Source organism: Acidovorax sp. Root70, from assembly GCF_001428225.1.
Lineage (GTDB): Bacteria > Pseudomonadota > Gammaproteobacteria > Burkholderiales > Burkholderiaceae_C > Acidovorax.
On sequence record NZ_LMHQ01000027.1, the window covers coordinates 7,501 to 119,218 of the forward strand.

The window sequence follows — 111,718 nt, forward strand, 5'->3', positions numbered from 1 at the left end:
CGACGCCATGGTGACCACAAACAAGGGAATTGCCAGGCTGACGGCAGCAGCTACGCTGAACTGAGGCGTGGTGAAAACCGGCAGGGCCAACTCCAGCTGCACCGCCGACCAGGCCATCTGCCCCCGGGAGGCCACAAACACCACCGCCACCGCGAGGGTGATGACCACCGCATACCGCGCAGCCAGACGGCGGCTCACCAGATAGACCATCAACATCAGCAGCACCAAGGGTAACGCGGTCTGGGCTGCCGCAAACGCCTGCAGGCCGAAGCGGGCCAGCACGCCAGCCAGCAGGGCCGCGGCGATCTCCATGGGGATGCGGCTCATCACGCGCTCAAACCAGCCGGTAACGCCCGCCAGAGTAATGAGCAAGGCGCTGATCATGAAGGCGCCGATGGCCTCGCCCATGCTGAAGCCGCCCGCCAACCCCGCCGTGGCCAGCACGGCGGCGCCCGGTGTGGACCAGGCCACCATGACGGGCTGGCGCAGGATCAGCGAGGGCACCAGCGAACACAGCCCCATGCCCAGCCCCAAGGCCCACATCCAGGAGGTAATCTGCGCAGGCGTGGCGCCAAACGCCTGGGCGGCCTGGAATACGATGGCCACCGAACTGGTAAAGCCCACCAGCACCGCCACGAAGCCCGCCACTGCCGTGGAAAGGCTCAGGTCTTTGAAAAATTGCATGGGCGCGATTCTGTCACCGCACGCGCCTCGCTATTAGGGAGACCGGCAGCGTGCTCGAATCACTACACTATTAATAGCAATTTAGGCAATTGACACTAGCGCTACCGTGCAAAAACAGCCTCAAACCGCCTCGCAGTACCTGCAGGGGGCTTGGAGAGCCCCTGCGGTCAGATCTCGATCTTGGAGCCCAGCTCCACCACCGCGTTATTGGGCAAGTGCAGGAAGTCAGCCGCGCCACTGGCGTTGTGGTGCATCTGGGCGAACAGCTTCTCGCGCCAGGGCGCCATGCCGCTGCCGATGGTGGGGATGACGGTGTCGCGCGAGAGGAAATAGCTGGTGGTCATGGGCTCCAGCTCACAGCCTCGCCCGCGCAGCAGCTCCAGCGCACGGGGCAGGTCGGGGTCGTTCTTGAAGCCGTAGTGCACCACCACCTGCCAGCAGTCGTGCCCCAGCGACTCGACCTGCAGCCGCTTGTCCAGGCCAATCCAGGGTGTCTCATGGTTGTGTACGGTGACAAACAAGTTCTGCTGATGCAGAACCTTGTTGTGCTTGAGGTTGTGCAGCAAGGCATTGGGCACCGCGCCGGTTTCGGCCGTCAGGAAGACGGCCGTGCCATCCACCCGTGTCGGCGGGCTGATGAAGATCGATTCCAGAAAGTCCTTGAGGTCGATGGCATCGGCGCGCAGCTTGTCGTTGAGCAGGCGGCGCCCTTCCTTCCAGGTCATCATGAGCGAGAACACGATGCCGCCGATCATCAGCGGGAACCAGCCGCCTTGGAACAGCTTTAGCAGGTTGGAGGCGAAGAACGCCAGGTCCACCACAAAGAAGCAGCCCGTGGCCGCGATGCACAGCGCCAACGGATAGCCCCAGCCGTAGCGGATCACGAAGAAGGTCAGCGTGGTGGTGATCAGCATGTCCAGCGTCACCGCGATGCCGTAAGCGGCTGCCAGATTGCTCGACGAGCGGAACATCACCACCGCCAGCACGATGGCCACGAACAGCCCCCAGTTGACCAGCGGCATATAGATCTGGCCCGTGTCGCGCACGCTGGTGTGCTGGATGTTCAGGCGCGGCAGGTAGCCCAGCTGGATGACCTGTTTGGTCACGCTGAACGCGCCGGTGATCAGCGCCTGCGAGGCAATCACGGTGGCCATGGTGGCCAGGATGACCAAGGGCACCAGTGCCCAGTCAGGCGCCATCAGAAAAAATGGGTTCTTGACGGCCTCGGGCTCTGCCAGCAGCAGTGCGCCCTGGCCAAAATAATTGAGCGTGAGCGCCGGCATGGCCACGCCAAACCAGGCCATGCGGATCGGACGCTTGCCGAAGTGGCCCAGGTCGGCATACAACGCTTCGGCCCCCGTCACGCACAGCACCACCGCGCCCAGAATGATGAAGCTGGTGCCCGGGTTGGCCCACATGAAGCCCAGCGCGTGGTGCGGGCTCAGCGCCCACAAGATCTCCGGGTGGCCCACGATGTGCGACACGCCCAGCAGCGCGATGGTGATAAACCACACCAGCGTGATGGGGCCAAAAAACTTGCCAATGCCGCCCGTGCCGCGCTTTTGCACGGCAAACAGGCAAAACAGCACCACCAGCGTGATCGGGATCACGTAGTGCTTGAAGTGCTCGGACACCACCTCCAGCCCCTCCACCGCCGACAGCACCGAGATGGCCGGGGTGATGACGCCATCGCCATAAAACAGCGACGTGCCAAAAATACCCACGCCCAGCAGCACGCTGCGCAGCTGGGGTTTGTCTTTGACGGCCTGCGAGGCCAGGGCCAGCATGGCGATGAGACCACCTTCGCCGTTGTTGTCGGCGCGCAGCACCAGCACCACGTACTTCAGGGAGACGATGACCGTGAGGGTCCAGAAAAAGATGGAGAGGATGCCGTAGACGTTTGCGGGCGTGAAAGGCACATGGCCGGACCCGAACACCTCCTTGACGGCATACAGCACGCTGGTGCCGATATCGCCATACACAACACCGATGGCGCCCAGCGTGAGCGCTGCGAGCGATGACTTGGAGCTTTGCACTGACCACCCCCGGGCGCTCGGCCAGACGGGGTTCCGTTACTTTTGGGAACGCTATTGTGCGCCTGAGCCAGATCAAGCGTCTGGAGGCACCACTCCATGTTGCAATGCAGCAACTCGCTCTTGGCAAGCGGGCGTGGGCGTGGCATGCCGGGCGGCGCCCTCCCGCTGCAGGCCGTTGCGCGGGCCACTCCAGGGCGCCGCCAACCTGGACAAGCCCGCTTCGCCAAGCCGCACAGGGACTCAGCGGCACGGGCACACAGGGGGTTTAGTCGTACACCTCGGCGTCGGGGTTGGTCGCCTCCAGTTCATAGCTGGCCGCGAGCATCGCCAGCCGAGCCACCACGCCATACATATAGAAGCGGTTGGGTGCGCTCACCCCAGGGCGCACGCCGGGCTGGGGCATGTGGGTGCTGTGCTCGAAGGCCAGCGGCACAAAGCTCGCACCCGGGGCATTGAGGTTCTCGTCCACGCCGCGCTCGGCGTGCATGCGGTAGAAGCCGCCCACCACGTAACGGTCCATCATGTAGACCACGGGCTCGGCCACGGCCTCGTGCACCCGCTCCTGGGTCAGCACGCCTTCCTGGATGATGAGGTCGCTGACCGGCTGGCCGTCCTTGATGACGGCCATCTTGTTCTTGGTCTTGCGGTTCATCGCGTCCAGCTCCTTGGCATCGCGCACGGTCATCACGCCCATGCCGTAGGTGCCGTTGTTGGCCTTGACGATGACGAACGGCTTCTCGTTGATGCCGTATTCCTTGTACTTGCGCCGCACCTTGGTTAGCAAGGCGTCCACGGTAGTCTGCAGCTTGTCCATCCCCTTGTCTTCGGCAAAGTCCATGCCGTCGCACTGGCTGTACATGGGGTTGATGAGCCAGGGGTCGATGCCCAGCATCTTGCCAAAGCGCTTGGCCACTTCTTCGTAATTCTTGAAGTGCGTGCTCTTCTTGCGCACGCTCCAGCCGGCATGCAGCGGCGGCAGCAGGTACTGTTCGTGGATATCCTCCAGAATGCCGGGCGCGCCGGCCGAGAGGTCGTTGTTGAGCAGGATGGTGCAGGGGTCAAAATTCTTGAGCCCCAGGCGCCCCTTGTTGCGGACCACGGGTTCCAGCGTTACCGAGTCGCCGTTGGGCAGCTCGATCAACGTGGACTTCTTGATCTCGGGGCTGATGGAGCCCACCCGCACGTTGAGACCCGCCATGTTGAAGATGCGCTGCAGCTGCACCACGTTGGACAGGTAGAACGTGTTGCGCGTGTGGTTCTCGGGGATGATGAGCAGGTTGCGCGCTTCGGGGCAGATCTTTTCGATGGCGGCCATGGCGGCCTGTACCGCCAGGGGCAGCATCTCCTTGGTCAGGTTGTTCCAGCCGCCCGGGAACAGGTTGGTATCGACCGGGGCCAGCTTGAAGCCCGCATTGCGGATGTCCACCGAGGTGTAGAACGGCGGGGTGTGCTCCATCCACTCCAGCCGGAACCAGCGTTCGATGGCGGGCATCGAGTCGAGAATGCGCTGTTCGAGTTCGTTGATCGGCCCCGTGAGGGCCGTGATGAGATGCGGAACCATGGAAAGCCCTCGGGAAGCGATTGCGGTGAATTGTAGGATGTGGGGTCACGCCAGGTTTTCGCAAGTGACCCCGGGTGCAGCCCCTGCCCTGCCCCCTACCGGCGCCAGAACGCCGGGGTCAGCAAGGCCATGAAGCTCAGTATCTCCAGCCGCCCCAGCAGCATGGCCAGCGTACACACCCAGATCTGAAAGTCGGTCAACACCGCATAGTTGGACGCAGGCCCCACACTGCCCAGGCCCGGCCCCGCGCAGTTGACGCTGGCCAACACTACCGAGAACGCCGTCACCGAGTCCAGGTCCGTCAGCAGCATGACCATGCTCAGCCCAAAGACCGTGCCGCCATAGACCAGCATGAAGGCCAGCACCGAGAAGATCACCCGGTTGTCCACCACGGCATCGCCCAGCTGCACCGGCTGCACCGCGCGTGGGTGCACCAGACGGTTCATCTCGCGGCGCGCCTGCTTGACGAGGATGAGCATGCGCACCATCTTGATGCCTCCGCCCGTCGATCCGGCGCTGGTGGCCACGCCCGACAGCAGCAGCATGAACACCGGCGCAAACACGGGCCAGGCCAGGTAGTCCACCGTGGCATAGCCGGTGGTGGTGGCCATCGACACCAGATTGAACATGCCATGGCGCAAGGCATCGAGTGGCGCATAGACGCCCTTGGCCCACAGCAGCAGCGCCACCAGCAAGCCACCGCCGACCAGCGTGAACAGCGTGGCCCGCAGCTCCGGGTCGCGCCAGAAGCCGCCCCACTGGCCCTTGCGAAGGGCAATGAAGTACAACGCGAAATTGCAGCTGGCCACCAGCATGAAGAAGATGCAGATCGCCTCCAGCAGCGGCGACTGGAAGTAACCAAAGCTCAGGTCGTGCGACGACAGTCCGCCCAGGCTTACGGTGGTGAACATGTGCATCAGCGCGTCGAGCGGCGCCATGCCTGCGGCCCAGTAGGCCAGGCCACACAGCGTGGAGAACAACGCATACACCCCCCAGAGCCCCTTGGCCGTGCCGGTCATGCGCGGCGTGAGCTTGGTGTCCTTCAGCGGCCCCGCCGCCTCGGCCTTGAACAGCTGGCTGCCCCCGACGCCCAGCAGCGGCAGTACAGCCACGGCCAGGATCAGGATGCCCATGCCGCCCATCCACTGCAAAAAGGTGCGCCACACATTCACCGACACCGGCAGCGCATCCAGACCCGCAAGCACGGTGGAGCCCGTGGTCGTCAGCCCCGACACCGCCTCGAAGTAGGCGTGCGTGAACGACAGCGGGTGCCCGGCGTAGTGCCCGGCCAGCATCAGCGGCAGCGCGGCCGACAGGGGCAACAGCGCCCACACCAGCGAGACCAGCATCACGCCATGGCGCGGTTGCAGCTCCTGCCGGAAGAGCCGCAGCCGCCACCACAGCCACGCGCCGGCCAGCATCGTGGCGCCCATGGACAGCGGGTACACAAACCAGACGCCGTCGCGCGTCCACAGCGACACCGCCAGCGGCAGGCCCATGGACAGCGAGAAGGTCATCACCAGAATGCCCAGCACGCGCAGAACGGGAAACATGTCCGTCATGGAGGTCTCGCGCAGCTCGGTGCCGGGTCAGAAAAAAGTTGCGCTCACGCGGAAGAGCTTTTCCACGTCGCGCACCAGCCGCTTGTTGGGCAGGAAAAACACCACATGGTCGTTGCTCTCGATCACCGTCGCGCTGCGCGGGATGATGACCTCGGGCTCGCGCAGATCGGCAGCCGCTGCCCCCGCCGTTTCCGACGCGTCGGGTAGACCGCGCACGATCAGGCCGATGTGCACATCGCGCGGCAGCTGCAGGTCGCTGACTTTGCGGCCGACCACGCGCGAGCTCTTGCGGTCGCCGCGCGCCACAATCTCCAGCGCCTCGGCCACGCCCCGGCGCAGGCTGTGTACCGCCTGTACGTCGCCCTGGCGCACATAGGCCAGCAGCTCGCCCAGCATCGCCTGCGCGGGCGACAGGGCAATGTCGATCTGCGTGCCGTGCATCAGGTCGGCATAGCTGCGCCGGTTGATGAGGGCCAGCACCCGGCTAGCGCCCATGCGTTTGGCCAGCAGGCACGACATGATGTTGTCCTCGTCATCGTCGGTGAGCGCGAGGAACAGGTCCACCTCCTCGATGCCTTCGTCACCCAGCAGGTCTTCGTCGGTGGTGTCGCCCTGCAGCACCAGCACCTCGGGGGGCAGGGCCGACGCCAGCTCCACGCAGCGGTCCGCATGGTCCTCGATGATCTTGATGTGAAAGCGCCCGCCCGCCTGGCTGAGCTGCCGCGCCAGCCGCAGGCCCACGCGGCCGCCGCCCGCAATCATGATGCGGCGCACGGGCTGGGGCTGCTGGGAAGCTGGGCGGTGCAGGGCGGCCAGCACATTGGCAATGTGCTCGTGCGCGGCCAGCACGAACACCTCGTCCCCCGGCTCGACGCGGGTCTTGCCGTCGCAGGCGATGAAGCGGTCAGGCTCGTCCGGGAACCGCCGGTAGATCGCCACCATGCGCATTGCCAAATCCGGCGCACTCTCGCGCAGCGCGCCAATGGAGTGCCCGACCATGGGCGCCCCCACACGCGCCCGCACCGACACCAGGCAAGCGCGGCCCCCGGCAAACTCGCGCACCTGCATGGCCTCGGGGTACTCGATGAGCTTGCCGATGTAGCGGGTCAGCGATTCTTCAGGGCAGATGATGCGGTCCACCGCAAACCCCTCGGGGCCCACCAGCCGTTCATGGGCCTCGAAGCCTGTGGACCGCACCCGCGCAATGCGCTTGGGGATGTTGAACAGCAGCTGCGCGATCTTGCAGCACACCAGATTGGTCTCGTCCTGCGCGGCGCAGGCGATCAGCAGGTCGGTGTCCTCGGCACCCGCCTCGGCCAGCACGGCGGGCTCGATGCCGTTGCCCACCACCCCGCGCAGGTCAAACCGCGATTCCAGGTCGCGCAGGCGTGCGGCATCGGTGTCGATGACGGTGATGTCGTTGCGCTCGGACACCAGACTGTCTGCCACGCTCTGGCCCACGCGGCCGGCGCCGAGGATGATGATTTTCATGTGAAATAGGCCGCAAGCGCCAGTCGAACATGCGCCAGCAGCTATTGTTTCAGGAGCACATCAGGCCCGCACCTCGCCCTCGCCCAGTACCACGTACTTGAGCGAAGTGAGGCCTTCAATGCCCACCGGGCCGCGCGCGTGGAACTTGTCGGTGCTGATGCCGATTTCGGCCCCCAGGCCGTACTCGAAGCCATCGGCAAACCGCGTACTGGCGTTCACCATCACGCTGGCCGAATCCACCTCGCGCAGGAACTGCTGGGCGTGCATATGGTCGCGCGTCAGGATGGCGTCGGTGTGGTGGCTGCTGTAGCGGTTAATGTGCGCGATGGCTTCGTCCACCCCCGCCACAATCTTCACGCTGATGATGGGGGCCAAGTATTCCTCACTCCAATCCTGCTCGGTGGCGGGCACCAGGTGGGCACCTGGCACCGACTGCAAAATCGCTAGCGACTCGGGGCAACCGCGCATCTCCACGCCCTTGGCGGCATACACCGCGCCAATCTGGGGCAAAAACTCCGCCGCCACACCGCGCGCCACCAGCAGGCCTTCGCTCGCGTTGCAGGGGCTGTACTTGTTGGTCTTGGCGTTGTCGGCCACCTTGACGGCCATGGCGATGTCGCAGGGGTCGTCCACATAGGTGTGGCAGTTGCCGTCCAGGTGTTTGATCACGGGCACCTTGGCATCGCGGCTGATGCGCTCGATCAGGCCCTTGCCGCCGCGCGGGATGATCACGTCCACAAACTGCGGCATGGTGATGAGCTGGCCCACGGCCTCGCGGTCGGTGGTCTGCACCAGTTGCACCGCGTCTTGCGGCAGACCCGCCTCGGCCAGTGCCTGCTGCACGATCTTGGCAAGCGCCTTGTTCGAATCAATCGCCTCGGACCCACCGCGCAGGATGCAGGCATTGCCGCTCTTGATCGACAACGACGCGGCTTCGATGGTGACGTTGGGACGGCTCTCGTAAATCATGCCGAACACGCCAATCGGCACCCGCATCTGGCCCACGCGAATGCCGCTGGGCTGCTGCTTCATGCCGAGGATCTCGCCAATGATGTCGGGCATGGCGGCCAGCTGCTCGCAGCCCTCGGCGCAAGTCTCCAGCACCTTGGGGGTGAGCTTGAGCCGGTCCACCATCGGGCCCGCCAGCCCATTGGCCACGGCGCGCTCCAGGTCTTTGGCGTTGTCAACCTGTAGCGCAGCCACGTTCTCGCGCAGCAACCGGGCCAGCGCCTTGAGCGCTTTGTTTTTGATAGCTGCCGGCGCTTTGGCCATGAGCGCAGAGGCCGTTTTTGCCTGGAGACCGAGAGAGTGCGTGTATTCAGCGACGTTGAGGGCGTTCATCCAGCGATTTTGCCGCACTTGGTATCGGCCCGGTGGGCGCGGGCCCATGGCTGCTTTACCCTCGGGCCTGTCACCCACCATCGATCCGCCCGGCTACGCCATGACCGACACCGCCCACACCCAGCTCACCACCTTCACCCAGGCCCTGCAAGCCTTTGAACGCGGCGACCACACCGCCGCCGCCCTCGGCACCCTGGCCCGCCAGCAAACCACCCTGCTCGCCGCCCTGCCCCCGCGCTACAGCGAGGTGCTGCTGAACCTGCTGGACCGGCTGGAATCGAGCGCGCTGTTTTCGGAAGAAAGCTGCTCGTTCAGCCAGAAGGATCTGGTGGCGAATTTGAGCATGTGGGCTGAAAAAGCACAGGGCACATTGAACGCCCGCTGACACGCCCAAGGGCCGAGCGCAGCGATGGCCCGAGTGGCTGTTGGTTTCCGCTCCCCTCTGTAGGCGCCGAGGAGCGCAGCGGCCAGCGGATCAGGGCTCGCGATTGTCTGAGCGCAGCGAGTTCGAGCGAGACCCCGCTGGACGCGAGCACCGCAGGTTGCTCGAAGCGAAGCGCAGGGACGCAGACAGTGGGGTCGCCTTTCTTTTGGGTACTTTTCTTTGGCGAAGCAAAGAAAAGTACCTCGCCCGCCGGGGCGACAAACCGGCTCCCGCCGTGCGCACAGGCATGCCACCAAATCCGCGAGCAAGCCCCGACAACCACTACCAATTCAATAGCTGCCAGCGCTTATCCCACAAGCAATAGCGGCCAAAAACAGTCAAACCTCCGCCCGCCCCAACCACTTCTCCCGCGCAATGTAAGCCCGCACCCCCAGCCCCATGAACGGCTCCGGCGGCATCCGCGTCGGCCCACCCAACGCCAACGCATGCGCCAACAACGGATGCTCCTGCCCCAGCGCCAAACCCGCAGCCAGCGCCCCCAGGGCCGTGAACTTCACCACCCCCGCCCCATTGCACCCCGCCACCCCATGCACCTGCGGGGCCAGCCGCCCCCAGCGCGGCGCGCCATTGCGGGTGATGGCAATCGAGCCTTCCCAAAAATGCTCCAGCGCCACATCGCCCAGCTGCGGAAAACGCGCAGCAAACACGGCAGCGTGCTCACGCCGCACCCGCTCACGCACCGCAGGGCTTACGCGAAAATGCGGCGCATATTCAAAGCCCTGGCGCACCAGAATGCGGTGGTCGTCCGTGTAGCGCAGCGTGGCCCCGGTCACAGCGCTGGCGGGCGTCACGCCCCAGCCCTCGGGCGCGCCCAGGCGGCTGCGCTGCTCGGGCGTGAGCGGCGCGGTGAGCGATCCAAAGGTGACCAGCGGAAACGTCTCCGCCCCCCAGGCACTGCCAAACAAGCCCAGCTGCTGCGCAAAGCCATTGGCCGCCAGCAACAACTGCGGCGCACGCACGCGGCCCTGCGGGGTGTGCGCCACCACCTTGCCGCCCGACAAATCCAGCCGCTGCACGGGCGTTTGCTCGTGCAAGGTGACGTTGGCGGGCAGCGCATCGGCCAGGCCTCGGCACAGCGCGGCGGGGTTGAGGAGCACGGTGCCCGGCGTGTAAAGCCCGGCGGCAAAGTAGCGGGTGCCCAGGCGGGCGGCCAGGGCGTTGCGGTCCAGCAGCGCGTGCGGCGCACCCAGGGCGCGCAGCTCATCCACATGGTGCTGCAGCGTGCGCTCGGCGGCGGGCGATACGGCGCAGTGGTACTTGCCTGCGCGGCGCCACTGGCAGTCGATGCGGTGCTGTGTCACCAGCAGCTCCAGGTCGTTCATACCCGCCGTGAGCAAGGCCTGGTAGTGCGCAGCCTGGCGCAGTTCTTCGAGCGAGCTGCCAATGTTGTGCGGCACATCAATGGCAAAGCCCGAGTTGCGGCCTGAGGCGTTGTTGCCCACGGTGCCCGCGTCCACCACCACGATGTGGGCGTGCGGGCGCAGCTCGGCCAGGCGGCGCGCGGCGGCCAAGCCCGCAAAGCCCGCGCCCAGCACCAGCCAGTCGGCCGCCACATCACCCTGCAGCGCAGCGCGCGGCGTGCGTGGGGGCAGGATGGCGGACCAGCCGTTGGTGGCGTCGTCGTTGGGCAGGCGCAAAGGCAGGGAGGCCGCAGCGGCCGCCATCACCGGGCCGCGCTGGTCAGGCGGCACAGTTGCAGCGCCAGACGCTGCAGGGCCTGCCAGCCATCCTGCGGCCAGTCGGGCTGCTTGAGGCCTTTGACGATGCCGTCCACCGTGTGCGCCGACTGCAGCAGGCGCGCCAGGGCGGCGTCGCTGGCCTTGGGCAGGATGCGTTCAAACAGACGCTCCTTGGGGCCCCAGATGCGGTTTTCGCGCAGCGCCATGGGCAAGGGGCGGCCGGCGTTCATGGCGTCCTTCACGCGCTTCAGGGCGCGGATGTCTTCGGCCAGCGCCCAGTGCACCAGCACTTCGGCCTCGCCCTCGGCCTGCAGGCCATCGAGCATGCGCTGCACGCGGGCCGTCTGCCCGGCCAGCACCGATTCGGACAGCTTGAACACGTCGTAGCGCGCCACGTTAAGCACGGCGGCTTCGACCTGGGCTTGGGTCAGTTCGCCCGTGACACCCGTGTCACCTTTCGTGACGGGGTGCAGCAGCGCGAGCTTTTGAATCTCCTGGTGCGCGGCCAGCAGGTTGCCTTCCACGCGGTCGGCAAAGAACTGCAGGGTGCGTTGTCCTTCTTCGCCCGCCACCACGCGCTGGCCTTGCTGGGCCAGCCGCTGGGCAATCCACTGCGGCAGCTGGCCGCGCTCGATGGGGTCGATCTGGATGGAGGTGCCATTGCCCTCCAGCGCGGCAAACCAGGCACCGGTCTTGGTGGCTTTGTCCAGGCGCGGCAACATGACGATGGTGAGCGTGCTGTCATTGCCCCGGGCCAATTCGGCAATCTGCTGCAGCGCCACGCTGCCATCCTTGCCGGGCTTGCCTGAGGGGATGCGGATCTCGACGATCTGCTTGTCGGCAAACAGGCTGAGCGAGCCACCGGCGGCGAGCACGGCGCTCCAGTCGAAGTGGGCACCGGCCACGGTGTAGCTGCTGCGTTCGGTATAGCCCTGGGAGCGGGCCGTGGCACGGATGGCATCGGCAGCCTCTTGCTGGAGCAAGGGCTCGTCGCCATGCAGGACATAAAGCGGCGACAGGCCCCGTTGAAGATGCTGAGAGAGTTGGGCCAGGGCGACTTGCATGCGGCAAAGTTTATCGCCTGGGCAGACCCGCCATCGCGCAAATTGCCAGCGGATGCCCTCACAGTGCACAAGGGAGGCCACGAACCGATCAGCTGCGGCGCTGTTCATTGGCGTCCAAAGCCCTGAGAATTCCCCCGGGCGCCAGCGCCCCGACCGCTCACTGCCACCCCCCAGAAAGTCAGACCGCCATGCCCCCCACCGCCCTGCGCAGCGCACAGCCCACCAGCCTGATCGGCGCCCCTACCGACATCGGTGCCGGCGCGCGTGGCGCGTCCATGGGGCCCGAGGCCTTGCGTGTGGCAGGCCTGCAGGCAGCGCTGGAGTCCCACGGGCTGCAGGTGTTTGACCGGGGCAACCTGAGCGGCCCGGCCAACCCGTGGCAGCCGCCGGTGGACGGCTACCGCCACCTGCCCGAGGTGGTGGAGTGGAACCAGCGTGTGTTCGACGCGGTGTATGCCGAGCTGCAGCTGGGCCACCTGCCCATTCTGCTGGGGGGTGACCACTGCCTGGGCCTGGGCAGCATCAGCGCCGTAGCCCGCCACTGCGCGGAGGTGGGCAAGAAGCTGCGGGTGCTATGGCTGGACGCCCATGCCGACTTCAACACCAGTGCCCTGACGCCCAGCGGCAATGTGCATGGCATGCCCGTGGCCTGCCTGTGCGGGTTTGGCCCCGAGGCACTGACCGGGCTGGCCCGCATGCCGGGTGGTGGGCCAGCGCTGCACCCGTCGCAGATCCGGCAGATCGGCATCCGCAGTGTGGACGCGGGCGAAAAGCGCTTTGTGCACGAGCAGGGCCTGGAGGTGTTCGACATGCGCTACATCGACGAGGTGGGCATGCGCCAGACCATGCAGCAGGCGCTGGCCGGGTTGGATGCACACACCCACCTGCATGTGAGCTTTGATGTGGATTTTCTGGACCCCGACATTGCGCCCGGCGTGGGCACTACGGTGCCCGGTGGCCCCACCTACCGCGAAGCACAGCTGTGCATGGAGATGATTGCCGACAGCGGGCGGCTGGCCTCGCTGGACATTGTGGAACTCAACCCCGCGCTGGATGTGCGCAACCGCACCGCCGTGCTGGCGGTGGACCTGGTGGAGTCGCTGTTTGGCAAGAGCACACTGATGCGCGTGCCCTCGCTCGGACAGGGGCCAACGCCGAGCGCCTGAGCACCTGAGCGAGCAGACGCTCTGAGCCGCTCCTAACGCTTCGCAGCGGCCAGCCGGCGCATGAGCTGCTGCACCAGATCCGTCCGCATGTCGCGGTAGAGCAGCGCCTCTTCGGCTTCCTTGGCCAGCGCAATGGTTTCGTTGTAGCTGATGTCGCGCTGCTGCAGCAGCTCGGTGTCCGGAATCAGCTCCACGCCCGTGGGCGTGCGCAGGCGGAACTTGATGCGCAGGCGCAGCTGCAGCTCGCGCACCTGACCCGATGCGTTGAGGCCCACCACCACGCGCTCCTGCTGCTCCTGCAGCAGGTCGAAAATGGCCTCTGCCGTCGGCATGCTGGCCGGGTCGCGCAGCAGCTTGAGCTGGCTGCCCGATCCGTCGAGCGTGCGCTGCAGCTCCCGCGCCAGCGGCGAGCTGGCAGGGGCCGCGATGTAGAGCGAGCCAAACCCGAACTCCGGCACGCCACGCAGCCGGAATCCGCAGGCAGACAACAGGGCCACGGGGGCCAGGCTGAGCAGGGTGCGTTTGTTCATGGGGTCAGACCACCACGTTCACCAGACGGCCGGGCACCACGATCACGCGCTTCGGATGAGCACCGGCAGCCTGGGCCACGAAGGCCTCGCTGGCCAGCGCAATGCGCTCGATCTCGGCCTTGTCGGCCTGGGCGGGCACATGGATGGAGCCACGCAGCTTGCCGTTGACCTGCAGCATGAGTTCGATCTCGTCCTGCACCAGGGCGCTGGCATCGACCTGCGGCCAGGGCGCATCGAGCAGTTCGCCCAAGGCACCGGCGTAGCCCAGGCCCGCCCACAGGCTATGGGCGATGTGCGGCGTGGCGGGGTACAGGCAGCGCAGCAGGATGCCAAAGCCTTCGATCAGCGCCACCTGGGCACCGGCCGAGTCGGTGGCCTTGAAGTCTTCGAGCGCGTTGATCATCTTCATCGCGCCCGAGACCACGGTGTTGTACTGCATGCGCTGGTAGTCGTAGTCCACCTGCTTGAGCACGTTGTGGATCTCCAGGCGCAGGGCCTTGGCTTCCTTGCCAAATTCCACGTCTTTCAGGCTGCTGGCGCTAGCCACGCTTGCGGTAGCAGCTCCCATATCCATAGCAGACAGCTTCACACCGAAGTTCCATACGCGGCGCAGGAAGCGATAGCTGCCTTCCACGGCCGCGTCGTTCCACTCCAGCGTGGCTTCGGGCGGGGCGGTGAACATGGTGTATAGGCGGGCGGTGTCGGCGCCGTACTTCTCGATCAGGTCCTGCGGGTCCACGCCGTTGTTCTTGGACTTGGACATGGTGCCCACGCCCTCATAGTCGATGGGCGTGCCCACCGGCAGCACGCCGTCGCCGCTGGTGGCTTCGCTCTTGAGCTTGGCGCCGACGATCTTGCCGCCCTCGTCCAGCACATGTTCCACGTCGTGCGGCCAGAAGTAGTCCTTGCCACCCTTGGCGGTGCGGCGGCTGTAGATGTGGTTGAGCACCATGCCCTGGGTGAGCAGCTTGGTGAAGGGCTCATCGACCTTGACCAGCCCCAGGTCGCGCATGACCTTGGTCCAGAAGCGGGCGTACAGCAAGTGCAGGATGGCGTGCTCAATGCCGCCGATGTACTGGTCCATGCCGCTGCCGCCAGTGGCATGTTGCTGGTCCCGCATCCAGTAGGCGGTGCCATCGGCCACCATGGCGTCGGCGTTCTTGGGGTCGCAATACCGCATGAAGTACCACGAGCTGTCCACAAACGTGTCCATGGTGTCCGTCTCGCGGCGGGCCGCCTTGCCGCACACGGGGCAGGTCACCCCCGCGTGGAAGCCTTCGTGCTTGTGCAGCGGATTGCCGGAGCCGTCGGGGATGCAGTCTTGCGGCAGCACCACGGGCAGGTCTTTTTCCGGCACGGGCACGGCGCCGTGCTCGTCGCAGTGGATGATCGGGATCGGCGTGCCCCAGTAGCGCTGGCGGCTCACGCCCCAGTCACGCAGACGCCAGGTGGTCTTCTTCTCGCCCAGGCCCTTTTGCTCCAGCGCATGGGCCACGGCGTTCACGGCCTCCTTGTACGACAGGCCGCTGAAGCTGTCGGAGTTGATGGTGACGCCGCGCTGCTTGTCGCCGTACCAGTCGTTCCACTGGTGGTAGTCAAAGTGCTCGCCATCGACCAGCACGACCTGCTTGATCTCGATACCGTACTTGAGGGCGAACGCAAAGTCGCGCTCGTCGTGGGCGGGCACGCCCATGACGGCACCGTCGCCATAGCCCATCAGCACGTAGTTGCCGACCCAGACCTCGACCTTTTCGTCGGTGAGTGGGTGCGTGACGAACAGGCCCGTGGGCACGCCCTTTTTCTCTTGCGTGGCAAGCTCGGCCTCGGTGGTGCCACCGCTCTTGCATTCTTCGATGAAGGCCTTGAGCGCGGGGTTGGTCTTGGCGGCATGGGCGGCCAGCGGGTGCTCAGGCGCCACGGCGCAGAAGGTCACGCCCATGATGGTGTCGGCACGCGTGGTGAACACGTACATCTTGCCGTCGCCGATCAGCGCACCGTCGTCGCCTGCAATGTCGTGCGTGAACGCAAAGCGTACGCCCTCGCTCTTGCCGATCCAGTTCTCCTGCATCAGCTTCACACGCTCGGGCCAGCCGGGCAGCTTGTCACCGGTCACAAAGCCCAGCAGCTCTTCGGCGTAGTCGGTGATCTTGAGGTAGTAACCAGGGATCTCGCGCTTTTCGACCACCGCACCGGTGCGCCAGCCCTTGCCGTCAATCACCTGCTCGTTGGCCAGCACAGTCTGGTCCACCGGGTCCCAGTTCACGACCTGGGTCTTGCGGTAGGCAATGCCCTTTTCCAGCATCTTCAAAAACAGCCACTGGTTCCACTTGTAATAGGTGGGGTCGCAGGTGGCGACTTCGCGGCTCCAGTCGATGGCCAGGCCCATGGCCTGCATCTGCTTTTTCATGTACGCGATGTTTTCGTACGTCCACTTGGCCGGGGGCACACCGTTTTTCAGCGCAGCGTTTTCGGCGGGCAGGCCGAAGGCGTCCCAGCCCATGGGCATCAAGACGTTGTGGCCGTTCATGCGCAGGTAGCGCGTGAGCATGTCGTTGATGGTGTAGTTGCGCACGTGGCCCATGTGCAGCTTGCCGCTGGGGTAGGGCAGCATGGAGCAGGCGTAGAACTTCTTCTTGCTCGTGTCTTCCGTCACGCGGTAGGCGTCGGTGGCGGTCCAGTGGTCGTGCGCCGCGCGTTCGACGTCTTGGGGAGAGTATTTGTCTTGCATGGGAGCTCGGGGGTGAGAGAAGAGTGCAGCCGCAGGGCCGCGCTGCAGGGATTTTAGGCGGTCAGGGACTGGCACCAGCGTGCCAGCAGCCGGGGTGGGTCAGCGGGACGGGGCTGGAGACGCAGGCGACACAGGATTCGCCGCAGGTTCGGCCACAAATCCGATGCGCTGCAGCCCGGCCAAGTGGGCCGCACCCATGACTTCGACCACGCGGCCATAGGGCACGGCAGCGTCGGCGCGCAGCTGCACCTCGGTGTCAGGGCGCTCGGCGCCAATGCGGCGCAGGCGCTCGGCCAGCGCAGCCTGCGACAGGGGCTGGTCATCCAGAAACGCCTGGCCCGAGGCGTCGACCACCAGCGTGACGAATTGTGGGGCCGTGCCGGGCGTGGCGCCCTCGGTGCGCGGCAGGTCCAGTCGGATGGAACTGGCCAACAGCGGTGCCGTGAGGATGAAGATGACCACCAGCACCAGCATCACGTCCACCAGCGGCGTCATGTTGATGTCGCTCATGGGCTGAGGCCCGGCGGTGCGTTCAAGTCTTCCGAAGGCCATGACGGGGTCGTGCTTCCTGGAGCTCAGGGCCGCAGATCAGCGGGGACAGAGGTGTCAATGACCAGCTCGCGCAGATCGCGCGCAAACCCTTCCAGGTCGGCCTCAATGCGACCGAGCAAGCGGCCAAAGACGTTGTAGGCCAGTACGGCAGGGATCGCCACGGCCAGCCCAGCCGCCGTCATGACCAGGGCCTCGCCCACGGGGCCGGAGACGCGTTCGATGGTGATCTGCCCCGCACCTGCCATGGCCGTGAGCGCGTGGTAGATGCCCCACACGGTGCCCAGCAGCCCCACAAACGGCGCCGTGGAGCCCACCGTGGCCAGCAGCACCTGCCCGAACTGCAGGCGCCCCAGCACATCGTGCAATGCATCGCGCAGCACCCGCGTGAGGCGCTGCGACAGGCTGCCTGCAGTGGCCAGCGCGGGCTGGGCCATGCTGTCGTGATTCGCTATCAAATTTGCAGCAACCACCAAAGGAAGCACTAGCGCATCCCGGTCAAAAGACTGCAAACGCTGCTGCGCCAGGGCCAGAGAGGGCGCCTGCCAGAACGCGGCCGTGCAGCGGGCTACATCAGCACTGGCGCGGCGCATGAGCCGCAGCTTCCACACAATGACCACCCAGCTCGCCACCGACATGGCCAGCAAGACCAGCGCCGCACTTTGCGTGACAGCGTCGCCCTGGCGCCACCAGTGGAGAGCGTCCATGGGAGTCGGCGGGTCAGTTCAAACCCAGCACGTCGAACATGTCGAACATGCCGGTCTTGTGGGCCGCCAGGAAACGCACGGCGCGCAGGGCGCCCTGCGCATACGTGGCGCGGCTGGAAGACTTATGGGTGACCTCAATGCGCTCGCCAATGCCCGCAAACAGCACGGTGTGGTCGCCCACGATGTCGCCGCCCCGGATGGCCGCAAAGCCGATGCTGGAGGGGTCGCGCTCGCCCGTCACGCCTTCGCGGGCGTACACGGCGCAGTCCTTGAGATTGCGGCCCAGGGCTTCGGCAATCACTTCGCCCATCTTGAGCGCAGTGCCCGAGGGCGCATCGACCTTGTGCCGATGGTGGGCTTCGATGATTTCGATGTCGTACCCCGTGGCCATGGCCTTGGCGGCCATTTGCAGCAGCTTGAGCGTGACGTTCACGCCCACGCTCATGTTGGGCGAGAACATGACGGCGGTGCGCTGTGCGTAGGTGTCGAGTTCGGCCTTTTGCGCATCGGTGAAGCCGGTCGTGCCGATGACGGCTTTCACACCCAGTTCGGCACATACCGCGAGGTGGGCCAGCGTGCCTTCGGGGCGGGTGAAGTCGATCAGCACCTCTGCGTTCTTGAGGCCCGACGCCACGTCGGCCGTGATGGCCACCCCGCTGGCGTAGCCCAGAAAGGCGGTGGCGTCCGAGCCGATGGCGGGGCTGGCGGCCACGTCCAGCGCACCAGCCAGTACGCAGTCGTCACTGGCGCGGATAGCCTCGATCAGCATGCGGCCCATGCGGCCCGAGGCCCCGGCAACGGCTACACGAAGGGGGGATGCCGCGGGGGCCGCTGGCGAAGAAGTCGCGGTCATGGAAGGGTCCTGTTCAATGAAAGGGCAGCGAGCGCACAAGGCGCACTGCCAGTGCCGCAAGGATCAGCGCGCGGGCGCTTCGAGCGGCGGGTAACTGGTGGTGGCCGGCAGCGCAGGCGTGGTTGCAGCCGCTGGCGCGGGGCGCTCCTTCACCGGGTATTTGGCCAGTTGCTCCGGCGTGGCCTCCAGCACCGGCGTCTTGCCCTTGGCGCCATCGCGCGCACCCAGCGTGGCGACGAATTCGGTCTCGGTCGGCATTTCATCGCCTTCAGAGCGCTCCAGGGCATCGCCCTTGAAGAACACGGTCAGCTTGCGGGTCTGGATTTCTTCGCCAGGGCGTTTGAGCGTGAACACGTACTCCCAGCGGTCCGCATGGAACAGGCTGGTGACCAGGGGTGTCCCGAGGATCTCGCGCACCTGCTGGCGGCTCATGCCAGGCTGCAGGGCTTCGACTTGCTCGCGGGACACGAAATTGCCCTGCACCACGTCCACCCGGTAGGGTTTGACGATGCTGGCGATGCGACTGCCGGCGCCATCCAGACTGCCGCAACCGGTCAGGGCAGCCATGCTGGCACCGATCAACATAACCAGGCCCAGACGGGCGCTGTAACGGGCTTGGACGGGCATGGGTAAAAGGCCAAAGGATATGATCGTCCCATTGTAGCGGCAGCCCCTCCAGCCCCCGAGGCCGCTGCCCGCCCCTCCCCCACAGAGCCAGCCATGACCAATATCGACGAACTCAAAAGCACGGGACTCAAGGCCACACTGCCCCGCCTGAAGATTCTGGAGATTTTCCAGAAAGGTGCGCAGCGCCACATGACGGCGGAAGACGTGTTCCGGGTGCTGCTGGAAGAACGCTCGGACATCGGCCTGGCCACCGTGTACCGGGTGCTCACGCAGTTCGAGCAGGCCGGCATCCTGATCCGCAGCAACTTCGAGAGCGGCAAGGCGGTGTACGAGCTCAACGAGGGGCAGCACCACGACCACTTCATCTGCACCTCGTGCGGCAAGGTGGAAGAGTTCTACGACGCGGAGATCGAAAAACGCCAGCATGCGGTGGCGAAGGCCAAGGGCTGGGTGGTGCAGGACCACACCATGGCGCTGTACGGCCAGTGCGCTGCCTGCGCGAAGAAATGACTCCCCCCTGAGCCGCCTTCGGCGTCTTCCCCCAGAGGGGGACGCTCCCAGCGCTGCGGGGCGGCCCTTGCGCGGGAGCCCTGGCATGGGCCGCGCCAGTTTCGTCGGCCTGAGCGCCGCTAGCCGCCGGTATCGCGCTCCATGGCGCGGCGGTGGCGCTCGACGAACTCCTGGTACGTATCGATGCCGCGCAACTGCAGGATGGTGTTGCGCACGGCGGCTTCGACCAGCACAGCGATGTTGCGGCCGGCCACCACCTGGATCACGACCTTGAGCACGGGCACACCCAGCACATCCTGGGTGAGCGGCTCGTACGGCAGGCGCTCGTAGTCCCGCTCCATCGTTTCCTTGCGCACCAGGTGCACGATGAGCTTGAGGCGCATCTTGCGGCGCACGGCCGTCTCGCCAAAGATGGCGCGGATGTCGAGCAGGCCAATGCCGCGCACTTCCAGCAGGTTCTGCAGGAGTTCGGGGCACTTGCCCTCGATGGTGGTCTGGTTGATACGAAACAGGTCCACCGCATCGTCGGCCACCAGGCCGTTGCCGCGCGAGATCAGCTCCAGGCCTAGTTCGCTTTTGCCCAGGCCCGACTCGCCGGTGATCATCACGCCTAAGCCCAGGATGTCCATGAACACGCCGTGCATCGTGGTGCGGTCGGCAAAGTGCTTGGACAGGTAGGCGCGCAGCACGTCGATGACAAACGCCGACGACTCGTGCGTGGAGAACATCGGGATCTGCGCGCGCTCGCACATCGACACCAGCGCATCGGGGGCGGTCTGGTTGTCGGCCAGCACCAGAACCGGCGGCTCCAGCGTCACGATGCGGGCAATGCGGCGCTTGCAATCGTCGGGGGACGCGTTGCTCAGGTAGGCGATTTCGCGCTCGCCGAGGATCTGGACCCGGTAGGGATGGATGTAGTTGAGGTAGCCGACCAGGTCGGCGCCGGAACGCGCGGAGCGCACGGCCACTTCGTCAAAGCGGCGCTCTGAGGCCCCAAGACCCGCCACCCATTCCCACTTCAGCAGGCCGCGAAACTCCTCAAAAAGGACGTCGGCACTGACAACATTGGGCTTCACGGCGGTTCAGTCAGTGCAAAAAAACGGTGTGGGGGAGGGCGTGTAGTGCAGGAACTCAGGCGGCCTGCGTGGACTGCCAGCCTGCAATCATGCCGTGCAACTCCGTGGCATCGGTGCAGGCCTTGAGTTTCTCCCGCAAGGCCGAGTCGCTGAGCAGCTCGGCAATTTCGGACAGGATTTCCAGGTGCTTTTGCGTCGCCGCCTCGGGCACCAGCAAAAAGATCAGCAGACCGACCGGCAATTCGTCCGGTGCGTCGAAGCCGATGGGGTTGAGTAACTGGAACACCGCGGCCATCGGTGCCTTGAGGCCCTTGATGCGCCCATGGGGAATGGCCACGCCATGACCGAGCCCGGTGGAGCCCAGGCGCTCGCGTGCAAACAGACTGTCGGTGATCAGGGCGCGCGACAGCCCATGCTGGCTCTCGAACAGCAGACCCGCTTCTTCAAAAGCACGCTTCTTGCTGGTGGCGTCCACGCTCACAAGCACTTGAGCGGAGGGCAGGATGGAGGCGAGTCGGTTCATGGTCAAGGGTAACAATTATGCACATATTGGCAAAAACCCTGAGGGCAACAAAAAACCGCCCAAAAGGGCGGCTGCTTTGCCAGGCTCAGGGCTGGCGCATCAAGCATTCAGTTCGCGCTTGACGGCTTCGTGGTGGTGGTCTTGCAAACGATCCTTGTGGCGCACGACCTGACGGTCCATCTTATCAACCAACTCGTCCACAGCGGCATACAGGTCGGCGTGGGAGCTTTCCGCAAACAGGTCGCTGCCCTTGACATGAATATTGCATTCCGCTCGCTGTCTCTTTTCCTTTTCCTTTTGCTTCTCTACCGTCAGCAGTACCTTGACATCGACAACTTGGTCAAAATGGCGGGTGATCCGATCCAGCTTGGTGGTGACGTAGCTGCGCAAGGCGGGGGTAACTTCGAGGTGGTGACCGCTGATCGTCAAGTTCATAAATAAGTCTCCTGTGGCTCTCGGTGGAAAAACGCCGCCCTGGATCAGAGGAGCGGCTCGGCGAACTTGGATGCATCCGTTGACGTGAGTTCACTATGCCCCCGCCCTCCCCGAAAAGCAATCCCATACCGCCGCAGGCCACTGGGTTATGCCCGGCAAGGTGCCAAGCGCTCCAAAAGCGCGCACAATGAGCGGATTGGAGGGGCCGCAGATTCCTGCGCAAGATCCCCCTCAACGGGCTGACGGCGCCGCACCATGGAGCTTGAGTCGGCCCACCACCAGCATCGATAGCGCGCTGGCACTGATGCCCACCAGCGCGGCCACCCAGTAGTTCTGCACCAGCCCCTGCGCATCGCGGCTGATCAGCACCCCACCCACAAAAGACGCGACCCCCATCGAGGCCGATTGCACAGACGCGTTCAGTGTCATGAAGGTCCCCCGCAACGGCGCGTGCGCCGCCGAGGCGATGATGGCCATGCCCGGGATCATGCGGCCGCTGACAAAAGTGAACATCAGCGTCGACACGATCAACACCCCCCACAGCGGCAACCCCTGCACCAGGGTGATGCCAAGGATGCATGGCAGGCCCGCCAAGGCCAGCCAACGAAACGTCGACACCTTGCCGCGCCGGTCGGTCATCCGCCCAAACAGCCGCGCCGTGAACAAGGTCACCACCCCGCCGCACAGGTACACCAGCGGCACTTGGTCGGCGCGCACGCCAGCATTCGTCTGCATGTAAATGGTGATGTACGGGATCACCGTAAAACCTGTAAACATCAGCAACGCCGAGAACAGAAAGGCCCAGCGGTGGTTGCCATCGGCCAGCACCTGCGTGATGCCGCCCAATACAGACCGCCCGTTCGCAGCCTGCACATGGCCCGTCATGGTTGGCAGCGTGCGGGCAGCCTGCACAGCCAGCACACCCACCATGGCGGCAATGCCAATGAACGGCAGGTTCCAGCCCCCGTACTGCGCAAGGATCAGGCCCAGGGGCACCCCCGCCACCGTGGACACAGAAAACGACGTCATCACGATGCCCATGGCGCGCCCGCGCCGCTCAAAGGGCACCACATCGGCCACGATGGTCTGCGACAAGGCCGACAGCACGCCGCCAAAAGTCCCCGCGAGAATGCGCGCCACCATCAGCGTGCCGTAGGTGGGCGCCAGGCCGCAGGCCAGCGTCGCCAGCCCAAACAGGCCGTAGAGCACCAGCAGCAGCCGCTTGCGACCGAATCGGTCGATGTAGGTCGAGGCCAGCAGGCCCGACGCACCGGCCGACAGCGTATAGGCGGATACCAGCAACCCAAACTGCGCGTCGCTGATCGCGAACAGCTGCGTCAGCTGCGGCCCCAGCGGCATCATGATCATGAAGTCGAGGATGTGGGTGAACTGGATGCCTGCCAGCGTCAGCAGCAGCCACAGCTCGCGGCGAGGAGAAAGCGCAGGGGAAGAAGACACGGCAGATGGCCACAAAGGCCCAGGCGGGTTCAGGGCCGCCCAGTGTGCCGCATGCGTACCGGGCGCGCACCCCTGCCGCCGCAAGCCCCTGGGAAACCTCCGCGCTCCAGGCCGGCGCGTAAAATCGCCGGGTTGCGGCCAGGCTTGGCCTGCCGCACCCCCTCCCCTACGTTCTTCGGCCTGCCCGCAGCGGATACCCACCGCCCACACCGACACCATGACCCAGCCCAGCCCCACCGCCCTGCACACTTCGGCCCTGACTTCGCTGCCCCTGCTGGCACGCGGCAAGGTGCGCGACAACTACGCCGTGGGCGACGACCGCATCCTGATGGTGGCCAGCGACCGCCTCTCGGCCTTCGACGTGATCATGGGTGAACCCATCCCCGGCAAGGGTGAGCTGCTCACGCAGATGGCCCTGTTCTGGTTCGACAAGCTCGGTCACATCTGCCCCAACCACCTCACAGGCGACGCCCCCGAGAGCGTGGTGAGCCCTGAAGAGGCCCCCCAGATCCGTGGCCGCTCGATGCTGGTGCAGCGCCTCCAACCCATCCCGGTCGAAGCCGTGGTGCGCGGCTACCTGGCCGGCAGCGGCTGGAAGGAATACCAGGAGTCGCGCTCGGTCTGCGGCGTGCCCCTGCCCGAAGGCCTGACCAACGCCGCCAAGCTGCCCGAACCCATCTACACGCCCGCTGCCAAGGCCGCCATGGGCGAGCATGACGAGAACATCACATTCGAACGCACGGTGGAGATGATCGGCCTGGACCTGGCCACCCGCATCCGCGACCTGAGCATTGCGATCTACAAGGCCGCAGCCGACATCGCGCTCACCAAGGGAATGATCATTGCCGACACCAAGTTCGAGTTCGGCCTGGCACCCGATGGCACGCTGGTGCTGATGGACGAGGTGCTGACCCCCGACAGCTCCCGCTACTGGCCCGTGGAAGGCTACGCAGAGGCCCTGGCCAAAGGCGAAAACCCGCCCAGCTATGACAAGCAGTTTGTGCGTGATTGGCTGGAACAGGCCCAGGTCAATGGCAAACCCTGGGACAAGACAGCGCCGTCGCCCCGCCTGCCCCAAGCGGTGATCGAGAAGACAGCGGCCAAATACCGCGAGGCGCTGGAGCGGCTGACCTCGGCCTAAACGTTTCCGAGGCGGCTTCTTGGGGACCGGGTCCTTCCGGCTCCCGCTGATCTTTTGAAAGCACGGGAGAGCCGCCTGGCCGTGCGCCCGCCAGACTGTTGCGCGATGCAAGCCCGACGCCCCCTTGGCCGCCTTCAGCGCAGCGGCGTCTCGGCCGCCTCAAACCGCAACAAGGGCTCGCCGTCTGCTCCTCGCAGCACCAGCCGGGTGCCGTCCTGGCGAAAGCCTTGCACCGCCAACAGGGCTTCAAAATAACGGGTCTCGATCCCGCTGCTCTGCAGACACAAAGCGATGTTGGACACCAACTGGCCCAAACGCAGCCGCCCGCTTTGCGGCTGCCACTCGTAGTTGGCCAGAAAGCGGTTGCAACCGCCCGAACCGATCACCCGCGCCTCCTCTGCCTGAAAAACCAGGTGGGGAGCCACCGCGCCGTCGGAAGGGCTTGGGACGGCTTCTCCCCCCATCTCGACGAGCCTCCAATGGGTCAGCAGCAGGGGTACCGACGCCTCCACCGTGGCAGTCTGAGGCAGCATCCGCTGCATTTGAACGTCAACATGGCGGTAGGCGGCCTCCTGGGGCACGGGGTAGCGCCTGTCGCTGGCGAGCAGCAAACGCCCTTCCAAGGTCACGGTGGACCGCACCTCGTAACGCCCCTTGGGCGCAAACCGCATCGAAGGGTAGGGAATCCGCAATGCGTAGGGAGGCTGGCCCGCAGGCGCTCGGCGTTGCCGCCCCAGGACGACGGGCGGTTGGTCCGGCTGGGTGACATCCAGCAGCGTGGCCTCAAACACCGCCTCGGGGGGAAACACCACGCGCTCTCGTGACAGCGCCACACCCGTCACGACAGCATCCGGTTCAGGGGGGCGGGTGGCGCAGCCAGCCAGCCCCAGCAGTCCCCAGAAAACACTGCAGTACAGCCCGCGGCGGGCCCAGCCAGCGCAGAGCCCCTTGCGCCCGGGTCGAAGCACCATGGCGAGTGCCGTGGTCGCCCTGCTCACCCTTTCAACCTCTCGCCGCCCTCAGCTCAGCACCACGCTGGACAGCCGCCGCCGGTAGGTGGCCACCACAGGGTCTTCGGGCGGGATCTGGCCCTCGGCGACCTTGGGCTTGGGGGCCTCGATCAGTTCGAGGATGGCGACATAGGTCTTGCGGGCGGCCTCTTCGCCCCACGCCTTGTCGCGCATGAGGATTTCGAGCAACTCGTCCATGGCGTCGGTCCAGCGCTGCTGGGTGATGAGCCAGCGGGCGCGGGCATAGCGGGTGTCGAAATCGCGCTTGTTGGCCGCGATTTTTGCTTCGAATCCGGCTTCAGCGGAGGCGTCATATGCGCCCGACGCTACAAAATCAAGAGCATCCATCCAGGCCTTGAGGGCCCCCAGCTTGCGCGACATGGCAGCCTTGGCAATCACGGGCGCAAAAGCCACCTTGGCATCGTCCTCGCGCCCCAGCTGCAGCAGCAGCTTGACGTAGTCAAAGCGCGCGTCATCGTTGGCGGGGTCGGTGACGACGGCGTGCTGCAGTTTCTCCAGCGCAGTGCCGGTGTCGCCTTCTGCCAGAGCTTCCAGCGCCTCTTCTTCCTCCGCCTCGGCCACCATTTCTTCGGCGGTGGGTACGTGCTTGTCGAGGAAAGCGCGCACCTGGCCTTCGGGCAAGGCGCCCATGAAGCCGTCCACAGGCTGGCCATTCATCAACAGCACACAGGTGGGAATGCTGCGGATGCCGAACATGCCCGCCAGTTGCTGCTCCTGGTCGGAGTCGATCTTGGCGAGCTTGAAGCGGCCCGCATATTCCGTCTCCAGCTTCTCCAGCACAGGTCCCAGCGACTTGCAGGGGCCGCACCAGGGCGCCCAAAAGTCCACCAGCACGGGCACGTTCATCGAGGCGGCAACCACCTCGGCTTCAAAGTTCTCTACGGTGACGTCAATCATGATGGTGTGGGGCCGGGGCCTATGGAGCGATGTGCGCGCTATTTTGGCCCATCGAAACAGCCCCACGCCCGCCATGGAGGCGCAAAAAGTAAAATCGCGGGTTCCACCTACAGCGGCTGGGCAGGCGAGGCCTGCCGGCCAGCACCTTCCACACCATGAAACCCATCCAGATCGGCGTGGTCATGGGTTCCAGCAGCGACTGGGACACCATGCAGCATGCAGTGCAAATCCTTGAACAGTTCGGCATCGCGCACGAGGCCCGCGTGGTCTCGGCCCACCGCATGCCCGATGACATGTTTGCCTACGCCGAGGCCGCCGCCAGCCGGGGCCTGAAAGCCATCATCGCCGGGGCCGGCGGCGCCGCCCACCTGCCCGGCATGATTGCCGCCAAGACCCCTGTGCCTGTGCTGGGCGTGCCCGTGGCCAGCCGCCATCTGCAGGGTGTGGACTCGCTGCACAGCATTGTGCAAATGCCCAAGGGCATCCCGGTAGCGACCTTTGCCATTGGTACGGCCGGCGCAGCCAACGCGGCCCTGTTTGCCGTGGCCCTGCTGGCCAACGAAAGCCCCGACCTGCGCCAGCGCCTGGAAGCCTTCCGCGCCGAGCAGACGGAAGTGGCCCGCAACATGACCCTGCCGCCCGCCGCATGACCGCCAGTGACCTGAAGCCTTTGCTCCCTGGTGCGACCCTGGGCGTGCTGGGTGGCGGCCAGCTGGGCCGCATGTTCGTGCACCAGGCCCAGGCCATGGGCTACTTCACGGCCGTGCTGGATGCCGACCCGACCAGCCCCGCCGGGTTGGTGAGCCACCACCACATCCAGACGGGTTACGAAGACCCGCAGGGCCTGGCCGAGCTGGCCCGCCTGTCGGATGCGGTGACCACCGAGTTCGAGAACGTACCCGCCGCTGCATTGGCCGCCCTGGCCACGCAACGCCCGGTATCGCCCGCCGCCAGCGCCGTGTCGGTGGCACAAGACCGTGCGCGCGAGAAGGCGCACTTTGTGGCCTGCGGCGTGCCCTGCGCGCCGTATGCGGTGATCGAAACGGCCGAGCAACTGGCCGCTGTATCGCCCGACCTGCTGCCCGGTATTTTGAAAACTGCCCGCATGGGCTACGACGGCAAGGGCCAGGTGCGCGTGAAGACGCCCGTCGAGTTGGCCGCCGCCTGGGATTCGGTCGGCCAAGTGGCCTGCGTGCTGGAGAAGATGCTGCCGCTGCAGCTGGAATGCTCCGTCATCGTGGCGCGCGGTGCCGATGGCGCCATGGTGCACCTGCCCGTGCAGCGCAACCTGCACCGTGACGGCATCCTGGCTGTGACGGAGGTTTATGAAGGAAATCTGCCGCAAGCGCTAGTGGATCAAGCGGTGGTCGCTGCGAAATCTGTAGCACAAGGACTCCAGTACGTGGGCGTGCTGTGCGTGGAGTTCTTTGTGCTGCAGGACGGCAGCCTGGTGGTCAACGAGATCGCTCCGCGCCCGCACAACAGCGGCCACTACAGCCAGAACGCCTGCGATGTGTCGCAGTTCGAACTGCAGGTGCGCACCATGGCGCGCCTGCCGCTGACGCAGCCGCGCCAGCACAGCGCCGCCGTCATGCTGAACCTGCTCGGCGACCTGTGGTTTGCCCACGGCGACGCGGCGCAAACCCCTGCCTGGGCCGAGGTGCTGGCCTTGCCCGGTACGCACCTGCACCTGTATGGCAAGCACGATGCCAAGCGCGGTCGCAAGATGGGGCACCTGAACATCACCGCCGCCACCCCCGAGGCTGCGCGCGCCACAGCCCTGCAGGCGGCAGCGCTGCTGGGCATCGAGCCCTTCTGAGCCGGGCCCCTCCCATGATCCTCGACGGCAACGACCCCCAGGCCATCGCCACCGCCGCGCGTGCTGTGCGCAGCGGCGCCCTGCTCGGCCTGCCCACCGAAACGGTGTATGGCCTCGCAGCCGATGCCAGCAGCGATACCGCCGTGGCGCAGATCTTTGCCGCCAAGGGGCGGCCCAGCGACCACCCGCTGATCGTGCATGTGGCCAATGCCGAGGGCATTGCGCATTTCGCCAGCACAGTGCCCGCGTTCGCCCAGAAGCTGGTCGATGCCTTCTGGCCCGGCCCGCTCACGCTCATCCTGCCGCGCCTGCCCGGTGTGGCCACCGCCGCCACCGGCGGGCAGGACAGCGTGGGACTGCGCTGCCCCGCGCACCCCGTGGCCCACGCCCTGCTGCTGGCCTGCGCAGCCGCGGGCGATGGCAAAGACGCCGGTGGCCCGCCCGTGTGGGGTGTTGCAGCCCCCAGCGCCAACCGTTTTGGCCGCGTGAGCCCCACCACCGCCCAGCACGTACAGGACGAGTTGGGCGCCGACCTGCTGGTGCTGGACGGCGGGCCCTGCGACGTGGGCATTGAAAGCACCATCGTGGACTGCACGCGCGGTGTGCCTGTGCTGCTGCGGCCCGGCGCCATCACCCGAGCGCAGATTGCAGCGGCTTGTGGTGTGCCTCCGCTGTCCAAGGAAGACCTGCCCACGGCCACACCCCGCGCTTCGGGCACGCTGGAGGCCCACTACGCCCCCAGCGCCAAGGTGCGGCTGATGGATGCCAAGGCGCTGCAGACCAGCCTGGACCTGCTGGGCGCCGAGGCCGCCCACATCGCGGTCTATGCCCGCGCTGCACTGCGCACCCAGTCCTCCAAGCTGGTCATGCGGCGCATGCCCGACGACGCGGCCGCCACGGCGCAGCAGCTGTTCGCCGTGCTGCGCGGGTTTGACGATGAGGGCGTGAAGCTGATCTGGATCGAAGCCCCGCCCGCCAGCCCCGAGTGGGAAGGCGTGCGCGACCGCCTGCAGCGCGCATCCGCAGCCTGACCCGGCACGATGGCGCCGCTTTACATCCGTTGACTTTGCGTCGTTAAACTACCCCCCACTTTTCTGGAGAAATACATGGCAGCAAATTGGATGCGCCGCACCATCATGGTCGCCGCATGTGCGTCGGCCGCGTTGCTCGCGGCCTGCGGTTCCAGCACCACCGAATCGGCCATCTCGCCCCAGCGCTTCATTGCGTTCGGCGACGCCATGAACGATGTGGGGCAAAACGGCTCGCGTTACACCGTCAATGACGGCAGCGTCAACAACTGGACCCTGCAACTGGTCGCCAACTATGGCAAGTCGCTTTCCCCGGTCTCCGCAGGCGGCCTGAGCTATGCCACCGGCAACGCCCGCGTCAGCGCCAAGCCCGACGCGGCTGGCAACGCCAGCACCCGCACCGTCACCGAGCAGATCGACACCTTCCTGACCAGCGGCAGCTTCGCAGCCACCGACGTGGTGATCGTGAGCGGCGGCGTTAGCGACGTGATCGCTGGCATGGCGGCTGTGAACGCAGGCACGCAGACCGAAGATGCCATGGTGGCTGCTGCTCGCAAGGCTGGTGAAGACCTGGCAGCCCAGGTACGCCGCCTGGTGACGGCCGGCGCCAAGTATGTGGTGGTGACCGGCACCTACGACCTGAGCAAGACCCCGTGGGCCAAGACCATCGGCCGCGAGGCCCTGCTGACCAACGCCAGCAGCCGCTTCAACGAAGGCCTGCTCGTGGGCATCGTGGACCTGGGCGCCAACGTGCTGTACGTGGACTCGGCCTATTACGTGAACCTGTACACCAGCGTGCCTGGCAACTATGGCTTCAACAACTCCACGGCGGCGGTGTGCACATCGGTGGACGCCAACAACGGCATCGGCATTGGTGCAGGCCAGGTCAATTCGGCCCTGTGCAACACCTCCACGCTGCTGTCGGGTGCCAGCGCTACCTCGTTCGTGTTTGCCGACAGCGTGTACCTCACGCCATCCGCGCAGCGCCAGTTTGGCACCTACGCCTACGACCGCCTGCGCGCACGCTGGTAAGCCGGTACGCTCCGGGTTCTCCCAAATAAAAAGGCCGCCCACAGGGCGGCCTTTTTATTTGGGGCGGCGGGTCCGCTCCTTGTGGAGGTCAGAACCGGTACACCACACCCAGCGCCACCACGTTGGGATTGAGCTTGACGTCGATGGTCTGGCCCGTGGACAGCGTGTTACGCGTCTTCACAAAGGTCTTGTAATACGCCACATCCAGCGACCACTGTTCGTTGAGCGCGATGCTCACACCCACCTGTGGCGTCAGACCAAACCGCGACTCGGCACTCAGCGTGGTGGGGCGCGAGGGGTTGCCACCGGTCAGCCCGGTCAGCGCAGCGGTGCCGCGTTCCTTGAAGAACTTGGCGTAGGTCACGCCCAGGCCCACATAGGGGCGCACCCGGGCATTGGCCTCCAGAAAGCGGTACTGCGCGAACACGGTCATGGGCAGCACCTTGACCTCGCCGATCTTGCCCACACCGCCGATGGCCCCCGCACCCATGATGTCGTGCTTGAAGGGCAGCGCCAGGGGCACGTCCACCGCCCAATGGTCGGTGAGCATGTAGGTGATGCCGCCCGCCAGTTGCGTGTCGGCACGCACGTCCACCTTGGTGCCTGTGAAGCTGGGCGCGGACAGGTCGCCGCTGGTGACCTGCGGCGAGATTTGCGTGGCGCCCGCGCGTACCAGCCAGTTGCCTGCGGTTTGCGCCTGGGCACCGCCGGACAGGGTGATCGCCAGGGCGGCCAATGCGCCAGCCAGGGAAGGAGAAATGGTTGTGGTTTGCATGGTGTGTGAACCCTTCAACAGCCGATTACAGCCAGCCAGCGCGGGCCAGCGAACGCGATACCAGCTGGCTGACCAGCTGGTGGCCATACGGCGTGGGGTGGAAGCTGTCGGAGAACGCGTAGGTCTTCCACCAGTCCGCACCACCCGTGGCGCCTGCGGGCGGTGTCTGTGCCGACAGGGCGGCTGCCGTGCAGGTGGGGAAGGTATAGGTGGGCAGGCCGTCAGCACCCAGGCCCGTGATGGGGCATGCGGTGTATTTGGCGTTGGTCAGCCCGAACTGCGCAGGGTTGGCCACCTGGTCGTTGAACGAGGTGTAGAAGTCCACCACCACCACCTTGCTGTTGCCCGCAAAACGTTTGGCCAGCTGGGCGTTGAAGGCTTCGAGCCAGGCCTTGAGCAGGCCCTGCACCTGCGCACTGGCGGCAGCGCCCGCTGACGCCGTGATGCCGCCGAGCACCTGCTGCAGGCGCGGCGTCTTGTCGATGGCAGGCATGTTGAGCACCGCCACACGCTGTGCGCCCTTGCTCAAGGCATTGGCTTCGATCGCGTCGTGGAACTTGTCGGCCAGCGCCACCATGTAGGCGCCACCCACCTGGGCCTGGCCCGTGGCACCGCCCGCGAGGCCTGCGTTCACCGTGGCTGCAGGCAGCAAGGTGGACAGCAGCGCGCCGAAGGCCTTGCCGCCGTCCTTGGAGGCCGACAGGTAGGCACCAATGAGGTCCGCGGCATCGTTGCCACCACCGTCGATCAGCAGCAGGTCGCCCGCGCTGAAGCCGTCGACGCCGGCATCGGTCAGTTGCTTGACGATGGAGACAGGCGACGTGGGTGCCGTGAAGTTGTTGATGCGCCCGCCGCCGATGGCGTAGTTGGTGCAGCCCGCCGCATTGTTGAAGGCACTGCCGGTGAACGCATAGCGGGGGCAGAGCGTGTTGCTGTAGCTGCTGGCCACCAGCTCCGGCCAGATGGGTGTGGACGATGGGCCCGTGGGCGCACTGCCCTGCACCGTGAACTTGAAGCCAAACGTGCCGCTATCGGCAATGCTGTCACCCATGACCTTGACGGTCTTGATGGGCGCCACCGGAGCGGTGTCGGCACCGCCGCCTCCGCACGCCACCAGCAGCGACGCTGCCGCCAGAGAAACCCACAAAGCCTTGCGCTGAAAAACCATCGGTATCACTCCTGTTATCGTAAAAATAGAACGACCGTGCTATTCCTCGCGGATCATATTCGCCAACGCAAAAAAGCCCCACCGGGTAAATACCGGTGGGGCTTAGGGGTGGGGTTCTAAAAGCCTGCGAACCCCTTGGGGGCTTCACGCAGGCATCACAGCCGTCACTTGACGGTGTCGAACACCGCCTTGGCCTGCGCGTGGCAGAACGGCGGCTCGTAGGTGCCGTGGTAGCTGCCGTAGTAGGTGGCAAAAGCTGCCGAGGTGGGGTCGGTGGGTGCCTTGCCGCCAGGACCATAGGTGGCCTGGATGGCAGCGTCCACATCCACCGTGTTCACATTCGTCACACCCCGGCTGTCGAAGTCGGCTTTCATGACGGCCATGTGAACTGCTGGGGGCACGGTGGGGTCGCCTGCGCCACCACACAACATGACGCGCGCCTTGGGGGTCCAGCCCAGCAGGTCGTTCTTTTTGGCGGCCAGATACAGTGGATGGGTGGTGCTGGTCTGCGAACCGGTGATGAACGCCGACTGGAACAGCGCGTCACGCGCCTGGTTAGGCGTGCCCGCAGGCAGCGTGCCCGTGGTCACCAGGGTGGTGTAGTTGAGCGTGGGGTTGGGCAACAGGTTCTCGATGTAGCCGGAGTACGGCGCCTTGAACACATCCTTCACGTCGGTGTAGACGGTGCCATAGACCTTCTGCCAGGCCGTGACGAGGTAGGGCACAAAGAACTGCACACCAGCGATCGCGTCTGGAATGCGCAGCGAACCCGACAGGTTGTAGGGGCCGGCCAAGTGAGCGCCCGCGACCACGTTGAATTCGTTGCCGTAGTCCCGCTCGGCGGCGCGCTGCGCCGCCATGGACGAGTGGCCGCCCTGCGAGTACCCGGTGAACATCACCTTGCCCGACAGCGTGGCGCCCACCGTGCTTGCCGCATTGCGTGCTGCACGCACCGAGTCGATGACCGAGGTGGCTTCCGAATCGGCATGCAGGTAGGGGTGGTAGCTGTAGCCCGACTTGGCAAAGCCCAGGTAGTCGGTGGCCACCACGGCATAGCCCTGCGCGGCGTACATGGCGGCCAGCAGGAAGGTTTCGCTGTCCTGCGGGTTCGCCAGGGTGCGGGGCTTTTGCACATCGGTGCCCTTGGCGTAGGCCACCAGTGGAGCGGCCGTGGTGCATGTGCCGGCGGGCACCAGCATCACGCCCGAGGCGTTGGTGTTCTCGCCGCTCTTGGCACCCACGGTCGCATAGTTCAGAGACACCACCTTCACGTCACATTTGGCCTTGCCGCTGATCGCCTGCAGGCCGCTGCTGGCCGTGGCCGCATCGATCTGCGCCACGGTGAGCGTGGTGAGCGTGGCGGGAGGGTCAATCAACGCGCCGCGCGCCGGGTCGTCAGAGCCACCGCAGGCGACAAGCAGGACCGCTGCAGCGGCCACACAGGTAAGGCGGAAATAGGTCATGGATGGATACCTCGGTCAGTGAAGAACGACGCATCGTGCGCGCACCTGCGCTGCAGCATCCATAGGGGATAACGCGGGAGGCCGCACGCCGCCAGACACCTAGGCGACAGCGCGCCGGGGCCCGCGTGACCGGTCAGTCGGGACGGTGCACGCCGTACAGCACCTTCATCCCCAGGATGGTGCCCGCCAGGGCCAGAGTGATGGCATTGGCCACCACGATGGGCCAGGCTGCCAGCGCCAGGCCGTAGGCCAGCCACAGTGCCACGCCCACCGTGAAAACGCTGTACATGCCCAGCGAGATACCGCTGACGTCGCGGGTGCGAAAAGTGTGCAGGGCCTGGGGCACAAAGCTGCAGGTGGTCAGGCAGGCGGCGAGGTAGCCGATCAGTTCGTGGAGTTGCATGGTGGGGAAGAAGCGAGGCAGCGCCGATTGTTCATTGCTCGCGCGCCGTCCAGTCGATGAGGCTGTCGAGCACCGGCCGCGCCGCGCCCGCATTGGCGTGGTTGACCACGGCCACCAGCACATAGCGACGCCCACTCGCGGCATGCACATAGCCCGCCACAGCCATCACGTCGCGCAGGCTGCCGGTCTTGAGGTGGGCAGTGCCCGCCCGGCTCTGGCTGCGGCGCAGTGTGCCGTCCACACCCGTGATCGGCAGCGACGCCACCAGCTCGGGCATCACAGGTGACACCCAGGCCATCTGCAGCATGCGGGCCAGAGCCTGAGCGGTCAGGCGGGCGTCGCGGCTGAGCCCGGCGCCGTTGTCCACCTGCGGCAGGTCCGCATCGCCCATGCGAGCCTGCCACCACTGGCGCAGCACCTCGCGGGCCCCATCAAACGTGGCCACACCGTTTTTTTGCAACGCCAGGGTCAGCAACACCTGCTGTGCCATCACGTTGTTGCTGTACTTGTTCACATCGCGCACCACCTCGGCCAGCGCGGGGGACGTGACCACAAACGCGGGTTTGAGGCCCGGGGGGACCTTGCCATCGCGCACGCTGCCCGTGAGCTTGCCGCCCAGTTCGCGCCACATGCCCTCCACCGCCCGCGCCGCAAAGCCGCGCGGATCGGCCGCAGCCACCGGCCACACGCGTTCACCACACGCGGCGGGGTACACACCCTGGAACGACACCTTCGAGGGGTCCGACAGCTCTGCTCGCAGGGTGGCACGCCAGTCACCACAGTCTGCGCCCGGCGCCGCCAGCGCCACGGTGGGCTGGCGCTGCACCCCGGCCAAAGGCGGGTCGTACTGGATGCGCGCCAGACCGGCGGCAGCATCGGGCACAAAGGTCATCACCGACGACTTGTAATTCAGCAGCAGGGCGTCGGGTGAGACGTTGTAGGGCCGCAGCGGTTCGCCATCAAACCGCGCCGGGTCCTGGTCCGGCACGTCGAACGCGCTGCGGTCCAGCACGATGTCGCCCACGATGACCTGGATGCCCTGGCCCTGCAGCCGCCGCATTAGCAGCCACAGCCGCTCCATGACCAGCTTGGGGTCGCCCTGGCCCTGGATATACACATTGCCCCGCAGGCTGCCGTCCTGCACTGTGCCCTGCACATACACCGGCGTGTTCCAGACATAGGCGGGGCCCAGCTGTTCCAGCGCTGCATAGGTGGTCACCAGCTTCATCACCGACGCGGGGTTCACAGGCACCTGGGCACGGTGCGCAAGGCGCGGACTGGCCTTGCCAACCGGTTGCGCGTCCACCACCATCACCGACAGGGCCTCGCGGGGGAGCTTGGCGCGGACCAGGGCGGCCTCCACCTCGGGCGGCAGAGGGCCTGCAGCGGGAGCCGCCGTCTGCGCCCCCGCCGAGCCCACCCCGCCCGCAGCCATCAGCCACGCAGCACCCCAACCCACCACACCACGCAGCACACGGCGGCGCCAAAGAGCAGAAACAGACAACATGGCGGGGAGTCTATCGCCCACACACCTGCACCAAGCGCCGCTCTACTCCCAGCGCCAGCACGGCCTGCGGCGGGCGCCGATAATCGCCCGATGCGTTTTTCTCCCCGCACCATCGGCCTGCTGGCGGCCGTGGTCACCGTCACCATCTGGACGGGCTTCATCATCATCGCCCGCGCCTCGGCCCAGCGCACGCTCACCCCGTTCGACATTGCACTGCTGCGCATCGTGGGCGCCAGCCTGGTGCTGCTGCCCTGGGGCTGGTGGATGGTGCGGCGACGTCTGGCGGCACGGGGAGCCTCGGCACCGGCGTCCAGCCTGGCGGGCATCTCGCCCCTGCCCTTGCGCACCACGGCGCTGCTGGGCAGCTTTGGCGGGCTGCTGTACGCGCTGCTGGCCTATTCGGGGTTCTTCCATGCACCGGCCACCCATGCGGCGGTACTCATGCCGGGCAGCCTGCCGCTGTGGACGGCGCTGCTGGCCGCCTGGCTGCTGCGCGACCACATCACGCCGCTGCGCGCCGCCGGCCTGGCGCTGATCGTGGCGGGCGATCTGCTGGTGGGTGGGCGCAGCCTGCTGGCGGCGTTTTCGGGCGGCGATGTCTGGAAGGGCGACCTGCTGTTCATGCTGGCCGCGTCGTCCTGGGCCACCTACAGTGTGCTGGCGCGGCGCTACGCGGTGGACGCGGTGCAGGCCACCATTGCCGTCACGGCGTTTGCCTGCGTGGTGTACCTGCCCAGCTACTCGCTGCTGGTCTCGCTGGGTGCGGTCACCAGTCACCTGGCGCTGGCGCCGTGGAGCGAGATCGCGTTCCAGATGCTGTTCCAGGGCGGTGGCTCCGTGGTGGTCTCAGGCATTGGCTTCACGCGCATGATCCAGCACTACGGCCCCGTGCGATCGACCATGATCACGGCCCTGGTGCCTGGACTGTCGGCGATGGGGGCGGTGATTTTTCTGGACGAGCCGATGCACTGGAACCTGGTGGCTGGCCTGCTGCTGGTCACCGCCGGTATCCTCGTGGGCGTGCTGCGCAAAAGCCAGGCCCCGAAAGCCCCTGCCGCTGCCACCCCCTGAGCCCCATCGCCGAACGCGCCGCCAAAGACCACCACACCCAGCCCATGAATCTGCTCGCCTTTGACACCAGTACCGACACCCTCTCCATTGCCGTGCAGCACGGCGATGGCGTCTGGCAGCACCAAGGGCCCGGGGGGCCGCAGGCCTCGGCGGCACTGATTCCCGCCGTGCGTGCGCTGATGGCGCAAGCGGGCCTGACTTTCGACACGCTGGATGCGGTGGTGTTCGGGCGCGGCCCCGGCTCGTTCACCGGGCTGCGCACCGCCTGTGCCGTGGCCCAGGGTCTGGCCTTTGGTGCCAAGGGCGGGCAAGGTGTGCCGGTCTTGCCCGTAGACACCCTGCTGGCCGTGGCCGAGGAAGCCCGCCATCAGCACGGCTGCACCCAGGTGGTGGCGGTGCTGGATGCGCGCATGGACGAGGTCTACCACGCGCACTGCGAGTGGCTGCCCGCCGAAGCCCGCTGGCAGGCCGACGAAGACTTCGGCCTGGGGGCGCCCGAGTCGGTGCAGCCCCCAACAGGCTGGACGGTGGCTGGCAACGCCCGCGCGCCCTACGGCGACCGGTTGGCGCCTACCGCCCCGCACCTCATGGCCTTGCCTACCGCCGCAGCCCTGCTGCGCCTGGCGCCCGCGCTGATCACCGCCGGCCATGCCGTGGCCGCCAGTGACGCCCTGCCGCGCTATATCCGCGATAAAGTGGCGCAAACCACCGCCGAACGCGCCGCACTGCGTGCCGCCCAGGCAGCGGCAACGCCCTGAGAAGGGGTGAACGAATCCCTCATGAGCGCACTGCCCACCTCCTCCGCATCGCCGTCCGGCGCCAGCCCCACCCGCCCCGAGGCACGCTTCGAGGCCCTGACCCTGGCGCGGCTCGATGCCGTGCTGGCCGTGGAGCAACTCGCCTATTCGCACCCCTGGACCCGCGGCAACTTCACCGACGCCATGGCCTCGGGCTACGAGGCGCAGCTGCTGATGGCGGACGAGCATCTGCTGGGTTACTTTGTGGCCATGATGGGCGTGGATGAGGTGCACCTGCTCAACATCACCGTCACCCCCGAGTACCAGCGCCAGGGCTGGGCCCGCGTGCTGCTGGACGCCCTGGCCCTGTGGTCACGCGGGCGCGGTGCACAATGGCTGTGGCTGGAGGTGCGGGTGAGCAACCTGCGCGCCCAGCAGATCTACCAGACCCACGGATTCCGCCGCGTGGGCGACCGCAAGCGTTACTACCCTGCAGCACACGGACAGCGCGAAGACGCCGTGGTCATGAGCCTGGCTCTCTGACCCCACGCCGCACCCGACCCTGCTGAACCTCTGATGGCCTGTTTTCTTTCTGTATGAGCCTCCACCTCAATGCGCGACAGCGCGCCATGCTGCAAGAAATGGGCGTCACCGTGTGGGGCCCAGCGCCGGCCATGGATGCGCCCCAGCAGCCCCCGGCAAGCGCCCCTGCTGTCGCAGTGGCAGCACCCGTCGTGGCGCCGCCGCGCGCCCAGCCCCAGGCCCCGTCGTCCCCCACGCTTGCCGAGCGCCCCCAGGCGCCGCCGGTCCACACCACCAGCCGCAGCGCACCCCCAGCCATCGCACCTGCAGGCGCAGGCCCGGCCGCGCCCGCCCTGCGCCTGCACCCTGCGCAGGCGCTCTACCCCGCCGCCGACCCGGCGCAAACGCCCGCCGGGCTGGGCCGGGGCTGGCTCATCGTGACCGAGAGCATGACCCCTGCCGAGCCCCTTGGCGGCGACGCGGGCCGTTTGCTCGACAACATGCTGCGGGCCATGCAACTGCACCAACATCCGCGCGTGTTCGTGACTACGCTGGAGCGCTCTGCGCCCGGCACGGAAGCCAGCGCGGACATTCCGGCCACACTGGCCGACACCGTGGACCGCCTGCAGCCCGCCATGGTGTTGGTGCTGGGCCACGTGGCGGCGCGTGCGGCGCTGGGACGCACCGAGCCCCTGGGACGCCTGCGCGCAGGCCCCCATGTGCTGGCCGGGTGCCCGGCGGTGGTGACCTACGACCCCGCCTTTTTGCTGCGCTCACAGGACAACAAGGCCGCCGCCTGGGCCGACCTGTGCCGGGCGCTGGCCATGGTGCGCAGTGCCGAGGGCTGACGCCTGTTGAAAGGCTTCGGCGCCCGCGCCACGCCGCACCAGGCGCCCGCGAGGTCATCGCCCGGTGCCATAATCCGCCGCTTGCCTAATTTTTACGGAGACAGCTCCTTGGAAACCTACCCGAGTTGGTAGCTTTCAGCTCCCGGCGCATTTGACTGCTGTGGGGTTGAAAGCACCCCTACCCCCGCACCGCAGACGCCAAAAAACAAGGGAGTGAGCCCATGCTCAACATCTTTACGCTCGCCAATGGCCGGCTGTTCCAGGAAGAAATCGAGTCCCTGGAAGAGCTGACCAAGTTCCAGCCGATCTGGGTGGACCTGGAAGCCCCCACGCTCGAAGAAAAGCGCTGGATCAAGCAGCACTACGGCCTGTCCATCCCTGAGGATGCGATGGACGAGGACATCGAGGAATCCGCCCGCTTCTACGAGGAAGACAACGGCGAGCTGCACATCCGCAGCGACTTCTTGATCGATGACGACGAAGACCCGCGTTCGGTGCGCGTGGCCTTCATCCTGAACCAGCACAACACCAACTTGAAAAGCCGGGGCGTGCTGTTCTCCATCCACGATGAAGACGTGCCCGTGTTTCGCCTGCTGCGCATGCGCGCGCGCCGCGCGCCCGGACTGATCGAAGACGCCAAGGAAGTGCTGCTCAAGCTGTTCGACGCCGACGCCGAATACTCGGCCGACACGCTGGAGAACATCTACGACGAGCTGGAGGCCGTGAGCAAGCAGGTGCTGGCCGGCGACGTGACTGACACCCGCGCCGGCGAGGTGCTGGCCGCCATCGCCCGCCAGGAAGACTTGAACGGCCGCATCCGCCGCAACGTGATGGACACACGCCGCGCCGTGAGCTTCATGATGCGCTCCAAGATGCTCAACTCCGAGCAGTTCGAGGAAGCCCGCCAGATCCTGCGCGACATCGAGTCGCTGGACAACCACACGGCGTTCCTGTTCGACAAGATCAACTTCTTGATGGACGCCACGGTCGGTTTCATCAACATCAACCAGAACAAGATCATCAAGATCTTCTCGGTGGCCAGCGTGGCGCTGCTGCCGCCCACGCTGATCGCCAGCGTGTACGGCATGAACTTCAAGTTCATGCCCGAACTGGACTGGTCGCTGGGCTACCCGTATGCGCTGGGCCTGATGCTGGCCAGCGCGCTCGGGCCCATGTGGTACTTCCGCAAGCGCGGCTGGCTGAAGTAGCCCCCCTGTGGCGCTGCGCGCCTTCCCCCTGGGGGGGGACGCCTCCAGCGGCCCGGCAAAGCCGGTTCCGCCATGGCGCTGGTAGATACATAGCGCCGGTTGCAGCGCATCGTGGCGAACGGCAAACGGGGTGCAGTGGAGCCCTCTTTAGAGGGAAAATCTGCCGCAAGCGCCAGTGCAATATGCCCCAGCCGCTATCAGTTTTATAGCTTCTGCAGAAACGACAGCACCATGTGCTCGGCGTACCGGCTGGCCACGGTCTGCACGAACTGGGCGAAGTCGCCGTGGGCTTCGTCGTCGGCCCGGTCGGAGATGGTGCGCACAGCGGCAAAGGGCAGGCCGTAATCGTGACAGACCTGGGCGACGGCGGCACCTTCCATTTCCACGGCCAGCACATCGTGCCCGGCAGTGCGCAGGGCGGTGCGCAGGCGCTCAGACTCTTGGGCGGTGGAGACAAAACGGTCCCCGCTGGCCACCAAGCCCTGGTGTGCTCGGTGGGCATCCCCGTGGATGGTTTTCAAGCCCCAGAGGCTGCTTGCGCTAGTGACACATAGGTTGGCAGCTTCTGAAAGCATAGCAACCAGCACAGGGTCGCACGCGAGGCGGCTGCGTGCGTAGCCCGGCAGCTCCCACCGAGGAAACAGCGGCGAGGCATCCATGTCGTGCTGCACATAGTCTTGCGCCACCACCACATCACCCCGGTGCACCCCATCGCCGACCCCGCCCGCGACGCCCGTGAAGACGATGCGCGCCACGCCAAAATGTTCGATCAAGGCCGTGGCTGTGGTGGCAGCCGCCACCTTGCCAATGCCCGACAGCGCCAGCACCACCGGGCGGTTGTGCAGCTCGCCGCGCCAGAACGCCCGGCCTGCGTGCATCAGCCGCTGCGGATGCGCCAGGTGCTGCACCAGCGAGCTTTGTTCTTCGGGCAGCGCACTCAGAATGGCAGTGCTCATGCAGAGGTCCTTGGGGTCATGTCATCGGGTCACAGCACACCCGCGCCAGCATCGCCGCGCGGTCGCAAAAAAGGCGGCCGGAGCCGCCTGGGGATTGTGACGTGCCGGAGACTGCGTCACTTCTTGTCGCGCAGTTCGCGGCGCAAGATTTTGCCCACGGGTGTCTTGGGCAGCTCGGTGCGGAACTCGATCACCCTGGGCTGCTTGTAGCCGGTGAGTTCGTGGCGGCAGAACTCCTTGACCTGCGCTTCGGTGAGCGCCGGGTCCTTCTTCACGATGACGAGCTTGACGGCCTCGCCGGTCTTCTCATCAGGCACGCCCACCACGGCGCATTCGAGCACGCCCGGGCAGTTGGCCACCACTTCTTCGACCTCGTTGGGGTACACGTTGAAGCCGCTGACCAGCACCATGTCTTTCTTACGGTCCACGATCTTGAAGAAGCCGCGCGCATCCATCACGCCGATATCGCCCGACTTGAAGTAGCCGTCCTCGGTCATGACCTTGGCGGTTTCATCGGGACGCTGCCAGTAGCCGGCCATCACTTGCGGGCCCTTGATGGCGATCTCTCCGGGCTCGCCCAGCGTGGTGACCTCGCGGCCCTCATCGTCCAGCAGCTTCATGGAGGTGCTGGGCAGCGGCACGCCGATGGTGCCGGTGTACTCGGTGCTGGTGGTGGGGTTGCAGCTGGCCGAAGGACTGGTCTCCGACAGTCCATAGCCTTCGCAGATGGGGCAGCCTGTCTTTTCGAGCCAGAGCTTGGCCACAGCACCCTGCACCGCCATGCCACCACCCACCGAGACCTTGAGGTTCTTCCAGTTGACGGTGTTGAAGTCCGGGTGGTTGGCCAGGCCGTTGAACAGTGTGTTGACGGCCGGGAAGCTGTGGAAGGTGTGCTTGGACAGCTCCTTGAGCACCGCAGGCAGGTCGCGCGGGTTGGGGATCAGGATGGTCTTACCGCCCGTGCGCATGCTCAGCATCATGTTCACGGTGAACGCGAAGATGTGGTACAGCGGCAGCGCACAGATGCTGGTGGGCTGCTCACCCGCCGGCACCTTCTTCATCACGGGCTCGTTCCAGGCCTCGGACTGCAGCACGTTGGCGATCACGTTGCGGTGCAGCAGCACGGCGCCCTTGCTCACCCCCGTGGTACCGCCGGTGTACTGCAGCAGCGCAATGTCGTCGGGCTTGATGTCGGGCTTCTTGAGCGCGCCGCGCGTGCCCTGGGCAACGGCGTCATTGAAGCGCACTGCCCCCGGCAGGTTGTAGGCGGGCACCATCTTCTTGACGTTGCGCACCACGTAGTTGACCAGCGTGCCCTTGAGCAGGCCCAGCTGGTCACCCATGGCGCACAGCACCACGTGCTTGACGGGCGTGTGCGCAATGCACTGCTCCAGCGTGGTGGCGAAGTTCTCGATGATGACGATGGCCTTGGCGCCCGAATCCTTGAGCTGGTGCTCCAGCTCGCGCGGGGTGTACAGCGGGTTCACGTTGACCACCACAAAACCTGCACGCAGCACGGCCGCCACGGTCACCGGGTACTGGGGCACATTGGGCATCATGATGGCCACGCGGTCGCCCTTGACCAGGCCCAGGCTCTGCAGGTAGGCGGCGAACGCACTGGAGAGCGAATCGGTCTGGGCGTAGGTCACGTCCTTGCCCATGAAGCTGTAGGCCACGCGGTTGGCGTACTTCTTGAACGCCTCGTCCATCAGCGCTACGAGGGAGCTGTACTGCGTGGTGTCGATGTCTGCGGGAACACCTTGTGGGTAGGCGGCCAGCCACGGGCGGTCGGTCATTGGGATTGTCTCCTGGTAGGTTTTATGGGGGTCCGGAAAGCACACCGACGCCTTTCAGCACGGTCGTGCTTTTCTTATAAGGGAATTATGCCCCTCAGCTCTTGAGCGCGGTCAGCACCTCGTCCAGCATTTTCTTGGCATCGCCAAACAGCATGCGGTTGTTGTCCTTGTAGAACAGCGGGTTGTCCACCCCTGCATAGCCCGAGGCCATGGAGCGTTTCATCACGATCGAGGTCTTGGCCTTCCACACTTCGAGCACCGGCATGCCCGCGATAGGGCTGGTCGGATCGTCCAGCGCGCTGGGGTTCACGATGTCGTTGGCGCCAATGACCATGGCCACGTCGGCATCGGGGAAGTCCTCGTTGATCTCGTCCATCTCCATCACGATGTCGTAGGGCACCTTGGCCTCTGCCAGCAGCACGTTCATGTGGCCAGGCATGCGGCCTGCCACCGGGTGGATGGCAAAACGCACATTCACACCCTTCTCGCGCAGGGTCTTGGTGATCTCGTACACCGTGTGCTGGGCCTGGGCCACGGCCATGCCGTAACCAGGCACGATGATCACGCTCTTGGCGTCGCGCAGCAGCTCGGCCGTCTCGGCGGAGCTGACGGGCACGGCCTCGCCCTGCGGCTCGGCAGCTTCGCCCTTCTTGGCGGGCGTGCCAGCGCCCGAGCCAAAGCCCCCCGCTATCACGCTGATGAAGTTGCGGTTCATCGCGTTGCACATGATGTAACTCAGGATGGCGCCCGAGGAACCCACCAGAGCGCCCGTGACGATCAGCAGATCGTTGGACAACATGAAGCCCGTGGCCGCCGCCGCCCAGCCCGAGTAGCTGTTGAGCATGGACACCACCACCGGCATGTCGGCGCCACCAATGGCCATGACCATGTGGATGCCGAACAGCAGCGCGATCACCGTCATCACCATCAACGGCACCATGCCTTGCTCGACGGTCTCGGCGCGCAGAAACTCGCGGCCGAACCAGATCACGATCAGCAGCGCGGCCAGGTTGAGCCAGTGGCGACCGGGCAGCAGCAGCGGCTTGCCGCCGATCTTGCCGTTGAGCTTGCCGAAGGCGATCAGCGAGCCGCTGAACGTGATCGCACCGATCAGGATGCCGACGTAGATCTCCACCTCGTGGATGATCTTTTCCGCGCCCTGCAGCTGGATCGAGGTATCGACGTAGCTGGCAAACCCCACCAGGCAGGCCGCCAAGCCCACCAGGCTGTGCATGAGCGCGACCAGCTCGGGCATCTGGGTCATCTTGACGACCTTGGCGGCATAGAGGCCGATGCCGCCGCCAATCACCAGGGCGCCGACGATCCAGGCCACCCCTGCGGGACTCACGCGCGGGCCAAACACCGTGGCCAGAACGGCCAGTGCCATGCCGACCATGCCGAACAGATTGCCCCGGCGGGAGGTTTCAGGGTTGGAGAGCCCCCCGAGGCTCAGGATGAACAAAATGGCCGCGCCCAGGTAGGCGACGGTGGCGAGACTTTGGGACATGTTGGGTGCTCCTCGTGTTCTTGTTGTTGTGGAGTTACTTGCGGAACATGGCCAGCATGCGGCGCGTGACCGCGAAGCCGCCGAACATGTTGACGGCCGTGAGCACCAGCGCAGCAAAGGCCAGCCAGAGGATGAGCCCGTCAGGCCGCCCATTCACCCCCGCATCGGGCGGTGCAATCTGCACCAGCGCGCCGATGGCGATGATGCTGGAGATGGCGTTGGTCACGCTCATCAGCGGTGTGTGCAGTGCAGGCGTGACGTTCCACACCACCATGTAGCCGATGAAGCAGGCCAGCACAAACACCGTGAAGTGCCCCAGGAAGGCCACGGGCGCATAGGCACCGATGGCCCAGAACAGCACAGCCAGCACGGCGAAGACGATGGTCAGCGTCTTCGCGGACATGGGCGCACCCGTGCCGTGGCCATGGCCCGATTTCTTTTCGACCACTGGCGCAGCGACCTTGGGTGCGGGCGCGGGCGCCTGCTTGAGCGGCGGCGCAGGCCAGGTGATCGCGCCGTCCTTGACCACGGTGAGGCCCCGGATCGCGTCGTCCTCCATGTTGACCAGGGCCACACCATCCTTGGCCTTGCACAGCTCTTCGGTCAGGCGCAGCAGGTTGGTGGAGTACAGCGTGGACGACTGCTTGGCCAGGCGCGAGGCCAGGTCGGTGTAGCCCACGATGGTCACCCCATGGCGCACCACGGCCTCGCCGGGCACGGTGAGCTCGCAGTTGCCCCCCTGCTCAGCGGCCATGTCCACGATCACGCTGCCGGGCTTCATGCTCTGCACCATCTCGGCGGTGATGAGCTTGGGCGCAGGCTTGCCCGGAATCAGCGCGGTGGTGATGATGATGTCGGCGTCCTTGGCCTGCTCGGCGTACATCTTGCGCTGCGCGGCCTGGAAGCCTTCGCTCATGACCTTGGCATAGCCGCCGCCGCCCGAGCCCTCTTCTTCGTAGTCCACCTTGACGAACTCGCCGCCCAGAGACTTGACCTGGTCGGCCACCTCGGCACGCGTGTCGTTGGCGCGCACGATGGCGCCCAGGTTGGCGGCGGTGCCGATGGCGGCAAGACCCGCCACGCCGGCACCCGCAATGAACACCTTGGCCGGTGGCACCTTGCCTGCCGCAGTGATCTGGCCGTTGAAGAAGCGGCCGAAAGCGTTGGCCGCCTCGATCACGGCGCGGTAGCCGCTGACGCCTGCGGTGGATGTGAGGGCGTCCATCTTCTGGGCGCGCGAGAGCGTACGCGGCAAGCAGTCGATGGCCAGCACCGTGGCCTTGCGGGCCGCCAGCTGCTGCATCAGCTCGGGGTTCTGGGCGGGCCAGATGAAATCGATGAGTGTCGTGCCCTCGCGCATCCGCGCCACTTCGTCGCTATTGGGCGGGCGCACCTTGAAGACGATATCGGATGCAGCCCACAGTGCCGCTGCGTCACCCACAATCTGGGCGCCTGCAGCGCGGTAGGCATCGTCACTGAAATTGGCAGCATCCCCAGCCCCGGACTCGACCGTGACGGAAAAGCCCAGCTTGATCAGCTTCTCCACCACATCAGGCACGGTGGCCACGCGCTTTTCACCGGGGAAGGTTTCCCTGGGCACGCCGATACGCTGCGGCTGCGGGACGGGGCTTGTCTGCATCAGAGGTCTCCTCAAGTTTCGTAATCGTTATGCCAGGCCGCCAGACAGGGAAGGCTTGCGCGCTAAGGTCTGGAGGTGGGTGTTGGGAAGGGGAAGGGAGGGATGGCCAGATGACCGTCCACCATGCCGGCGCTCAGGCGCACAGCCTGGGCCAGGTCACGCCCCCACTGCAGTGCGGGTCGTCCAGCCACCAGGAATTCCTCGTTGTTGCGCGTGGTCGGACGCAACAGCCGCTGATCCACCAGGGCATCGACCTTCACCCAGGCACCCGCCTCCGTCACATAGCGATAGCTCAGATAGGTGTAAGGCTGGGTCAGAGTGATCTTGCTGGCGCGGAGCCACTCGACAAGGTCTGGCCGGTTCTTGTCCAGCCACTGGGAACTGCTTCCCCATCGCTTGAGCCGCAGACAGTCTGCGCGCACAGGACTGCCTGCAGCGCCATCCTCTACGGTGACGTCCTGCTGGGTGGGGCAATAACCGATGCCTTGCGGAGAACCACTCAGGTCTCCAGCGCGGTTGGTCTGCACGCGCAACACGGCCAGCCAGTCTCCCTGCGCATTCCGCAAGCCCACATCGCGGGTCTGGAGCGCAATACGTCCTCCTGAGCCTGCAAAGGCTTCCTCGGAAGTGCCCAGGTCCTGCCACGCCCCCGGCGGCAACACCATGCGGGCGCGGCCCACGGGGTATTCGGATTGAGGAGGAACAGTGAGGGGCGCGCAGGCCACCGTGAACACCGTCACAGCCAGCACTGGCAAGAGGGGCAACAGCCGCCGAAACTTTGAAATGGTCAGAGTCATAGAGAAAGGTTCATACGAATTCGCCTTCAATCATCCCACGGCACCCGAGTCCGTCTTTCGACGGCTCCTGCCATGCAACAACCAGCTCGGTATCGCTGGTGAAAAATGTGTTGAAAGCGCCCTGGTATCGGACACTTCTTGCGGCGCTGCCGGTGGGCAAGCTGACCGCGAGCTTACATGAAGAAAATCTTGTCGCTGTCGCCTTTGTCTCCTGTAGAGGGAACTCCCCAGTCCGGGGATGCATGCAGGCAAAAAAAAGCCTGGCAGCACAACGCAGCCAGGCTGGGCAGCGGCCCCGCAGGGCCCGGTGCCAACGATCAGTTCACCACTTGCGCCAGTGCACCCGAGGCGTACTGGGCGGCCACGGCCTGCAGGCTCAGGCCCTTGATCTTGCTGCCCTGACCTTCGCAGCCGAACTCCAGGTAGCGCTGCTTGCAGACCTGCTTGGCCGCTTCGCGGGCGGGCTTGAGCCATTCGCGGGCGTCGAACTTGTCGGGATTCTCGAACAGGAACTTGCGCACCGCACCGGTCATCGCCAGGCGAATGTCGGTGTCGATATTGATCTTGCGCACGCCGTGTTTGATGGCTTCCTGGATTTCCTCGACGGGCACGCCGTAGGTTTCCTTCATCTTGCCGCCGTACTGGTTGATGATGGCCAGGAGCTCGGCAGGCACCGACGAGGAACCGTGCATCACCAGGTGGGTGTTGGGGATGCGCTGGTGGATTTCCTTGACGCGGCTGATGGCCAGGATGTCGCCCGTGGGCTTGCGGCTGAACTTGTAGGCGCCGTGGCTGGTGCCGATGGCAATGGCCAGGGCGTCGAGTTGCGTGGCCTTCACGAACACGGCGGCTTCTTCGGGATCGGTCAGCATCTGGCTGTGGTCGAGCTTGCCGACTGCACCAATGCCATCTTCCTCACCGGCATCGCCGGTTTCGAGGTTACCCAGGCAGCCCAGTTCGCCTTCGACCGTGACGCCCACCTTGTGCGCCATGTCCACCACCTTGCGCGTCACCTCGACGTTGTAGTCGAAGGACGAAGGGGTCTTGCCGTCTTCCATCAGCGAGCCATCCATCATCACCGAGCCAAAGCCCAGGTCGATGGCGCCCTGGCAGATCTTGGGCGAAGTGCCGTGGTCCTGGTGCATGACCAGCGGGATGTGAGGGAACGCCTCGACCGCGGCCTGGATCAGGTGCTTGATGAAAGGCTCGCCCGCGTACTTGCGCGCGCCAGCGCTGGCCTGCAGGATGACCGGAGCACCCACTTCGTCCGCAGCGGCCATCACGGCCTGCACCTGCTCCAGGTTGTTGACGTTGAAAGCGGGAATACCGTAGCTGTGGGCGGCGGCATGGTCGAGCAGTTCGCGCATCGAAACGAGGGGCATGGTCGTGGGGTCCGTGGTGGGTTGAAGAAGCAGGGGCAAGGCGCTGTAACGCCTGGCGATGCGGTGGTAACCGCTTGGTAACTCCCAATTTTAACCGGGGGACGCCGCCGAGGGCGATGGCAAATCCAACCGGTAGCAGGTGGTAAAGGGCGCCGGCGCCGGCGCTGCGCCAAAGTGCCCCCCATGGATGTCCGCCACGCGGCGCAGGATTTCGTGCCCCAGATGCAAGCTGTCGACCGCCGCCGCCCGCCCCGCTGCGCCGCCGGCTTGGTGGCGCGCACCGTCGTCACACACCTGCAGCCACGCGCCGCCGGAGTCGGCAGTGCCCAGCTGGACGGCGATCTGGCTGCCCTCGGGCGTGTGCTTGAGCGCGTTTTCCACCAGATTGCGCACCGCTATGTCCAGCAGCACCGCATGGCCTGGCACGGTGAGCGCCGGCGGGGCGGACAGGGCCAGCTCGTCGCCCCGCTTCCACGCTGCCTGGGCGTAGTCTGCGCACACGGCCCGCGCAAGTACGCTCAGGTCCACGGGCGCCTTGGCCTCGTGCAGTTCGGCCCGGCTCGCACGGGCAAGCGCCAGCAACTGGTTGAGCACATGGCCCGCACGCAAGGCGTCCTGGCCGATGCGCGCCAGCGCCTGGGCCCGGGCCTCTTCCGTCAGCTCCCCCGCCAGGGCGCTGGCCTGCAGGGCAATGGAGGATAGCGGAGTACGCAACTCGTGCGCCACCTCGTTGGCCAGCCGGCGCTCGCGCACCATGGCGACCTGCTGGCGATCCAGCAAGGTGTTGATCGACGCCACCACTGACTCGAACTCGCTCCAGGCATGGCGCGAGGCCAGGCGCTGGGTACTGGCTGGGTCCAGCGCCGCCACGTCCGCAGACAGCGCATACAACGGCCGCAGGCCGCGCCACAGCGCCAGCCCCAGGGCCAGCGACACCACGGGCAGCAGCCACAGGCCGGGCTCGATGAGCTGTCCGGCAATGTCATCGGCCAGCTCGTCCCGCTCGCGCAGCTCCAGCATCACCATGATCTTGCGGGTACGCCCGGCATCCCACTGCGAAAAGCTGCGCCAGGCCACCTTGTCGGGTCCAAGCGTCAGGTCAGCAAACCCCTCCACGTCGCTGAAGGGCGGTTCGTGCACCGAACCCGTGAGGACCAGCAACCGACCCTGCGCATCCCACTGCACCACGCTGATGCTCTGCTGGTAGTCGTGCGACTTGAGCCAGGGGGTGGGGGTGCGCTCGGTCCGCCGCGGGCCCTCCATCGCCTCGGTCGCCCGCAGGTTGAGCAGCAGGGCGGCCACGCTGGCCAGGTGCCCGTCGGTCAGCTCGTCGGCCTCGTGCACGCCAGTCTGGTAGCCAATGAAGACGAAACTGCCCCAGACGATGGCCAGCGCGCCCAGCGACCACAGCAGTAGCTGCCGGGTCAGCGAAGAGCGGCGCGCAGCGGCGGGCGCGTTCACGCGGGCGTCTCCTGCGGCATGAAGTAACCCACCCCGCGCATGGTCTGGATGCAGGCGCTGCCCAGCTTGCGACGCAGGTGGTGGATATGGACCTCGACCGCATTGCTCTCCACGGCAGCATCCCAGCTGTACAGGCGTTCCTCGATCTGCTGGCGTGACAGCACCCGGCCCCGCGCCTCCAGCAGCACCAGCAGCACCGAAAACTCGCGCGGAGACATCTCCACGGGCTTGCCTTGCTGGCGCACCGTGCGGGTCGCGGGGTCCAGCTCGATATCGCCCAGGCGGATGGTGGGAGAGGCCCGGCCCACGGCGCGGCGCAGCAACGCCCGCAGGCGCGCATCCAGTTCGTCCACGTCAAAGGGCTTGGTCAGGTAGTCGTCCGCGCCCTGATCCAGCCCCGCGATGCGCTGCTGCACCTGGTCGCGCGCCGTGACGATCAACACCGGGGTGGAGGGGTCCGGCAGGACAGCCGAAGCGGCCCCCGTTACGGGGGGACTCAGGCGCAGGCGCCGCAGCAGTTCGCTGCCGTCACCGTCCACCAGCCCCAGGTCCAGCAGCACGGCATCAAACCGCTCGGCGCGCAGGGCGCTCCAGGCGCTAGCGACGCCGTCACTGACATCCACCGCATAGCCGCGCTGCTGCAGGTTGCTGCGCAGGCCGCTGGCTATGCCCGCATCGTCTTCGACCACGAGTATTCGCATGCAGGCATTGTCGCAGCCTGTCAGGCCCGGGCAGGACAGGGGCAATCGCTGCTTTAAGACGGCGTTAAGTACGGCCGCCTATCTTTCGGCCCATGCAGCATTCGCCCGTCACGCCGTCCGCCACTCCCATCGCGCCGCCCTCTCCCACCCATCGCCATGCGCTGCTTTTCTGGACCCTGGGGGCATTGGCCTGTGTCGTGGCCTGGGATGCCGCAGGGCAAGACCTCGCGTTTGCCCAGGTGTTTGGCTCATCCAACGGGTTTCCGATGCGAGACCAATGGTTTTTTGTGCAGGTGTTGCACGAAGGAGCCCGCCGCCTGGGATGGCTGCTGGTGCTGCTGCTGGCGCTGAGCGTGTGGTGGCCCCGGGGCTTTCTGCGCAAGCTGGACGCCAGCGAGCGCCTGCAGATGGCCGTGAGCGCCCTGCTCTCGCTGGCCGTGGTCAGCATCACCAAAAACCTCAGCGCCACCAGTTGCCCCTGGGACCTGGCGCAGTTCGGCGGTGTGGCGCGACACGTGTCGCACTGGGCTCTGGGCGTGCTCGATGGCGGCAGCGGCCGCTGCTTTCCGGCAGGCCATGCCTCTGCCGGGTTCGCGTTTTTAGGAGGCTACTTTGCACTGCGCCACAAGGCGCCCTCAGCCGCGCGCTGGTGGCTGGCGGGCTCGCTGCTGGCCGGGTTTGTATTGGGGGCGGCACAGCAGGTGCGAGGCGCGCACTTCATGAGCCACACGCTGTGGACCGCTTGGTTGTGCTGGGTCACGGGCTGGCTCTGCGATCTGGCGGCCACGGCGTTGCGCCCCCGCTTTCCGAATTTCGCGAGCACCACCCCGCCACCGGACGGCTCCCATGCTTGAACTCGATCTGGTCTTGTTTCAGGCCCTCAATGCAGACGCCGCCACCTTGCCTGCCGTGGTGACGGTGGCACGATGGGTGTCTCAGCAACTGCCCACCGCCATGGGCGGCCTGCTGGTTGGCAGCCTGGTGCTGGGCAATGCAGAGCAACGGCGCTCGCTCGCGCTGGCGCTGGCATCCATGGCCCTGGCATGGATCGGCGTACAGCTGTTGCGGCTGGCTTTTCCTATGCCCCGGCCTGCGCAGCTGGGCCTGGGCATCCAGTGGATTGAACACGCTGCGCGTGCGGGTTTTCCCAGCATGCATGTGGCCGGGGCGGCCGCGCTGGCGGCCAGTCTGCTCCTGCGGCCGATTACGGGACTGACCTGGCTGACCTGGCTGGCCGCCGCCGTGACGGCGGCCATGCTGTGGAGCCGCGTCTGCCTGGGCGTGCACTTCCCGTCCGACGTGCTGGCCGGCCTGTTCACCGGTGGACTGGCGGCTGCGGCCGTCCATGCACTGGCGGCGCGTGCGCCGCGCCTGCAAGCCCTGCTGCACAAATCGCCACAAGGCAACGCACACTGACCGCCGTCCGGCGCTCCCTGACCCCTCTCCGAGGCGCTGCCCCGGAATAGTGAGGGGGCCACCGCCCTCGCTGGTCAGCTGGCGACGCAGATTTTCAGCATGTTCGTGCCACCCGGCGCACCCATGGGCTCGCCGCAAGTGATGGCGTATACATCGCACTTTTGCACGATGTTGCGGCTCTTGAGGTGGCGCTCGGCTTGGTCCAGCGCAGTGTCGCGGTCGGCACTGGTGTCCATGAGCAAGGGACGCACGTTGCGGTACATGGCCATCTTGCGCTGCGTTGCCACCTTGGGGGTGAGAGCGTAGATGGGGATGCGGATGCTGTGGCGGCTCATCCACAGCGCCGTGGCCCCGCTGTCGGTCATGGCCACGATGGCCTTGGCGCCCAGGTGGTGGGCCGTGAACAGCGCGCCCATGGCGATGGACTGGTCGATGCGGCCAAAGGTCTGGCCGGTGAAGTCGGCATCCAGCTGGTGATCTTCTGCCGCTTCGGCAGCCGCACAGATGGTGGCCATCTCTTCCACGGTTTCGAGCGGGTAGCGGCCAGCGGCCGTTTCGGCGCTCAGCATCACGGCGTCGGTGCCGTCCAGCACGGCATTGGCCACGTCACTCACCTCGGCGCGCGTGGGCACGGGGTTGGTGATCATGCTTTCCATCATCTGCGTGGCGGTAATGACGACCTTGTCCAGATCGCGCGCCATGCGGATCATTTTCTTTTGCAGCGCGGGCACGGCCGCATTGCCCACTTCCACCGCCAGGTCGCCGCGCGCCACCATGATGCCGTCGCTCACGCGCAGGATGGCTTCCAGGTGCGGGATGGCTTCGGCGCGTTCGATCTTGGCGATCAGGCCCGGCTTGTGGCGGTACTCGGACGCGGCCACATTGCACAGCTGGCGCGCCATTTCCATGTCGGTCGCGTTCTTGGGAAAGCTTACGGCCACATAGTCGGCCTGGAAACTCATCGCCGTGCGGATGTCTTCCATGTCCTTGGCCGTGAGGGCCGGCGCCGTGAGGCCGCCGCCCTTCTTGTTGATGCCCTTGTTGTTCGACAGCTCACCGCCCACCTTGACGGTGGTGTGCACCTCTTCGCCGCGCACGGCATCCACGGTGAGCACGATCAGGCCATCGTTGAGCAGCAACAGGTCGCCCGCCTTCACGTCGCGCGGCAGTTCCTTGTAGTCCAGCCCCACGCCATCGATGTCGCCCAGCTCGGTGCGCGAGGCATCCAGCACGAACTTGGCGCCCGGCTCCAGCTGCACCTTACCCTCGGCAAACTTGCCCACGCGGATCTTGGGGCCCTGAAGGTCGGCCATGATGGCCACTTCGCGGCCCGCACGCTGGGCTGCAGCACGCACGGTAGCGGCGCGGTCGATGTGGTCCTGGGCCTTGCCGTGGCTGAAGTTCAGCCGCACAACGTTCACCCCCGCTCGGATCATCGCCTCCAGCAGCGCCGGGTCGCTCGATGCAGGGCCCAGGGTGGCAACAATCTTGGTGGCGCGGCGGGTAGGCATGGACATGTCTCTTTTCTCTCGGTCGTTGGGGATGTAATCGAGTTTCAATTCTCACACGAAGCGGTTACATGCGAGTTACCCGTTCCACAGCAAGACGGCTGAGCGCGTCAGAGCAGCGGGGATGACAACCAATGCGCCAGCACATGCGTAATGATCGCGGCCTCCAGGCCGTAGCGCGCAAACAGCCAGCCCGCGACCAGGCCAAAAACCGTGTTGCCCACCAAGACGAACGCCACCACGGGCACGGTCAACACCCCGGCCAGCGCCTGCGCGGCAGGCAGGTGCCCCACGGCAAACAACACAGCGCTCAGCAGCACCGCCCCAGCCACAAGCCCCTTGCCTGGCCGCCCCTGACCACGCTGCAGCAAGCGCCAGCCCAGCCACAACAGCAGGGTCATCACACCCCAGCGCACCAGCAGCTCTTCGGTAATGCCGCCGTACAGCAGCTTGACCACCAGCGGCATGGCACTGGCAGGATCGGAGGGCTGAAGAGCCGTGGGCGCCAGCCGGGACAGCACCCACAGCCACGCCGCGCCTGCCACACCGCCCACGATGCCGGGCAGGAGTTGGGTCCGCAGCGCAGGCCCTGCGGGTCGGCCGGCCAGCCAGGCAGAAACTGCAGGCGCCTGCAGACCCACGCGGGGCGCCAGCCACACCCCGAGCGCCACGGCCAGCGCCAGGAGTACCGCCGTCTGCAGCCCACTGAGCAAAAGCACAACCTCTGGCGGCAGCGGCAGCAGGGCTTCGTTGGCCTTCAGGGTGGGCAGCAGCGTCCAGACCACCGCCACCACGCCGGGCATGCCCAGCAACCACAGCGCGCCGCCCAGCCACCACTTGCCGGGCTGAGCCGGAGCATGGGCCGCATCGCCCCCGGCAGCGGTGTCCACGGCCATGGTGTTGCCCACGTTCAGGCGCGCATCAGCGCTTCGATCTCGTCGGCCTTCACCGGCACGCCGCGCGTGATCAGCTCACAACCCGTCTGGGTGACGATGGCATCGTCTTCGATGCGGATGCCGATGTTGTGGAACTGCTCGGGCACCCCTTCGGCGGGACGTACGTAGATGCCGGGCTCGATGGTCAGCACCATGCCGGGCCGCAGGATGCGGCTGGGGCGATTGGTGATGGTCTCGCCCGACAGCGGGTCTTTGCGTTCGCTGGTCTGGCCCACCTCGCCGGGCTCCACATAGCTGCCACAGTCGTGCACGTCCATGCCCAGCCAGTGGCTGGTGCGGTGCATGTAGAACTGGAAGTAGGCACGTTGGTCGATCACGTCCTGTGCGGTGCCCACCTTGTTCTTGTCCAGCAGGCCCAGGTCCAGCATGCCCTGGGCCAGCACGGCCACTGTGGCGTCGTGCGGGTCGTTGAAGCGTGCACCCGCCTTGGTGGCCGCCACGGCCGCATCCTGGCTGGCGAGCACCAGGTCATACAGCGCACGTTGCGGGCCCGTGAACTTGCCGTTGGCGGGGAAGGTGCGGGTGATGTCGCTGGCGTAGCTGTCCAGCTCGCAGCCTGCGTCGATCAGCACCAGCTCGCCATCGCGCACGGGCGCTGCATCGGCGCGGTAGTGCAGCACGCAGGCGTTGGCCCCAGCGGCCACGATGGAGCTGTAGGCCGGGTACTGCGAGCCCGCATCGCGGAACGCGTGCAGCAGCTCGGCATCCAGATGGTATTCGCGCACATCCTCCCCGGCGCGCAGCATGCGGGCCGAGCGCTGCATGGCGCGGATATGGGCCTGCGCACTGATGGCGCTGGCGCGGCGCATGATGTCCTGCTCGTGCGCGTCCTTGAACAGGCGCATCTCGTCGAGCAAGGTGCACAGATCGTTCTGCTCGGCAGGGCAGATGGCGCCGTAGCGCACCCGCCCGCGCACCACGTTGAGCCAACCCTCCACGCGCGCAGCCAGACCGCTGTGCGTGGCAAACGGGTACCAGACGCAGGCCGTGTTTTCGAGCAGGCGCGGCAGCTTGCTGTCCAGCTCGGCCATCGAATGCGCGGCGTCCACGCCCAAGGCTGCGGGCGCAGCGGCCGGGCCCAGGCGGTAGCCGTCCCAGATCTCGCGCTCCAGGTCTTTGGGCTGGCAGAACAGCGTACTACGGCCATCCGCCGCCACAACCAGACAGGCGCCGGGCTCGGTGAAGCCGGTCAGGTAATAGAAGTAGCTGTCGTGGCGGAACAGAAAGTCGCTGTCCCGGTTGCGTGGACGCTCCAGCGCCGTGGGGATGATGGCAATGCCCCCGGGTCCCAGCTGGGCAGCCAGGTGCGCACGGCGCTGGGCATAGACGGAGGCAGGCACGGTGGTGTTCATGGCGCGTCGAGAGAAAAGGTGTTGAGTTCGGCCAGCCGCTCGGGCGTGCCCACATCGGTCCAGCGGCCGGTGTAGAGCTGCGCACTGACGCGGCCATTGTCCATGGCCCGGCGAAGCAGCGGCGCCAGCGGGGCTTTGATGCCGCCCGGATTGCCCGGCGGAATGTCGCACCAGGGCAGCGCAAACAGCTCGGCGCGCAGCAGCGCGATGGTGCTGTAGGTGTAGCGTGGTGCGGGGTCGGCAGCGGGCAGGTTCAGCGCCAGGCCGTCGGCCGACAGGCCGAAGTCGCCACGCGGGTTGTGGGCGGGGTTGGGCACCAGCCACAGGTGGGCCAGATGGTCACTGGCCTCGAAGGCCGCCACCGCCGCGCGGTCGAACACGAAGTCGGGTGCAAACACATCGCCCGCCGCCAGCCAGAACACCGGCCCCAGCTGGGGCAGCGCGCGCGCAATGCCCCCGGCGGTTTCCAGCGCGCCACCAAAGTCCACCCCTTCGTGGGAGTATGAAATTGATAGCTGCTCAGGCATATTTTTCCTGCACTTGGAGGCAAAAACGCTGGAAAAATACCCGCTGATCTGCCCGCCCAGCCATGCGGTGTTGATCACCGCCCTCTCGACACCCGCATCCAGCAAGGCCTGCAGGTGCCACTGCAGCAGCGGCTGGCCCTGCACCTGCAGCAGGGGCTTGGGCGTGGTGTCGGTCAGCGGTCGCATGCGTTCGCCCCGGCCGGCGGCCAGCAGCAATGCGGGCACCTGGTGGTGAACAGGACTCATGCCGCCACCCCGCTCACCACACCCCGGTGCAGCGCGTGGCGATCCACGGCCGTGGGCTGGAACAAGGCCAGCAGCGCGTCCATCAGCGCGTGCGCCTTGGCCGAATGGTCGGCGCCGAAGTTGCACACATACACATCCAGCGTCACCGCGCGCTGCTCGGGCCAGGTGTGTACACACAGGTGTGACTCCGCTATCAAAACAGTAGCTGTCACCCCACCAGGGCCGTGCGCCGTGGCCGGAAACTCATGAAACAACTGCCCTACGGCCTGCAGCCCGGCGGCGCGCACCGCATCGGTACAGGCCCGGCCCAGGGCGGTGGCGTCCAGCAGCCAGGCACTGGCGCAGCGGCAGCCCTGGAGATCGGCAGTGAGGTGCAGTCCTTGCATGGCCCGCACTGTAGTGCATTGCCGCCCTGCGCCCAGCCTGCGGCTGGCCGATTCAGGCGGGTGAAAGCCGCGCCGGTAAAATGCCGGGTTTCCCCTGAACCTCCCACCCTGAACCACTCCCCCATGGCCAACACCCAGCAATCCCAACAGATGGCAAATGCGATCCGCGCATTGGCCATGGACGCCGTTCAACAAGCCAACTCCGGCCACCCCGGTGCCCCCATGGGCATGGCCGACATGGCCGTGGGCCTGTGGGCTCGCCACCTCGAGCACAACCCCACCAACCCCCAGTGGTTTGACCGCGACCGTTTTGTGCTGAGTAACGGCCACGGTTCGATGCTGATCTATTCGCTGCTGCACCTCACGGGCTACGACCTGCCCATGAGCGAGCTGAAGAACTTCCGCCAGCTGCACAGCAAGACCGCCGGCCACCCCGAAGTGGGCATCACCCCCGGCGTCGAAACCACCACCGGCCCGCTGGGCCAGGGCATCACCAACGCCGTGGGCTTTGCGCTGGCCGAGAAGCTGCTGGCCGCCGAGTTCAACCGCGAAGGCCATGCGGTGGTGGACCACAACACCTACGTGTTCCTGGGCGACGGCTGCCTGATGGAAGGCATCAGCCAAGAAGCGATTTCGCTGGCAGGTGCCTGGAAGCTGAACAAGCTGATCGCCCTGTACGACGACAACGGCATCTCCATTGACGGCCAGGTGACGCCCTGGTTTGCCGACAACACCGCCCTGCGCTTCGTCTCCGCCGGCTGGAACGTGATCGGCCCCATCGACGGCCACGACGCCGACAAGGTGGCCGATGCGATTGCCGAAGCCAAGAAGCAGACCGAGCGCCCCACGCTGGTCATCTGCAAGACGCACATCGGCAAGGGCAGCCCCAACCGCGCCAACACCTCCAAGGCCCACGGCGAGCCCCTGGGCGCCGAAGAAATCAAGCTCACCCGCGAAGCCCTGGGCTGGACGGCAGAGCCCTTCGCCATCCCCGAAGACGTGTACGCCGGTTGGGACGCCAAGGCCGCAGGCGCTGCCGCCGAAGCCACCTGGAACAAACGTTTTGCCGCCTACACCGCAGCCTTCCCCGAACTGGCTGCCGAGCTGACCCGCCGCATGAACGGCGACCTGCCCGCCAACTTTGCGCAAGTGGCCGTAGACACCGTGGTCGCCGCCCACACCAAGGGCGAAACCGTGGCCAGCCGCAAGGCCAGCCAGCTGGCGCTGGAAGCCTTCACCGCCGCCCTGCCCGAGCTGCTGGGCGGCAGCGCCGACCTGACCGGCTCCAACCTCACCAACACCAAGAGCACGCCCAACCTGCGCTTCGACATGCAGGGCAACGTGGTCAAGACCGAAGTGGCCGAAGGCCAGAAGATCGGTGGCCGCCACATCAACTACGGTGTGCGCGAGTTCGGCATGGCCGCCATCATGAACGGCGTGGCGCTGCACGGCGGCTTCATCCCCTACGGCGGCACCTTCCTGACCTTCAGCGACTACAGCCGCAACGCCATTCGCATGGCCGCGCTGATGAAGCAGCGCGTGATCCACGTGTTCACGCACGACTCGATCGGCCTGGGCGAAGACGGCCCCACGCACCAATCCATCGAGCACGTGGCCAGCCTGCGCCTGATCCCGAACCTCGATGTCTGGCGCCCGGGTGACACGGCAGAGACCGCCGTGGCCTGGAGCGTGGCCCTGTCCAACCGCAACAAGCCCACGGTGCTGGCCCTGTCGCGCCAGAACCTGCCCTACGCACCCAAGCGCGACCTGGGCGACATCTCGCGCGGCGCCTACGTGCTGAGCGAACCTGCCGACGTGGGCATCAAGAAGAAGCCCCAGGCCGTGATCATCGCCACCGGCTCTGAAGTGCAGCTGGCCTTGAAGGCCCAGCGCCTGCTGGCCGACAAAAAGATCGCCGTGCGTGTGGTCTCCATGCCCAGCACCACCACGTTCGACCGCGAAGACGCCAAGTACAAGAGCAGCGTGCTGCCCGCTGGCGTACCCCGCGTAGCGGTGGAAATGGGTGTGACCGACGGCTGGTGGAAGTACGGCTGCGCCGCCGTGGTGGGCATCGACACCTACGGCGAATCGGCCCCGGCCCCCGTGCTGTTCAAGCACTTCGGCTTCACCGAAGAGAACGTGGCCGACGCGGTGCTGGTGGCCATTGGCGCCGCGCGCCTCAAACCCGCCAAAAAGGCCCGGTAAGACTCCCTTTGCCCGCTGCGCACCGCTGCCAGCGGGCGCGCGGCGGCAAATTCCTGATTTCGATTTTGCAACCTTGGAGAGACACCCTATGACGATCAAGATTGGTATCAACGGCTTCGGCCGCATCGGCCGCAACGTGCTGCGCTCGGCCATCCAGAACTTCAGCGACATCGAAGTCGTGGGCATCAACGACCTGCTGGAGCCCGACTACCTGGCCTACATGCTGCAGTACGACTCGGTGCACGGCCGCTTTGACGGCACCGTGGCCGTGGAAGGCAACACCCTGATCGTCAACGGCAAGAAGATTCGCCTGACGCAAGAGCGCGACCCAGCCAACCTGAAGTGGAACGAAGTCGGCGCCGACGTGGTGATCGAATCCACCGGCCTGTTCCTGGACAAGGTCTCTGCGCAGAAGCACATCGATGCGGGCGCCAAGAAGGTGCTGCTGTCGGCTCCCTCGAAGGACGACACCCCCATGTTCGTGTTCGGCGTGAACCACACCACCTACGCAGGCCAGGCCATCATCTCCAACGCCTCGTGCACCACCAACTGCCTGGCCCCCGTGGCCATGGTGCTGAACAACAAGTGGGGCATCAAGCGCGGCCTGATGACCACCGTGCACGCTGCCACCGCCACACAAAAGACCGTGGACGGCCCTTCGAACAAGGACTGGCGCGGCGGCCGCGGCATTCTGGAAAACATCATCCCTTCGAGCACTGGCGCTGCCAAGGCCGTGGGTGTGGTGATCCCGGCGCTGAACAAGAAACTGACCGGCATGTCCTTCCGCGTGCCGACCTCCGACGTGTCGGTGGTGGACCTGACGGTGGAGCTGGATAAGGCTGCCACCTACGAAGAAATCAAGGCCGAGATGAAGGCCCAGTCCGAAGGCGCCCTGAAGGGCGTGCTGGGCTACACCGAAGACAAGGTGGTGGCCACCGACTTCCGTGGCGACACCCGCACTTCGATCTTTGACGCGGACGCCGGCATCGCGCTGGACGGCACCTTCGTGAAGGTCGTTAGCTGGTACGACAACGAATGGGGCTACTCGAACAAGTGCCTGGAAATGGTGCGCGTGGTCGCCAAGTAAGCTTTCTTTGAGAAGTTGAAAAAGCGCTAGAAGCAACTACCCTGTTCAAGCCGGTCGCCTGCAAAGGCCACCGGCTTTTTTTCCGCCTGCGCGGTACTGGCCCACGGAATCAGGTCGCCGCCACGGCAGGTGCCTGCGGCGGCGTGCTGGCAATGTGCACCGTGCGGGTGGGGAATGCAAACTCCACCCCCATGGCCTTGAACTCGCGCAGCAGCCCCAGGTTGATGGACTGCTGCAGGTCCATGTACAGGTTGTAGGCCGGGTCTTCGACGATGTAGACCACTTCGTAGTCCAGCGAGTTGGTGCCCAGTGCCTTGAAATGTGCACGGTCAAAGCGCAGCTCTGGGTGCGCCTCGATGAGCTTGCGCACGACGCCTGGAATCGCCTCGGCCTGCTCGGGGGTGGTGCCATAAGCCACGCCAAAGGTGAACACGATGCGCCGCCGCTCCAGCATGCGGAAGTTGCTGATGGTCTGCTTGAGCAGGTCGGTGTTGGACATCACGATCTGCTCGCCCTGCAGGCTGCGGATGCGCGTGGTCTTGAGGCCGATCACCTGCACCGTGCCCGACACGTTGCTCACCACGATGAAGTCGCCCACCTCGAAGGGCTTGTCGACAGCGATGGCCAGCGACGCGAACAGGTCGCCCAGGATGTTCTGCACCGCCAGCGCCACCGCAATACCGCCCACCCCCAGGCTGGCGATGAAGGCCGTGATGTTCACCCCCACGTTGGACAAGATGGCCAGCAGCACCACGCTCCACAGCAGCGTGCGCAGCCCCCACGACATGAGCGTGGCCGAGGCGCTGACCTGCGTCATGCCGCTGGACGAGTGCCGCTCCACATAGCGACGCACGCCGATGCCAATCGCGCGCATGCCCCACAGCCCCATCTGCAGCGCTACGGCCACAAACCACAGCTGGCTCAGGCGGCTCTCCCAGCGGCCGGGCAGGTCCAGCAGGCTTGCGCCCACCAGCAGCGCCACCACCAGCACCAGCGTGCGGCTCGTGCCCTCCAGCACATCCACCAGGGTCAGCGCCATGCCGCTGTGTGACTGCGTGGCCCATCCCTTGGCGCGGCGGGTCAGCAAGTGCAGCACCACAAGGATGGCGGCGTAGGTAGCGACAGCAGCCGCTAGCGCCACACACAGGCTCCATAGCGGCACGCCCGCAAAAGTGGTCTCCTGGACCCAGGTGAAAAACGTGGATGGCGGCATGCAGTAACTCTCCTCTTCGTTGTGCAAGGGGGATAGGTGGAAGGCGGGCGTACGGCGTGCGCGCACAGCCCGCGCAAAGGCATCGGCAGCAGACGGCGCAGCCCGAGATCAACGCGGTGCGCACGCGTATTGCCCATGATCGAGACCCCTACGAAGTGAGAGTTCCCCGACGTGCCTTCACATCCGTCGCACTCACAGTGTCAGCGCCCGGCGTGCAAATGTTCGTAAGACATGCCCGACAGCGATACAGAGGCAGGACCTACGCCCGCTCGCCGAGCGGGCCCCAACAATGCATCAACACCAGAACCCCCTGGTTGCCCACCCCACACACGGGTGCGGCGTCTCCAACAACCTCCAGAGGAGTCCCACACACCATGCATTCATCTGCACTGATCCGCACTGCCACAGCGGCACTCGCACTGGGCGCACTGGCCGCCTGCTCGTCCACCCCCGCCCCCACCGAACAGATGGCGGTCACCCGCACCACCGTGAACCGCGTAGCGGCGGCACCGGCGGTGGCCACCAGCGCCCCCGTGCAGTTGCAGCAGGCCCGCGAGAAGCTCATTCAGGCCGAGAAGGCCATGGCTGAAAAGGACTATGTGGCCGCGCGCCGCCTGGCCGCAGAGGCCGAGGTTGATGCCCGCGTGGCCGAGACCCGCGCCGACGCCGCAGGCAATGCCGCCACCCTGGCCCAGGTGCAGGACAGCATCCGCGCACTGCAGGAAGAAATCAACCGCCGATCGCCCCGCTAATCCAGCGCCCTGCGCGGTGCCCAGTGCGCCCCGCTTGGCGGCTGCGCCTCTCGCGCACCAGCGCCAAGGCCCGCGATGGCCCCGCGATTGAATTCACTACAACACCCAAGGAACACCCGACCATGCCACGCTTTTTTCACCGCACCACCGCCCTGTGCACCAGCCTGATTGCTGTGGGCCTGCTGGCCGCCTGCGCCAGTACCACCCCGTCGCCCGCCCTCGAAGAAGCCCGCACTGCCGTGAGCACTGCGGCAGGCGACCCCGCCGTCAACCAGTACGCCCAGCTGGAACTCAAGCAGGCCACCGATGCACTGGCCCAGGCCGACCGCGTGTGGGCCGATGACAAGGACACGTCTGAGACCAACCACCTGGCGTACATCGCCCGCCAGCGTGCCGAGATCGCCACCAACACGGCCCGCGCACGCCTGCTCGATGCCAACATCAAGCAGGCCGGCAGCGAAGCGGATCGCATCCGCCTGCAAGCCCGCACCCAGGAGGCCGATGCCGCCCGCCTGCGCGCGCAGCAGGCCCAGCAGCAGGCCATGAGCGCCGAGCAGCGCGCCGCACAACAGCAGGCACAGGCCACCGCTGCCATGGCCCAGGCCAACGCCGCGCAAGACCGTGTGCGCGCACTCGAAGCCCAACTGCGCGACATGGAAGCCCAGCAAACCGAGCGCGGCCTGCTGGTGACCTTGGGCGATGTGCTGTTTGCCTTCAACAAGGCCGAGCTGTCGGTCCAGGCGGCACCGCGCCTGGACAAGCTGGCCAACTTCCTCAAGCAGTTCCCCGACCGCAAGCTGCTGATCGAGGGCTACACCGACAGCGTGGGTGGCGACAGCTACAACCAGGACCTGTCAGACCGCCGCGCGCAGGCCGTGCGCGATGCGCTGGTGCAGCGCGGCGTGGACAGCAGCCGCATCACTGCACGCGGCTACGGCAAGGCCCACCCGGTGGCCGACAACGCATCGCCCGAAGGCCGCGCCATGAACCGCCGCGTGGAGATCGTGATTGCGGATGACAAGGGGAACCTGCGCGGGCGTTGATGCCTCGCCCCCCTCTCAGGCCGCAGTGAAGCTGCGGTGCTGAGGTCCCACCAGACCGCGCCGCTCAAGCTGCGCGGTCTTCAAACGTCTCGGTATCCACTTCGCTCGCGGCTTGCGCGTTGTAGCGGTTGCCCACCACCGTGCGCTCGTTGATCAGCGTGTCCAGCCGCACCATGGTGGCAGCATTCAGCCGCACATTGGCGGCACCCAAGTCGTCCTGCAAATGCACCACGCTGGTGGTGCCCGGGATGGGGATGATGTGCTCGGCCTTGTGCAGCAGCCATGCCAGCGCCAGCTGGGCGGGCGTGCAGCCCACATCGCGCGCAATGGCCTGGTAGCCTTCGAGCAGCGCCAGGTTGGCCGCATAGGCGTCGGGCGCAAAACGGGGCATGGCGCGGCGAATATCCTTGGCGTCGAGCGCGCTCACATCGCGCAGCTCGCCACAGAGAAAGCCCCGCGCCACGGGGCTAAAGGCCACAAAGGCGACACCCAGTTCGCGGCAGGCGTCCAGCACGGCGAGCTCAGGGTTGCGCGTCCACAGCGAATACTCGGTCTGCACCGCCGCAATGGGGTGCACCGCGTGGGCCTTGCGCAGGGTGGCGGCCGACACCTCCGACAGGCCAATGCTGCGGATCTTGCCCGCGCGCACCAGGTCAGCCAGTGCACCCACGCTGTCTTCGATGGGCACCTTCTTGTCCCAGCGGTGCAGGTAATACAGGTCAATCACATCGGTCTGCAGGCGGCGCAGGCTGTCTTCGCAGGTCTGGCGCAGCGTGGCGGGGCGGCCATCAATCACGCGCACCAGCTTGCCGTCGCCGTTCACATCCACACCCTGCATGCCGCATTTGCTGGCCAGGGTGAAACGGCTGCGGTGCTGCTTCAGCACCCGCCCCACCAGGGTTTCGTTGGCGCCAAAGCCATAGAGCGTGGCGGTGTCGAACAGCGTGACGCCCGCATCCAGCGCGGCCAGCAGCACGCGCTCGCCCTGCTCGGCAGACACCGGCGCGCCGTAGGCGTGCGAAAGGTTCATGCAGCCCAGGCCGATGGCCGAGACGGAGAAAGGTCCAAGGTTTCTTTGTTGCATGCCGCGAGCTTACGGCAAGCGCGGCAACCTACAGGGGGGCTCGGGCTTGGGGCCGGACTAAGCCTTGGTACTGGGCGGCCGCTTCGCCCACAACTCGATGCGCTCACCCGCTGCGCAGGCGGCCACCAGCTGCGCAAACCGGGCCTCCCGGGTCGCATCACGTTTGGCGGATGTGACCCAGTGCAGCATCACCTTGCGGTAGCTGGGCGGTGTGGATTCCTGAAAGTACCGCCACGCGGCTTTGTTGCGCTGGAATGCACGCTGCAGCGCCACCGGCAGCTCGGCCACCCCCGCCTGCTCGTGAGAGTAGATGGCCGACTTGTCGGCCTTGCGGTGCGCGAAGGCGGCCAGCCCCGCAGACGTCATGCGGCCCGCCGCCTGCAACTGCTCCACCTTGGCGATGTTGACCGCACTCTAGATCGACGACGGCTTGCGCGGCGTGAAGCGGATCGAATACGTGTGCTCGTCAATGCGCCGCCGGATGCCATCGATCCAGCCAAAGCACAGGGCTTCGTCCACCGACTCCGACCAGCCCATACTGGGCCGGCCCGAGCCCACTTTGTGAAAACCCACCAGCAACTCCGGCGCGCTGGCCGCATGGCGCTCCAGCCACTGGCGGAATGCCTGGGGGGTGGCGAAGAAGGTGGGGGTGGTCTGGGAAGCCATGGTGCTGCGAACGTCCTTCCTGCGTGCTGCCGGGCGGGCTGGCTATTGCTGCTGTGCCGGTGGGTCGGCTAGGCCACCACGACGTCTTGCGCCAGCTCGGCGCAGGGCCCCAAGGGCAACACGCACAAGGTCACGCCGTCGAGCGTGAGCACCAAACCCAGTTGCCCGCCCATCTGCACCACCCCACCCACCGTGGCCGGTGCGCGCGAGGCACGCGGTGGTACGGATTGCACGGAGCGCCGCGTCGCCATCGCACTCACGGGCGGCTGGCGCAGCAGGGCCCACAGGGCCTGCGGGTCCCGCAATTGCAGCGACTGCAGATAAAGGCGCAACACCGCCGGGTCGCCGTCACTGCGTTCATCACCGTGGCGGACCTGCGATTCGGCCTGCCGCAAGCGCTGCAATGCGCGGCGCAATTGCTGGCGGCTGGCAGCTTCCGTCCGGCCGGTGGCCTGTGCCAGCTCGGCATGGCTGACATCGAACACCGCATGCAGCAGCACTGCGGCGCCCTCCATGGGCGTGACGCACGCCGCCAGCCGCCGCAATGCGAGCGTGGCTTGCTGCGCCAGCGCTGCATCGGCCTCTGCCGAGGGCGCGACCGAAACGGCAACAGCGCCATGCGCAGTCTGCGTGGCTTCGGTCAGCCATTGGGCCATCCACTGGCGCCGCCGCAGGCGGTCGATGGCCAGGTTGCGCACCACCGTCAACAGCCACGCCTGGGCCGCATTGAGCGCCGGGGCCTGGGCCTCCAGCGCACGCACATAGGCGTCCTGCACAGCATCCTCAGCCTCGGCCGGGCCCAGCAGGCGCGTGGCGGCGCGCAGCAGGGTGCTGCGGCTGGCGTTCACCAGCGCCAACAGGTGTTCATCGTTCTGCATCGGAGCATGGTGCCACAGGCTGCGGCAAGCCGCACATCGGCAGACCATGGCTCGGATGGGTAGGCGGCATTCAGTTCAATCGCCCCCTTTGCGAGCGGTCCCGTCAACTTTCCCTGCGCCTTGCCGATAACCAGGGATGCAAGTTGCCAGCACCACCTCCTCCCCCGTCAAACCTTCTTCCTCCAGCGGCAGCAGCGACATCGCCAAGCTGCAAAAGCAGCTGCGCGAGCTGACGGAGGAACTCAAGGGCGTGGTCAGTTCCGACATGGACGCCAAGGCCAAACAAGAGAAGGCCAAGCTGCTGCAGGCGCAGATCCAGATGGTGCAAGCCCAGATTACGGCGATACAGCGCGCGCAACAGCAAGAGCAACAACTGTCCCAGGTGGCGAAGGCCGAAGAGGCGGCGGCCAATGCCGCGCAGCAAAAGAAGACCCAGGCGGCAAAGACTCCATCTTCTGGGCTGGGCAATAACGTCGATACCTACGCCTGACCAGTAAGAACGTGTTTACGATCTAAGGCTCTCTGAGAAGGCTGGCAACCTGCAGCACACCGCCCCCAGCATGCGTCCGGAGCCGCATGGGCCTGCGGCGTCCGCGACAAGCTCCACCTGCCATTGCATGGACAATCTCGGCATGTCTGGCACCCCCACTACTTCACACCCTTCTTCCGCCCGCCCCGTGCTGATCGCCGGGGGTGGCATTGGTGGCATGGCCACCGCCCTCACCCTGCACCAGATCGGCGTGCCCTGCATCGTCTTTGAGACGGTGCCCGAACTGCAGCCGCTCGGTGTGGGCATCAACCTGCAGCCCAATGCCGTTCGCGAATTGCATGACCTGGGGTTTGGCAACGAGGTGCTGGACACGATTGGCCTGCAGGCGCGCGAATGGGCGCTGGTGGGCCGCAATGGCAACGAGGTGTATGCCGAGCCGCGCGGCCTGGAGGCGGGCTACCACTGGCCGCAGTATTCGGTGCACCGGGGGCAGCTACAGATGATGCTGTTCAACGCCGTGAAAGAGCGCCTGGGCAACGACGCCGTGCAGCTGGGCCAGCGTGTGGTGGGCTACCGGCAGGACGCGGATGGCGTGACCGCACTCATCGAAACGCGCGATGGCGAGCGGCGCGAAGTGGCGGGCTCGCTGCTGATAGCGGCCGATGGCCTGCACTCGGCTGTGCGTGCACAGATGCACCCCACGCAGCCGCCCATCCAATGGGGCGGCGCCATCATGTGGCGGGGCACCACGCCGGGGGTGCCGGTGCGCACGGGCGCTTCGTTTGTGGGCGTGGGCTCGCTGCGGCACCGCGTGGTGTTCTACCCCATCACGCCACCCGACCCGGTCACGGGCCTGGCCACCATCAACTGGATTGCCGAGATCACGGTGGACAACCAGGGCGGCTGGCAGCAGGGCGACTGGAACCGGCGCGTGGCGCTGGAAGAGTTCATCCACCACTTTGACGGCTGGAACTACAGCTGGCTCGACGTGCCCGCCATGCTGCGCGGCGCCAAGGACATTTTTGAGTACCCCATGATCGACCGCGACCCCGTGCCCACCTGGGTGGATGGCCGCGTGGCGCTGCTGGGCGATGCGGCGCATGTGATGTACCCCGTGGGCTCCAACGGGGCCAGCCAGGCCATTGTGGATGCACGCGTGCTGGGCGCGCAGCTCATCGCGCAGGGCGTGGGCCCGCAGGCGCTGCGCGCCTACGACGACAAGCTGTGCAAGGACATCTCGGCGCTGGTGCTGCGCAACCGGGGTTCTGGGCCCTTTGGCCTGCTGGGGCTGGTGGACGAGCGCTGCGGCGGGGTGTTCGACCACATCGACGACGTGCTGCCGCGCGAGGAGCGCGAGGGTTTCATGGCCCGGTACAAGGCGGCGGCGGGCTTTGCGATCGAGACGCTGAATGCGGCACCGCCCACCATCGCGCCGGGGCAGCGCGTGGCAGTGGGCTGAACTCTCCAAAGGGGCACCTGACGGACCAGCCGGTGCTTCTGCCCCTTGCAGCGCATTTCTGAATGCGCTGCATGAGGACATGTCACGCCCGGCGCGTCTCGTTCGTCATGGCAGTCCTATCACTCTTTTCAAGGACTTGGCCCCGTGGACACGCCAGACACCCACACCCCACCCGCCACCCCAGGCGCCGAGCCACGCACGTCGTACCTGGAGGAGAAAGCCTTCAAGGCCCGCACCCTGCTCGTCTTCGGCACCATCACCGACACCCTGGCCGCCGATGTGGCGCGGCGGCTGATTGCGCTGGACGCTGACAGCACCCAGCCCATCGACATTCTGGTGAGTTCGCCCGGCGGGCACCTGGAGTCGGGTGACACGATCCACGACCTGGTGCGCTTCATTTCTGCGCCGGTGAACATGATTGGCACCGGCTGGGTGGGCAGCGCGGCCACGCACCTGTACCTGGCGGCACCCCGCGAGCGGCGGTTCTGCCTGCCCAACACGCGATTTCTGATCCACCAGCCCAGCGGGGGTGCCGGTGGCCCGGCCAGCGACATCGCCATCCAGGCGCGCGAGATGGTGAAAGCGCGTGAGCGAATTGCGGGCACCATTGCCCGGCAGACGGGCAAGCCACTGGAGGTGGTGCTGGCCGACATTGAGCGGGACCGCTGGATGTCGGCCGAGGAGGCGGTGGACTACGGCCTGGTCTCGCGCATCATCGAGCACAAGACGGCATTGAAAGGGTGAGGCCGCACACCTCAATCACTATCCAATGAATAGCTGCTAGCGCTTGATGGATAAGCGCCAGCAGCCAATTTGGCTTGCAATCAGCCTGCGTTGAGCTGCTGCTCTAGGTTGTGCAGCACCTGGTAGCAAGGCAGCACCTGCGCCACGCTGGCGTTGGGCTCACGGCCCTCCTTGATGGCGGCGAAGAACTCGCGGTCCTGCAGCTCGATGCCGTTCATCGACACATCCACCTTGCTCACGTCGATCTTCTCTTCCTTGCCGTTCACCAGGTCGTCGTAGCGGGCGATGTAGGTGGCGGTGTCGCCGATGTAGCGGAAGAACGTGCCCAGCGGGCCGTCGTTGTTGAAGCTCAGCGACAGCGTGCAGATGGCGCCGTTGGCGGCCTGCAGCTGAATGCTCATGTCCATGGCAATGCCCAGGTCCTTGTGGATGGGGCCCTGGATGGCGTTGGCCTTCACGATAGGGCTACCCGCCTGGTAGGCGAACAGGTCCACCGTGTGGGCAGCGTGGTGCCACAGCAGGTGGTCCGTCCAGCTGCGGGGCTGGCCCAGGGCGTTCATGTTGGTGCGGCGGAAGAAGTAGGTCTGCACGTCCATCTGCTGGATGTTGAACTCGCCGGCCGTGATCTTCTGGTGCACGTACTGGTGGCTGGGGTTGAAGCGGCGGGTGTGGCCGCACATGGCCACCAGGCCGGACTGCTTTTGCAGGGCAACAACCTTTTCGCCATCGGCCAACACGTCGCACAGCGGGATCTCGACCTGCACATGCTTGCCCGCTTCCAGGCAGGCAATGGTCTGGCTGGCGTGCATCTGCGTGGGCGTGCACAGGATCACGGCGTCCACTTCCTTGATGGCCAGGCTGTCGGCCAGATCGGTGGTGACGTGCTTGATGCCGTACTTGTCGGCCACTTCCTGGGTCTTGGCCAGGTCGCGGCTGATGAGGGAGACGACTTCGACGCCGTCAATGTTCTTGATGCCGTCCAGGTGCTTGATGCCGAAGGCGCCAGCGCCTGCGAGTGCGACTTTGATGGTCATGGTGAATGGTCCTTTTACGTGTTCTCAAGAATCAGGTGGCCCACGGCGGTGTTGGACGCGGGCACATGGTAGAAGCGGTGCGCCAGCTTGGGCGGCTTGCCGCCGGCCACATCGTCCATGGCACCACGGGCGATGAGCCACATCACCAGCTCGATGCCCTCGCTGCCCGCTTCGCGCACGTAGTCGATGTGCGGAATGCTGGCGGCAGCCTCGGGGTCGTTGATGAGCTTGTCGAGGAAGGCGTTGTCGAACTCCTGGTTGATGAGGCCTGCGCGCGGGCCTTGCAGCTGGTGGCTCATGCCGCCCGTGCCCCAGATGTGCACGTTCAGGTCTTCGTCATAGCTCTCTACGGCCTTGCGGATCGCCTGGCCCAGGTTGTAGCAGCGCCGGCCGCTGGGCACGGGGTACTGCACCACATTGACGGCAAACGGAATCACCGGGCAGGGCCAGGCCTGGGGTTGGCCGCACATCAGCGACAGCGGCACGGTGAGGCCGTGGTCCACATCCATCTTGTTGACGATGGTGAGGTCAAAGTCCTGCTGGATGACCGACTGCGCGATGTGCGCAGCCAAGTCCGGGTGGCCCTGCACCACAGGCACGGGGCGGGGGCCCCAGCCCTCGTCGGCGGGCTGGAACTGCGCAGCCGTGCCGATGGCGAACGTGGGGATCATCTCCAGGCTGAAAGCCGTGGCGTGGTCGTTGTAGACCAGGAAGATCACGTCGGGCTTGTTGTCCTTCATCCACTGCTTGGAGAAGTCGTAGCCCGCGAACAGTGGCTTCCAGTAGTCTTCCTGCGTCTTGCCCAGGTCCAGCGCGGCGCCAATGGCGGGCACGTGCGACGTGAACACGGAGGCGGTGATCTTGGCCATGGTCAGTTTCCTTTCTTGCCGGCCGCACCTTGCGGCTGGCGGTGCGCCTGTGCGTCGCCGTCTTCGCCGATCACGCGGTTGCCGTTGGCCGAGCGGCCGCCGCTGACCATCATGTTGCGGTATTCCTCTTCGGTCATGCCAGTCATGCTGCCCGCCATCTGCTGGAAGCTCTTGCCGTCGGTGGCACCGATCTTGGCCAGAAAGTAGATGTTGCCGCCCAGCGCAATGCAGCGGTTCAGGTCGCGCGCCAGCACGGCCAGCTTCTGCTCTTCGGTCATCGCCCATTCATCGAGGTAGGCGCGTTCGTTGGCCTTGAAGCGCTCGCGGTTGCCGGCCTTCATCAGGCTCATGCAGAACTGGTTGAGCCAGTAGCCCTTGCGGCTTTGCTCCGCGTCGAAGATGGTCGTGCCGGGCACGTCCAGATAAGGTTTGTCGAGTGCCATGGCGTCAGCCTTTCTTTGTCACTTCTTCGGGCCAGTACAGGCGCATGGGGTTGTCCACCAGCAACTTGTGCTGCAGCTCTGCCGTGGGCGCGATGTGCGGGATGAAGTCCACCAGCAGGCCGTCGTCAGGCATGTGGTCCTTGAGGTTGGGGTGCGGCCAGTCGGTGCCCCAGAGCACGCGGTCAGGGAACTCATCCACCACCTTGCGGGCAAACGGCACCACGTCCTGATAGGCATTTTGCTCGCCGCCCAAAGCCTTGGGGCCGGTGACGGACAGGCGCTCGGGGCAGCTCACCTTGCTCCACACATTGGTGTGTTCGCGCATGAATTTCAAGAACAACGCGAACTCCGCACTGTCCACGCCCTTGGCTATGTCGGGACGGCCCATGTGGTCCACCACGACGGTGGTGGGCAAGCTGGTAAAGAAATCCCACAGTTCGGGCAGGTCCACCGCCTCGAAGTAGATCACCACATGCCAGCCCAGCTTGGCGATGCGCGCGGCAATCTCCATCAGCTCGTCCTTGGGCGTGAAGTCCACCAGGCGCTTGACGAAGTTGAAGCGCACACCGCGCACACCAGCAGCGTGCAGGCGCGCCAGCTCCTCGTCAGAAATGCTGCGCTTGACGGTGGCCACGCCACGTGCCTTGCCGCCGCTGGCCAGGCAGGCATCCACCATGGCGCGGTTGTCGGCACCGTGGCAAGTGGCCTGCACGATCACGTTGCGCGCAAAGCCCAGGTGGTCGCGCAGCGCAAACAGCTCGTGCTTGCTGGCGTCGCACGGGGTGTACTTGCGCTCGGGCGCGTACGGAAATTCAGCACCAGGGCCAAACACGTGGCAGTGCGCGTCCACGGCGCCCGCAGGCAGCTGGAGTTGGGGCTTGGCAGGGCCGGCATACCAGTCAAGCCAGCCGGAGGTTTTGGTGAAATCACCGGAAGTCGGTTTGGACATCTTGGTTCTCGCAGGGTTCGGGTCAATCGGGTTTGATGTTGGCTTCACGCACCAGTTTTTCGTAGCGTTGGCGATCGGAACGAATCAATGCCGCAAACTGGTCGGCCCCGCCCGGCAGCACCTCGCCACCGACAGCCGCCATGCGGTCGCGCACTTCCTTGGTCTGGAGCGCCTTTTGCACTTCAGCGTGCAGCTTGGCGACGATGGGCTTGGGGGTGGCCGCTGGTGCGACCAGGCCGTACCAGACCGAGGCCTCAAAGCCCGGGAAGCCAGACTCGGCAATGGTCGGTGCGTCAGGGAACACAGCGGTGCGTTTGGCGCTCAGCACGGCCAGCACTTTCAGGCGGCCACTCTTCACGTGGGGCTGGGCCTCGAGGGCGTTCACGGCCACCAAGGGCAACTGGCCGCCGATCACGTCGGTCAGCGCCTGAGATCCGCCCCGGTAGGGGATGTGCAGCAACGAGACGCCGGCAGCGCGCTTGAAGAACTCGATCGCCATGTGGGGGGTGGACCCATTGCCGGGGCTCGCAAAGGAAATGCTGCCGGGCTTGGCCTTGGCAGCGGCAATCAGCGACTTGATGTCGTTGTAGGGTGCGTTGATATTGGCGGCAATCACCACCGGCACGCGGCCGACCAGCGCCACCGGGACCAGGTCCTTTTCCGCATCGAACGGCATCGGTTGGTAGAGCGCCATGTTGGCCGCCAGCGCGTTGGCCGCCATCAGCATGGTGTACCCATCGGGTGGCGACTCAATGACGTATTTGACGGCAATGTTGGTGCCCGCGCCGGGCTTGTTGTCCACCACAAACGGCTGCCCCAGGCTGGCCTGCAATGCCTGTCCTACCGACCGCGCCACAGCGTCCACGGCGCCGCCCGCCGAGTAGCCGACGACGATCTTGACCGGTTTGGAAGGGAAGTCTTGCGCGCGGGCCGCCAGGGGCACCGCCCCAGCCGCCACCAGGGACGAGACAGCCAGCGTGCCCAGCAAGCGACGCGAGATCAGAGCGAATGGAGCGAGCATGGAAGTGGGCCTGTGCAATGGAAGGGATGGAGCAAACAGACGACAAGGACCAACGAGAACCTCAAGGGACGAGGCGACTGGAACCTGGGAGGCATCTGAGCGCTTCATTTTTGATAGCTGCTAGCGCTTTAAGAATAAGCACCAGAAGCCAAAAATACTTGAAAGTCTTGTCAATCGATGTACTTGAGGCCTGCCTTCTCCAGGCCGGGGCGCATGTTGTACATATCGAGGCCCAGCACGCCGCTGGCGAGCTTGGCGCGCTTTTCGCCTTCAAAGCTCTCGCGCTTTTGCGCGGCGGCCAGCGTCTCGGCCGCGCGGGCGGCGGGCACACACACCACGCCATCGTCGTCGGCCACGATCACGTCGCCCGGCGTGACCAACGCACCGGCGCACACCACGGGGATGTTGACCGAGCCCAGCGTGGCCTTGATGGTGCCCTTGCTGCTGATCGCTTTGCTCCACACGGGGAAGTTCATCTCCTGCAGCGTCTTCACGTCGCGCACACCGGCGTCGATGATGAGAGAGCGCGCGCCACGGGCCTGGAAGCTGGTGGCCAGCAGGTCGCCAAAGTAGCCGTCGGTGCACTCCGAGGTGACGGCCGCCACCACGATGTCGCCGGGCTGGATCTGCTCGGCCGCCACATGCATCATCCAGTTGTCGCCGGGCTGTAGCAGCACGGTGACGGCCGTACCGCTGACCTGCTGGCCGCTGTAAATGGGGCGCATGTAGGGCTTGAGCAGGCCCACGCGGCCCATGGCCTCGTGCACGGTGGCCGAGCCGAGGGCCGCCAGGCCGTCGGCAGCTGCGCGGTCGGCGCGGGTGATGTTGCGATAGACAACGCCAAGTTCAAACATGTCAGAGCCCCTTTGCCTTCAGGCGTGAATCGAGTCGGGAGAACACGCGGCGCGTGTTGGCTTCGTAGATCTGGTGCTTGTCGTCGGCACTCAGGATGGTGGAGGCCTCGATGTAGCGCTTGGTGTCGTCGTAGTAGTTGCCGGTGGTGGGGTCGATGCCGCGCACCGCGCCGATCATCTCGCTGGCAAACAGCACGTTCTTCACCGGGATCACGGTGTTCAGCAGATCAATGCCGGGCTGGTGGTACACGCAGGTGTCGAAGAACACGTTGTTCAGCAGGTGCGTGTCGAGCAGGGGCTTCTTCATCTCTTGCGCCAGGCCCCGGAAGCGGCCCCAGTGGTAAGGCACCGCGCCGCCGCCGTGCGGGATCAGGAACTTGAGCGTGGGGAAGTCCTTGAACAGATCGCCCTGGATGAGCTGCATGAAGGCCGTGGTGTCGGCATTCAGGTAATGCGCACCGGTGGTGTGGAAGCACGCGTTGCAGCTGGTGCTCACGTGGATCATGGCGGGCAGGTCGTACTCCACCATCTTTTCGTAGATGGGGTACCAGTGCTTGTCGGTCAGCGGGGGGCTGGTCCAGTGGCCGCCCGACGGGTCAGGGTTCAGATTGATGCCCACCGCGCCGTATTCCTTCACGCACTTTTCCAGCTCGGGGATGCAGGTGGCCGGGTCCACGCCGGGGCTTTGCGGCAGCATGGCCACGGGCACAAAGTGGTCGGGGAACAGCGTGGAGACGCGGTAGCAGAGTTCGTTGCAGATGGCCGCCCAGGTGCTCGACACATTGAAGTCGCCAATGTGGTGGGCCATGAAGCTGGCGCGCGGGCTGAACAGCGTGATGTCGCTGCCGCGCTCTTTCATCAGCTTGAGCTGGTTGGTCTCGATGGACTCGCGCAGCTCGTCGTCGCTGATGTGCAGATCCGCCACTTTGGGCATGGCCGCCGGGTCTTTGATGCCGGCGATCTGCGCATTGCGCCAGTTCTCCAGCGCCTTGGGGGCCGTGGTGTAGTGGCCGTGGCAGTCGATGATGAGGCTCATGGTGGGGTGCTCCTGGAAGGTGTTCTGGTGATCGGTCAGGCGGGGGTCATACCCTGTTTCTGCTTGGCTTCAGCCGCAGCAGGAGAGGCCAGGTAAGCCAGCAGCGAACGCGCGGCATCCACCTGTTGCGAATGCACGCCGACGCCTGCTGAAAACGTGGTGGTGATCTGGATGACAGGTGGCAGCGGGCCCACGATCTGGATGCCCTGCACGTGCAGCAGCTCGCTCAGTTGTTGAAAGCCCAGCGCCACTTCGCCCTTGGCCACCAGCGAGCCCACGGGCACGCCAGGGGGCGCCTGCACCATGCGTGGCGCAATCTGCTCGGCAATACCCCAGCGCTCGAACAGTTTGCTCAGCGCCACGCCGCTGGGGCCGGTGGACAGGCTGATGCTGGGCGCGGCCAGCACGGCAGCGCGCACGGCGTCTTCGCTCGACAGGTCGGGCAGCGGCGCGCCCGCAGGCACAGCCACGGCCACGCCGGAGTGCACCCAGTCCACCTTGCTGCCGGGCACCAGGTGGCCCGCAGCCATGAGCTTGTCGATGGCATCGGAGGCGAGGATGACGACATCGAATGCCTCACCGGCAGCTACGCGCTTGGCGGCGTCCACACCGCCCACCGATTCGATGGCGGCCTGCGTGCCCGACTGCTGCGCAAAACCGGCCACCAGGTCGGCCAGCACCTGGCGCGTGGCCATGGAAGAAATGCCTCGGATCACTGGCTGCTTCATGCGTTGTCTCCTGCCGGGCTGCGGGTGGCCCAGGCGATGCGTGCCGTTGTATACATACCGCCGATTGTGGGCAGCGGCGGCCCAAACATGAAGGCGGCACCGGCACTACCAGATATATCATTCCGTGATCGTTGACCTACAGCTATAGCAGAGAGCCTTGCCCATGGACCTGAAGCAGATCGAATACTTTGTGCGGGTGGCCGAGCTGGGCAGCTTTACCCGTGCCTCGGTGGTGCTGGACATCGCCCAGCCTGCGCTGAGCCGCCAGGTGCGCCTGCTGGAGGTGGAGTTGCGCCAGAACCTGCTGGTGCGCAACGGCCGGGGCGCCACGCCCACCGAGGCGGGCAAGCTGCTGCTGGAGCACGGGCGCGGCATCCTGCACCAGGTGGAGCGTGCGCGGGAAGAGCTGGGTCGCGTGCGCGGTGCGCTGGCCGGGCGCGTGGCGATTGGCCTGCCGCCCAGCATTGCCAAGGTGCTGACGGTGCCGCTGACGCGCGCCTTCCGCGTGAAGATGCCGGACGCGGCGCTGGCCATCAGCGAGGGCCTGTCGGTGGCCATGCGCGAGTCGCTGACCACCGGGCTGCTCGACATTGCACTGCTCTACAACACCACGCCCGCGCCGGGCATCGAGACCACCGCGCTGCTGGAGGAAGACCTGTTTCTGGTGCAGCGCCGCTCCGGGGGCCAGAGCGAGGCGGAGGCCGATGCCCTGGCCCGCACGCCCCTGCCGCTGGACGAGCTGCCGCGCTTTCCGCTGATCATCCCCACTCGCCCCAACTCCATCCGTATGCTGGTCGAATCCGAACTGGCCGCACGCGGTAAACGCCCGCAGATCAGCCTGGAGATCGACGGCGTGGCCGCTATCCTCGACCTGGTGGCCGATGGCGCGGGCTGCGCCGTGTTGCCCATGAATGCAGTCACCACCTCGGGCAAGGCCGAAGTGTTCAGCACCCGGCCCATCCACGGCGCGGGCAGCGATGGGGAGAGCGAGGGCGAAGACGGCACCACCCGTCTGCGTAGCAAGCTGTTCATGGCCGTGAGCTCGCAGCGCCCCGCCACGCTCACGCAGCAGGCGATGGCGGAGCTGATTCGGACGACGCTGCAGGCACTTTATAGAAGCCCCCCCTGAGGCGCTGCGCGCCTTCCCCCCAGGGGGACGACGCCCTCGCTGCGGGGCGGCCCTTGCTTGGCGTCCCTGGTATTCGGCCGCGCCAGTCGCCTGGAGCAAAGACGAATCAAAGTGGCCGAGGCATTAGTCCCCAGCAGCTGGGGGTGACAAGCTTTCCAGCACCCGGTCCGCATAGTCCTGCCAGCGCGCGTCCTTGGGCAGGCCTTGAAAGACGCCGCCCCGCGCCAGGTCGGCCACCCACTGCTGCTTGGCGGCGATGGCGGAGGCCATCAGGGGTTCCATGCCGGCCTCGTGCACCGTCTGGGCGGACTCGCGCATTTCCTCGGCGCGGCGCTGGCCGTGTTGCACCACGCGGCTGAAAAAGTAACGGCCTTGTTCGTGCCAGTCGATGGACGGGAAGGTTTCGGCCAGCGTGGGCAGCACATGCTCTTCCACGCCGTATCGGCGGGCTGTGGCGTAGCTCTCGATGACCAACGCCTCCAGCCCTTTGATCATGATGCTGCGGCACATCTTGATGGCGCTGGCCACGCCCAGTTGCTCGCTCACGGGTTTCGCATCCATGCCCCAGCCGGTCAGCACCGCGGCCAGTGCGGCAGCTTGCGCGCCACCCAGCAGCATGGGCACGCGGATGCCATAGGGCGGTACCGAGGTCATCACGCCCGCCTCGACATAGTGCGCGCCACGCGCCTCGATGAGCGCCGCCGCCTGCTGCTTGGTGCCGGGCGATGCGGAGTTGAGGTCCAGGAACACCGTGCCGGGGCGGATGTGCTGCGCAGCCTCCTGCGCCACGGCCAGCGTGTTCGACGCGGTGACCGCCGACATGATGCAGTCGCAGCGCGCACACAGCGCCTGCATCGCATCCACCGCCACCACACCCGCCTGCGCGGCGTGTTTCTGCAGGGCGTCGCGGTGCGCGGGGTCGGCCAGCTTCAGGTCCCACGCGGCGACAGAAGCCACGCCGGGCTGGACGCGCAAGCCCGCACTGAAGATCTTGCCCACCTCGCCATAGCCCACGAGGCCGATGTGTGTGATGTTCATTCGATGTTCCTTTCCGCCTTCCGCCACCGCAAGCGATCAGCAGCGGCACCGCTCACTGCCGCGCAATCTTGGCCTTGGCGATCACGTCGCTCCAGCGGCGCACATCGGCCGCCAGGTGCTCACCCAGCTGCGCGGGGGTGCTGCCCTGGGCATTGAGGTTCAGCTCCAGCAGGCGCTTTTTCACATCGGGCTGGGCCAGTGCCGCCTGCACTTCGCGCGAGAGGCGCTCCACCACCGCCGGGGGCGTCTTGGCAGGAACGGCCAGGCCGTTCCACGACGTGACGTTGAAGCCCGCGAGCGGTCCGCCACTCTCGCGCACCGTGGGCACATCGGGCAGCTGCGGCGCCCGCTGCGCGCCCATCACGGCCAGCGGCCGCAGGGCCTTGGCGCCGATCTGCGGCATGAGTCCGCCCAGGATGTCGATCATCACGTCGATCTCGCCACCCCGCAGCGCCGTGATGATCGGCGGCGTGCCGTTGAAGGGCACCACCTGCGCGTCGATGCCCGCCGTCACCTTGAACAGCTCGGCCGCCAGGTTCTGTGTGGTGCCGATCTGCGGGGTGCCGATGTTGAGCTGGCCGGGGTGGGCGCGCGCATACGTGAGCAAGTCGGCCAGCGTGCGAAAGCGCCCACCTTCCTTCACCACCACGGCCAGATCGAACGTGGCCAGCAGGGAAACGGGCGCAAAGTCCTTGAGCGTGTCAAAAGGCAGCGACTGGAACAGCGCCGCACTCACCGCTGTGCCGCTGCTCACCAGCAGCAGCGTGTGCCCATCAGGCTCGGCCCGCGCCACCACATCGCCTGCCACCACGCCACCGGCGCTGGGCTTGTTTTCGATGACCACGCTTTGCCCTAGCGGGCCAGCAATCTTTTGGCCCACCGTGCGCGCCGTGATGTCGGCCGCGCCGCCCGCCGCATTGGGCACGACGATGCGCAGCGGGCGTGAGGGAAAAGCGGCCTGCGCGCTGGACGCACCGCCGAACGACGCTACCAGCCATGCCAGGAGGGTTCTGCGGTGCACGGCGCTGCCCATGGTGCGCGCTACCGTGCCACGCCCAGCAGGCGGTCCAGCAGCTCGGGCTGGGCGCTCAGCTCGGCGGCGCTGCCGGTGTGCACCACGGTGCCCCGGTCCAGCACGGCGGCGTGGTCCGAGATGGCCAGGATGGCCTGCGGGTGCTGCTCCACGATGATGGCCGACAGCCCCTCTTCGCGCGTGATGCGGCGGATGGCGCGCAGCAGCTCTTCCACGATGATGGGTGCCAGGCCTTCCAGCGGCTCGTCGAGCAGCAGCAGGCGCGGGTTGAGCACCAACGCGCGGCCCACGGCCAGCATCTGCTGCTCGCCGCCGGAGAGCTGCGTGCCCAGGTTGGTCTTGCGCTCGGCCAGGCGCGGGAACATTTCGTACACGCGCTCGGGCGTCCACTGCCGTGCGGTGGAGCCTTTGCGGCCCGGGCGGGCCACGGCCGTGAGGTTTTCATGCACGGTCAGCGACTTGAAGATGTTGCGCTCCTGCGGCACCCAGCCGATGCCGGCCGCCGCGCGCTCGTGCGGGGGCAGCTTGTGCAGGGCCACGCCGCCCAGGCTCACCGTGCCCGCGTGTTGGCGGGTGGCGCCCGCCAGGGTGTTGATGAGCGTGGTCTTACCCGTGCCGTTGCGGCCCAACAAGGCCAGCGTATCCCCCTCGGGCAGGGCCAGCGAAATGCCCTGCAGCACCACGGCTTCGCCGTAGCCTGCGCTCAAGCCTTCAATGCGCAGCAGCTCGGTCTTAGACATGGGCGTCCTCCCCATGGCCGAGGTACACAGCCTTGACCTGCGCATCGTTGGCAATGGTGTCGGGGTCGCCCTCGGTGAGCACGGTGCCATTGACCAGCACCGTCATGCGGTTGGCAAAGCTGAAAACCAGGTCCATATCGTGTTCGATCAAAAGCACTGACACATCAGCGGGCAGGGCCGCCACGGTCTGCAGCAGCTCTTCGCGCTCACCCGCTGGCACGCCGGCCACGGGCTCGTCGAGGAGCAGCACACGCGGCTCGCAGGCCAGCGCAATCGCAATCTCCAGCAGGCGGCGCTTGCCATAGGCCAGCACGCGGGTTTCCTCGCCCATCACGGACGTGAGGTGAAACTGCTCCAGCAGCTGCTCGCAGCGCTCGGTGACGGCGCGGCGCGCACCCAGCGGCTGCCACCATTTGCTGCCCAGGCCCTGCTGCTGGGACACGGTCAGGGCCAGCGTCTCCAGCGGCGTGAGGGTGTCGAACAACTGGTTGATCTGGAAGGTGCGCACCATGCCGCGCTGCACGCGCTGGTGCGGCGCCAGGCGCGTGATGTCCTGGCCTTCGAGCGTGATGGCGCCCTCGGTGGGCTCCAGCACGCCGGTCAGCAGGTTGATGAGCGTGGTCTTGCCGGCGCCGTTGGGGCCGATGAGCGCATGGCGTGCGCCCTTTTGCAGGTTGATCGTGACGTTGTTGGTGGCCGTGATGCCGCCAAAACGCTTGACCAGGCCTTGCGCCGACAGCACGGTGTTGGAGGTGGTGTTGTTCATGTCAGTGACCTCCCGCTTTGGAGGCAGCACCGGCCTTGCGGCCAGCGCCAAACCAGGTCCAGGGGCGGAACAGGCGGTCACGCCCGACCAGCACCAGCACCACCAGGAACAGGCCGACCCAGAAGGTCCAGTACTGCGGTGTGATGGACGAAATCACGTCCTGCAGCAGCTTGAAACCGATGGCGCCCAGGATCCCGCCATACAGCCAGCCCACGCCGCCGATCACAAGAATCAGCATCACGTCGGCCGAGCGGTGAAACTCGAACAGGTCGAGCGAGGCAAAGCCCGTGGTCTGCGTCAGCAGCGCACCCGCAGCACCGGCCAGCGCAGCGGCCAGCGTGTACACCTGCGCCAGCTTGGCCGTCACCGGGATACCGATGGCCATGGCACGCAGCCGGTTGTCGCGAATGGCCTTGAGCGTGGCGCCAAACGGCGACTGCACGATGCGGCGAGCGATCAGAAAGAACACCAGCAGCACCGTGAGCGAATACCACGCGGCCGTGCGGCCATAGAGGTCAAATTCAAACTTGCCGAGCACCGGGCCCATCATCACGCCCTGCAGACCGTCGGCACCGCCGGTCAGCCAGTCGAGCTTGTTGGCCAGCTCCAGCATCACCAGGCCCACGCCCAGCGTGACCATGAGGCGCGTGAGATCGGTGCCGCGCATGATGGTGAGCGACGCTACAGCGCCCAGCACCGTGGCCGCAGCAATGCCCACGGCCAGGCCCACCAGCGGGTCGGGCATCACATGCTTGGCAAACAGCGCGGCCGCATAGCCGCCCAGGCCAAAGAAGGCTGCGTGGCCCAGCGAGACGATGCCGGTGTAGCCCAGGATCAGGTCCAGCGAGAGGGCGAACAGCGCCACGATGGCGATCTCGTTGATGATGAGCGCGTGGCTGGGCAGCGCGAGCGGCGCAGCGAAGGCCAGCAGCCACAGCACGGGCTCCCACCAGCGAAAGCGCCGGGCCTGCAGCAGGGGGTTGTGCGGGTTCGCCATCACTTGCCCCCCTTGCGCACAAAGAGACCCTGGGGGCGCCAGATGAGGATCAAGATCATGAGGCTGTACACGATGAAGGCGCCCAGCTTGGGGATGTAGTACTTGCCCGCCACGTCGGCAATGCCGAGCAGCAAGGCGGCCAGCAGCGGGCCGGTGATGGACGAGGTGCCACCCACGGCCACCACGATCAAAAAGTAGATCATGAACTTGAGCGGGAAGCTCGGGTCGAGCCCCAGCACTTCAGCACCCAGCGCGCCACCCAGGCCCGCGAGGCCCGAGCCGAACGCGAAGGTGGACAAGAACACGATGTTCACGTTGATGCCCATGCCTGCGGCCACGCGCTGGTCGTCCACGCTGGCGCGCAGGCGGCTGCCGAAGCGGGTTTTGGTGAGCACGTACTGCAGGCCCACGGTGAGCGCAGCGCACACCGCGATGATGAACAACCGGTAGTGGCCCATGCCCAGCATGAGGGCGCCGCTGCCGACCTCGGTGCGGCCCTTGAGCCACTCGGGCAGCTGCATGATCTGCTGCGTCGAGCCCACGAAATAGTCCACACTGGCTACGGCCATGAACACCAGCCCGATAGAAAACAGCACCTGGTCCAGATGGGCCTTGTGGTACAGCGGCCGGTACAGCGTGCGCTCCAGCACGCCCCCCAGCACGGCGGTGCCCACAAACGCGAGCGGCAGGCAGACCAGGAAGGGCACGTCCAGCCTCTGCATGAGCAGCACCGTGATGTACCCCCCCGCCATGGCAAAGGCCCCGTGCGCCAGGTTGATGAAGTTCATCAACCCCATGGTCACGGCCAACCCTACCGCCAGGATGAACAGCAGCATGCCGTAGGCAACGCCGTCGAAAAGAATGGTCAGCATGAAATCACTTCATTGAAGACAAAAAAGGCCGCCGCACTGAGGCTGTGGCTGGGTATCTAACTGAAAGACTGTCGGCTCAAGGGGCTTGCCCCGGCTTCGACAGGCTCAGCCCGAACGGTAAGAGTGCCCGGCACGAACGCACCATACAGGCAGCACCCCACATGAGAACTCCACTCGCGACTACTGGCGCGCCCTGGGCCAGTGCCGCCGTGCAAGGGCCGCCCCGCCGCAGGGGCGGCGTCCCCCTGGGGGGAAGCCGCGAAGCGGCTCAGGGGGGCTTCCTGCTTAGGGGGTTACTTCGTCTTGCCGGGGTCCTTGACGTCCTTGATCACGTCGAATTCCACGTTGTACAGCTGGCCGTTCACGCGCTCCACCTTGCGCAGGTACACGTCCTGCACGATGTCGCGGGTCTGCGCATCGATGAACACCTTGCCGCGTGGGCTCTCGAAGATCTGGCCCTTCATGGCGGCCAGCAGGGCGTCGCCGCCGCCGGCACCCTTGGTGGTCTTGAGCGCTTCGTAGATCACGCGCATGCCGTCATAGCCACCCACGGCCATGAAGTTGGGGCGCAGGCCCTTGTTGGCCTTCTCAAAGGCTTCCACAAACTTCTTGTTCATGGGCGAGGGGTGCGCCGCCGAGTAGTGGTGCGAGGTGACCACGCCCAGGGCGCCGTCGCCCATGTCGTTCAGTTGATCGTCATCCGTCACGTCGCCGGTGCCGATGAGCTTGATGCCGGCCTTGTCCATGCCGCGCTCCAGGAACTGCTTCATCACCGCGGCGCCCGCACCCGAAGGCACGAAGACGAACAGCGCATCGGGCTTGGCGTCGCGCACCTTCTGCAGGAAGGGGGCGAAGTCTGGGTTGCGCAGCGGCACGCGCAGGGCTTCGGTCACCTGGCCGCCGTTGAACGTGAGACGCTGGTTGAAGTACTTTTCTGCATCAATGCCAGGGCCGTAGTCGCTCACCAGCGTGACCACCTTCTTGATGCCGTTCTTGGGCGCCCAGTCGGCCAGCGCCACCGACACCTGCGGCAGCGTGAAGCTGGTGCGCACCACATAGGGCGAGGCCTCGGTGATGCTGGAGGTGGCAGCGGCCATCACGACCAGGGGGGTCTTGGACTGTGTGGCCAGCGGGGCGGTGGCCATGGCCGAGGGCGTGATGCCCATGCCGGCCAGCACGTTGACCTTTTCGTTGACGACCAGCTCCTGGGCCATACGGCGGGTCACGTCGGGCAGGCTGGTGTCGTCCTTGACGATGAGCTGCACCTTCTTGCCACCCACCATGTCGCCGTTCTGCGCCATGTAGAGCCGTGCGGCGGCCTCGATCTGGCGGCCCGTGGTGGCCTGTTGGCCAGTCATGGGCAGGACCAGGCCAATCTTGAACACGTTGTCCTGGGCAGCGGCGGGCACGGCGGCCAGGCCGGTGGACAGCACGATGGCTGCCGCAGCCGAAGCACGAAGAAGGTGGCGTTTTTGCATCGTTGTCTCCTGTGGAAAGTCGTTGTATACAGAAAAAACTGCGGCGAGTTTGGCGTGCGTTGGGTTATTTCACAAGCGCAAATTCAAGCATTCAGGTATCACCAAATGACATAACAGCCGAGCCCCGCCCAAGCCTCGGTCGCCTGTTTATGCCCGCTCCCGGATCAGCTGTACACCGGGCAAGCCCTGCACCTGCGACGCCTGCACTGCCGCGAGCAGGTTGCGCCGGGTGATGCGCGAGTGCTCCCGCAGGATGGCCTCGGCCCGTGCGCCCTCGCGCCGCTCGATGGCGTCCAGTGCTTGCCGGTGCTGGTCCTGCGCCACCACCAGCATGTCACGCGCCTGGGCCGAATGCGTCTGCACCACCACAAACGCCGAGGGCGATGCAAAGGGCAGGCCCTTGACACGGTCCAGCTCCCGGGCGACCACGTCACTGCCCACCATGCGGCTCAGCAGCAGGTGAAACCGCGCATTGAGGTCCACGTAGCGCGAAAAGCCCTCATCGTCCAGCATGGGCGGGGCCAGCGTGGCATCGATGGCATCGAGGCAGGCATGTGCCTCCGCCAGCAAGGCAGGCGCCACGCCACGCTCTGCGGCCAGCCGGGCGGCCAGGCCCTCCATGGTGCCGCGCAGCTCGATGGCGTCGGCCACATCGGTTTCAGAGAACGTGCGCACGGCGTAGCCCCCACCAGGCAGCCGGTGCAGCAGGCCCTCTTGCTCCAGCCGCATCAGCGCGGCGCGGATGGGCGTGCGCGACACCCCCAGCTTCTCGACGAGGGTCAGCTCCGCAATGCGGGCGCCGCCGGGCAGCTCGCCCGCCAGGATCATCTCGCGCAGACGCAGTTGCGCCTTAACGGCCTGCGAGGTCCCCGCCTCGGCGGGGTCGGACGGCGGGGCAAGGGTCAGGGGGTCGGGAGGGTTCATGGCGGCAGTGGGCGCTGTGGCAAGTGGTGGGATTGAAGCCAGCGCTTCGAATGTATACAGAAACCAAGATCACATCCACTCGTACACAAGTAGATCTATTACAAAACAACAACTTATGAGATATACAAAAGTGCAATAGCTGTTTTATGTCTTTTTTATGTATACAGAAAACCGGGTTTTTCGCACAATTGCGGCACCTCAGCTGCGATCTGCGCGCGGGCTGTATACCAAGCTCGCAACAACACCATCCACCCACGGAGAGAGACAACCATGTATCCCAAGAACGCCTGGTACGTAGCCTGCACCCCCGACGAGATCGCGGACAAGCCCCTGGGCCGCACCATCTGCGGCGAGAAGATCGTGTTCTACCGCCCTGCACCCGACCAGGTCGCCGCGCTGGATGATTTCTGCCCCCACCGCGGCGCACCGCTGTCGCTGGGCAGCGTGTGCGAAGGCCAGCTGCAGTGCGGCTACCACGGCCTGCGCGTGGAATGCACCGGCAAGTCGGTGTCCATGCCCGGCCAGCGCGTGCAGGGTTTTCCCAAGGCGCGCAGCTTTCCGGTGGTGGAGCGCTATGGCTTCATCTGGGTGTGGCCCGGTGATGCCGCGCTGGCCGACCCCGCCACCATTCACCACCTGCCCTGGGCCAACAACCCCGAGTGGGCCTACGGCGGCGGGCTGTACCACATTGCCTGCGACTACCGCCTGATGATCGACAACCTGATGGACCTCACGCACGAGACCTATGTGCACTCCACCAGCATCGGCCAGAAGGAAATCGATGAGGTGCCCTGCAAGACCCGCGTGGAGGGCGACGAGGTCATCACCAGCCGCTTCATGGAAGGCATTGAAGCCCCTCCGTTCTGGAAGATGGCGCTGCGCATGAACGGCCTGCCCGACGACCAGATGGTGGACCGCTGGCAGATCTGCCACTTCAACCCGCCCAGCCATGTGCTGATCGAAGTGGGCGTAGCGCTGGCGGGCCATGGCGGCTACGACGCGCCGGCCGACAAGAAGGCGTCGAGCATCGTGGTGGACTTCATCACGCCCGAGACCGAGACCTCGATCCACTACTTCTGGGGCATGGCGCGCAACTTCAAGCCGCAGGACCCGTCGCTCACCACCCAGATCCGCGACGGCCAGGGCAAGATCTTTGCCGAGGACCAGCAGATGCTGGAGCTGCAGCAAGAGAACCTGACGCGCTATCCAGACCGCAAGCTGCTCATGCTCAACATTGATGCCGGTGGCGTGCAGTCGCGCAAGATTCTGGATCGCCTGCTGGCCGCCGAGCGCGCGCCTGCCGCACCCCAGGCGGTGACCGCATGACCGCGCAGGAGACCCTGCAGGTCCGCGTCGTCAGGAAGCGGGTCGAGGCCGAAGGCATCGCCAGCTTTGAGCTGGCGCGTTTGGACGGCGCAGCCCTGCCGCCGTTCAGCGCGGGCTCGCATATCGACGTGCACCTGCCGGGTGGACTGGTGCGCCAGTATTCACTGTGCAATGCCTCGCACGAGTCGCACCGCTACCGCATCGCCGTGCTGCGCGACGCGGCATCGCGCGGCGGCTCCGTCGCCATGCACGACAGCGTGCATGAAGGCGACGTCGTCACCATCAGCACGCCGCGCAACCACTTTGCCCTGCACCCGGCACAGCGCACCGTGCTGCTGGCGGGTGGCATTGGCGTGACGCCACTGCTGTGCATGGCCGACCGGCTGGCGCGCACAGGCGCCGACTTTGCACTGCACTACTGCACGCGCTCGGTAGAGCGCACCGCGTTTGCCGCCGAGATTGCCGCTTCGCCCCTCGCGCCACACACCCACTTCCACTTTGATGCGGGAGCCCCCGAGCAGAAGCTGGACACCGCCGCCGTGCTGGCCGCTCCCGGACCCGACAAGCGCCTGTATGTGTGCGGCCCGGCCGGCTTCATCGACCATGTTGTGGCCACCGCCAAGGCCCAGGGCTGGGCGCAGGACCACATCCACCTCGAATACTTTGGCGCCCCTGCACAGGACACCTCGGGAGACCAGGGCTTTGAAGTGCGCATTGCCAGCACTGGCAAGGTCTACCCCATTGCGCCCGATGTGTCGGTGGTGGAAGCGCTGCGCAAGGAGGGCATCGACATCCTCACCTCCTGCGAGCAAGGCGTGTGCGGCACCTGCCTCACGCGCGTGCTGGAGGGCGAGGTGGACCACCGCGACATGTACCTGACGGACGAGGAAAAGGCCGCCAACGAGCAGTTCATGCCCTGCTGCTCGCGCGCGCGCAGCAAGCTGCTCGTGCTCGACCTGTAGGCGACCCCAAACAAAAGGCGCTGCCAGCTTTTGGCTGCAGCGCCTTTTTCATTCACTCCTGAATTGATAGCTGCTAGTGCATATGAATCATGCACTAGCGGCCTATTTCACCTGAACTACTCTTCTGCGGCCGCCGCGCGGATGGTGTCGCGGCCGTTGCGGTCCTTCACCCGGCCCAGGTCGGCGTCGAGGGCGCGGGCCAGCTTGTCGGCCGCGCCGATGAAGGCGTTGGCCATCTTGTCGGCGTCGTCAGTCACGGTGATGGGCTGACGGCCCGTGACACGCGCCTCGATGCGGCAGCGCTTGTCATTGGCGCCGGACTTGCCCGCATCCACATCGGACAGAAACACCTCCAGCCGTGTCACATGGTCCTGAAAGCGCGACAGCCGGCTCTTGCACTCGTCCGTGATCCAGCGGGCCAGAGAATCGCCGCCTTGGATGTGGTCGTCCGTATTGACTTGTACTTGCATGGAGAGGGTCCTTCCTGATGAAGTTGCGAAGTCCCCATCATGGCACCAGCCTCCATACCCCCGGTAAATACATGTCAAAGGATGTTGGATGGGCTCGCACTACAACTTGTCGAGGGCCACGGCGGGTTGCCAGGGCGCCCCGGGGGGCAGCGCCCGCGCTTCGTCCACGCGCGCCATGAGGCGGGTGGCGCCCAGGTCGCCGGGCAGCCGCTTCAGCACCCGCGCCAGCTGCGCCTCGGCACCGTGCCAGTCGCGCGCATGGAAGGCCGCCAGCGCCGCGCTGCTGGCCTCGCGCACCAGGGCGTCGTCACAGGGTGTGAACACCCGCACGGGCTCGGTCTTGCCTTTGACGATCACATCGTCCAGCGCGCGCAGCGCCACCGTGGGCGGCAGCTGCGCCGCCGTGGCTTCCGACAGCAGGATGCCCGTGGCAAACGCCTTGTTGGCGCCCTCCAGCCGCGCGGCCAAGTTCACCGCGTCGCCAATCGCCGTGTACGAAAAGCGCTGGTCCGAACCCACGTTGCCCACCACCACGCGGCCCGTGTGCAGCCCGATGCGCATGTGGATGGGCGGCAGGCCGCGCGCCTGCAGATCGGCCACCAGCGCGGCCATGGCCTGCTGCATGGCGATGGCCGCAGCCACGGCGTGTTCGGCATGCCGCGGGTCATCCAGGGGCGCCCCCCAGAAGGCCATCACCGCGTCGCCGATGAACTTGTCCACCGTGCCGCCCGTGGCATGCACGATGGGCGTCATGGCGTTGAAGTAGCCGGTGAGCACCTCCACCGTCTGCTCGGCGCTTAACTGCTCGGACAGCGTGGTGAAGTTGGCCAGGTCGGTGAACATGAGCGTGACCTCGCGCGCCTCGCCGCCCAGGCGCATCAGCTCGGGCTGCGCGATGAGGCGCGAGACCACGGCGGGTGGCACGTACTGTGCAAACATGGCCCGCGTCTGGCGTGCGCGCTGGCGCACGATGGCATAGCCCACCAGCGCAGCAGCACCATAGACAGCCACGGCACCGACCGCTGGCAACAGCGGCGGCCACCACAGGCGCAGGCTGACAAACAGCCACCACGACACCGCGCCCATCGCCACCACCAGCGCCGCCGTCAGCGCCCCCGCGCCCGCCGGGTGCAGCCGTCGGTTGGCCCACAGCAGCACCGGCAGTAGCAGCATGGTGATGGCCAGGGTCCATACGTCTGACACGCTGCGCAGCCCCCCGCCAGTGAGGTGGTTGTCCAGCAGCGTGGCCTGCAGCTCCACACCCGGGAAAAGCCGCTCACCACCCACCGTGCCAAACGGCGAGTTGAACAAGTCGGCCTGCGAATGCGACAGCTCGGTGGCGGTGCGCGCCGATCGCCCCACGAGCACGATCTTGCCCTTGAAGAAACCTGCAGGCAGCAGCCCCGGCTCCAGCGCCTGGTAGTACGAGCGCGTGTCGAACGTGCCGCGCGGGCCACGGTAGCCGATCCAGTCGAAGGGGTGCAGCGCCGGGGCTTGGCCCCGCGCCTCGGCCGCACGCTGGGCCAGCCGCAGCGCAAAGCCTTCGCGTGCGGCGGGCGCACGGCGCACCACGAAGTCGTCGTCGGGCTCCACCCCGGCATCGCCCGCATCGGCGCCCGCATCCAGAAACCGCTGCAGCGGCTGAATCTCCGTCCACAGCGCGGCATTGGCGCTGTCGATCTTCTCGCGCGCGGAGGCCAACACCACCGGCAACCCCCGCCCCGCTTGCGCAATGGCGCGGTCCAGGGCTGCGTCCTCGGCCTCGGTGGACGGGTCGGCAAACACAACATCCAGCCCCACGGCAAGCGCACCTTCGGTGCGCAGCCGCTCCAGCAGCGCCGCGTGCATGCTGCGCGGAAAGGGCCAGGTCTGCTGCAGCTCCTGAAAAGTCGGCTCGTCGATAGCGAGGATCACCACGGGGACCGCCGTGTGGTGCGGCGCAGCCAGCGCCGTCAGCACATCAAAGGTCTTGAACTCCAGCGCGTGCCAGGGGCGGCTCACACTGGCCGCGAGCACCAACAGCAACGCGAGCGCCCCCGCCGCCAGCGAGAGCCACCGCTGCCGCTGCCGGGCGTGCGGCACTGCCGCCGAATCAGAAGCGGTAGCGCGCATCCAGGACATAGCGGGCCTTTTGCCGGTCCGACTTCGGAGCCCACAGGTTCATGGCCGCAAAGCCCACCACCCAACGCTTGTCCTGCGTTTCCCAGAAGCCCATCAGGTCCACACCCCAGCCTGGCGCGCGGCGCGTGAGGTTCTCCTTGTCCTCAAACCGCTCGGACCGGTACACCGCGCGAGCGCTCAGGTACAGGCGCTGCGCACTGGCCCAGGTGGCGCCCAGCGCCACGGTGTGGCGGGGGATGTAGGGAATGCGTCCCACCACCTCGGCACCACCGTCCAGCGTGCGGCTTTCGCTGTGCTGGTACAGGTACTTGGCGTAGGCCGACCAGCGACGGCTGAACATGTGGTTGACCGTGCCACCCAGGGTCTGCAGCGTGCCGCGCTCAAAGCTTGGCGTGTCTTCCAGCAGGTCGCTGGTGGACAGGTTGACCAGCTGCGCGTTGCGCATCTCTTCGAGGAACGGCAGGCTGGGTGTGCGCAGGTCTACGCCGACGGTGCCAGGGTTGTTCACCCGCAGATGGTCGGCGCGCAGGCCCACGAAAGTGCTGGCGCCCACCTCCATGCCCAGCTGCGCCACCGTGCGCTTGTGGCGGCCCCCGGCTTCGACCAGCCGGTCTTCAACGGGGATGCCCGCAGTCTCCACGCTCGCAAGGGTGGAGACGCTCAGGGGACGCATCCAGTCCTGGTAGGCCACGCGCAGCGTGGTGCCCGCTGCAGGCTGCCACACCGCCCCCAGGCGTGGCGTGACCACACGCTCGGTGTCCGCGCGGCGGGCTTGCTCTTCGCTGAACTGGTCCAGCCCCACCAGATAGCTCTGCGTGAGGCCGTCCACACGGTGGCGGATCTGCTGCAGGCCCAAGGCAGCGTCCAGGCTCAGCGCCGGGTCCACCCGCTGCGTGGTGGCCAGCGTGAGGCCGGTGTAGCGGCGGTCAATGCGGTTGTAGCCCGCCAGCACCAGATAGTCGCGGTACAGCCCCACGCCGGGAATGTCGGCCACCACAGCGGCCTCGCCTGCCAGCAGGTTGTTCTGGCGCTCGTGCACATGCTCCAGGGTCACACTCCAGCGGCTGCCAGGGGTGGTGTCCACCGTGTGGCGCAGCTGGATGTCGCTGAAGTCCTTGCGCGGAGCACTGCTCACGCCCATGACGCTCAGGAACGGCGGGTCGATATAGGCCGTGGGGTAGCGCAGCAGTTGCAGGTTGTCCACACTGCGGCCCAGCTTGATCCAGGTCTGCTCGGTCGGCCCCCACCGGTAGGCCATGCCCAGGGCCCCTTGGGTGACGGTGTCGTCCAGCGCCGTCTCCTGCGCGTTCTGGCCCCGCAGGCGCATGCTGAACTGGTTGGCATAGGCAAACAGGTTGATGCGCTCGGTGGGCTGCATGCCCACCCCGGCGGTGATGGCGCGGGCCCGCAGGTCGCCCTCGCCCGCCCGCATGGCGGGAAGGCGGTTGACCTGCAGGTCGAACGGATAGGCACTCACATCCGCCGTCTGTGCTTTGAAGAACCACGACACCGGCACATGGCTGTTGTCCAGGCCATTGAGCGTGACCGCAGGCGCGCGCATGCGGTAGAACTCGTGGTCCAGCGTCACGCCCACCGACCCGTGGCTGCCGGGCTGCTGCAGCAGCGGCGAAAAACGCTGGCTGCCGCCAAACGCCATGGGGTCGGTCAGGAAGCCCTGGAACAGCGCCGAGTTCTTGTTGAACTCACCCGCATAGCGGTCCGCCATGAACAGGTGGCTGCCGCCCCAGTAGGGGTAGAAGCTCTGCTGCGCCATCTCCAGCGCCCAGTCTTCCATGCCAAAGAACGCCAGCGATGCGCCCAGGTTGGCACTGCCCTTCTGGTCGTTGGCCACCTGGTTGAGCGACTTGAGGTACGGCATGCGCGCCACGGCGGCGCGCGCAGCCTCCACCGCTTCGCCAGGCTGGAACAGATCGGTGTGGATCTGCGCCAGCAACATGTAGGGCACCGGGTCCTTGTCGTCCAGCACGGTGGCCTGCTGCAAGGTGGTCAGCGCATCCTGGTGGCGGCCCAACTGGTAGTAGGCCACGGCGGTCCAGGTCTTGGCGCGGGCATAGCGTGGCTCCATCACGCCCGCCCGCAAGAACGCATCCAGCGCGGCGTCTGGCTGCCCTTGCTTGAGGTGCAGCAGCCCCTGGCCGGTGAGCGCGACGTAGTCCGCGGGGTTGTCTCCCAGCGCGGTGGCAAAGGCCTGGCCCGCCTCGGTGAACTGGTTCACAAAGGTCTCCAGCGTGCCCAGCTCGCCCCAGGCGCCGGGCGATTGCGGCGACAGCTGTAGCGCGCGCCGCAGGTTCTCGCGGGCGGGGCGTGGGTCTTCGCGCTCGGCATGTGCGCTGCCCAGGCCTTGCCAGGCGCGAGCATCGCCAGGTGCCAGCGTCTGCGCCTCGGCATACGCAGCCAGCGTGCCGGGCGCATCGCCCCGGCGCCGTGCCAGCTCGGCGCGCACCAGCGCCAGGTCGGCATGGGCCGTGCCCTGCGCCGGGGCCAGGGTGGCCGCCGCTTCGTCCACACGGTCGCTCAGGATCTGCACCCGCGCCAGTTGTGCCACGAGCGCCGGGTGGGCGGGCCAGCGCTGGAGCGCAGTGCGCAGCGTGTCGGCTGCCGCAACCCCTTCGCCCTCCATCAGCTGCACGTCGGACTGCATGAGCCACGCGGGCAACGGCGCCGCGTCGGCGGCAGCCACCTGCCGCGCCAGCAGGCCGCGCGCGGCCAGCAGGTCGCCCGCCTGGAGGGCCACGGCCGCATCGAACACATCCACCCATGCCGGCGCTGCGGAGGTGCGCGCCTGCGCCAGCGCGGCACGGGCCGCCGCCAGGTCGCGGGCCGCCAGAGCATCCCGCACGGGCACCAGTGCTGCAGGCACGGGCCCGGCCGACAGGTGGGGCACCGGGTCGGCCCGCAGTGCATTGACCCACTGGATGCGGTCGCGCGGCTGGCTCAGCACCAGCTTGACCGGGGCCTTGCCCACTTCGGCCAACGCCGCTTCGTTGGCACCCACGGACACCGAACCCTGCGCGTTGGAAAACTCCACCGTGCCCGAGAGCACGGTGATCAGCGTGCGGCCGTCGTCCTCCACACTGATGTCCCAGTCGGTGCCGCGGATGGCCGCCGTCGCAGCCGGCGTCTCCAGGTTCAGGCGACTGCCGTCGGCGCGTTTGGTCTGCGTCCACGCACGGCCGGCATTGAGCAGCAAGGTGGTCACGGGCTGCGCCGGGGTGGCCACGCCCTTGACCTGCAGCACCGTATTCTGGTGCAGGCGCAGCTGGGTGTCGTCGGCAAACAGCAGCGCCATCCTGGCGGCCTGCCGCGTGCGCACGAAGTCGCCCTGGGCCAAGGCCTGGGCAAGGCGGGCAGGCGCCCAGTCCGCCGCCACTGCAGCGCGCTGGTCGCCCGCCCCTTGCAGGCTGACGATCTCAGCCGCAGCCCCCGCAGGGACAGTGGCCCGCGCAGCCTGCGGCCAGCAGGCTACGGCGGTCGCGGCGGCCAGCACGGCGAGAGCGGACAAACGGAATGTTGGATGGGACATGTTGTGGCTTTCCGGGAAGGCGGGCATCGCGCCACCCAGTGCCCCTCCCTGGCACCGGGTGAACCGAAATTATGGCGAGCACCCCCGCAAAATCCGCCTCCAGCCGCCGGATGTGCAGACACATTTCATGAAGAAAGCCACATTTCGTAGCATGTTGTGGCAGATCGAAGGAGCCTCCTCCAGACCAAAACACCGGGGCACAGCTGCTGCACGGCACTTTCCTACAGACGCCGCAAAGGCACGGTGCTACAACCGCAAAAGTCTCTCCCTCAACGACCACAATGATCGACCACGCGCGCCACGCGCTGCCCGGAGCCCTTCCCCCATGCCCGCTGCTGCCCCCCGCCTCAAGATTGGTCTGTCCGCCTGCTTCCAGCACGCCGACCCCACCCGCCCCCTGTTCACCAACAAGACGTTGCAGTACGTGGAGCAGTCCATCGCGCACTGGATCATGTCGTCGGGCGCCATCGTCGTGATGGTGCCCTGCCCCACGGGCGAGACCGCGCGCGGCGACGTCACGCTGCGGCACTATGCCGAGTGGCTCGATGGCGTGGTGATGCACGGCGGCGCCGACGTGTGGCCCGGCAACTATGGCGAGGAGCCCCTGCGCGAGGAGTGGCTGGGCGACCGCGTGCGCGACATCTACGACCTGGCCCTGGTCAAGGCCTTTGCCGAAGTGGGCAAGCCCATCTTCGGCGTGTGCCGGGGCCTGCAGCTCATCAACGTGGCCTTTGGCGGCGCGCTGTACCAGGACATCGAGACCCAGCACCCCGGCGCGCTGCAACACCGCAACGCCACCACCTACGACCAGCATTTCCACGACATCCAGATCGTTCCCGACTCGCATCTGGCCAAGCTGTACCCCGCCATGCCCCGAGCGCGCGTCAACAGCATCCACCACCAGGGCATCAAGCGCGTGGCGCCCGAGTTCGTGGTCGAGGCCCTGAGCGAACCCGACGGCGTGCCCGAGGCCATCCGGCTCAAGCCCGCTCCAGGCCGTGGCTACATCGCCGCCACGCAGTGGCACCCGGAGTTCCACAAACAAGGCTCGAACACGCTGGACGACACGGCCATCCTCAACGACTTTCTGGCAGCCTGCGTGCAGGCCCGCGAACACCCGGTGCGGCCCGGCAAGCCGGCGGGGCTGAGAGACCGGGCCACGCGATTGCTGCGCGGTGCCTTGCGACGCCAACACAAGGCCGCCACCAAGGTTGCTGAACAATGACGCAGCCCTCCTGCGCCCTCGCCGCGCTGGTAAAGCGCCCCTGCCGCGCTGGGAGCGTGGCATGAGGCCTTTTCATTGCGCGGCGCTTCTCTGCGTGATTGCCGCTGTGGTGCTGGCTGTCGCAGGATTAGGGGGTGCGGCAGGTTTCACCCTGGTGCTCGGCACCGTGATCGAAATCATTGGCGCAATGGCCACCGGCAAGCAAGGGAATGACACCCCGCACTGAGTGGTGCCAGGCGACACCCGACGACTTCACGTACCCCCGCTGGCCAGCGCCGGCCTGACCACGGCTTCCACCTCCCCACGCAGCCACCGGTTCGCTGCATCTTGCTGGTAGCGCGCATGCCAGATCAAATACATCGGCATGGCCGGGCACACCACCGGCAAGGGTGCGCTGGCCAAGCCTGCCAGCGCCGTGCGGGCCAGCAGCGAGGGCGCAGTGGTGAGCAGCGCCGTGCCGCGCACAAACGCCGGTAGCGCCGCAAAGCCCGGCACGCGCACGGCAAAGCGTCGGCGCACGCCGCGCGCCAGCAGCTGGCGGTCCAGATCGAGCCCTCGGTGGGCTTCATAAGCCACGGTGGCATGGTCGGCCGCCAGGTAGTCGGCTTCGGTGGCGGGCGCGCTGCGCACGCTGGCGTCGTAGAACACGCGGTACTGGTCTTCGAAAAGGCGCTTTTGCACGATGTCGGTGCCATCGGGCGGGCGGGGGCTGATGACGAGCTGGCACGCGTCGGAGCGCAGCAGCTCGGCGCTGGGCGCGCCGCTGGGCACGATGCGCAGCGTGACGCCCGGTGCGGCACTGCGCAGGCGGGACGCCAGCGCGGGCAGCAGCAAATCACGCTGAAAGTCGTTGGCTGCAATGGTCAGCTCGGCATGCCAATGCATCGGGTCGAACTCGGCCCCTCGGGCAAACCGCTGCATCTGGTGCAGCATGTCCCGCGCAGGCTGGGCCAGCGCCTCGGCGCGGGCGGTAGGCACGATGCCGCGCCCGCGCTTCACGAACAGCGGGTCGCCCGTGATGGCGCGCAGCTTGTCCAGCAGGTGGCTCACGGCCGACTGGGTGACGCCCAGGCGTTCGGCCGCTGCCGTGATGCTGCCGGTTTCCAGCACGGCCAGCAGCAGTTTCAGCAGGTGGCCGTCCAGCTGCGATCCATCGAAATTGCTCATGCATTCGATGATGTTTTCAGGCTTCATCTTTGGCAATGGCGCGCCGACACTGCGCTCTGACTTACATCAAGCCCCGGAGACTTCCATGCCTTCCCCACTGCCCCCGATCCCCGGCACCACGCCGTTCGATGGCGACCAGGCCCGCAAGGGCTATGCGCTGAACAAGATGTGCTTTTCGTTCAACGACGAGGCCAACCGCAAGGCCTTTCTGGCCGACGAAGAGGCGTACATGCGCAAGTACGGCCTGAACGAACAGCAGGCCGCCGCCATCCGCGCCAAGAACGTGCTGCAGCTGATTGCCGCGGGCGGCAACGCCTATTACCTGGCCAAGTTCGCGGGCATCTTCAAGCTGGACATGCAGGATATCGGCGCACAGCAGACGGGCATGACCAAAGACGAATTCAAGGCCAAGCTGGTGGCGGCGGGCCGGGACTGATCCGCGCGGCGCTGCGCCTTTTCCCCCTTCCCCACCCCCACCCGTTCACGCTGAGCCTGTCGAAGCGCCGCACCAACGACGCGCCCGGGCTTCGACAGGCTCAGCCCGAACGGTTGGGGGGCGGCAACCCCGTCCTCTCAAACACTGCATCTGGAGACATCCCATGGCACAACTCATCGGCGGCCTCGGCACCTCGCACATCCCGGCCATTGGCAACGCCATCCACAAGGGCCTGCAAAGCGATCCGTACTGGAAGCCCTTCTTCGACGGCTTTCCGCCCATCCGCCAGTGGCTGGGCGAGAAGAAGCCCGACGTGGTCGTGATGTTCTACAACGACCACGGCCTGAACTTCTTCCTCGACAAGATGCCCACCTTTGCCGTGGGCGCGGCGGCGCAGTACCACAACGCCGACGAAGGCTGGGGCATCCCCACCCTGGCGCCGCTGCAGGGCGAGGTGGACCTGTCCTGGCACCTCATCAACACGCTGATCGACCAGGAGTTTGACGTGACCACCTGCCAGGAGATGCTGGTGGACCACGCCTGCACACTGCCGCTCAAGCTCTTCTGGCCCGAGGGCGAGTGCCCCGTGGCGGTGGTGCCGGTGTGCATCAACACCGTGCAGTTTCCGCTGCCCTCGGCCAAGCGCTGCTACGCACTGGGCAAGGCCGTGGGCCAGGCGATCCAGAGTTGGGACAGCGACAAGAAGGTGGCGGTGATGGCCTCGGGCGGCCTCAGCCACCAGCTCGACGGCGAACGCGCGGGCTTCATCAACAAGGCATTTGACCTGCAGTTCATCGAGAGCCTCACCACCAACCCCGAGTGGGCCACGCAGTTCAGCGTGCACGAGCTGGTGGAAAAGACCGGCACCCAGGGCGTGGAACTGCTGATGTGGCTGGCCATGCGCGGGGCCCTCGCCACCGCCCGCGCGGGGGTGCGGCGAGTGCACAGCAACTACCACATCCCCATTTCGAACACGGCCACGGCGGTGATGGCGCTGGAAACGGTCTGACCGCGTTGATTTCAAGCATTTTTGGCTGCTAGCGCTTATCCATCAAGCGCTAGCAGCTATCAATTCAGGATCACACAACCCCTGCGCATTCTCCCCAGGCTGGCATCAGGCATTGAATTCACTGTAAATTCATCCAGTGAATTTACAGTCCAAACTCGCCATCCTGGCCGATGCGGCCAAGTACGACGCCTCGTGTGCATCGAGCGGCGCTGCGCCGCGCGATTCGGTGGGCGGGCGCGGCATGGGCTCGACCGAGGGCATGGGCATCTGCCACAGCTACGCGCCAGACGGGCGCTGCATCTCGCTGCTCAAGATTCTGCTCACCAACTTCTGCCAGTACGACTGTCTGTACTGCGTGAACCGCGTGACGAGCAACGTGCCCCGGGCGCGCTTCACGGTCGATGAGGTGGTGCAGCTCACGCTGGACTTCTACCGCCGCAATTGCATCGAGGGGCTGTTCCTCTCCGGCGGCATCATCCAGAGCCCCGACTACACCATGGAGCAGGTGGTGGAGGTGGCCCGCGTGCTGCGCGAGGAGCACGACTTTCGCGGCTACATCCACTTGAAGACCATTCCCGACGCATCGCCCGAGCTGATGCAGCGCGCCGGCCGGTATGCCGACCGCCTCTCCATCAACATCGAGCTGCCCACGGCCGAGAGCCTCACGGCCCTGGCGCCCGAGAAAAACAGCGCCGCCATCGACCGGTCCATGGCCCGCATGGCGGTGCACATTGGCGAATCGCGCGCGGCCCGCAAGGAGCAAGCCGCGCAGGCCATCGTGTCGATGCCGCAGTCGCGCACCACGCGCCGGGCCAGTGCGCCGCTGTTTGCGCCCGGCGGGCAAAGCACGCAGATGATTGTGGGCGCCGACGCCACGGACGACCGCACCATCCTCGCCACCAGCGCGCGCCTGTACGGCGTGCACCGGCTGCGGCGCGTGTACTACTCGGCCTTCAGCCCCATTCCCGATGCCGCGCGCGCCCTGCCGCTGGCCGCACCGCCCACCGTGCGCGAGCACCGGCTGTACCAGGCCGACTGGCTGATGCGCTTTTATGGCTTTACGCACGACGAGATCGTGCCGCCCAGCCAAGGCAATCAGGTCGGCATGCTGGCGCTGGATGTGGACCCCAAGCTGGCCTGGGCGCTGGCGCACCGCGAGCGTTTTCCGGTCAACCTCAACACCGCCCCGCGCGAACTGCTGCTGCGCGTACCCGGCTTTGGCGTGCAGACGGTAGACCGCCTGCTGGCCGCCCGCCGCGTGCGCCGCCTGCGGCACGCCGACCTGGCGCGGCTGCATGTGCCGCTCAAGAAGGTGCTGCCGTTTGTGGAGGCGGCCGACTACCGCCCCGGCCGTGCGCTGGAGGCTGCTGACCTGGCTGCACAGCTGGCGCCGCCGCCGCTGCAGCGCAGCCTGTTTTGAGCGCACAGTTCCGTTAGGCACGAATGCAGCGCCACACCCTCACGCTGGACCACCCCACCGACTGGCAGGGGTTCCGCGCCGCCGCTCGCTCCCTGGTGCAAGCCAACGTGCCCCCGCAGGCGGTGGACTGGCGCTGCGGGGCCGATGCGGCTGAAGACCTGTTTGCACCTGAACCTCACAGCCCATACGCCCTGCCGCCGCCAGCCACCGATGCGCCCACGCTGCGCGTACCGCCCGACTTTGTGCGCCTGTGCGAGCAGCTCATCCTGCATCGCGATCCGGCCCGCTTTGCGCTGATGTACCGCCTGCTGTGGCGCATGGCGCAAGGCGGCGCGGAAGCCGACGCCGCGCGACAAGACCCGCTGGACGCCGACCGCATGTTGGCCCACCACATGGTCCGCGCCGTGCAGCGCGACATGCACAAGATGCACGCCTTCGTTCGCTTTCGGCCTGTGGTGGAGCCCGATGGCAACACCCTGCACATGGCCTGGTTCGAGCCCGACCACTACATCACCGTGGCCAACGCGGGCTTCTTCATCCGCCGGTTCACGCAGATGCGCTGGGCCATCCTCACGCCCGACGCCAGCGTGCGCTGGGACGGCCAGCAGCTGCACACCGGCCCCGGCGCGCAGCGCAGCGACGCGCCTCCACCCGACGCGGGCGAGGCGCTGTGGCTCACCTACTACCGCCACATCTTCAACCCCGCGCGGCTCAAGCTCACCATGATGAAAAAGGAAATGCCCACGCGCTACTGGCACAACCTGCCCGAGGCCGCGCTCATCACCGAACTGGCGCAGACAGCGCACGAGCGCAGCGCGAAGATGGTGGAGGCCAAGGCCACCGTGCCGCGCAGGCGCATCGCAGCGCCATCGCCGCGTTCGCAGCCCGCCGCAGGGGCGCCACTCATCCCAGCGCCGCCTCGCGCATCACCCGGAACTGAGGGGCCGATACCGGCGACGTCCAGCGCCACGGCAACACCTGCGGCCGCCACAGGGCGCGCAGCACCGTGAGGCGCAAAACGCGTTGTGCGCCAGGCCAGGTAGCACGCGCTGCACGCTCCCACAGCACCTCGGCCTGCGCTGCAATGTGCAGCAAGCCGCCCTCTTCATAGTCCACCACCAGCAAGCCTGCCAGCGGGTGCAATGCGAGGTTGCCCAGGGTGTTGAAGAACTGATTGCCCGGGTAGTCCGGCAAGCTCAGCACCACACCACCCGGTGTATGCGCCACCTGCACAAAGCCCGGCTCGCCACCCCGGTGCGACACGTCCACGCCTTCACTGTGCCCGGCACCGGGGCGCGGCGCCGAGGCACTGGCAATGAACAGCGTGTCGGCACGCTGCACACGCGCGATGGCGGCTTCGTCCAGCTCGGCGCCCAGCCACTGCGTCGGGCCCGGGGCAACCAGCGCTGCGCGCAGGCCGGGCTCGCGAGCCTGGATGTATTTGGGGCAGTTGCCAAAGCTCTGCACCACCTGCACGCCCAGGCCATCGTCGCCAAACGCCGTCACCCGCCCGTTCATGCGGTTGCGTCGCCGGGTGTGCGGCTCCAGCCCCAGCACGCCCACAGCAGCGCCGGGCGCCAGGTGTGCAAGCACCGGGTCCTTGGAGTCCGGCGCGGTCGCGATCTGCATGCGCAGCGCATCGGGGGTGTGCACAAAACCGGGCGGGCCGGCAAGCATGGTGGCCCACGGCTGGCCTTGGTCATCCAGCGCCCCCAGCAGCAAGGTGGGCAGCTTTTCAAACAGCTCGCGGTGCTGGTCGGGCATGTGGTCGCGCAGCACCATGGCACCCACGGCCGCCATGCGCTCGCGCACACCCACGCGCGCCTGCAGGGCCTGCTCGCCAGGGTGGAATGCCTCGGGCGGCACCGGCACCGCAACCGATGCAGCGGGTTCGGTGGCTGTCATGCCGCCACCTGCTCGGCCGTGGGCAGCTGGTCGGCCAGCGACGGATAGCCCGGCAACGCCTGCATGCGCGCCACCCAGGCCGCAATGCGCGGGTAGGCCTCCAGCGGCAGCCCCGCCAGATACGCCTGCGAGGTGTAGCTGACCATGGCCACATCCGCCAGGCTGGGCGCTGCGCCCCCGAGCAACCAGGCCCGCCCCTGCAGTTCGTCCTCCATGAAGGCCAGCAGGCGCTTGCCGGTGGCCTGCGCGACCTCGTTCATGGCACGGCCCGTCAGCGTCGCAAAACGCGGCCCACCGATGCCCGGCGCCAGAAAGCCCGCCGCCAGGCTGAACCAGCGCTGCAGCTGCGCCTGCCCCACGGCGTCTTGCGGCAGCCAGGCACTGCCGGGGGCGTAGCGCAGCACCAGGTACACCAGGATGCCATTGCTGTCGCTCAGCACCTGGCCCGCGTCCACCAGCACGGGCACCTGGCCCAGCGGGTTGAGCGCCAGAAACTCCGCGCGCTGGTGTTCGCCGCGCAGCAGGTTCACGTCGATCAGTTCATAGGGCAGCCCGAGCAGGGACAGCATCAGCTCCACGCGATGGCAATGGCCCGAGATGGGCATGCGGTACAGCTGGAGCGGGGTGGTGGGGAACATGGTGAATCCTCGTCGGTGGGTGAGTGAAAAGATGGCTCGACGATATCTATTGCAATCTGCGATGTGAATAACCAATCACCGCTTTTCATAATTGCGGCATGCGCAATAATGGGCCGCATGGACTATCTCGACACCCTGCGCTGTTTTGTGACCGTGGCCGATGCGGGCGGCTTTGCCGTGGCGGGCCGGCGGCTGGGCTGCTCGGCCACGGCCGTCACGCGCGCCATCGCAGCGCTGGAGGCACGGCTGGGTGTGCTGCTGTTCCAGCGCAGCACGCGCATGGTGAGGCTGACCGAGGCGGGCGAGCGCTTCTTGCAAGACTGCCGCCCCATCCTGAACGACCTGCACGAGGCCGAGCAGGCCGCCAGCGGTGCACAGGCCGAGGCCCAGGGCCTGCTGTCCGTCACCGCCCCGCAAATGTTCGGCATCCAGCATGTGGCGCCCATCGTGCAGGGCTTCTTGCAGGCCCAGCCGCGCGTGCAAGTGCGCACGCTGTTCGTCAACCGGCTGGTGCATTTGCTCGATGAAGGCATGGACGTGGCCATCCGCATCGCGCCCCTGCCCGACTCGGGCCTCACTGCAGTGCAGGTGGGCGCGCTGCGCCGCCTGGTGGTGGCATCACCCGCGTACCTGGCGCAACACGGCAGGCCACGCCACCCTGCAGACCTGAGCAACCACCGCGCCATCGGCTTTGCCTTTGATGCACGCACGCCAGCGCCCTGGAAGTTTCGCGATGGCGCCACCGGCCAGCCGCAGTTCACCTGGATCAGCAACAGCAACGAGGTGGACATTGCCGCCGCAGAGGCGGGCATTGGCCTGACCCGTTGCCTGGCCTACCAGGCCGCAGCGAGCCTGCGCGCGGGGCGGCTGCGCATCGTGCTGGCCGAGCACGAACTGCCCCCCGTGCCCGTGCACATCGTGTACCCCGCAGGGCGGCGGGCCCCGGCCAAGGTGCGCGCGTTTGTGGAATGGGCGCGCGAGCGCCTGACCAAGGAGCCGGTGCTGAACGGGCGCGGCCTGGGGCGCGGTAACGCCTTGTTGCCAATGACTTCGTAACCTGTCATCGCGCCGCCGGCGAGGGCCGTTGCATAGCTAAGTCCGACGCTGTGTCGGGCGGTTATCCGATCTGAAAGGATTTCTCATGAACAAGCTCCTCGCTGCCCTGCTCGCTGGTTTCTTTGTGACCGCCTCGTTTGCCCAAGCCCCTGCGGCCCCCGCAACGCCAGCAACTCCCGCGAAGGCCGCGGCGCCTGCGACCCCTGCCACATCGGCCATGCCCGCCACCCCAGCCACTCCCGCAATGCCCGCCACTCCGGCGGCCAAAGCCGAAGCCAAGCCCGCAGTGATGCCCGCCGCTGCCCCCGCGTCGGCCCCTGCCGAAAAGAAGGCAGAGAAGAAGGCGAAGGCCAAGAAGACCAAGGCAGCGGCAGAGAAAAAAGCCGACGCCGCCAAGCCTGAAGCAGCCAAGTAATTCACGACGCTGTACCCCACAAAAAAGCCCGCAATGCGGGCTTTTTTGTGCCAGGGCATCCACCGCTGCACGCGGGGCAGCAACCTGAACTTCCAAGGTCTGCATGCGTCGCCAGCCTCAGGCTGGCGAGCAGCCATCAATGGTGGTGGCCGTGCGCACCGTGCACATGGCGGTGCGCAATTTCTTCGGCGCTGGCGGCGCGCACTTCGGTCACCTTGCAGCTGAAGGTCAGCGCCTGGCCTGCCAGCGGGTGGTTGCCGTCCAGGTGCACTTCGGGGCCCTTGATCTTGACCACGTTGAACACGGCGGGCTGGCCGTCGTCGCCCACGCCTTGCAGCTGACCGCCGACCTTCACGCCGGGCGGGAACTCGCTTTTGGGGATGGTGCGCACCAGGCTTTCATCGCGCGCGCCAAAGGCGTCTTCCACCGCCAGCTGCAGCGTGGTGCTGAAGCCCACGGCCTGGCCGTCGAGTGCAGCCTCGACCTTGGGGAAGATGTTCTCGTAGCCGCCGTGCAGGTACGACAGGTGGCCCGCATCCAGCGGCTTGCCCTGGGGCGTGGTGACCTTGTAGATGATGGTGACGGCGGAGTCTTTGGTGATGGTGGTGGCCATAGGGGTCTTGCACTTTCTGCGCGGTGAAGAATCAGCGCGAGACGGATAGGGCTGGGCCGCCAGCCGCCGCGCGGGTCAAAACGAAACCCCGGATTGTCCACGAGGCGCCCGGTGGCATGCCGTGCGCCCCGTTCCGGGCTGGGTGAGCAGCCCTATGCGCCCACCGGGGCATCAGCCGGGCGCTCTTCCTCCGTCTGGCCGGGGTAGCGCGCAAAACGCCGCGCCTCGGTGCCGTGCACCGGGTCCTGGTCGGGCCAGGGCCAGCCGCCAAACTGGGTGCGGCGGTAGTCGTTCATGGCCTGCATGATCTCGGCCTGCGTGTTCATCACAAACGGGCCGTACTGCGCCACGGGCTCGGCGATGGGCTGGCCCTGCAGCAGCAGGCATTCCAGCGGCGTGGCGCCGGTGTTGGTCAGCAACCAGTCCTGGCCGGCCACCAGCTCCAGCGCGGCGTGCTGGCCCACGTCCTGCGGACCCACGCGCAGGCTGTCGCCCACAAAGAAGTACAGCATGCGGCGCGTGCCCTGGCCGCGTGCGGCGGGCAGCGTCCACTGCGCGCCGGGGTCCATGCGCAGCGTCCAGATGGCCACATCGCCTTCGGGCTGCGAAGCCCAGGACTCCGGTGGCGGCGACAGGGGCGCGGGCGCGCCGGGCAGGGCGCCCGCCACCACCGTCACCGTGGTGGCACGGCCCGCGTCGTCGTTGTGCACCAAGCGCGGAATGCGCTCGTTCCACAGCATGGTGAAGTGGGGCTCCACCATCTTGTTCTTCGCGGGCAGGTTCAGCCAGATCTGGAACAGCTCCAGCGGGTTGGGCTCGGTGGCGTTGAGCAGCGGGAACATCTCCGAATGCACGATGCCCTTGCCCGCCGTGACCCACTGCACATCGCCCCCGCCAAAGCGCGCGGCGGCGCCCAGCGAGTCGGAATGGTCGATGAGGCCCTTGCGCACCAGGGTGACGGTTTCAAAGCCCCGGTGCGGGTGGCCCGGAAAGCCGGGCACGGTGTCGCCGTGGTACATGCTCCAGCCGTCCTTGCGGCTGAAGTCGCTGCCGATCTGGCGGCCCTCCAGCGACACGGCGGGCGCAAACGCGCCGTTGCCTGCGGGGTAGGCGTCGTCATGGTGGGCGCAGAACAGGAACGGGTCCATCGTGGGCCACAGCGGACCCAGCGCCTGGGCCTGCACAACGGGCAGGCTGGCGGCCGACGAAGACACGGTGGGGGAGGACGACATCAAAGGCTCCTTGGGTTTGCGCCGCCGGCTATCGGGCAGCACGCCTGCCAAAGATAAGGCCAGAGGCCGCTTTCAGAAGTGCGGCGGGTGGAACAGTGCGGTGCGCTGGGCAGGACGGTGGTGGGAGTCCGGCCAGCGGGCGGCGCGCCCCATTTTTGATTAAAACCGCCTCTTGCGCCGGTATTCATTGCCAATTTTGCTACAACAAATATAGCAAACCAGTCCGCCAGGCTCATCGCGACAGGGACCGAGCGGCCGAGCGGCCCCGGTATCCCCGCTCGCGCATCACTGCGCTTGCTCGAAATCGATGAACCCGCGTTCCACATTGGTACTGACCAGCTTCACGCGGATCTTGGTCCCGACGTCAAGGTTGAACTCGCCGGACACCAGCAGCCCCTCGGCCGGTGGCGAGAAGATGCGCACCCAGGTCGCGTTGGCGTTGCGGCCAGTGACGATGGCGTCAAACCTCTGGCCGATCAGCCCCTGCATGAACAACGCTGCCTCGGACTTTCGCACGCTGCGTTCCACCTTTTGCGCCGCGTCTTCCTGGCGCGTGCAGTGCTCGGCCAGCAGGGCCAGTTCGGACACCCCGTAGGGCGGGCGCTCGCCCGCCAGCAGCGCCTTGACCATGCGCAGGCTGACCAGGTCGGGGTAACGCCGGTTGGGCGCGGTGGAATGGGTGTAGTCGCGCACCGCCAGGCCGAAGTGCCCGATGGGCTCGCCCCGCGTGTGCTCCACCACGTACTCGCCTGACCCCATCAGCTTCACGATGACCAGCGACAGGTCCGGAAACCGCACCGGATCGGCCTGGCGCTGGCGTGCCAGAAAGCCCTCCAGCGCGCGCGAGTCGGGTTGCTTGGGCAGTGCCTCGCCGTATTTGCTGGCCACTTCGACGATGCGCAGCCAGCGCTCGGGCGACCGCACCACCCGCCGCAGTGCACGGCTGCCGTGCTGCGCCAGAAACTGTGCGGTGCAGGTGTTCGTGGCGATCATGAACTCTTCGATGAGCTGGCGCGCCCGGTTCTGCACCTGCTGGCGAATGTCCACCACGCGGTCCCCGTCAAACACGGCGCGCGGCTGAAAGGTCTCCAGGTCCAGCGAGCCCTGCTGGCGTCGCCGCGCGCGCATGCGCTGCGCCACGGTGTCCTGGATGCGCAGCTGCTCGTCCATGCCGGGCACCGCGCGCGCGGCTGCGGGCAGGTCGCCTTCGCCGTCGATCCATGCGGCCACTGCATCGTAGGCGAGCTTGGCGTGGTTGCGCACCCGCGCACGGTGCACGGTGGAATGGGTGACGGCGCCTTCGGCATCCACCACCATTTCCGTCACGATGGCCAGGCGCTCCTGGCCCGGGTTCAGCGAGGTGAGGTCGGTGGAAAGCTGTTCGGGCAGCATCGCAAACACCCGCGCCGAGGTGTAGACCGATGTGGTGTTGGTGTGCGCGTGCTGGTCGATGGCGGAGTTCTTCTTGACCAGGGCGTCCACATCGGCCACGGCCACAAAAATCTTCACGACGCCATTGCTCAGCGGGCCACACGCAGTGAGCTGGTCCAGGTCGAGCGAGTCGTCATTGTCGATCGAACACCAGGGCAGCGCCGTCAGGTCGCGAATGCGCGGGTCATCGTCGTGGCTGGCGGCGCCGATGGTCTGCAGCTGCTGCAGGGCGCGCTGCGGAAACTCGGGCTCCAGGCCGCGCTCCTTCATGGCATCGGTGGCAATGCGCACCAGATCGCTGCGGTGAAAGTAGTGTTCTTTGTTCATGGCTCCAATGTACGTCTGCGATGCCACTAGCGCCGCCCGGCTGCGGCGGGCTGCAGCACTGCAAACACCACCATGGCGGCCAGGGACAGCAGGGCGGCCAACCCGAAAGCCAGCCTTGGTGCAACCGCCCACAGGGCACCCGCCACCAGGGACGCGGGCAGGTACAGGCCGCCCGTCACAAAGTTGTAGACGCCCACGGCGGTGGCGCGGCGCTCGGGCTCCAGGTCGGCGATGAAGGCCTTGCTCTGCGACTCCTCAATGGCATAGAACACACCATAAAGGCAAAAAATGCCCACCATCTCGGGGCGACTGCCCGCCAGCACCAGCCACACATTGAGGGCCGCATACAACGCATAACCCAGCACCACGATGCGGCTGCGCCCGACGTGGTCGCCAAGTCGGCCTACCAGCGGTGCAGCCACCACACAGGTGGCATTGAACAGTGCGTACAGCAGCACGACCTCGGTCAGCCCGAACCCCACGTCGTGCGCCTTGACCATGAGAAAGCCAAGGCTGAAATACGCCAGCGCAAATACCCCGGCCGGCAGCAGGAACCGCTTGAACCCCGGGCTGAGCTGTTGCCAGTTCTCGCGAACACTCTCGCGCGCATGGGGCGCAGCGCGCTGGTCTGGAATGCGCGAGAGCACCATCACGCTGGCCACGGCCGGCACAAAGGCCACCAGGAAGAGCGTGCTGTAGGTGCTGGCCGATTCGCCCAGCCACTTGAGCAGCCCATAAGCCACCAGCGGACCCAGCACGGCACCCGATTTGTCCAGCGCCTTGTGCACGCCAAAGGCATAGCCCCGCGACTCCTTGGCGGCGATGGATGACAGCCAGGCATCGCGCGGCGGGCCCCGAAAGCCCTTGCCCAGCCGCTCAATCACGCGAAAGACCGAGAGCCCCACGATGGACGATGACACCAGCAGGATCAGCTTGGCCAGTGTCGAGAATGCGTAGCCCGCGGTGGCAAACCCTTTGCGCCGGCCGCTGCGGTCGGACAGCCACCCCGCCAGGTAGTTGAGGGACGACGCCGAAAAATCCGCCAGCCCCTCGATCAGCCCCAGCAGCGCGGCGGATGCGCCGGCCACGGTGGTGAAGAACACCGCAAACACCGAGAAGATCATCTCGGAGCTCAGGTCCGTGAGAAAACTCACCAGCCCGAGCTTGAGCACATCCGGGTGGAGCCTGGAACCGGGGACATCCGCGCTGGCCGGTGATGCAGGGATGTCGTCAGGGGTCAAGCTCATGGCGTGCTTTCTGGGTCCGGTACGGCCTGATTGTGGGGCACACGCCGCCCGCGTCGGCCCTGGAGACCTGGCCCGATGGGCGCGGGCTCCGTCCTACGGATGGGAGCCCTGGCCTTGTGCTGCTGGCGGCAGCGGCGCCGGGCGCAACACCAGACCTCCCAGCAACGCCGCCACCAGCGCGCACAGGGCCGACACCCAGAACGCGAGTTGGTAGCCCGCATTGAGGGCCTCTCGCACACCGGCGCCCGCACCGCGCAGCTGTTCGGTGCGGGCGTCTGCCAGGCTGGCCAGAATGGCCAAGCCCAGCGCACCGCCCATCATGAACGCGGTGTTGACCACCCCCGACGCCAGCCCCGAGTCTTCGGGTTTCACATCGCCCATGGCGGCCAGCAGCAGCGGGTTGAGCGCAATGCCGGCGCCCACGCCCAGCAGCAGCATGCCGGGCAGCACATGGATGACAAAGCGGCCTTCGGTGGGTGCCAGCGCAAACAGGGCCAGGCCCACCGCCGCCAGCAGCAGCCCCCAGCCCAACGTGCGGCAAATGCCAAAGCGCATTACCACCCAGGCCGACAGCCCCAGCGAGCAGCCCGCCATGATGAGGTTGGACGGCAAAAACGCCAGGCCCACCTGCATCGCGTCGTAGCCCAGCACCAGCTGCATGTACAGCGCCGACAGAAAGAACCACGCAAACATCGACGCCGCCCACAGCACGCCCACCACGTTGGAGATGGCCAGGTTGCGCAGCCGCAGCAGCGGCAGCGGCACCAGCGGTGCGGTCACATGCGACTCGATGAACAAAAAGGCAGCCAGCAACGCCGCCGCAGCGCCCAGCAGCCCCAGCGACTGCAGCGAGGTCCAGCCCGCTGCGTTGCCGTTGACGATGGCGTACACCGCCAGCATCAGTGACGCGGTGATGGTGACGGCGCCCGCCACGTCCAGCCGCTGCCCGTGCGCCTGCCCCTTGCCGCCCGGCAGCAGCGCCAGGCAGGCCAGGTAGATGGCCACGCCCACGGGGATGTTGACCAGAAAGATCCAGTGCCAGCTCAACGCGCTGGTAAGCACGCCACCCAGCAGCACGCCAATGCTGCCGCCCCCGGCGCACACAAAGCCATAGACGCCCATGGCGCGCGCACGCTCACCCGGCTCGGTGAACAGATTCATGATGAGCGACAGCGCCACGGCCGACACCACGGCGCCGCCCACGCCCTGCACCGCACGTGCCGCCACCAGCAGCCCCTGCGTATTCGCCAGCCCGCAGGCCAGCGATGCGATGGTGAACAGCGTGATGCCCGCCAGGAACAGCCGCCGGTGGCCATACAGGTCGCCCAGCCGCCCGCCCAGCAACAGGCAGCCGCCAAAGGTGAGCATGTAGGCGTTGACCACCCACACCAGCGAGGTTTCGGTGAAGCCCAGGTCGGCCTTGATGCTGGGCAGCGCGACGTTCACGATGGTGGTGTCGAGCACGATCATCAGCTCGCCCAGGCACAGCAGGATGAGTGCGGGCCAGCGCGCGCGGCCTTCGATGCGGAGGGTCATGGGACGGTGGAAATCAAAAGAGATTGGCAGCGCAGTGTGTCATGCGCGTTGCGCTGGCGACTGGCGGGGCGCAAGGCCAGTGCACCCGTGAGGCTGGCTTTGCCAGTCCACCGGGTGCGTCCCCCTTCAGGCGGAGGCCGCGCAGCGAGTCAGGGAGTCCTCGTGTACTTGGCTTGCATGAACTGCTTCCAGCTGCCGTCCGGCTGCTGTCCGAATGAGGTGAGCGTGCGCTCGTTGGCGCTGACGACGGTGATCACGTCCCGGTAGCGCATGGTGGCGCCGTCGGCCTTGAAGCTGGGCCTTCGGTCTCCAGCGTCAGCACTTTCTGGTCCGCATCCAGCGTGCCACGGTACACCCACATATGCGTCATCATCGAGCCCACCCAGGTGCCGGCAAACGCCTGCTGGTCCGGGTCGTAGCCCAGCGTCATCAGCATGCGGGCCTCGCCACCCCCGCCGGGCATGGAGCCCGCCCCTTCGCACAGCACCCACAGGCTGCCCAGTGCGCGCACATGCTCGGTGCCCCGGCTTTGCGCGGGGGGTTCGCCCGGGCCCATGTCGGCCAGCGACTCGCAGGTCCAGTCGCCCAGCAGTTGCTGCAGCCAGCGGTGCATGGCGTGGGGTTCGGGGTTCATCATGGGGAGTCTCCTGGTGACGTGGTGGGCGCGCGCTCAGTCGCGGTCGGGTGCCCCGAGCGGAAAGTAGTGGCGGTAGGGGCGACCGCCTTCCACCGCGCGTGCAAACGAGGGGCGTGCGAGCAACCGGGCGCGGTAGGCGCGTAGCTGCGGGTAGGTGGCTGTGATGGGGTGCGTCCAGTCGGCATAGAACAGCGAGGGCGCCGCAGCGCAGTCCGCCAGCGAGAACGAGTCGCCCGCCGCCCAGGTGCGCCCTGCCCACATGCCCTCCAGCCAGGCGTAGGCTTTCTCCAGCTTCTCGGTGGCCCAGGCCACGCCTTCTGCCTTGCGCTCGGCGTTGCCGTTCAGCGCGGCGTTGACCGCGTGCTGCACCGGGGCCATCACGTGCAGGTCAAAGAAGCGGTCCATGAACCGCACGTCCAGCGCCGCCCGGGGGTCGGCAGGAATCAGCAGCACCGGCCCCGGGTGCGCGAGCTGCAGGTGCTCGATCACGATGCTGCTTTCCACCACCGTGTGGTCGCCGTCCACCAGCACTGGAAACTTGGCCAGCGGCCAATGGCGCAGCCAGTCGGCGGAATGGCTGACGGGCTCAGCGGGGTCGAGACTGAGCAGCTCAAACGGCGTGCCGTTCTCGTACAGCGCGATCAGCACCTTCTGGGTGTAGGACGAAAAGGGGTGGCCGTAGAGGGCGAGCATGCGGGTTCCTGCGTGTGGGTTGGTGTGGTTGGCGGGGGGCGCACTCATTCGGGGGCCACCACCATCCAGGGCACGCCAAAGCGGTCGGCCACCATGCCAAACGCCTGCGAGAAAAAGGTCTTGGTGAGCGGCATCTGCACCTTGCCGCCATCGGCCAGCGCGTCGAAATAGCGCTTGGCATCGGCCGCATTGGCCGGGCTCAGCGCCAGCGAGATGCCCTGGAAGCTGGCATGACCCGAGCCCATGCCGTCCGACGCCATGATCTGCGTGTCGCCCACGGTGAACGAGGCGTGCATGACCATCTCGGGCGTGGGGCCCGGGCCGCTGCCGTCGGCGCAGCCCTCACCAGCGGCGGGCTCGGGGTTGTCCTTGTAGCGCATGAGCATGGTGACCTCGGCGCCAAGGGCGCGGCGGTAGAACTCCAGCGCTTCATCGCAGCGGCCTTCAAACATCAGGTAGGGCTCGACTTTCATGGGGGTCTCCTGGGAGAGGGTTGACGGGTCAGGAATGATTTCGGTGCACAATTGTGAACACCGTCCACAAACCATAGCAAAGATAATGGACAGTGTCCACATCCAAGCTCCCCATGACCGTAACCACCCGCAACAAAGCTGCCGCCAACCCGCCCACTGCGCGCACCACCTACCGCCACGGGGATTTGCACCGCGCGCTGCTGGACGCGGGCATTGAACTGGCGCGCCAGGGCGGGCCCGATGCCGTGGTGCTGCGCGAGGCCACGCGCCGCGCGGGTGTGGCACCCAATGCGGCCTACCGCCATTTCGCCAACCGCGACGACCTGCTGGGCGCTGTGCGCGCCGCCGCCGTGGCGGCCGCCGCGCGGTCGATGGAGGCCGAGTTGGCCATGGTGCCCACCACCGGCAGCCCGACCGCGCAGGCCCATGCCAAGGTACGCGCCGTGGGCGCCGGCTACCTGCGGTTTGCGCACGCCGAAACGGGGCTCTTTCGCACCGCGTTCGGCGGCCGCTTCACGGTGCAGCAAACCCCCGACCCCGCCATGGGCGGCGCCACGGGGCTCAACCCCTTCCAGCACCTGAGCGCCGCACTGGACGACCTGGTCACCGCTGGCGCCCTGCCACCCGCGCGCCGCCCGGGCGCCGAATACCTGGCCTGGTCCACCGTGCACGGCATGGCTCTGCTCGCCATCGACGGGCCGCTGCGCGGCACGCCCCAGCAGATGCTGGATCTGCTGGGCCAGCGCCTGCTGGACATGGTGGAACGGGGGCTGTGAGCGCCCGGCGCACGGGCCAGTCTTGCCAAAAATCCTGTGCACGGGTGCTTGTGGACTTACGGGCCGGTAGTGCCCACCAATCATGCCTTTATTGCTATTAAATTAGCAGCAATTTCACCGCTACCTCATTCGGCAACCAGCCCATACAGCCGCGCCGTGGCCTGCACCCGCGCCACCAGCGCGCGGCGCAATGCCATGGGCCGCAGCACCTCCACCTGCGGCGACAGCCGCATCAGTTGCCCGCAGGCATGCTCCACCGATTCAATGGGGATCGTCACGGCCGTGCGGCCATCCTTGCGGCGGGACGGCGGGGCGGCGGCCACCGCACGGGCCACAGCGCTGCTGAGCGTGCGCAGGCCGCGCAGCCCTTCGGGCGTGGCCAGCAGTGCGGCCTCGCCCGTGTACAGGCCTGACTCAAAACGCCGGATCGACGCAGCCCAATAGCCGGGCAGGTCAAAGCCTGCGGGGCGTTTGGCCGGTTGGTCCAGCGCCGTGGCCGCGAGGATGTTCGACACCCGGTAGGTGCGTGGCCCGCGCGCGTCCACCCCCGCGGGCAGCGCGACCAGGTACCACACGCCCGCTTTCAGCACCAGGCCGAGCGGACTCACGGTGCGCTCTGCCGTGCGCGCCCAGCCCTCGTAGCGCAGGGTGATCTGGTGGCCGCTCCACACGGCGGCCGCCACCGTGGGCAGGTGCGGTGTGGGGTCGCTCTCGCGGTACCAGTCCACCGGGTCCAGGTGCAGGCGGGTGCTGACACGCTGCGCGTCGTCGCGCCAGGCGGCGGGGAGTGCGGCCAGCAGCTTCAGGCGCGCGCCCGCGACATCGCCGCCCAGACCCAGGTCCTGCGCAGGGCCGGGCAGGCCACTCAAGAACACGGCCTGCGCCTCGGACGGCGTGAGGCCTGTGAGCGCGGTCTTCCAGCCCGGCAGCAGTGCAAAACCACCATGGCGCCCGCGCTCGGCATAGATGGGCACGCCCGCAGCGCTGAGTTGGTCCACATCGCGGTACAGCGTGCGCACCGACACCTCCAGCGCCTCGGCCAGCGCCTGTGCGCTCATGCGGCCGCGCGTTTCCAGCAGCATCTGGAGGGACAACAAACGGCTGGCGCGCATAGGGCTTGGCAGGGGTGGTGCAAAAAGACAGAAGGCCAAAGATAGCGCAAATACCTGCCATGGGTTGGCAGGTATAGCGACACACACTGCAGCCCTGTCTTTGCCTTCTT

106 protein-coding genes and 2 pseudogenes (1 of these 108 cut by a window edge) are annotated in these 111,718 nt (G+C 66.6%); 34 read left to right on the plus strand and 74 right to left on the minus strand.

All coding sequences use genetic code 11. The annotated features are described in order from the left end of the window. The 6 genes from ASD94_RS13275 to ASD94_RS13300 all read right to left on the minus strand — a co-directional run. Positions 1 to 684: the 5' portion of a benzoate/H(+) symporter BenE family transporter gene (locus ASD94_RS13275; protein WP_056643691.1), read on the minus strand. The gene continues 504 nt to the left of window position 1, outside the view; 684 of the gene's 1,188 nt are visible here — the first part of the coding sequence; it begins with the start codon at positions 682 to 684; its stop codon lies beyond the left edge, outside the window. A 167-nt stretch (positions 685 to 851) separates the two neighbouring features. Then, positions 852 to 2,720, minus strand: a complete 1,869-nt coding sequence (locus ASD94_RS13280; RefSeq protein ID WP_056643693.1) for a potassium transporter Kup — start codon at positions 2,718 to 2,720, stop codon at positions 852 to 854. Positions 2,721 to 2,985: 265 nt separating this feature from the next. After that, entirely contained in the window at positions 2,986 to 4,281 is a 1,296-nt protein-coding gene (gene gshA / locus ASD94_RS13285) for a glutamate--cysteine ligase (protein WP_056643695.1), read from the minus strand. Positions 4,282 to 4,376: 95 nt separating this feature from the next. After that, positions 4,377 to 5,843: a TrkH family potassium uptake protein gene (locus ASD94_RS13290; protein ID WP_056643697.1), complete on the minus strand. Its 1,467-nt coding sequence runs from the start codon at positions 5,841 to 5,843 to the stop codon at positions 4,377 to 4,379. Between the two features lie 27 nt (positions 5,844 to 5,870). Then, positions 5,871 to 7,334, minus strand: a complete 1,464-nt coding sequence (trkA, locus tag ASD94_RS13295; RefSeq protein WP_056643698.1) for a Trk system potassium transporter TrkA — start codon at positions 7,332 to 7,334, stop codon at positions 5,871 to 5,873. A gap of 60 nt (positions 7,335 to 7,394) precedes the next feature. Next, positions 7,395 to 8,675, minus strand: coding sequence for a glutamate-5-semialdehyde dehydrogenase (locus ASD94_RS13300; RefSeq protein ID WP_056643700.1), 1,281 nt, complete (start codon positions 8,673 to 8,675; stop codon positions 7,395 to 7,397). 46 nt (positions 8,676 to 8,721) lie between these two features. Between ASD94_RS13300 and ASD94_RS13305 the strand changes: the two genes are divergently transcribed. Beyond that, complete coding sequence (locus tag ASD94_RS13305; protein ID WP_156391432.1) at positions 8,722 to 9,060, plus strand: hypothetical protein; 339 nt, start codon at positions 8,722 to 8,724, stop codon at positions 9,058 to 9,060. Positions 9,061 to 9,437: 377 nt separating this feature from the next. On the opposite strand, the gene ASD94_RS13310 is transcribed toward ASD94_RS13305, so the two are convergent. After that, positions 9,438 to 10,811, minus strand: coding sequence for an FAD-binding oxidoreductase (locus tag ASD94_RS13310; RefSeq protein WP_235510666.1), 1,374 nt, complete (start codon positions 10,809 to 10,811; stop codon positions 9,438 to 9,440). Then, on the minus strand, positions 10,784 to 11,863 hold the full coding sequence (gene holA / locus ASD94_RS13315; protein ID WP_056643701.1) for a DNA polymerase III subunit delta: 1,080 nt from the start codon (positions 11,861 to 11,863) through the stop codon (positions 10,784 to 10,786). Before holA ends, ASD94_RS13310 begins: the two co-directional genes overlap by 28 nt. Before the next feature lie 188 nt (positions 11,864 to 12,051). Here holA and rocF point away from each other — a divergent pair, with 188 nt between their 5' ends. Continuing rightward, positions 12,052 to 13,029 (plus strand): arginase, encoded by a 978-nt coding sequence (rocF, locus tag ASD94_RS13320; protein WP_056643703.1) that lies wholly within the window; start codon positions 12,052 to 12,054, stop codon positions 13,027 to 13,029. Positions 13,030 to 13,061: 32 nt separating this feature from the next. Here rocF and lptE read toward each other — a convergent pair whose 3' ends face one another. The 6 genes from lptE to ASD94_RS13350 all read right to left on the minus strand — a co-directional run bounded on the left by lptE (position 13,062) and on the right by ASD94_RS13350 (position 19,023). Further along, a complete protein-coding gene (lptE, locus tag ASD94_RS13325; protein WP_056068079.1) occupies positions 13,062 to 13,559 on the minus strand; it encodes an LPS assembly lipoprotein LptE in 498 nt (165 codons plus the stop codon). Positions 13,560 to 13,563: 4 nt separating this feature from the next. Beyond that, positions 13,564 to 16,287: a leucine--tRNA ligase gene (leuS, locus tag ASD94_RS13330; RefSeq protein WP_056643705.1), complete on the minus strand. Its 2,724-nt coding sequence runs from the start codon at positions 16,285 to 16,287 to the stop codon at positions 13,564 to 13,566. A 99-nt stretch (positions 16,288 to 16,386) separates the two neighbouring features. Continuing rightward, positions 16,387 to 16,839, minus strand: coding sequence for a biopolymer transporter ExbD (locus ASD94_RS13335; RefSeq protein ID WP_056643707.1), 453 nt, complete (start codon positions 16,837 to 16,839; stop codon positions 16,387 to 16,389). A gap of 23 nt (positions 16,840 to 16,862) precedes the next feature. Beyond that, positions 16,863 to 17,543, minus strand: a complete 681-nt coding sequence (locus tag ASD94_RS13340; RefSeq protein ID WP_056643708.1) for a MotA/TolQ/ExbB proton channel family protein — start codon at positions 17,541 to 17,543, stop codon at positions 16,863 to 16,865. A gap of 13 nt (positions 17,544 to 17,556) precedes the next feature. After that, a complete protein-coding gene (gene dapB / locus ASD94_RS13345) occupies positions 17,557 to 18,396 on the minus strand; it encodes a 4-hydroxy-tetrahydrodipicolinate reductase (protein ID WP_082576875.1) in 840 nt (279 codons plus the stop codon). 63 nt (positions 18,397 to 18,459) lie between these two features. Beyond that, positions 18,460 to 19,023 (minus strand): outer membrane protein assembly factor BamE, encoded by a 564-nt coding sequence (locus ASD94_RS13350; RefSeq protein WP_056643712.1) that lies wholly within the window; start codon positions 19,021 to 19,023, stop codon positions 18,460 to 18,462. A gap of 93 nt (positions 19,024 to 19,116) precedes the next feature. Here ASD94_RS13350 and fur point away from each other — a divergent pair, with 93 nt between their 5' ends. Continuing rightward, positions 19,117 to 19,533 (plus strand): ferric iron uptake transcriptional regulator, encoded by a 417-nt coding sequence (gene fur, locus ASD94_RS13355; protein WP_056643713.1) that lies wholly within the window; start codon positions 19,117 to 19,119, stop codon positions 19,531 to 19,533. Between the two features lie 119 nt (positions 19,534 to 19,652). Here fur and hprK read toward each other — a convergent pair whose 3' ends face one another. From hprK to ASD94_RS13375, 4 genes are all read right to left on the minus strand, one after another. After that, positions 19,653 to 20,609, minus strand: coding sequence for an HPr(Ser) kinase/phosphatase (gene hprK, locus ASD94_RS13360; protein ID WP_056643715.1), 957 nt, complete (start codon positions 20,607 to 20,609; stop codon positions 19,653 to 19,655). 55 nt (positions 20,610 to 20,664) lie between these two features. Further along, entirely contained in the window at positions 20,665 to 21,132 is a 468-nt protein-coding gene (locus ASD94_RS13365) for a PTS sugar transporter subunit IIA (RefSeq protein ID WP_015016130.1), read from the minus strand. Positions 21,133 to 21,231: 99 nt separating this feature from the next. Next, entirely contained in the window at positions 21,232 to 21,567 is a 336-nt protein-coding gene (hpf, locus tag ASD94_RS13370; protein ID WP_056643717.1) for a ribosome hibernation-promoting factor, HPF/YfiA family, read from the minus strand. 231 nt (positions 21,568 to 21,798) lie between these two features. Then, a complete protein-coding gene (locus ASD94_RS13375) occupies positions 21,799 to 23,025 on the minus strand; it encodes an MFS transporter (RefSeq protein ID WP_056644118.1) in 1,227 nt (408 codons plus the stop codon). A gap of 217 nt (positions 23,026 to 23,242) precedes the next feature. Here ASD94_RS13375 and ASD94_RS13380 point away from each other — a divergent pair, with 217 nt between their 5' ends. Beyond that, a complete protein-coding gene (locus ASD94_RS13380) occupies positions 23,243 to 24,166 on the plus strand; it encodes a phosphoribosylaminoimidazolesuccinocarboxamide synthase (RefSeq protein WP_056643719.1) in 924 nt (307 codons plus the stop codon). Positions 24,167 to 24,300: 134 nt separating this feature from the next. Here ASD94_RS13380 and ASD94_RS13385 read toward each other — a convergent pair whose 3' ends face one another. Further along, positions 24,301 to 25,137 carry an META domain-containing protein gene (locus tag ASD94_RS13385; protein ID WP_082576876.1) on the minus strand — a complete coding sequence of 279 codons (837 nt, stop codon included), beginning with the start codon at positions 25,135 to 25,137 and terminating at the stop codon, positions 24,301 to 24,303. Between the two features lie 48 nt (positions 25,138 to 25,185). Next, positions 25,186 to 26,094 carry a thioredoxin gene (trxA, locus tag ASD94_RS13390; RefSeq protein ID WP_056643721.1) on the minus strand — a complete coding sequence of 303 codons (909 nt, stop codon included), beginning with the start codon at positions 26,092 to 26,094 and terminating at the stop codon, positions 25,186 to 25,188. Positions 26,095 to 26,249: 155 nt separating this feature from the next. Between trxA and purE the strand changes: the two genes are divergently transcribed. The 4 genes from purE to ASD94_RS13410 all read left to right on the plus strand — a co-directional run bounded on the left by purE (position 26,250) and on the right by ASD94_RS13410 (position 29,973). Then, complete coding sequence (purE, locus tag ASD94_RS13395; RefSeq protein WP_056643723.1) at positions 26,250 to 26,744, plus strand: 5-(carboxyamino)imidazole ribonucleotide mutase; 495 nt, start codon at positions 26,250 to 26,252, stop codon at positions 26,742 to 26,744. Further along, positions 26,741 to 27,913 (plus strand): 5-(carboxyamino)imidazole ribonucleotide synthase, encoded by a 1,173-nt coding sequence (locus ASD94_RS13400; protein ID WP_056643725.1) that lies wholly within the window; start codon positions 26,741 to 26,743, stop codon positions 27,911 to 27,913. The genes purE and ASD94_RS13400 overlap by 4 nt, the downstream gene beginning before the upstream one ends. A gap of 14 nt (positions 27,914 to 27,927) precedes the next feature. Then, the gene (locus tag ASD94_RS13405; protein ID WP_056643726.1) at positions 27,928 to 28,944 is read left to right on the plus strand and encodes an L-threonylcarbamoyladenylate synthase; all 1,017 of its coding nucleotides are present in this window, start codon (positions 27,928 to 27,930) and stop codon (positions 28,942 to 28,944) included. A 75-nt stretch (positions 28,945 to 29,019) separates the two neighbouring features. Further along, complete coding sequence (locus tag ASD94_RS13410) at positions 29,020 to 29,973, plus strand: SGNH/GDSL hydrolase family protein (protein WP_056643728.1); 954 nt, start codon at positions 29,020 to 29,022, stop codon at positions 29,971 to 29,973. A gap of 88 nt (positions 29,974 to 30,061) precedes the next feature. On the opposite strand, the gene ASD94_RS13415 is transcribed toward ASD94_RS13410, so the two are convergent. The 5 genes from ASD94_RS13415 to dacB form a co-directional block, all read right to left on the minus strand. Continuing rightward, on the minus strand, positions 30,062 to 30,748 hold the full coding sequence (locus ASD94_RS13415; RefSeq protein ID WP_056643730.1) for an OmpW family protein: 687 nt from the start codon (positions 30,746 to 30,748) through the stop codon (positions 30,062 to 30,064). Between the two features lie 25 nt (positions 30,749 to 30,773). Continuing rightward, a complete protein-coding gene (locus ASD94_RS13420) occupies positions 30,774 to 31,916 on the minus strand; it encodes an SGNH/GDSL hydrolase family protein (RefSeq protein WP_056643732.1) in 1,143 nt (380 codons plus the stop codon). A gap of 164 nt (positions 31,917 to 32,080) precedes the next feature. Continuing rightward, on the minus strand, positions 32,081 to 33,379 hold the full coding sequence (locus ASD94_RS13425; protein ID WP_056643734.1) for a lipase family protein: 1,299 nt from the start codon (positions 33,377 to 33,379) through the stop codon (positions 32,081 to 32,083). Between the two features lie 133 nt (positions 33,380 to 33,512). Further along, entirely contained in the window at positions 33,513 to 33,782 is a 270-nt protein-coding gene (locus ASD94_RS13430; protein WP_056643736.1) for a SemiSWEET transporter, read from the minus strand. Between the two features lie 31 nt (positions 33,783 to 33,813). Then, positions 33,814 to 35,289 (minus strand): D-alanyl-D-alanine carboxypeptidase/D-alanyl-D-alanine-endopeptidase, encoded by a 1,476-nt coding sequence (gene dacB / locus ASD94_RS13435; RefSeq protein WP_056643738.1) that lies wholly within the window; start codon positions 35,287 to 35,289, stop codon positions 33,814 to 33,816. 90 nt (positions 35,290 to 35,379) lie between these two features. On the opposite strand from dacB, the gene ASD94_RS13440 reads away from it, so the two are divergent. From ASD94_RS13440 to corA, 5 genes are all read left to right on the plus strand, one after another. Further along, complete coding sequence (locus tag ASD94_RS13440) at positions 35,380 to 36,360, plus strand: DMT family transporter (protein ID WP_056643740.1); 981 nt, start codon at positions 35,380 to 35,382, stop codon at positions 36,358 to 36,360. 44 nt (positions 36,361 to 36,404) lie between these two features. Further along, complete coding sequence (gene tsaB, locus ASD94_RS13445) at positions 36,405 to 37,118, plus strand: tRNA (adenosine(37)-N6)-threonylcarbamoyltransferase complex dimerization subunit type 1 TsaB (RefSeq protein WP_056643741.1); 714 nt, start codon at positions 36,405 to 36,407, stop codon at positions 37,116 to 37,118. 21 nt (positions 37,119 to 37,139) lie between these two features. After that, the gene (gene rimI / locus ASD94_RS13450) at positions 37,140 to 37,640 is read left to right on the plus strand and encodes a ribosomal protein S18-alanine N-acetyltransferase (protein WP_056644122.1); all 501 of its coding nucleotides are present in this window, start codon (positions 37,140 to 37,142) and stop codon (positions 37,638 to 37,640) included. A gap of 53 nt (positions 37,641 to 37,693) precedes the next feature. Continuing rightward, complete coding sequence (locus tag ASD94_RS13455) at positions 37,694 to 38,467, plus strand: uracil-DNA glycosylase family protein (RefSeq protein ID WP_056643743.1); 774 nt, start codon at positions 37,694 to 37,696, stop codon at positions 38,465 to 38,467. A gap of 221 nt (positions 38,468 to 38,688) precedes the next feature. Continuing rightward, positions 38,689 to 39,675, plus strand: coding sequence for a magnesium/cobalt transporter CorA (corA, locus tag ASD94_RS13460; protein WP_015016148.1), 987 nt, complete (start codon positions 38,689 to 38,691; stop codon positions 39,673 to 39,675). A 203-nt stretch (positions 39,676 to 39,878) separates the two neighbouring features. Here corA and ASD94_RS13465 read toward each other — a convergent pair whose 3' ends face one another. From ASD94_RS13465 to ASD94_RS13500, 8 genes are all read right to left on the minus strand, one after another. Continuing rightward, positions 39,879 to 40,631: a 5'-methylthioadenosine/adenosylhomocysteine nucleosidase gene (locus ASD94_RS13465; RefSeq protein ID WP_056643745.1), complete on the minus strand. Its 753-nt coding sequence runs from the start codon at positions 40,629 to 40,631 to the stop codon at positions 39,879 to 39,881. Positions 40,632 to 40,747: 116 nt separating this feature from the next. Next, positions 40,748 to 42,427, minus strand: a complete 1,680-nt coding sequence (locus ASD94_RS13470) for a long-chain-fatty-acid--CoA ligase (protein WP_056643747.1) — start codon at positions 42,425 to 42,427, stop codon at positions 40,748 to 40,750. Positions 42,428 to 42,521: 94 nt separating this feature from the next. After that, positions 42,522 to 43,934: a Re/Si-specific NAD(P)(+) transhydrogenase subunit beta gene (gene pntB, locus ASD94_RS13475; RefSeq protein WP_056643748.1), complete on the minus strand. Its 1,413-nt coding sequence runs from the start codon at positions 43,932 to 43,934 to the stop codon at positions 42,522 to 42,524. Positions 43,935 to 43,968: 34 nt separating this feature from the next. Continuing rightward, entirely contained in the window at positions 43,969 to 45,573 is a 1,605-nt protein-coding gene (locus ASD94_RS13480) for a Re/Si-specific NAD(P)(+) transhydrogenase subunit alpha (protein ID WP_056643750.1), read from the minus strand. Positions 45,574 to 45,635: 62 nt separating this feature from the next. Then, complete coding sequence (locus ASD94_RS13485) at positions 45,636 to 46,370, minus strand: hypothetical protein (RefSeq protein WP_056643751.1); 735 nt, start codon at positions 46,368 to 46,370, stop codon at positions 45,636 to 45,638. A gap of 317 nt (positions 46,371 to 46,687) precedes the next feature. Continuing rightward, positions 46,688 to 47,752 (minus strand): class II fructose-bisphosphate aldolase, encoded by a 1,065-nt coding sequence (gene fba / locus ASD94_RS13490; protein ID WP_056643754.1) that lies wholly within the window; start codon positions 47,750 to 47,752, stop codon positions 46,688 to 46,690. 90 nt (positions 47,753 to 47,842) lie between these two features. Next, a complete protein-coding gene (locus ASD94_RS13495) occupies positions 47,843 to 49,213 on the minus strand; it encodes a histidine kinase dimerization/phospho-acceptor domain-containing protein (protein ID WP_056643755.1) in 1,371 nt (456 codons plus the stop codon). After that, positions 49,210 to 49,914: a response regulator transcription factor gene (locus ASD94_RS13500; RefSeq protein WP_056643757.1), complete on the minus strand. Its 705-nt coding sequence runs from the start codon at positions 49,912 to 49,914 to the stop codon at positions 49,210 to 49,212. The genes ASD94_RS13495 and ASD94_RS13500 overlap by 4 nt, the downstream gene beginning before the upstream one ends. Before the next feature lie 92 nt (positions 49,915 to 50,006). Between ASD94_RS13500 and ASD94_RS13505 the strand changes: the two genes are divergently transcribed. Next, entirely contained in the window at positions 50,007 to 50,768 is a 762-nt protein-coding gene (locus ASD94_RS13505; protein ID WP_235510667.1) for a phosphatase PAP2 family protein, read from the plus strand. After that, positions 50,761 to 51,330, plus strand: a complete 570-nt coding sequence (locus tag ASD94_RS13510) for a phosphatase PAP2 family protein (protein ID WP_056643759.1) — start codon at positions 50,761 to 50,763, stop codon at positions 51,328 to 51,330. The genes ASD94_RS13505 and ASD94_RS13510 overlap by 8 nt, the downstream gene beginning before the upstream one ends. Before the next feature lie 74 nt (positions 51,331 to 51,404). Here the strand turns inward: ASD94_RS13510 and pyk are convergent, their stop codons facing one another. The 5 genes from pyk to speD all read right to left on the minus strand — a co-directional run bounded on the left by pyk (position 51,405) and on the right by speD (position 56,305). Continuing rightward, on the minus strand, positions 51,405 to 52,841 hold the full coding sequence (gene pyk, locus ASD94_RS13515) for a pyruvate kinase (RefSeq protein WP_056644125.1): 1,437 nt from the start codon (positions 52,839 to 52,841) through the stop codon (positions 51,405 to 51,407). Between the two features lie 107 nt (positions 52,842 to 52,948). After that, a complete protein-coding gene (locus tag ASD94_RS13520; RefSeq protein WP_056644127.1) occupies positions 52,949 to 53,734 on the minus strand; it encodes a CPBP family intramembrane glutamic endopeptidase in 786 nt (261 codons plus the stop codon). 14 nt (positions 53,735 to 53,748) lie between these two features. Further along, the gene (locus ASD94_RS13525; protein WP_056643760.1) at positions 53,749 to 55,146 is read right to left on the minus strand and encodes an aminopeptidase P N-terminal domain-containing protein; all 1,398 of its coding nucleotides are present in this window, start codon (positions 55,144 to 55,146) and stop codon (positions 53,749 to 53,751) included. After that, positions 55,143 to 55,919 (minus strand): nucleotidyltransferase family protein, encoded by a 777-nt coding sequence (locus tag ASD94_RS13530; protein WP_056643762.1) that lies wholly within the window; start codon positions 55,917 to 55,919, stop codon positions 55,143 to 55,145. The genes ASD94_RS13525 and ASD94_RS13530 overlap by 4 nt, the downstream gene beginning before the upstream one ends. Then, positions 55,916 to 56,305 (minus strand): adenosylmethionine decarboxylase, encoded by a 390-nt coding sequence (speD, locus tag ASD94_RS13535; RefSeq protein WP_056643764.1) that lies wholly within the window; start codon positions 56,303 to 56,305, stop codon positions 55,916 to 55,918. The genes ASD94_RS13530 and speD overlap by 4 nt, the downstream gene beginning before the upstream one ends. Positions 56,306 to 56,428: 123 nt before the next feature. Between speD and tkt the strand changes: the two genes are divergently transcribed. Both tkt and gap read left to right on the plus strand, forming a co-directional pair. Further along, complete coding sequence (gene tkt, locus ASD94_RS13540) at positions 56,429 to 58,510, plus strand: transketolase (protein ID WP_056643766.1); 2,082 nt, start codon at positions 56,429 to 56,431, stop codon at positions 58,508 to 58,510. An 88-nt stretch (positions 58,511 to 58,598) separates the two neighbouring features. After that, positions 58,599 to 59,597, plus strand: coding sequence for a type I glyceraldehyde-3-phosphate dehydrogenase (gene gap / locus ASD94_RS13545; RefSeq protein ID WP_056643768.1), 999 nt, complete (start codon positions 58,599 to 58,601; stop codon positions 59,595 to 59,597). A 109-nt stretch (positions 59,598 to 59,706) separates the two neighbouring features. Here the strand turns inward: gap and ASD94_RS13550 are convergent, their stop codons facing one another. Further along, entirely contained in the window at positions 59,707 to 60,810 is a 1,104-nt protein-coding gene (locus ASD94_RS13550) for a mechanosensitive ion channel family protein (RefSeq protein WP_056643770.1), read from the minus strand. 374 nt (positions 60,811 to 61,184) lie between these two features. Between ASD94_RS13550 and ASD94_RS13555 the strand changes: the two genes are divergently transcribed. After that, positions 61,185 to 61,562 carry a DUF4398 domain-containing protein gene (locus ASD94_RS13555; RefSeq protein WP_056643773.1) on the plus strand — a complete coding sequence of 126 codons (378 nt, stop codon included), beginning with the start codon at positions 61,185 to 61,187 and terminating at the stop codon, positions 61,560 to 61,562. A gap of 122 nt (positions 61,563 to 61,684) precedes the next feature. After that, a complete protein-coding gene (locus tag ASD94_RS13560) occupies positions 61,685 to 62,605 on the plus strand; it encodes an OmpA family protein (protein WP_056643775.1) in 921 nt (306 codons plus the stop codon). A gap of 64 nt (positions 62,606 to 62,669) precedes the next feature. Here ASD94_RS13560 and ASD94_RS13565 read toward each other — a convergent pair whose 3' ends face one another. The 4 genes from ASD94_RS13565 to ASD94_RS13575 form a co-directional block, all read right to left on the minus strand. Then, positions 62,670 to 63,689: an aldo/keto reductase gene (locus ASD94_RS13565; RefSeq protein WP_056643776.1), complete on the minus strand. Its 1,020-nt coding sequence runs from the start codon at positions 63,687 to 63,689 to the stop codon at positions 62,670 to 62,672. Positions 63,690 to 63,746: 57 nt separating this feature from the next. Further along, entirely contained in the window at positions 63,747 to 64,082 is a 336-nt protein-coding gene (locus ASD94_RS23870) for a YdeI family protein (protein ID WP_200954234.1), read from the minus strand. A gap of 21 nt (positions 64,083 to 64,103) precedes the next feature. Beyond that, the gene (locus ASD94_RS23875) at positions 64,104 to 64,355 is read right to left on the minus strand and encodes a YdeI family protein (protein ID WP_200954235.1); all 252 of its coding nucleotides are present in this window, start codon (positions 64,353 to 64,355) and stop codon (positions 64,104 to 64,106) included. 68 nt (positions 64,356 to 64,423) lie between these two features. Beyond that, positions 64,424 to 65,233 (minus strand): RNA polymerase sigma factor, encoded by an 810-nt coding sequence (locus ASD94_RS13575; protein ID WP_056643778.1) that lies wholly within the window; start codon positions 65,231 to 65,233, stop codon positions 64,424 to 64,426. Positions 65,234 to 65,369: 136 nt separating this feature from the next. Between ASD94_RS13575 and ASD94_RS13580 the strand changes: the two genes are divergently transcribed. The 3 genes from ASD94_RS13580 (at position 65,370) to ASD94_RS13590 (ending at position 67,926) form a co-directional block, all read left to right on the plus strand. Beyond that, on the plus strand, positions 65,370 to 65,723 hold the full coding sequence (locus tag ASD94_RS13580; protein WP_056643781.1) for a FlxA-like family protein: 354 nt from the start codon (positions 65,370 to 65,372) through the stop codon (positions 65,721 to 65,723). 142 nt (positions 65,724 to 65,865) lie between these two features. Continuing rightward, positions 65,866 to 67,182 carry a flavin-dependent oxidoreductase gene (locus ASD94_RS13585; protein ID WP_056643782.1) on the plus strand — a complete coding sequence of 439 codons (1,317 nt, stop codon included), beginning with the start codon at positions 65,866 to 65,868 and terminating at the stop codon, positions 67,180 to 67,182. 144 nt (positions 67,183 to 67,326) lie between these two features. Further along, entirely contained in the window at positions 67,327 to 67,926 is a 600-nt protein-coding gene (locus tag ASD94_RS13590) for an ATP-dependent Clp protease proteolytic subunit (protein WP_056643784.1), read from the plus strand. An 80-nt stretch (positions 67,927 to 68,006) separates the two neighbouring features. Here ASD94_RS13590 and ASD94_RS13595 read toward each other — a convergent pair whose 3' ends face one another. The 8 genes from ASD94_RS13595 to ASD94_RS13630 form a co-directional block, all read right to left on the minus strand. Then, positions 68,007 to 68,960, minus strand: a complete 954-nt coding sequence (locus ASD94_RS13595) for a Gfo/Idh/MocA family oxidoreductase (RefSeq protein WP_056643786.1) — start codon at positions 68,958 to 68,960, stop codon at positions 68,007 to 68,009. A gap of 14 nt (positions 68,961 to 68,974) precedes the next feature. After that, complete coding sequence (locus ASD94_RS13600; RefSeq protein ID WP_056643788.1) at positions 68,975 to 69,829, minus strand: class III extradiol dioxygenase subunit beta; 855 nt, start codon at positions 69,827 to 69,829, stop codon at positions 68,975 to 68,977. A 2-nt stretch (positions 69,830 to 69,831) separates the two neighbouring features. Then, complete coding sequence (ligA, locus tag ASD94_RS13605; RefSeq protein WP_056643789.1) at positions 69,832 to 70,272, minus strand: protocatechuate 4,5-dioxygenase subunit alpha; 441 nt, start codon at positions 70,270 to 70,272, stop codon at positions 69,832 to 69,834. Between the two features lie 4 nt (positions 70,273 to 70,276). Beyond that, positions 70,277 to 71,221, minus strand: a complete 945-nt coding sequence (locus ASD94_RS13610) for an amidohydrolase family protein (protein WP_056643791.1) — start codon at positions 71,219 to 71,221, stop codon at positions 70,277 to 70,279. Positions 71,222 to 71,243: 22 nt separating this feature from the next. Further along, on the minus strand, positions 71,244 to 72,242 hold the full coding sequence (locus ASD94_RS13615; RefSeq protein WP_056643794.1) for a tripartite tricarboxylate transporter substrate binding protein: 999 nt from the start codon (positions 72,240 to 72,242) through the stop codon (positions 71,244 to 71,246). Positions 72,243 to 72,412: 170 nt separating this feature from the next. Then, positions 72,413 to 73,096, minus strand: a complete 684-nt coding sequence (gene ligK, locus ASD94_RS13620; RefSeq protein ID WP_056643796.1) for a 4-carboxy-4-hydroxy-2-oxoadipate aldolase/oxaloacetate decarboxylase — start codon at positions 73,094 to 73,096, stop codon at positions 72,413 to 72,415. 1 nt (position 73,097) lies between these two features. Continuing rightward, entirely contained in the window at positions 73,098 to 74,132 is a 1,035-nt protein-coding gene (locus ASD94_RS13625; RefSeq protein ID WP_056643798.1) for an amidohydrolase family protein, read from the minus strand. A gap of 35 nt (positions 74,133 to 74,167) precedes the next feature. Continuing rightward, positions 74,168 to 74,860: a substrate-binding domain-containing protein gene (locus ASD94_RS13630; RefSeq protein WP_082576877.1), complete on the minus strand. Its 693-nt coding sequence runs from the start codon at positions 74,858 to 74,860 to the stop codon at positions 74,168 to 74,170. Positions 74,861 to 75,023: 163 nt separating this feature from the next. Between ASD94_RS13630 and ASD94_RS13635 the strand changes: the two genes are divergently transcribed. Further along, on the plus strand, positions 75,024 to 75,989 hold the full coding sequence (locus ASD94_RS13635; RefSeq protein ID WP_056643800.1) for a LysR substrate-binding domain-containing protein: 966 nt from the start codon (positions 75,024 to 75,026) through the stop codon (positions 75,987 to 75,989). A gap of 123 nt (positions 75,990 to 76,112) precedes the next feature. On the opposite strand, the gene ASD94_RS13640 is transcribed toward ASD94_RS13635, so the two are convergent. From ASD94_RS13640 to ASD94_RS13675, 8 genes and pseudogenes are all read right to left on the minus strand, one after another. Further along, positions 76,113 to 77,027, minus strand: coding sequence for an NAD(P)-dependent oxidoreductase (locus tag ASD94_RS13640; RefSeq protein WP_056643801.1), 915 nt, complete (start codon positions 77,025 to 77,027; stop codon positions 76,113 to 76,115). A gap of 52 nt (positions 77,028 to 77,079) precedes the next feature. Continuing rightward, positions 77,080 to 78,060, minus strand: a complete 981-nt coding sequence (locus ASD94_RS13645) for a tripartite tricarboxylate transporter substrate binding protein (RefSeq protein ID WP_056643803.1) — start codon at positions 78,058 to 78,060, stop codon at positions 77,080 to 77,082. A gap of 8 nt (positions 78,061 to 78,068) precedes the next feature. Beyond that, positions 78,069 to 78,800 (minus strand): ABC transporter ATP-binding protein, encoded by a 732-nt coding sequence (locus ASD94_RS13650; RefSeq protein WP_056643805.1) that lies wholly within the window; start codon positions 78,798 to 78,800, stop codon positions 78,069 to 78,071. Beyond that, the gene (locus ASD94_RS13655; protein WP_056643807.1) at positions 78,793 to 79,566 is read right to left on the minus strand and encodes an ABC transporter ATP-binding protein; all 774 of its coding nucleotides are present in this window, start codon (positions 79,564 to 79,566) and stop codon (positions 78,793 to 78,795) included. Before ASD94_RS13655 ends, ASD94_RS13650 begins: the two co-directional genes overlap by 8 nt. Position 79,567: 1 nt before the next feature. After that, complete coding sequence (locus tag ASD94_RS13660) at positions 79,568 to 80,563, minus strand: branched-chain amino acid ABC transporter permease (protein WP_056644131.1); 996 nt, start codon at positions 80,561 to 80,563, stop codon at positions 79,568 to 79,570. After that, positions 80,563 to 81,435, minus strand: a complete 873-nt coding sequence (locus ASD94_RS13665) for a branched-chain amino acid ABC transporter permease (protein ID WP_056643809.1) — start codon at positions 81,433 to 81,435, stop codon at positions 80,563 to 80,565. Before ASD94_RS13665 ends, ASD94_RS13660 begins: the two co-directional genes overlap by 1 nt. Positions 81,436 to 81,728: 293 nt before the next feature. Further along, positions 81,729 to 82,916: pseudogene (locus ASD94_RS13670) on the minus strand (ABC transporter substrate-binding protein); the annotation flags it as partial. A gap of 144 nt (positions 82,917 to 83,060) precedes the next feature. Next, positions 83,061 to 83,837 (minus strand): GntR family transcriptional regulator, encoded by a 777-nt coding sequence (locus ASD94_RS13675; RefSeq protein WP_056643812.1) that lies wholly within the window; start codon positions 83,835 to 83,837, stop codon positions 83,061 to 83,063. 270 nt (positions 83,838 to 84,107) lie between these two features. Here ASD94_RS13675 and ASD94_RS13680 point away from each other — a divergent pair, with 270 nt between their 5' ends. Further along, on the plus strand, positions 84,108 to 85,163 hold the full coding sequence (locus tag ASD94_RS13680; protein WP_056643814.1) for an aromatic ring-hydroxylating dioxygenase subunit alpha: 1,056 nt from the start codon (positions 84,108 to 84,110) through the stop codon (positions 85,161 to 85,163). Beyond that, positions 85,160 to 86,125, plus strand: coding sequence for a PDR/VanB family oxidoreductase (locus ASD94_RS13685; protein ID WP_056643816.1), 966 nt, complete (start codon positions 85,160 to 85,162; stop codon positions 86,123 to 86,125). Before ASD94_RS13680 ends, ASD94_RS13685 begins: the two co-directional genes overlap by 4 nt. A gap of 116 nt (positions 86,126 to 86,241) precedes the next feature. Here the strand turns inward: ASD94_RS13685 and ASD94_RS13690 are convergent, their stop codons facing one another. From ASD94_RS13690 to ASD94_RS13700, 3 genes are all read right to left on the minus strand, one after another. Further along, positions 86,242 to 86,595 (minus strand): HPF/RaiA family ribosome-associated protein, encoded by a 354-nt coding sequence (locus ASD94_RS13690; RefSeq protein ID WP_056643818.1) that lies wholly within the window; start codon positions 86,593 to 86,595, stop codon positions 86,242 to 86,244. Between the two features lie 99 nt (positions 86,596 to 86,694). After that, positions 86,695 to 88,716, minus strand: a complete 2,022-nt coding sequence (locus ASD94_RS13695) for a CHASE2 domain-containing protein (RefSeq protein WP_056643820.1) — start codon at positions 88,714 to 88,716, stop codon at positions 86,695 to 86,697. Further along, a complete protein-coding gene (locus ASD94_RS13700; RefSeq protein ID WP_056644133.1) occupies positions 88,688 to 92,260 on the minus strand; it encodes a TonB-dependent receptor domain-containing protein in 3,573 nt (1,190 codons plus the stop codon). The genes ASD94_RS13695 and ASD94_RS13700 overlap by 29 nt, the downstream gene beginning before the upstream one ends. Before the next feature lie 325 nt (positions 92,261 to 92,585). Between ASD94_RS13700 and ASD94_RS13705 the strand changes: the two genes are divergently transcribed. Beyond that, positions 92,586 to 93,485 (plus strand): gamma-glutamyl-gamma-aminobutyrate hydrolase family protein, encoded by a 900-nt coding sequence (locus ASD94_RS13705; protein WP_056643822.1) that lies wholly within the window; start codon positions 92,586 to 92,588, stop codon positions 93,483 to 93,485. Between the two features lie 61 nt (positions 93,486 to 93,546). Beyond that, entirely contained in the window at positions 93,547 to 93,711 is a 165-nt protein-coding gene (locus ASD94_RS23635; RefSeq protein WP_156391433.1) for a hypothetical protein, read from the plus strand. Between the two features lie 26 nt (positions 93,712 to 93,737). On the opposite strand, the gene ASD94_RS13710 is transcribed toward ASD94_RS23635, so the two are convergent. Continuing rightward, the gene (locus tag ASD94_RS13710; protein WP_199226395.1) at positions 93,738 to 94,679 is read right to left on the minus strand and encodes a LysR family transcriptional regulator; all 942 of its coding nucleotides are present in this window, start codon (positions 94,677 to 94,679) and stop codon (positions 93,738 to 93,740) included. Positions 94,680 to 94,737: 58 nt separating this feature from the next. Here ASD94_RS13710 and ASD94_RS13715 point away from each other — a divergent pair, with 58 nt between their 5' ends. From ASD94_RS13715 to ASD94_RS13730, 4 genes are all read left to right on the plus strand, one after another. Beyond that, positions 94,738 to 95,088 carry a protocatechuate 4,5-dioxygenase subunit alpha gene (locus tag ASD94_RS13715; protein WP_056643824.1) on the plus strand — a complete coding sequence of 117 codons (351 nt, stop codon included), beginning with the start codon at positions 94,738 to 94,740 and terminating at the stop codon, positions 95,086 to 95,088. 163 nt (positions 95,089 to 95,251) lie between these two features. Then, the gene (locus ASD94_RS13720; protein ID WP_056643825.1) at positions 95,252 to 96,097 is read left to right on the plus strand and encodes a class III extradiol dioxygenase family protein; all 846 of its coding nucleotides are present in this window, start codon (positions 95,252 to 95,254) and stop codon (positions 96,095 to 96,097) included. Positions 96,098 to 96,233: 136 nt separating this feature from the next. Further along, positions 96,234 to 97,517: a putative DNA modification/repair radical SAM protein gene (locus tag ASD94_RS13725; protein WP_056643827.1), complete on the plus strand. Its 1,284-nt coding sequence runs from the start codon at positions 96,234 to 96,236 to the stop codon at positions 97,515 to 97,517. A gap of 23 nt (positions 97,518 to 97,540) precedes the next feature. Then, on the plus strand, positions 97,541 to 98,527 hold the full coding sequence (locus ASD94_RS13730; protein ID WP_056643829.1) for a TIGR03915 family putative DNA repair protein: 987 nt from the start codon (positions 97,541 to 97,543) through the stop codon (positions 98,525 to 98,527). Here the strand turns inward: ASD94_RS13730 and ASD94_RS13735 are convergent. After that, the gene (locus ASD94_RS13735) at positions 98,421 to 99,422 is read right to left on the minus strand and encodes a pyridoxamine 5'-phosphate oxidase family protein (protein WP_056643831.1); all 1,002 of its coding nucleotides are present in this window, start codon (positions 99,420 to 99,422) and stop codon (positions 98,421 to 98,423) included. The genes ASD94_RS13730 and ASD94_RS13735 overlap by 107 nt on opposite strands. Then, positions 99,419 to 100,060 (minus strand): glutathione S-transferase family protein, encoded by a 642-nt coding sequence (locus ASD94_RS13740; protein WP_056643833.1) that lies wholly within the window; start codon positions 100,058 to 100,060, stop codon positions 99,419 to 99,421. The genes ASD94_RS13735 and ASD94_RS13740 overlap by 4 nt, the downstream gene beginning before the upstream one ends. Before the next feature lie 117 nt (positions 100,061 to 100,177). Here ASD94_RS13740 and ASD94_RS13745 point away from each other — a divergent pair, with 117 nt between their 5' ends. Continuing rightward, complete coding sequence (locus tag ASD94_RS13745; protein WP_056644136.1) at positions 100,178 to 101,116, plus strand: LysR family transcriptional regulator; 939 nt, start codon at positions 100,178 to 100,180, stop codon at positions 101,114 to 101,116. A gap of 85 nt (positions 101,117 to 101,201) precedes the next feature. Further along, on the plus strand, positions 101,202 to 101,531 hold the full coding sequence (locus ASD94_RS13750; protein ID WP_056643835.1) for a hypothetical protein: 330 nt from the start codon (positions 101,202 to 101,204) through the stop codon (positions 101,529 to 101,531). Positions 101,532 to 101,667: 136 nt separating this feature from the next. Here the strand turns inward: ASD94_RS13750 and ASD94_RS13755 are convergent, their stop codons facing one another. From ASD94_RS13755 to ASD94_RS13790, 8 genes and pseudogenes are all read right to left on the minus strand, one after another. Further along, entirely contained in the window at positions 101,668 to 102,144 is a 477-nt protein-coding gene (locus ASD94_RS13755) for a peptidylprolyl isomerase (RefSeq protein WP_056643837.1), read from the minus strand. 152 nt (positions 102,145 to 102,296) lie between these two features. Continuing rightward, positions 102,297 to 103,376, minus strand: coding sequence for a pirin family protein (locus ASD94_RS13760; protein ID WP_056643839.1), 1,080 nt, complete (start codon positions 103,374 to 103,376; stop codon positions 102,297 to 102,299). A gap of 285 nt (positions 103,377 to 103,661) precedes the next feature. Next, positions 103,662 to 105,134: an RNB domain-containing ribonuclease gene (locus ASD94_RS13765; protein WP_056643841.1), complete on the minus strand. Its 1,473-nt coding sequence runs from the start codon at positions 105,132 to 105,134 to the stop codon at positions 103,662 to 103,664. Positions 105,135 to 105,160: 26 nt separating this feature from the next. Next, positions 105,161 to 106,381, minus strand: coding sequence for an MFS transporter (locus tag ASD94_RS13770; RefSeq protein ID WP_056643843.1), 1,221 nt, complete (start codon positions 106,379 to 106,381; stop codon positions 105,161 to 105,163). 93 nt (positions 106,382 to 106,474) lie between these two features. After that, positions 106,475 to 107,917, minus strand: a complete 1,443-nt coding sequence (locus ASD94_RS13775) for an MFS transporter (protein WP_056643845.1) — start codon at positions 107,915 to 107,917, stop codon at positions 106,475 to 106,477. A 149-nt stretch (positions 107,918 to 108,066) separates the two neighbouring features. After that, positions 108,067 to 108,554 (minus strand): annotated as a pseudogene (locus ASD94_RS13780) (DUF1579 domain-containing protein). A 33-nt stretch (positions 108,555 to 108,587) separates the two neighbouring features. Continuing rightward, positions 108,588 to 109,247 carry a glutathione S-transferase family protein gene (locus tag ASD94_RS13785; RefSeq protein WP_056643847.1) on the minus strand — a complete coding sequence of 220 codons (660 nt, stop codon included), beginning with the start codon at positions 109,245 to 109,247 and terminating at the stop codon, positions 108,588 to 108,590. A 44-nt stretch (positions 109,248 to 109,291) separates the two neighbouring features. After that, a complete protein-coding gene (locus ASD94_RS13790; protein WP_056643850.1) occupies positions 109,292 to 109,720 on the minus strand; it encodes a VOC family protein in 429 nt (142 codons plus the stop codon). Positions 109,721 to 109,833: 113 nt separating this feature from the next. On the opposite strand from ASD94_RS13790, the gene ASD94_RS13795 reads away from it, so the two are divergent. Then, positions 109,834 to 110,496 carry a TetR/AcrR family transcriptional regulator gene (locus tag ASD94_RS13795; RefSeq protein ID WP_056643852.1) on the plus strand — a complete coding sequence of 221 codons (663 nt, stop codon included), beginning with the start codon at positions 109,834 to 109,836 and terminating at the stop codon, positions 110,494 to 110,496. Between the two features lie 125 nt (positions 110,497 to 110,621). Here the strand turns inward: ASD94_RS13795 and ASD94_RS13800 are convergent, their stop codons facing one another. Beyond that, positions 110,622 to 111,608, minus strand: a complete 987-nt coding sequence (locus ASD94_RS13800) for a YafY family protein (RefSeq protein WP_056643854.1) — start codon at positions 111,606 to 111,608, stop codon at positions 110,622 to 110,624. Between the last annotated feature and the right edge of the window lie 110 nt (positions 111,609 to 111,718).

Bases quoted from the DNA above. Each gene is read 5' to 3' on its own strand.
- gshA (WP_056643695.1), bottom strand. From the start codon at position 4,281: ATGGTTCCGCATCTCATCACGGCCCTCACGGGGCCGATCAACGAACTC.
- ASD94_RS13290 (WP_056643697.1), bottom strand. From the start codon at position 5,843: ATGACGGACATGTTTCCCGTTCTGCGCGTGCTGGGCATTCTGGTGATG.
- trkA (WP_056643698.1), bottom strand. From the start codon at position 7,334: ATGAAAATCATCATCCTCGGCGCCGGCCGCGTGGGCCAGAGCGTGGCA.
- ASD94_RS13300 (WP_056643700.1), bottom strand. From the start codon at position 8,675: ATGAACGCCCTCAACGTCGCTGAATACACGCACTCTCTCGGTCTCCAG.
- ASD94_RS13305 (WP_156391432.1), top strand. From the start codon at position 8,722: ATGGCTGCTTTACCCTCGGGCCTGTCACCCACCATCGATCCGCCCGGC.
- holA (WP_056643701.1), bottom strand. From the start codon at position 11,863: ATGCAAGTCGCCCTGGCCCAACTCTCTCAGCATCTTCAACGGGGCCTG.
- rocF (WP_056643703.1), top strand. From the start codon at position 12,052: ATGCCCCCCACCGCCCTGCGCAGCGCACAGCCCACCAGCCTGATCGGC.
- lptE (WP_056068079.1), bottom strand. From the start codon at position 13,559: ATGAACAAACGCACCCTGCTCAGCCTGGCCCCCGTGGCCCTGTTGTCT.
- leuS (WP_056643705.1), bottom strand. From the start codon at position 16,287: ATGCAAGACAAATACTCTCCCCAAGACGTCGAACGCGCGGCGCACGAC.
- ASD94_RS13335 (WP_056643707.1), bottom strand. From the start codon at position 16,839: ATGGCCTTCGGAAGACTTGAACGCACCGCCGGGCCTCAGCCCATGAGC.
- ASD94_RS13340 (WP_056643708.1), bottom strand. From the start codon at position 17,543: ATGGACGCTCTCCACTGGTGGCGCCAGGGCGACGCTGTCACGCAAAGT.
- dapB (WP_082576875.1), bottom strand. From the start codon at position 18,396: ATGACCGCGACTTCTTCGCCAGCGGCCCCCGCGGCATCCCCCCTTCGT.
- ASD94_RS13350 (WP_056643712.1), bottom strand. From the start codon at position 19,023: ATGCCCGTCCAAGCCCGTTACAGCGCCCGTCTGGGCCTGGTTATGTTG.
- fur (WP_056643713.1), top strand. From the start codon at position 19,117: ATGACCAATATCGACGAACTCAAAAGCACGGGACTCAAGGCCACACTG.
- ASD94_RS13365 (WP_015016130.1), bottom strand. From the start codon at position 21,132: ATGAACCGACTCGCCTCCATCCTGCCCTCCGCTCAAGTGCTTGTGAGC.
- hpf (WP_056643717.1), bottom strand. From the start codon at position 21,567: ATGAACTTGACGATCAGCGGTCACCACCTCGAAGTTACCCCCGCCTTG.
- ASD94_RS13380 (WP_056643719.1), top strand. From the start codon at position 23,243: ATGACCCAGCCCAGCCCCACCGCCCTGCACACTTCGGCCCTGACTTCG.
- ASD94_RS13385 (WP_082576876.1), bottom strand. From the start codon at position 25,137: ATGGTGCTTCGACCCGGGCGCAAGGGGCTCTGCGCTGGCTGGGCCCGC.
- trxA (WP_056643721.1), bottom strand. From the start codon at position 26,094: ATGATTGACGTCACCGTAGAGAACTTTGAAGCCGAGGTGGTTGCCGCC.
- purE (WP_056643723.1), top strand. From the start codon at position 26,250: ATGAAACCCATCCAGATCGGCGTGGTCATGGGTTCCAGCAGCGACTGG.
- ASD94_RS13400 (WP_056643725.1), top strand. From the start codon at position 26,741: ATGACCGCCAGTGACCTGAAGCCTTTGCTCCCTGGTGCGACCCTGGGC.
- ASD94_RS13405 (WP_056643726.1), top strand. From the start codon at position 27,928: ATGATCCTCGACGGCAACGACCCCCAGGCCATCGCCACCGCCGCGCGT.
- ASD94_RS13410 (WP_056643728.1), top strand. From the start codon at position 29,020: ATGGCAGCAAATTGGATGCGCCGCACCATCATGGTCGCCGCATGTGCG.
- ASD94_RS13415 (WP_056643730.1), bottom strand. From the start codon at position 30,748: ATGCAAACCACAACCATTTCTCCTTCCCTGGCTGGCGCATTGGCCGCC.
- ASD94_RS13420 (WP_056643732.1), bottom strand. From the start codon at position 31,916: ATGGTTTTTCAGCGCAAGGCTTTGTGGGTTTCTCTGGCGGCAGCGTCG.
- ASD94_RS13425 (WP_056643734.1), bottom strand. From the start codon at position 33,379: ATGACCTATTTCCGCCTTACCTGTGTGGCCGCTGCAGCGGTCCTGCTT.
- ASD94_RS13430 (WP_056643736.1), bottom strand. From the start codon at position 33,782: ATGCAACTCCACGAACTGATCGGCTACCTCGCCGCCTGCCTGACCACC.
- dacB (WP_056643738.1), bottom strand. From the start codon at position 35,289: ATGTTGTCTGTTTCTGCTCTTTGGCGCCGCCGTGTGCTGCGTGGTGTG.
- ASD94_RS13440 (WP_056643740.1), top strand. From the start codon at position 35,380: ATGCGTTTTTCTCCCCGCACCATCGGCCTGCTGGCGGCCGTGGTCACC.
- tsaB (WP_056643741.1), top strand. From the start codon at position 36,405: ATGAATCTGCTCGCCTTTGACACCAGTACCGACACCCTCTCCATTGCC.
- rimI (WP_056644122.1), top strand. From the start codon at position 37,140: ATGAGCGCACTGCCCACCTCCTCCGCATCGCCGTCCGGCGCCAGCCCC.
- ASD94_RS13455 (WP_056643743.1), top strand. From the start codon at position 37,694: ATGAGCCTCCACCTCAATGCGCGACAGCGCGCCATGCTGCAAGAAATG.
- corA (WP_015016148.1), top strand. From the start codon at position 38,689: ATGCTCAACATCTTTACGCTCGCCAATGGCCGGCTGTTCCAGGAAGAA.
- ASD94_RS13465 (WP_056643745.1), bottom strand. From the start codon at position 40,631: ATGAGCACTGCCATTCTGAGTGCGCTGCCCGAAGAACAAAGCTCGCTG.
- ASD94_RS13470 (WP_056643747.1), bottom strand. From the start codon at position 42,427: ATGACCGACCGCCCGTGGCTGGCCGCCTACCCACAAGGTGTTCCCGCA.
- pntB (WP_056643748.1), bottom strand. From the start codon at position 43,934: ATGTCCCAAAGTCTCGCCACCGTCGCCTACCTGGGCGCGGCCATTTTG.
- ASD94_RS13480 (WP_056643750.1), bottom strand. From the start codon at position 45,573: ATGCAGACAAGCCCCGTCCCGCAGCCGCAGCGTATCGGCGTGCCCAGG.
- ASD94_RS13485 (WP_056643751.1), bottom strand. From the start codon at position 46,370: ATGACTCTGACCATTTCAAAGTTTCGGCGGCTGTTGCCCCTCTTGCCA.
- fba (WP_056643754.1), bottom strand. From the start codon at position 47,752: ATGCCCCTCGTTTCGATGCGCGAACTGCTCGACCATGCCGCCGCCCAC.
- ASD94_RS13500 (WP_056643757.1), bottom strand. From the start codon at position 49,914: ATGCGAATACTCGTGGTCGAAGACGATGCGGGCATAGCCAGCGGCCTG.
- ASD94_RS13505 (WP_235510667.1), top strand. From the start codon at position 50,007: ATGCAGCATTCGCCCGTCACGCCGTCCGCCACTCCCATCGCGCCGCCC.
- ASD94_RS13510 (WP_056643759.1), top strand. From the start codon at position 50,761: ATGCTTGAACTCGATCTGGTCTTGTTTCAGGCCCTCAATGCAGACGCC.
- pyk (WP_056644125.1), bottom strand. From the start codon at position 52,841: ATGCCTACCCGCCGCGCCACCAAGATTGTTGCCACCCTGGGCCCTGCA.
- ASD94_RS13520 (WP_056644127.1), bottom strand. From the start codon at position 53,734: ATGGCCGTGGACACCGCTGCCGGGGGCGATGCGGCCCATGCTCCGGCT.
- ASD94_RS13525 (WP_056643760.1), bottom strand. From the start codon at position 55,146: ATGAACACCACCGTGCCTGCCTCCGTCTATGCCCAGCGCCGTGCGCAC.
- ASD94_RS13530 (WP_056643762.1), bottom strand. From the start codon at position 55,919: ATGAGTCCTGTTCACCACCAGGTGCCCGCATTGCTGCTGGCCGCCGGC.
- speD (WP_056643764.1), bottom strand. From the start codon at position 56,305: ATGCAAGGACTGCACCTCACTGCCGATCTCCAGGGCTGCCGCTGCGCC.
- tkt (WP_056643766.1), top strand. From the start codon at position 56,429: ATGGCCAACACCCAGCAATCCCAACAGATGGCAAATGCGATCCGCGCA.
- gap (WP_056643768.1), top strand. From the start codon at position 58,599: ATGACGATCAAGATTGGTATCAACGGCTTCGGCCGCATCGGCCGCAAC.
- ASD94_RS13550 (WP_056643770.1), bottom strand. From the start codon at position 60,810: ATGCCGCCATCCACGTTTTTCACCTGGGTCCAGGAGACCACTTTTGCG.
- ASD94_RS13555 (WP_056643773.1), top strand. From the start codon at position 61,185: ATGCATTCATCTGCACTGATCCGCACTGCCACAGCGGCACTCGCACTG.
- ASD94_RS13560 (WP_056643775.1), top strand. From the start codon at position 61,685: ATGCCACGCTTTTTTCACCGCACCACCGCCCTGTGCACCAGCCTGATT.
- ASD94_RS13565 (WP_056643776.1), bottom strand. From the start codon at position 63,689: ATGCAACAAAGAAACCTTGGACCTTTCTCCGTCTCGGCCATCGGCCTG.
- ASD94_RS23875 (WP_200954235.1), bottom strand. From the start codon at position 64,355: ATGGCTTCCCAGACCACCCCCACCTTCTTCGCCACCCCCCAGGCATTC.
- ASD94_RS13575 (WP_056643778.1), bottom strand. From the start codon at position 65,233: ATGCAGAACGATGAACACCTGTTGGCGCTGGTGAACGCCAGCCGCAGC.
- ASD94_RS13580 (WP_056643781.1), top strand. From the start codon at position 65,370: ATGCAAGTTGCCAGCACCACCTCCTCCCCCGTCAAACCTTCTTCCTCC.
- ASD94_RS13585 (WP_056643782.1), top strand. From the start codon at position 65,866: ATGTCTGGCACCCCCACTACTTCACACCCTTCTTCCGCCCGCCCCGTG.
- ASD94_RS13595 (WP_056643786.1), bottom strand. From the start codon at position 68,960: ATGACCATCAAAGTCGCACTCGCAGGCGCTGGCGCCTTCGGCATCAAG.
- ASD94_RS13600 (WP_056643788.1), bottom strand. From the start codon at position 69,829: ATGGCCAAGATCACCGCCTCCGTGTTCACGTCGCACGTGCCCGCCATT.
- ligA (WP_056643789.1), bottom strand. From the start codon at position 70,272: ATGGCACTCGACAAACCTTATCTGGACGTGCCCGGCACGACCATCTTC.
- ASD94_RS13610 (WP_056643791.1), bottom strand. From the start codon at position 71,221: ATGTCCAAACCGACTTCCGGTGATTTCACCAAAACCTCCGGCTGGCTT.
- ASD94_RS13615 (WP_056643794.1), bottom strand. From the start codon at position 72,242: ATGCTCGCTCCATTCGCTCTGATCTCGCGTCGCTTGCTGGGCACGCTG.
- ligK (WP_056643796.1), bottom strand. From the start codon at position 73,096: ATGTTTGAACTTGGCGTTGTCTATCGCAACATCACCCGCGCCGACCGC.
- ASD94_RS13625 (WP_056643798.1), bottom strand. From the start codon at position 74,132: ATGAGCCTCATCATCGACTGCCACGGCCACTACACCACGGCCCCCAAG.
- ASD94_RS13630 (WP_082576877.1), bottom strand. From the start codon at position 74,860: ATGAAGCAGCCAGTGATCCGAGGCATTTCTTCCATGGCCACGCGCCAG.
- ASD94_RS13635 (WP_056643800.1), top strand. From the start codon at position 75,024: ATGGACCTGAAGCAGATCGAATACTTTGTGCGGGTGGCCGAGCTGGGC.
- ASD94_RS13640 (WP_056643801.1), bottom strand. From the start codon at position 77,027: ATGAACATCACACACATCGGCCTCGTGGGCTATGGCGAGGTGGGCAAG.
- ASD94_RS13645 (WP_056643803.1), bottom strand. From the start codon at position 78,060: ATGGGCAGCGCCGTGCACCGCAGAACCCTCCTGGCATGGCTGGTAGCG.
- ASD94_RS13650 (WP_056643805.1), bottom strand. From the start codon at position 78,800: ATGTCTAAGACCGAGCTGCTGCGCATTGAAGGCTTGAGCGCAGGCTAC.
- ASD94_RS13655 (WP_056643807.1), bottom strand. From the start codon at position 79,566: ATGAACAACACCACCTCCAACACCGTGCTGTCGGCGCAAGGCCTGGTC.
- ASD94_RS13660 (WP_056644131.1), bottom strand. From the start codon at position 80,563: ATGGCGAACCCGCACAACCCCCTGCTGCAGGCCCGGCGCTTTCGCTGG.
- ASD94_RS13665 (WP_056643809.1), bottom strand. From the start codon at position 81,435: ATGCTGACCATTCTTTTCGACGGCGTTGCCTACGGCATGCTGCTGTTC.
- ASD94_RS13675 (WP_056643812.1), bottom strand. From the start codon at position 83,837: ATGAACCCTCCCGACCCCCTGACCCTTGCCCCGCCGTCCGACCCCGCC.
- ASD94_RS13680 (WP_056643814.1), top strand. From the start codon at position 84,108: ATGTATCCCAAGAACGCCTGGTACGTAGCCTGCACCCCCGACGAGATC.
- ASD94_RS13685 (WP_056643816.1), top strand. From the start codon at position 85,160: ATGACCGCGCAGGAGACCCTGCAGGTCCGCGTCGTCAGGAAGCGGGTC.
- ASD94_RS13690 (WP_056643818.1), bottom strand. From the start codon at position 86,595: ATGCAAGTACAAGTCAATACGGACGACCACATCCAAGGCGGCGATTCT.
- ASD94_RS13695 (WP_056643820.1), bottom strand. From the start codon at position 88,716: ATGTCCTGGATGCGCGCTACCGCTTCTGATTCGGCGGCAGTGCCGCAC.
- ASD94_RS13700 (WP_056644133.1), bottom strand. From the start codon at position 92,260: ATGTCCCATCCAACATTCCGTTTGTCCGCTCTCGCCGTGCTGGCCGCC.
- ASD94_RS13705 (WP_056643822.1), top strand. From the start codon at position 92,586: ATGCCCGCTGCTGCCCCCCGCCTCAAGATTGGTCTGTCCGCCTGCTTC.
- ASD94_RS23635 (WP_156391433.1), top strand. From the start codon at position 93,547: ATGAGGCCTTTTCATTGCGCGGCGCTTCTCTGCGTGATTGCCGCTGTG.
- ASD94_RS13710 (WP_199226395.1), bottom strand. From the start codon at position 94,679: ATGAAGCCTGAAAACATCATCGAATGCATGAGCAATTTCGATGGATCG.
- ASD94_RS13715 (WP_056643824.1), top strand. From the start codon at position 94,738: ATGCCTTCCCCACTGCCCCCGATCCCCGGCACCACGCCGTTCGATGGC.
- ASD94_RS13720 (WP_056643825.1), top strand. From the start codon at position 95,252: ATGGCACAACTCATCGGCGGCCTCGGCACCTCGCACATCCCGGCCATT.
- ASD94_RS13730 (WP_056643829.1), top strand. From the start codon at position 97,541: ATGCAGCGCCACACCCTCACGCTGGACCACCCCACCGACTGGCAGGGG.
- ASD94_RS13735 (WP_056643831.1), bottom strand. From the start codon at position 99,422: ATGACAGCCACCGAACCCGCTGCATCGGTTGCGGTGCCGGTGCCGCCC.
- ASD94_RS13740 (WP_056643833.1), bottom strand. From the start codon at position 100,060: ATGTTCCCCACCACCCCGCTCCAGCTGTACCGCATGCCCATCTCGGGC.
- ASD94_RS13745 (WP_056644136.1), top strand. From the start codon at position 100,178: ATGGACTATCTCGACACCCTGCGCTGTTTTGTGACCGTGGCCGATGCG.
- ASD94_RS13750 (WP_056643835.1), top strand. From the start codon at position 101,202: ATGAACAAGCTCCTCGCTGCCCTGCTCGCTGGTTTCTTTGTGACCGCC.
- ASD94_RS13755 (WP_056643837.1), bottom strand. From the start codon at position 102,144: ATGGCCACCACCATCACCAAAGACTCCGCCGTCACCATCATCTACAAG.
- ASD94_RS13760 (WP_056643839.1), bottom strand. From the start codon at position 103,376: ATGTCGTCCTCCCCCACCGTGTCTTCGTCGGCCGCCAGCCTGCCCGTT.
- ASD94_RS13765 (WP_056643841.1), bottom strand. From the start codon at position 105,134: ATGAACAAAGAACACTACTTTCACCGCAGCGATCTGGTGCGCATTGCC.
- ASD94_RS13770 (WP_056643843.1), bottom strand. From the start codon at position 106,381: ATGAGCTTGACCCCTGACGACATCCCTGCATCACCGGCCAGCGCGGAT.
- ASD94_RS13775 (WP_056643845.1), bottom strand. From the start codon at position 107,917: ATGACCCTCCGCATCGAAGGCCGCGCGCGCTGGCCCGCACTCATCCTG.
- ASD94_RS13785 (WP_056643847.1), bottom strand. From the start codon at position 109,247: ATGCTCGCCCTCTACGGCCACCCCTTTTCGTCCTACACCCAGAAGGTG.
- ASD94_RS13790 (WP_056643850.1), bottom strand. From the start codon at position 109,720: ATGAAAGTCGAGCCCTACCTGATGTTTGAAGGCCGCTGCGATGAAGCG.
- ASD94_RS13795 (WP_056643852.1), top strand. From the start codon at position 109,834: ATGACCGTAACCACCCGCAACAAAGCTGCCGCCAACCCGCCCACTGCG.
- ASD94_RS13800 (WP_056643854.1), bottom strand. From the start codon at position 111,608: ATGCGCGCCAGCCGTTTGTTGTCCCTCCAGATGCTGCTGGAAACGCGC.